The sequence below is a fragment of the Paenibacillus sp. P46E genome, assembly GCF_001909095.1.
GTDB classification, from domain to species: domain Bacteria; phylum Bacillota; class Bacilli; order Paenibacillales; family Paenibacillaceae; genus Paenibacillus_AQ; species Paenibacillus_AQ helianthi.
This window is the reverse complement of sequence record NZ_LVYZ01000014.1, coordinates 57,672-173,014: the sequence shown is the minus strand read 5'-3', so window position 1 is coordinate 173,014 and position 115,343 is coordinate 57,672. Positions and strand designations below refer to the sequence as shown.

Sequence of the window (115,343 nt, the reverse complement as noted above, 5' to 3'; positions counted from 1 at the left end):
TTTCCAGCTTTTCCGGACTTCACATCTCTTCCAGATTTTCCGGACTTTCTGCATCTTCCCAGCTTTTCGGGATTTCACATCTCTTCCATCTTTTCCGACCTTCCCAGCCTTTCCGACCTTCCCATCATCCCAACCGTTCTATTTCAGCTAGCCAATCTCAGCCCAGCCCATTGCAAGGTCATTCCAATCCCTTCCGCGACTCATTTCTTATTCATCTTGAAGCGCAGGAACAGCTCGTTGTAGTGAGCGAGCATCCGTTTGCCGAGGTTGTCGTAGACCTCCAGCTTGTCGGTGATTTCGGCGGGCGGGTAGAAGCGGGTATCCCCGGAGATATCCTCGGGAAGCAGCTTCAGCGCCGGAATGTTGGGAGTGGAGTAACCGACATACTCTGCGTTTTTGGCGGCCACATCGGGCCGGAGCATGAAGTCAATGAACTTGTGCGCCCCTTCCACGTTGGCTGCCTTGCGCGGAATGACCATGTTATCGAACCATTTGTTCGAGCCTTCCTTCGGCACCACGTAATCCAGCTTGTCATTCTGGTCCATGATTTCCGAAGCATCGCCGGACCATACGATCCCAACAGCCGCTTCTTCGTTCGCCAGCAGCATCTTGATCTCATCGCCGACAATCGCCTTCACGTTAGGCGAGAGCCTGTCAAGCTTGGCCAGCGCCTCCTGAAGATGCTCCTCATTCTTATCATTGACCGAATAGTGCAGACTGTTCAGCGCCATACCCATGACCTCACGGGCACCATCCACAAGGAAGATATTATTCTTCAGCCTGCTGTCCCACAGGGAATCCCAGCTGCTGAAATCCATGCCCTTGGTCATGTCCGGGTTGAAGATAATCCCGACCGTCCCCCAGAAATAGGGCACGGAATACACGTTGCCCGGATCGAACGACAGATTCATAAACCGCGAATCGATGTTGGCCAGATTCGGAATCTTGCTTTTATCCAGCGGCAGCAGCAGGTTCTCTTCCCGCATTTTGGCAATGGCGTAGTCGGACGGGACCACAACATCGAAGTTCGTACCGCCCTGCTCAACCTTGGTCAGCATAGCTTCATTGGAGTCAAACGTCTGGTAGATAACCGTGATTCCGGTCTCTTTCTCGAACTGCTTCAACAGCTCAGGCTCAATATAATCGCCCCAGTTATAGATAGTCAGCGTATTCCCACCGGAATATCCCTCAGCCGAGTTCAGCCGGGCCGCGAGAAACATCAGCCCGAAAGCCACAATAAGAATCGCCAGAAATGCATTTACCAGTTGCTTCATCTAGGCACCCCCATTTCGGCCGCAGGCTCGGTGAGCGGAGCTGCCGGGCGGTTTTTGCGTCGGTTCAGGAAATAATACCCGGTCACCAGCAGAATGGTGAACAGGAAGATCAGCGTCGATAGCGCATTGATCGACAGAGATACACCTTGCCGCGCGCGGGAGTAGATCTCCACCGACAGCGTAGAGTATCCATTCCCGGTAACAAAGAACGTCACCGCAAAATCATCCAGTGAATAGGTCAGGGCCATGAAAAACCCGCTGAAAATCCCTGGCTTGATAATCGGCAGCACGACCTTCGTCAGCACATCGCGGCGGCTGGCCCCGAGATCCCGGGCCGCATCGGTCAGCGTCGGACTCATCTCCTGCAGATGCGGCAGGATCATCAGCACAGCAATCGGCACACTGAATGCCACATGCGAGAGCAGGACTGACGTGAAGCCAAGCTTAACGCCGACAATGGTGAACAGGATGAGGAACGAGGCCCCGATAATGACGTCGGGACTGACGATTAGCACATTGTTCAGCGAGAGCAGCGTGTTTTTAGCCCGGCGGCTGCGTGTACGTTGAATGGCCAGTGCGCCGATAATCGCAATCAGCGTAGCGATCGCCGATGACAGCAGCGCAATGACCAGTGTGTTAATGACAATAATCATCAGCCGGGTATCCTGAAGGACCTCGCGGTAATACTCCAGCGTGAAGCCCTTGAATTCATGCATCGTACCCCCGCTATTGAACGAGTAATACATCAGATACAGAATCGGTGCATAGAGCACGGCGAAGACCAGGACCAGATACAGGTTGGCAAATCCGTTTTTATTCTTCACTAGCGCACCCCTTTCCGTGAGCCGCCCGTCAGCACCATGAACAGCGCCATAATGACGATCAGGAAGACGGCAACCGTTGAACCCATGCCCCAGTCCTGTGTGACCAGAAAATGCTGTTCAATCGCGGTACCCAGGGTAATCACACGGTTGCCGGCGATAAGGCGCGTAATCATGAACAGCGACAATGCCGGAATGAACACCGCCATGCAGCCGGAACGCACTCCCGAGATCGTCAGCGGAAAAATCACCCGCCGGAAGGTCGTCCATCCGGATGCGCCCAAATCACGCGCGGCATCCACCAGCGACAAATTCAGCTCCTCCAGAGCGCTGAAGATCGGCAGGATCATGAACGGAATAAAGATATACACCGACACAAATACAAAGCTGAAACCCGTGAACAGAATCTGCTGTTCCCCGATCCCGAGCAGGTCAAAGAAATTATTAATCGGCCCAAAGGTGCCAAAAATTCCAATGAATGCATACGTCTTCAGCAGCAGATTAATCCAAGTGGGGAGAATAATCAGCAGCAGCCACAGCTGCTTATGCTTGGTCCGTGTGAGCAGATAGGCTGCCGGATAAGCAACCAAAAGCGAGAACACCGTGATCAGGAATGCATACCAGAAGGAGTTAAGCATCATCCGCATATATACTGGTGTGAAGAAGTTAATATAGTTATCCAGAGTGAGATGTCCGTCCAGGTCAAACAGGGAATAATAGAGGACGAGCAGCACCGGCGCGATGACAAACAGCGCGATCCACAAGTAATAAGGGATGAGAACATACGACCGGCCCTTATTGTTCATGGCTTTCCACCTCGCCGTACGCTTCCAGACGTTTGTCGAATTCTTCCTCCGTTTCACCGAAACGCATAACATGAATGGCTTCCGGGTCAAAATAAAGCCCGATTTCACTGCCGACCTCGGCCTTCCGGGTGGAATGGACCAGCCACTCATGACCGGATTCATCATAGCAGCTGATCTCATAATGTACGCCCCGGAACAGCTGGGAATCTACGCGCACGCGCAGCTTGCCCTGCTCAAGTGTGGCGATTTCCAGATCCTCAGGACGAATGACAATCTCTACCGCTTCATTCCGTTTGAGTCCCGCATCGACACATTCAAACCGGTGCCCGCCCCACTCCACGAGGTAGTCATCAATCATCACACCGGGCACAATATTCGACTCTCCGATGAAATCGGCCACGAAACGGTTGATCGGCTCATCATAAATATCATTGGGCGTGCCGCTCTGTTCGATCCGTCCGCCGTTCATGACGAAGATCCAGTCCGACATCGCGAGCGCCTCTTCCTGGTCATGGGTCACGAAGATGAAGGTAATGCCCAGCCGCTGCTGCATTTCCCGCAGAATATACTGCATCTCTGTACGAAGCTTCAGGTCCAGTGCTGATAACGGTTCATCCAGCAGCAGCACCTGCGGCTCGTTGACAATGGCGCGGGCAATCGCTACACGCTGTCTTTGTCCCCCGGACATTTCATTAATAGCCCGCTGATCGTAGCCTACAAGGTTCACAAAGCGCAGCGCCTCCTGCACCTTTTGCGTGATCACATCCTTCTTAAGCTTCTTAATGCGCAGTCCGAAGGCCACATTCTCGAATACGTTCAGGTGCGGAAACAGGGCATAATCCTGAAAAACTGTATTGACCTGCCGTTCATTAGCGGGAATGTGGTTGATTAATTGGCCATTGAGAACAATTGAGCCTTCCGTTGGCTCGGCGAAGCCGGCGATCAACCGCAGAATAGTCGTCTTGCCGCAGCCCGAAGGGCCCAGCAGGGTATAGAACTTGCCGCGTTCGATCTCGAAGCTGACGCCTTTTAGTACCGGCTCTTCATCGTCGTATTGTTTAACCACCTGGTCAAAAGAAATAATAGTGCCTTCCGGGGTAGCTATAGCTAACAACCTCCCTTACCTTATGTAATTAATACAACCTATTTTACCCGCAACCTGCGGGGGACAATCGAAGTGGCATGCTCAGCGCGAGTAAGCGACAGTTCCCCCCTTCCTTCGACATACTTCCATAATATACAGCATAAAGGATAAGTCCTATATATGCGATAGCATACATTGGTTAAAATCAGTACCGGAAACTTAACAAGTTCGTAAAAATTAAGGCTCTTCCGGCCCGTTTTGCGGTGCTATAATGAAAACGGCTGAAAGTTATTTCATTTTTTCTCTTAATAACCTGAAAGAAGATGACCCCTATGAACGAAGGATTACAGGACCGCCTGGAGAAATTTGGACTGTCTTTATATATGATACGCGTTACACTGGCTGCTTCACTCTCCTGGCTGACGGTACACACCTTGTATGGAGACAGCTACTTATATTTCGCTCCACTGGCGGCGATTCTGATCACTCAGGGGAGCGTCAAGGCTTCCTTTGAAAAAGGTGTATACCGGATGACCGGCGTTGTGCTGGGCGGAATTGTGAGCTTGATCGTGGGACGATTCTTCGATGTCGGAGCACTCTCCATTCTGCTGATGCTGCTGGTTGGCATCGGAATCGCGACTGCCTGCCGGATTAATATCCAAGCCATCTCCCAGGTCGGTGTAACCTCTGTTCTGGCCCTCACCTTCTATCATGACCATTATATCGAGTGGCGGGTCGCCGAAACGCTTATCGGAGTCATTATTGCTCTAATCATCAATATGATTATCGTTCCGCCCAAGGGGTTCGTCAAGGTCAAGGGCTTGGCATTCGAAGGCAGTCTACTGCTGGCTGATGCCCTAAGCGGCCTTGCGGGTGGCGGACGGGGAGCGCCTCAGGTTTCGGATACGTTGGCACGTTCCGCTTCGCTGCTGGCGAGGAGCGAGCAGCAGCAAAAGGAGCTGCATTATACCTTAACGCATTACCAGTGCCGCAGCGAGCTTCGCGGACTCTCCCAGGCTACCGCACATCTCAAGCAAATTCAATGCTATGTCAAGGAGATCAGCTCAGAGATTGCGTTGCTGCCAACACATCATGCCGCGTCTGACTGGATGGCGGAGATCGTAAACGCCACCGCAGACTGCATCGCTCTCTATGGTACCAAAACACTCTCAGATGCCGAAAGCCAGCATCCGCTTCCCGAGTCATTGCGCCGGGCCCGCGACCTTCAGCTAGCCTGGTTCTCGGAGCTGCAGGGACAATGCTCACTGACCTCCATCCGCGATCTCGGCGCGGTCTTCTCCCACCTGAACCGGGTGCTGGAGGAAATCGAACAGGCCGACTACGTGGTGATATCAGCCGCACCGCAGAACAGCAAGACAGAGGCTACCCGCGCTATGCACTTCATACAAAAAGGACTCTCCCACAAGCTTTAGGCTTGGGAGCGTCCTTTTTTTCTGGAATATCGGCCATACTCCCCCGCAAAATCCCCTTTTAATTCAGAATTCAATAAATAGAAAAAATCCTTAATTACATTTAATTTACAATAAATCAACAATTAGCTACATTTATCATTATTTATAGTCTAAATCAATTATTCCAGTTGAAAATTCGCTACTTAAGTACTAGAATTAATGTTGTTTACTGAAGTTTTTATTGGACAGAGTGCCAGTATTGACCAGTTTTTTGTCGATTACAGTCGATTTAATGGGCCTTGTACTGAGTATATATCATTGATCTATTCCTAAAGGCAAACTGTCTGAAAGGACAGGACGCAAAGCCATGGGCCTAAGAGTACAGGTATTGCTGTTTTATGGTCGCCAGGTTGCCAATAGAGACGCCATTTGGTCGGATATCCCAAGATATCGCATCACGGCTCCATGATGTTCTTTTCTGTACAGATACCATTGATTATACGAAAAGTGAGGTTACGAGAATGCCGCAGCATATTATCGAACGTTCACGGTACGAGTTCATTGCTTCCATGCTTCTTGGAAAGCACAATCTCATGGATCTTTATTCTGTGGATGCTCAGACGTTTGGCGGAACAGACAGAGCGAAGAACGGCGTTATCATTATCCAGAACAACCAAATTTTCATCACGCCTCCTCTGCCTGGCGGCATGCCCGCTGTAATTTCAGCTGTCCATCCCGTAATCCTTAAGATCAATGGCCAAACCCTCACAGAGCCAACGCCAATCACGTCTGCAGATGATCTCACCTGGGAGATTTGCGAGAAGCCACAATACCAGATTACTGTATCCGATGATAAGCTCAAAGTGTACTTTACGCTTTACCGTGCCGAAAGATATGCCTGGAATCTGGTCAACAGTCCGGCTTCAGCCAATGTCACGGTCCGTGCAGAAATGAACCGTGATTCCTTGTTGTCCGTTCTGTCGATAGCGCAGATTATGTCTGGCTTTGAGAAAAGATCCATTGTCAGCTCGCTCAACATCCCCGCTCTCTATGAAGAACTGAACAACCCGACCTATCTTCCTGTCTGCATAGCAGAAGGCAAGGCTCCCGTACCCGGGACCAATGCGAGACTGGAGCTGCTGTTTCAGAAGAAGATAGACAATGCCTTCAAAGGGACCTGCCCTTCTGATGATGAATCCAGCCACTATGAATTCCTTACTGTAGAAGAAGGCGAAGTGTTTGCACAGAAGCTCCCACCCCAAGAGGGCCTTCCCGGATTCACCGTGTATGGCGGTGTCCTTCCCCCGCCCCCACCGCGGGACCTTACTCTATTGACCGGACACTATGCGGTACTGCTTCCAGGGGGACAGATCGCTGCCCGCTGTAAAGGCAGACCGCGCATTACCGGATACGGAACCTTTGTAAAAACGATTGATTTCCCCCAAACCTATAGGGTTCCGCAGAATGATGCCGTGGAACCTGCCACCATCAGGTTCGCGGGAGATATTATTGCAGCTCATCCTCTGAACAAGAACACGGTTATTGAAGCCCTGGGTAATGTATACATATACGGTGACGTTCACCACTCCAGAATCTCGGCAACAGGCAGTATATTTATCAGCGGCAAAGCAGTCGATAGTGAATTGTACGCCGGAGCGTTCGGCGCCGCACACCACCGTCTGTGCAGCTTTTCCGAGCTGCTGATCCAAGAGATCTCCAGTCTGAGGGAAGCCGCTAAGAACCTTGCCGAGACGGTCGAGTCCACGATGCAGACCGTTAAGTACGGCTTAGTCATTATGCTGCTGCTGGAGAGCAAATATGATCATCTTCCCCTTTTAATTAACGATATGCGGGAACTGTTGTCGGACTTGAGCGCTGACTACCCCCAGGATACCAAAATTGTGAGGCACATGATGGATATCTTTCTGAAACCCGGACATTTTACCGACCTCATTACGGATGCGGGAATAGGCTCTTTTCTGAGCCTGCTTAAAAACCTTATCGAGGGCATCTCCCTCATGCAGGAGGAGCAAGTCCGGATCGATATTTCGGGGGCACTGAACAGCATCATTAAATCCGGCGGAGATATTCATATTCATGGGGAAGGGATTGGCCGTAGCACGCTGTGTTCCTGCGGCGATATTTATTTTGCAAAGGACGGTTCCATGTGCTCCGACTCTGCTATGGAAGCAGAGGGAACGATCACAGCTCAGAATGTCAGCGGAGAGTCCCTTCCCGGATCGCTCCTTGTGGCAGGTCAACAAATCACAGCGAGCACCATTCATAATGCATCAATAACCATAGACGGGTATTCCTTGGAGATTGCTAACCCTGACGGAGGAGTTATCTTTACAGCCAAGAGCTTGAAACAGAAATGCAAAGAATCAGGGGCTGTCCCCGTCGAATAACCACCAGAATCCTCTACATACAGCATGAATCGCCAAAAGAAACAAAGAGACCCTGCAGAGCCGCGTGGCGGCATCCTGCAGGGTCTCTTTGCCGGACACTCAAGATTCGTACTGGGGTCTTTCCAGCTCAAACGTCCGGCCGATAGCCGCATATGAAGCTCCGGCAAGACGGCTGACCGGCTTCAGCTTCGCAGCGTCAATGCGCCCGCCCTGAATCAGTTCATCCTCTATATAGAAGCAGAGCACTTCGCCGACCAGCATATCGCAGTGTCCCAGCTCCACATGCCGTACGAGACGGCATTCCATGGCGATCCTACACTCCTCTATACGCGGAACCCGGATCATCTGCCCGGGTATTGGCGTAAGTCCAGCCAATTCCACCTCGCTGATGCCTTCAGGGGCATTGATCGAGGTATGATTAATGGCGCCAACATTATCCTCGTCCACGATATGTACAACAAACTCTCCATTCACCAGAATATTGCTTGCGGTATGCTTCATCTCTCCGGTGGCCTTGCGCACACAGGAGATCATAATCATTGGAGGTTCATCATTCACAATATTAAAAAAGCTAAACGGGGCGGCGTTCACTACGCCATGTTCGTTCATCGAGGTGACAAAGGCAATGGGCCGCGGAATAATGCTGCCGATCAGCAGCTTGTAGTTATCATGCGCCGTTTGTTCAGAAGCTTTGATATACATGGTATACCTCCAATTAATGAGTAGGACGTCTTAGGGTTCTTCGGCTTATTCTAACATTAACGAGAACAATGCTGCTTACAATAAGCAGGAGGCCAATCACCAGATTCAAGGTAATCTGCTCATGCAGCAGCACTACACTTGAACCGATGGAGATTAACGGAATCAGGAAGGTGAACGAACCTACTCTGCCCGCCTCCCCATCCTTAATAAGATTGAAATATACCATCCAGCCCAGGGCAATCACAAATACGGAAATAAACAGGGTGTTCAAGATAAAAGCCGCATTCCATGTGATATCCGCCCAGCTCTCGGTCACTGACCCTGCGGCCAGCAGAATGATGCCGCCGATCATAATCTGCATGGCGGTCATCCAGAGCATATCTACCCGCGCCGCATTGCGTTTGGTATAGACCGTGGCAAACGCCCAACTGAGCGCACTGGCCAAGGCGAGTACAATTCCCTGGACCGAGATGCTCCCGTTGAAGCCGCCGATGCTGAGCGAGGCCACACCGAGGAAACCAAGCAGGAGACCGGCCAGCTTCAGCCCGTACATGCTCTCCCCCAGCCAGATCCAGGCGAAGATACCGAGCAGCACCGGCTGCAGGAAGACGATGGCCGAGAACAGACCGGAGGGCACATACTGCAGGCCAATGGTCTGGAAGCCATAATAGAAGACGATACTTAGAAAAGCCGAAATCAGATAGACCGGCCACAGCCGCTTGAACTCAAGCTTCTTCCACTTCGGAAGCGCAGCAAATATAAGAATTACACCAGCGATCACGGTGCGGATGCCGGCAAACAAAAGCGGCGGAGCGTAATGTAAGGCAATTTTGGAAAGAGGCCAATTGATGCCCCAGACAATAACCAGAAAGATAAGCAGGGCTATGGTTTTCCTCTGCTGATGCATGTATTCACCTCTTGTTCTATTTTCAACCTAATGATACATTAAAATTAGTTATAATTGAAATGAATTATACTCATAAGGGGCATACCAAATCTGATATGAACAATACTCAAATTCGTTTGTTTGTCAGTATCGCCGAAAGCGGCAGCTTCACCAAAGCCGGATTGGAAATGAATATGACCCAGCCGGCAGTCAGCCGCGCGATCTCTGCACTGGAGGCGGAGCTTGCGGTGAAGCTGCTGCTGCGCGACCGGCGCAACGGGCTGATGCTGACCGATATCGGCAAGCGCGTCCTTGTTATTTTCCGCGAGATTCTGATCGGGTATGACAAAGTGGAACAGGAGATCGCCGCTGAGAAGGGGCTGGAGAAGGGGCTGATCCGAATCGGGGCATTTCCAGTTGCCTCGGCCCACCTGGTGCCGAAGATTATTCGCGAAATCGCGGCAAGCTATCCCGAAATTGAGATCAGGCTGTATGAAGGAACCGTAGCCGAGGTAAAGGAATGGCTGGAAGCCCGGATTATCGATGTGGGACTGATCATTCCGCCGGAAGGGGAGTTCGACTCCGTTCCTCTTTATCGGGAGAAGCTGTATGCTGTGCTCCAGGATAACCATCCGCTCCGGCACAAGCACGTCATTTGCGTGAAGGATCTGGAAGATGAGCCGATGCTGATCTGCAGATCCGGATATGAGCCTCCGGTGGTTGATTTATTCAAGCGGGGTGACAGTAAGCTGAATGTAAAATATGAGGTCAGCAGCTATATGACTGCACTGAGTATGGTGAAGGAAGGGCTGGCTGTGGGCGTGATGTCCCAGCTCTCACTGCTCTCGCTTCCTCCGGGTGTAATTATCCGGGAGCTTGCTCCCGATGCCTACCGCGATATTCATCTCGCGGTCAACTCCCTTGCAGAGGTTTCGATTGCCGTCAGATTGTTCATGGATACCGCACTGCGGCTGAGTCCGGACTCCGGTACTGCGGTCCCCCCGTCCATTCATGGCGGACAAGTGTAGCTGTGTATTTTGAATGAAAAAGGAGTGAACCCTAGTGAAATTTAACCGTTTGGGCCACAGCGGGCTGCAGGTCTCTGCGCTAGGCCTCGGAACCAATGCATTCGGAAAAAGAGCCGATGAGCAGACCTCCATTGATATTATTCATGCCGCGCTCGATCAGGGAATTAACTTTATAGACACCGCGAATATTTACGCCGGGACGGAATCAGAGCGTATCATCGGGCTGGCGCTTGAGGGGAGACGGCAAAGAGCGGTCTTGGCTACCAAAGCAGGGCTGCCGGTACATGGAGGACCCGGGGGCAGCGGCTCTTCCCGTCATCATCTGATGCAGGAGCTGGAGGGAAGCCTGCGCCGCCTGAAGACAGAGTATGTGGATCTGTATCAGATACATACCTTCGATCCCTATACACCGCTGGAAGAAACCCTCCGTACCTTAGATGATATGGTATCCGCAGGCAAGGTCCGCTATATCGGCGCTTCCAATTATGCTGCCTGGGAGCTCATGAAGGCACTGGGAATCAGCGAAGCCCGCAATCTGGTCAAGTATGTCTCCATTCAGACCAGCTATTCTCTTGCCGACCGCACACCGGAGGGTGAGCTGCTTCCCCTCTGTCTGGATCAGGGAATCGGCATTATCCCTTACTTCCCGCTGGCCGGAGGCATACTCACAGGCAAATATGGCGGCAGCGGGCCTGCGCCTGCTGGCTCCAGAGCGCAGACTGATCCGAACTTCAGCCGCTTCCTGACCACAGACCGGATCGCTCTTGGCAGTACAGTCGGAGGCGTCGCCACTGAGCTGGCGACCTCCCCAACTGTGCTGTCGCTGGCCTGGCTGATGCACCAGCCAGCCGTCTCCACCGTTATTGTCGGCGCTACGAAGACCGCGCAGCTACAAGAAAGCATTCAGAGCGCTTCGCTCACTCTGGACGGCGGAACCCTGCACCGGCTGGACGAAGCCAGCCGGGTCTTCCGGCACGGCGAGCCGTTCGCCTACTACCGGCTGCCGTAGACAACGCAGCTCAGCCGCTGCCTTATGTGAATGGCAGCGGCTGATTACTATAACGTAGGCGCTTGTGCACAAGCCAATAACGGTCTTTATGACTTGGAAGTCAGGGAGGCCGGAGTATAAATCAGGCAGCGCAGGGTCTTCCCGGGATAACGAAGTTCTGCTGTATAGGAGCTTCCGTCTTTCAGTTTAACCAGGACTGCTACAACCCCGCGTTTGTCATATGCGCTGTTCTTAAGGATAGAGGTGCTGGCAATTGCACGGGTTTCACCCTGTTTGTCGGCCACGATAGTCCGGGCCGCTTGAAGCCAGCTGGAATCCACATTGAATAGACGGGTCACACACTCTCTTGCTTTATCGAGGGGTTCAGCCTCACCGATGTCCTTATGATCGGGCTGCGGCTTCACATCGTTCAGGCTTAGCACATAGCTCTAGCGATAATTCCAATCGATCAAATGCAGCATTTTCTCATCCGTCAGGGCACGCTCGGGACCCAATTCCCTCTATTTCACAAACCCTGTAACCTTTCCCCAACCCTTGGGGTATGGAGGCTATCCATCTTAGACGCCAATAGGCCGGACGCTACTCTCCCAGCGGGAGTAAGCGTCCGACCTATTTAACTGTCTATATTACACAGCGTTACACAGCAGCGATAAAATGCTCCATATCCTCTTTTACAGTTGTAATACCGCTAATTCCGAAGGTGTCTACCAGGACCTGGGCCACGTTCGGGGAGAGGAAGGCCGGCAGCGTCGGGCCGAGGTGAATATTCTTGACCCCCAGATGCAGCAGGGCCAGCAGGACAATAACTGCCTTTTGCTCGTACCAGGCAATATTGTAGGCAATCGGCAGATCATTGATGTCATCCAGTCCGAATACCTCTTTCAGCTTCAGCGCAATGACGACCAGAGAATAGGAATCGTTGCATTGTCCGGCATCCAGCACGCGGGGAATCCCGCCGATCTCACCAAGCGCCAGTTTATTGTATTTATACTTCGCACAGCCCGCCGTCAGAATCACTGTATCTCCCGGCAGTTCGGCAGCAAAATCAGTATAGTAATTCCGGCTCTTCATCCGGCCGTCACAGCCTGCCATCACGAAGAACTGCTTGATCGCACCGCTCTGTACCGCTTCCACCACCTGATCGGCCACATTCATTACCGCAGCATGGGCGAAGCCTCCGACAATCTCTCCGGTTTCGATTTCAGTCGGTGCTTCGCAGTTCTTAGCCTGTTCAATGACCGCAGAGAAATCCTTCTCCCCGTTCTCATCAGCCGCAATATGCTGCACTCCGGGGAAGCCGGTATGGCCAGTAGTGTACAGACGGTTTATATAGCTCTCCTTAGGAGGTACAATACAGTTCGTCGTCATCAGAATCGGACCATTAAAGCTCGCAAATTCCTCCGTTTGCTTCCACCAGGCGTTCCCGTAATTGCCTACGAAATGGCTGTACTTTTTGAAGGCAGGATAATAGTGGGCCGGCAGCATTTCACTGTGTGTATACACGTCCACTCCGGTCCCTTCCGTCTGCTTCAGGAGCGCCTCCATATCCTTCAGGTCATGCCCGCTGATTAGAATCCCCGGACGGGTTCCCACACCGATATTCACCTTGGTGATCTCCGGGTTGCCGTAAGTCGTTGTATTCGCCCGGTCCAGCAGCGCCATCACATCCACACCCAGCTTCCCGCATTCCAGAACAAGTGCCGTCAACTCATCACCGCTTAGTGTGTCATCCAGTGCCGCAGCCAACCCTTTTTCCATAAAAGCCTGTGCACCGGGTTCGTAATAACCCAGCACCGCCGCATGCTCCATATAGGCCGCCATCCCCTTCAGCCCATAGGTCAGCAGCTCGCGCAGGGAACGGATATCCTCATGCTCTGTGGCCAGAACACCTACCTCTTGCGCTTTCAGCATCAGTTCTTCGTCCGTACCGGCAACCCAGAGGGCTGCGTCATGACCGGAAAGGGCAACCTCTGCCCCTGCCAGCTTCAGTCTGTCTCTCCACTGGTCACGAATCTTCAGGCCTTCTCTGATGCTTGCAGTAAAATGCTCTGGGGTGAAGTTTGCATTAGTGATGGTAGCAAACATGCTCCCGGTCATAAATTTCTCCGTAGCCGGATCGTTGATCCCGAGTTCGCGGCCCCGCCGTGCATAGATCGCAATGCCTTTTAGCGTGTACAGCAGCAGATCCTGGAGATTAGCCACCTCGCTGGTTTTGCCGCAGACACCCTGGATCGTACAGCCTGATCCCTTTGCTGCCTCCTGACATTGAAAACAGAACATTTCGCTCATTCACGTTCACTCCTTATAGGTTATTGGAACCTTGCGAGGACCTCTTCATCCCGCCTTTACAGTTACCAGTAATTGTAGTAGACTTTCGTCGAACAATCGGTAACGGATGTTACCGGATACTTAAAATTCAGGAGGAAATCTATGAAACCGCACCCTGCTGTACTGCAGGCCTGTCTGCTGTTTCGGGGACGGTCTGTGGAAGAGATTGAAGCGCTGCTGCAAAAGATGATCTACACCGTCAGCGAGTATCCGAAGAAAGCTGTAATCCTGGCTGAAGGTGATACGGCTGACCGTCTAGGCATCGTGCTCTCCGGGCGGGTGGAGGTGCAGAAGAACCATCCCACCGGCAGCGGTGTCACCATTGCCCATCTGAATCAAGGGCAGACCATTGGCGAGGCCGTTCTGTTCCGCAGGAACAACAGCGTTCCCGCCACGGCAACCGCCGCTGACCCCTGTACCATTATGTTCATCGGCAAGCAGGAGCTGCTGCGCATGTTCACGGCAGATACAGACATGCTGACCCGGTTCATTGAGAACCTGTCCGAGCGTCTGGTGCTGGTCAACCGGAAGATTGAGATGCTCTCCGCAGGCCCATTGCGGCGCCGGATTGTCGATTTCCTGCTGGAGCAGGCTGAACTGCAGTCTTCCGATCAGATCCGCCTTCCTTTCAGCCGAAAAGAATGGGCAGAGCATTTAAATACAGCAAGGCCTTCACTTTCCCGTGAAATGGGGATTCTGCGTGATCAGGGCTGGATTCAGTTCAAGGGCAGGGAGATTGCCCTGCTGGACAGGGTTCAAATGAAGGATTACATTTATAGCGTAGAAGCGGCTCCCGGGGGTAACCGTTGAAGCGGTTCAACTGAAATATAGAGGATATGAGATGAGCTAAAGAACTTACGTAGGGGGAGATGAACTGTTATGGAGCGAAAACAGGTGTTTACAGGCTCGCCTTGGGAGTCAACTGTAGGGTACTGCCGGGCTATCCGGGTTGGGACCCGGATTGAAGTGGCAGGAACAACAGCGATGAAGGACGGGGAAGTTGTCGGTAAAGGAGATCCCTACGGGCAGACCCGGTATATCCTGGAGATTATTGAGAAGGCGCTTGGCGAATTAGGTGCAGGTCTCGCAAATGTTGTACGAACAAGAATGTTCGTTACGGATATCTCCAAATGGGAGGAATTCGGAAAAGCTCATGGGGAGTTTTTCAAGGATATCCAGCCTGTTGCGACAATGGTTGAGGTACAAGCGCTGATCGACCCCGATCTGCTGATTGAAATTGAAGTAGAAGCAATTGCACCCTAAAAAAAGGTACAAATGATTCCTCTCTCCATAGTGGCTGCCATCGGCGCTCCAACAACGGCGTTTCTGCCGTTGTTTCAGAGCGAGTTGGCTATTTGCGCTTCGGATATGGACTCTCAAGTTTTCCTCAGGTTCAGCCGGCACTTCTGGCGGCAACCCAGGCGGCGACCTCTTTTTCCGGGATCGGTCTGCTGATAAAATAGCCCTGGATCTTGTCACAGTTTGTACGCTCCAGAAAAGCCAGCTGGTCCTGCGTCTCTACGCCTTCGGCGGTTACGTTCAATCCCATGTCATGTCCGATAGTGACAATGGAGCTGGCCAGCGACATATTGTTCGGTGCATCAATGCTGTCGATAAAAGACTTGTCGATCTTCAGTGTGGTAATCGGCAACTGCTTCAGATAACTCAGTGAGGAGTAACCTGTCCCGAAGTCGTCCAGCGCAATACCGATCCCCTTCTGCTTCAGAGGTTCCAGCTTGGAGCTGATCGCTTGGAAGGATTCCACAAAGATCGACTCCGTAATCTCCAGCTCCAGATACTCCGGTGCAAGCCCAGTTTCCCTAAGTATGGTCAGCACCATTTCCGTGAAGTCATCCAGCATCAGCTGGATCACTGAAATATTGACCGAGATGTGATAACCTTCGTAACCCTGTGCATGCAGCTCCTTCATGAAGCGGCAGGCATTCCGGAGGACCCATTCGCCAATCGGAACAATCAGCCGGCAATCCTCAGCGATCGTGATGAATGACAGCGGAGATACCAAGCCAAGCACAGGACTGTTCCAGCGGATTAATGCCTCAAAGCCCCAAATGTCGCCTGAGCCGATATCCACCAGCGGCTGGTAGTGCAGCGACAATTCATTGTTTGCGATCGCATTTCTTAAGTGATGCTCCACAATCATCCGCTCATCAAAATGCCGCTGCATCTCCTCACCATACATGACATAAGTGCCCTTGCCTTCCTCCTTCGCCTTATACATCGCGATATCGGCATTCTTCAGCAGCTCACCGGCACTGGTCCCATTCTCCGGATACCTGGCAATTCCGATACTGACCGAGATATGCACACTGCTGTCATTAAGCTCAAAAGGCTCACCGAAGCCCTGAACCAGTGACTCCGCACAGAAAATAACCTCAGAATATCCTTCAATATCCTTGATTAGAATCACAAATTCATCCCCGCCAAAACGGAAATGCAAACACCGCCCGTCTGATAATTCCAGCAGCCGTTCACCCGCCTTCACCAGCAGCTGATCACCCAAGGTGTGGCCCATGGTGTCGTTAATGTATTTAAAGTTATCGATATCGAGAAAAAAGAGTGCGGCTCGTCCGTCCGGATGCTCTTCGATAAAATTCTCCAGCTCTTCAGACAGTGACAGACGGTTTGGCAGACCGCTCAGGATATCGTTGTAGGCCAAATACCGGTATTTCTCTTCACTGGTCTGCAGCAGCTCCTGATTCTCCACAACCTTGTTATACTGCTCCAGAAGCTCATCCTGCAGAGCCGTGAGCTCTTCATAAGTGGACTCCAGCTCCTGATAGCTCATTTGGAGCTTACTCTCATAGCTCTTGCGGTCCGTAACATCAATCATTGATCCCGCAAAACGGACATATCCTCCGGCCGCATTCCGCAGCACTTTGCCCCGGGCCTGAAACCATTTATACTCCCCTGACTTACAGCGCATCCGGTATTCTGCATAATAATACGAAGAACGTCCCTCCAAATGCTGTGAACGCGCCTTTTCCTGCTGCTCCGCATCCTCAGGATGGACAATATCCCTCCATCCCCCATGGCTCTCATTAATCTCATCACGTTCATAGCCCAGCAGCTCATACCAGCTGTCCGAGAAATAATAGATCATCGTAGACATATCCACGTCCCAGATCACCGCATCCGAACCATAGGCAGCAAGACTAAAGCGCTCATTGCTTTTCTCCAGGTTACTTCTCATCCGCTTCACCAGCTGGACATAGAACAACAAGATAAAGATAAAGGTCACCAGTACGGCAAAAGCAGCGATAATGCTCAGAACCAGCGTCTTATAGGTTTCATAGAAGGAAAAAGGTTTGTTGATAATCTCGCTGCCTGTTGGCAGCTTATTCATGGAAATATCAAAATGCCGAAGCTCGTTATAGTCGAAAACATTCCGTTTGGTGCCATCTGTAACAATCGGCAGTTCATCGGCAGGTTTACCCTGAAGAATACGCAGCGCCAGTCCGGCCGAAGTCTGGCCCTGGATTTTGCCGCTGATCAGGCTCCCGCCAAAAGCCCCATGATTCAGGCCGAAATCATATAAATGGTATACCGGTACGCTGCTGCTGTTTGCCAGCTCACTGGCGAATCTATTAAATTCGATAATTCTGCCGGTGGAATCACTATAATATGTAGTCATCAATACAATACTGTCTGAAGACAGGGTAGAGACATTTTGTTTGATCTGTTCAATGGAGAAACGGTTCATAGGAATGATCTCGAGACCCCGGTTAAGCGAGGTAATCTGATCCATAACCATTTGGCCCGTGGAGAGTCCGCTTTCAGAGTTGTCAAATACAACATATACCTTGCGGATCAGGGGGTTAATATGCAGTGCCATTTGTATGGTTTGGGAAGAGTTAATCTGTTCGATCACACCGGTCAGATTGTGCTTGTCCCGGATGCTGGCCACACCGCGTTCATTGACACCACTGAATATAATCGGCGCATCGTGCAGGAGCTCCTGCCGGTATTTCAAGGCGAAGCTAAGCGCGGCGTCATCGGTGGTAATGATGGCATCGATAGGGGTATTCTGGTATTTGAACTTGATTCTATTGTACAATTGCTGGAGATTTTCCTGGCTTGGGTAGCGTTTCCAGTCCATATACTCTGTATAGATCAAAGGCACATTACCTGCACCTTTCAGAATCTCTTCGATACCCGTGCTTTGCTCATCCGTCCACTCGAAACCCTTCTGATAGGAATGAATCACCAGCACATTCTTCGGAAGAGCCTCCTCGGCACTGGCGGTGAATGACGGGTACAGAAATACGCACAGCATGACACACAGAATCAGAGGCACAAGCCAGCCCTGCAAACCTTTGAGATGAAATCTCCCTACACCCATTAGTATACCCCCATGCATCTATCCCAAAGTCTTCCTCTTACTCTAAAAGCAGGTCCCCATAACCTTCGGAGCTGCACAATAATATGAGGAGTTTCGACAATATACTAATTCGTTGACCAGCTTCAGCTTCCCTCTTTATATATCATTTTCATTTAATTATACGGGGAACGTTTATTTTTTAAAACCCGGCTTTCTAGACAGCTTAAGGCATACGGGATAGAATAAATTAGCAGTAACCCCTTAGACAGGAGACCTTATGTTATGCCTACCATAAAAGACGTAGCCCTCAAAGCGGGCGTATCGGCGACAACCGTGTCCCGGGTGCTGAACAGCAGAGGCTACTTAAGCGACGCACTGAAGAAAAAGGTCTATGCCGCGATGGAGGAACTAAACTACAGACCCAATGAACTGGCCCGTTCGCTGAGCCGCTCCAGGTCCAATATTATCGGACTGATTATTCCCCATGTCTCACTGCCGTTCTTCGGTGAATTGACGAGCCGGATTGAGGAGCATGCCTACCGGAACGGGTATAAGCTGCTGCTCTGCAACTCCCAACAAGACAAAATCAAAGAGCTTGAGTATATCGATATGCTGCGCGCAAGCCGGGTCGACGGCATCATTATGGGCAGTCATACGCTGGAGGTGGAAGCCTACCGGCAAATGAATCTGCCCCTGGTCACCTTTGACCGGCAGATTTCACCGGATATCCCTTATGTCTGTTCAGACAACTATGCCGGAGGACAGATGGCTACCAGATTATTAATAGAAAGGGGCTGCCGGAAGCTCGCCCATATTGGCGGCCATCCTCAGCTGAACCTCTTATCCCACCTCCGGTATGAGGCTTTTGCCGATACAGCCCGGGAGCATGGCGTATGGCAAACTTCACTGCATACGGACAATAACAGCTTCGATATGCAGGCTTATGAAAGGCTGCTGGAGCAACTCTTCCGGGAGCATCCCGGGATTGACGGTATCTTTGCCGGCAGCGACCTCATCGCTGCCTACGCACTGAAAGCCTGCCGGGAGAGCGGCCGCAGTGTACCTGAAGATGTGCGGATTATCGGCTATGACGGGATCGCTCTGCGCAGCCTCTTCCATCCCGCTATCTCATCCATCCGCCAGCCGATGGATGAGATGGCCCGGCTGGCGGTAGAACTGATCGTGAAGCAGGTCGAAGGTGCCTCCGTTGCTGCCGAGAATATTTTACCGGTAGAACTCGCGGAGGGGGCCACGACATGAAGCTTAGGCGTGAGCGAACCGCATGACGAAAGCAGTGGATCGCGAACAGCTGACGTAAGGGGAGTGTAGTTGTACGAAATACAACCACCTCTTCTACATCTAGCCATGATGTGAACCGGGATCGGCCTATTTTGCCGGAATTTCAAGATTTAAATTCAGATTGAAAGGCAGTGAGAAGAAATGATTCAGAACACGATAATAGTACTGCAGTCACTCTTGAAGGAGGTACCCGCCGCATTCTCCTCCTATTCTCCTGAAGAAGCCACCGCCCTGCGCCCAGGGGGCAAATGGTCTAAGCTGCAGCTGCTCGGACATTTGTGCGATTCGGCTACCAATAATCTCGCACGCTTCATTAAAATACAATACGAACCGCAACCGCTGCGCCTAGCCTTGTATGATCAGGATGAATGGATGTCCGCCCAGCAGCACGGCAGTTCTGCTCCAGGGGAGGTATCTGCCCTATGGACCAGCCTCAATCAGGCCATTCTGCGGGTGATTACAAGACTTACCCCGGACCAGCTCCAGCTTGTTTTCCTGATGGAGAACGGCGAAACCGTCACCCTGCAATGGTTAATCGAGGATTATCTGGATCACATGAAGCATCACTTGGAGCAAATCTTCCCGGATCAGCATCTGCTGTAACCGGCGGGATCGAATACATATTCGGAACAGTGCCTCCATTCCGGAACGTAGTTCTAAATGCGAATACCCCGTTTCTCCTCGCCATGGAGGGTAAACGGGGTATTTCTATTTATAGCTGGATCAGCTCTATAAGCATCTCTACACTCAGACCCGAGGGCCCGGGTACCAGCAGATCAGCCACGCCAAGCTGAGCTGCGCTACCGATGCCCACTGCCTTCATGCCGGCAGCCTTGATCGCGGCAACGCCCGCTGCCGCATCCTCCACGCCGATGCAATGGCCCGGCGTGACCCCAAGCAGCTCCGCCGCCTGCAGGAAGATCTCCGGATCGGGCTTGCCCTTCCGCAGACCAGCCGGGTCGGCAATCGCCTGGAACCAGCGGGCTGCGCCGAGGCGCTCCAGAATCTGCGGAGCATTCAGGCTTGCCGAGGCCAGCCCCAAGAGGATTCCCCGCTCCCGCAGGGAATCTAACAGTTCCGGAATCCCCGGCAGCAGATCCTCCGGGGTGATCCGCCCGATCATTTCCCTGTAATGATCGTTCTTCTGCTCCGCCAGCCGTTGCTTCTCGGCTTCCGTGAAGGCGAGGCCGCTGTCCTCCAGGACGATGTCCAGCGACTCCATGCGGCTCACGCCTTTCAGCCGTTCATTCTTCTCCCGGCTGAAGGGCACACCCAGGCCATCGGCCAGCGCCTGCCAGGCCAGATAATGATATTCGGCCGTGTCGGTAATCACACCGTCCAGATCGAAGATCACCGCTTCCAGCCGTCTCGCAAGCGACACGGTCACCGGCTCCCGCGGAGACAGCTGCAGCGTCTGCTCCAGGTGCCGGATCGCGAGGCCTTCCCCCTCAAGCAGCGTATAAACTGCCGTCTCACGGTCTACATACACATCCAGCAGCTGGCCCCTGGACGTGATTTTGAAGCGGTAGCTCTGCCACTGCTCCGGCAGCGCAGGATGGAAGCACAGCACGCCGTCATACTGGCGCATTCCGCCGAAGCCGTTCACGATCGACATCCACGAGCCTGCCATTGCCGCCATGTGCAGCCCGTCTTTTGCGTTGCGGTTGATATCATCCAGGTCCATCCGCACCGTCCGGTCAAAGTAGGCATAGGCTCCTGCCAAATCACCGATTTCAGCGGAGACGATGCTGTGAATACACGGCGACAGGGAAGAATCATGGGTCGTCAGCGGCTCATAGTATTGATAATTGCGGATTTTGTCGGCCAAGCTGAACTGATCACCAAGCAGGAACAATGCCATAACGAGATCGGCCTGCTTCAGCACCTGGTGGCGGTAGATCACGAGCGGGTGATAGTTCAGCAGCAGCGGATACTTATCCGCCGGGGTCCGCTCGAAATCCCATTTCCGTTTGCTAAGAAACGTATCATCCTGCGCATAGATGCCTAGCCCCCTGTCAAAAGGGATATACATCTTCTCCGCGGCTTCCAGCCAGCCCTCTGCCTCCTGTGTGCTCAGTCCTATACTTCGTTCCAGCCGTTCATAATCTCCGGGATATTCCCGGCGCAGCAGATCAGCCGTCTCAAAGGCATACAGAAACTGATCCCGTACCATCAGGTTCGTATAGGCGTTATTGTTCACAATGGCCGTATATTCATCGGGACCGGTTACGGCATCAATACAGAAGGCTCCGCCGCGTGCCGGATTGTAATGGCCCAGATCCGCCCAGAAGCGCGACGTTTCAAACAGAACCTCCGCACCCTTGGCGGCGAGAAACTCTACATCGCCTGTCGCCTGCACATACTGCTTGATGCCGTAAGCAATATCCGCATTGATATGTGCCTGGGCCGTGCCTGCCGGAAAATACGCCGAGTTCTCCGCGCCGTCAATTGTCCGCCAGGGAAAGAGAGCCCCTGTCTGCGACATTACTGCCGCCCGCTCCCGCGCTTTACCTAGCGTGGCATAGCGGAACTCCAATAGTGCACGGCTCACTTCGGGCTGTGTGTACGTGAAGAACGGCAGCATGTACATTTCGGTATCCCAGAAATAATGGCCCTCATAACCTTCACCAGTGAGGCCTTTGGCTCCGATATTCGTTACACCGTCACGGCCTACAGACTGCAGCAATTGAAAGGCATTGAAGCGGATCCCCTGCTGCAGTGCCGGGTCGCCGGTAATCTCTACATCCGTGTGACTCCAAAAGACATCCAGGTAGGCCTGCTGTTCAGCAGCAAGCCCGTCAAAACCGCAATCCGCTGCCATCTCCAGTACGGCCCTGCTCCGGCTATGCAGTTCCCCTTCGTTATAATCCTTGGAGGTATGATACGAAATATACTTGCTGAGCGAAACACTCTGTCCGCTGAGCACTTCAGCGGTATAACATACCGAGATCCGCGGCCCGGTCAGAGAGCGGCTTACCTCTTGGCCGGAGTCCGCCTGCAGCTTATGGCTCATCGCCGTCAGCAGTGCGAACTGCGTATGCCGGGTCCGCTGCTTCATCCACAGGAATTCTGCAGTCTCATCGTAACCCATGCCTTCCAGCAACAGGCTCGGTTCACCGCTGCCCGATCCGAGCCGGGGATCTCCGTTCGCTTCCTGCCGGACGATATTCCCGTCCATGGCGGAGCTGAACGTTAGCGTACCGTCGAAATTAAGCGCCGTTACGCTGTAGTGGGTGGCGGCGAGATGCTTATGCTTCAGGGACACCATCCGCCGGATCTGCAGCAGGACACGGTGGCCTGCAGGCGATTCCCACTCCACTTCACGGTGGAGGATGCCGCTTCGCATATCCAGCCTGCGCCCGTAGCGGTGTACCGTACCACTGTTCAGATGGAAGGCATGGCCTTCAATACTCAGCTCGATGATCCGGGCATCGGTCACATTCAGCATGGCCTGGTTCCGGTCAGGATACCCGTATGCCCCCTCGGGATACACAATGGGCTCGGAATCAAAGAATCCGTTCAAGTAGTTGCCGGCCACCGAGGTTCCCGCCAGGCCATGATAGCCTTCCTCAAAATTGCCGCGCATACCGATATATCCGTTACCCAGCGCGAACACGCTCTCGCTTCTCTGGTTGTGCTCATCCTCGTAGGCATCCTCACCAAGGCTCCAATCCCGGTAGGGATACAGTGCCGCCGGATGCTCATAGGGCTTCATCTTCATCTTGAACATCTCCTCCTGATCGCGAGACTCTTATGAATCCTCCAGCTCTTCATCATCCTTTCACTGAACCGCCCATCAGGCCGCGGACGAAGTACTTTTGCAGCAGGAAAAAAATCGCCAGCGGCATCAGCATCGAAATAAACGCCGCCGAGGTCAGCAGATGCCAGTCGTTGCCGCGCGAGCCGACCAGATCGGCGATCTTCATCGACATAACCTGAACCGAAGGCTGGTTGCCGATAAAGATCAGCGAGACCAGATAATCATTCCATACCCACAGGAATTGGAAGATACCAATGGAAGCCAGGGCAGGAACGGACAGCGGCAGAATCAGTCTGCTGAAGATGGTGAAATGGCTCGCGCCATCAATAAAGGCCGACTCAAACAAATCCTTAGGCAGCTGGCTGATGAAGTTATACATGAAATAGGTGACCAGCGGCAGACCGAAGGCGGTATGCGCCAGCCAGATTCCCAGATAGCTTCCGTTCAGACCCAGTGCGGTATAATCCTTAAGCACAGGAATCAGTGCGACCTGAATCGGAATCACGAGCATGGCAATAATGATCACGAACAGTGTTTTGCGGCCCGGGAACCGCAGCCAAGCGAAGGCATATGCGGCAAAAGAGGCGATCAGCACCGGAATAACCGTAGCCGGAACCGCAATCGTCAGTGTGTTCCAGAAGGCCTGCGACAGCCCCGTTCCTTTTTGTACCGTTTCACTGCCGTCGGCCTCCTTGAGTTTGTACTCTTTGCCGGACAGCACATTATTGTAATTATCCAGTGTGAAATCAGGTTTGGTCTCCCAGCCCTGCTCCTGCATATTGACCGTGCGCGCTCTGCGGTTCTCCCACATCAGACGGCTGTCGTCCACCTCCACGCCTGCCTTCAACTGGTCGTCTGTATAGGTTTTGCCTTTCACCTCAATCGGCTGGCGCAGATCGACATCCTTAGACAGCTGCAGCGTTTCGCCTGCCTTCCACTCCTGATGGGGGAACACTTTCCACCAGCCGGTCTGCAGAATATCCGCTGCCGGACGGAACGAGGAAATAAACAGGCCCAGCGTGGGAAGCAGCCAGATGAAGCAAATGACACCCAGTGCCAAATTGACGATGGTTTTGCCGCCTTTTCTTTTCTTTTTGCCGACCATTTAGAATCCCCCCTGCTTGCGGAACTGTCGAAGATTAATAATAATAACCGGCAAGACCGCGATCAGGAGAACAATAGCCAGCGTCGAGCCGTACCCGAAATTACGGTACATAAAGAACTGCCGGTAGAACTGTGTCGCTACCACTTCCGTATCGTATTGACCTCCTGTCATCACCATGACGACGTCAAATATTTTCAATGTAAAGACGATGATGGTGGTGGTAACGGTCAGGATTGTCGCAGAAATGATCGGAATCATAATCCCAAAGAAAATCTTCACCTCACCCGCCCCATCCACGCGCGCAGCCTCCAGAATATCGTCAGGGACTCCTTTGATCGCAGCAGAGAAAATCACCATCGCAAACCCGGTCTGCATCCAGATCAGAATGACAATGAGAAAAAAGTTATTCCAGGGCTGCAGCATACTCGTCCAGGCTTGCGGCTCGCCGCCGAAATAGGTCACAACCGCATTCAGCAGTCCGATTTGCTCATCACCCGGCTGATAGTAATAGACGAATTTCCAGATTACGCCTGCGGCTACAAAAGATATGGCCATTGGCATGAAGATGATCGACTTGGCGATTTTCTCGTAGCTGCTGCGGTCGGCAAGGATGGCGATGAGCAGCCCGAAGCAGACACAAGCCAGCGTCCCCACGAACACCCAGAGCAGATTATTACGCAGTGCAGTCGCCATGAGATGGTCGCTGAATATCGCAGCGTAGTTGCTGAGTCCGACAAATTTCTCCGAGGAAGCATTAAAGAAGCTCAAGTACAACGTACGCAGTGCAGGCAATACCAGCAGCCAGCCCAGGATGATTACAGCCGGCCCGATAAAAATATACGGCAGCACTTTCCTGCGGATATAGTCAGGGTACTGCTCCACCGCCCAGGTCAGCGTATAGTAAATGAGATACACCCCCAGCACGCCCCACAGTACAGCAAGAACCGCCGTGAGTAGCGGATTCAGCGTGGAATCCCGGAAAAACATAAAAATCAGACCATTGATAACGATGTTGGAGAGTAGTACAACAAGGGACAGGAGCACCGCCCTGAGGCTGATCTTCTGCTTCGCCCCGGCACCCGCAACACTGGATTCCGGCTTTATTTGTGCATCCATATTAGCTCCTCCTATAAGTTTTGCTGGAGCAAAACTTCCCCGTAAGCATAGGCTCTGGTTTTGCCGAGCAAAACTGTCTTCGCAAGCCTTGTACATGGCCGATCTGTTCGTTCAGAATATGTTAACAGAGAAAAAGCGGGACAGGCCATACTCGCTGCACACTGCCCCGCTTTTAGATGATTATATGACTTTATAAGTTCCGCTTAGTTTTTCCAGCCAGACTGAATCTGCTCCAGAGCTTTATCCAGTGTTGCCGTTCCGCTCACATAGTCGGTCATACCTTTCCAGAACGTACCCGCACCCACTTTACCCGGCATCAGGTCAGAACCGTCGAATCGGAGCGTGGATGCATCCTGCACCAGCTTCGCCATACGGCGGTCGGATTCAGAGGTGTACCAGTCCAGAGAAGCATCATTCATTGGAGCGATTACACCACCGGACTGCACCCAGCTCTTGATGGATTCACCGGTGGTGAAGAATTCCATTACTGCACGGACTTCCGGACGGTCATTGAACATGGCATAGATATCACCTGCTACCAGTACCGGCTTGCCGTATTGCGGATCAATCGGCGGCAGGTAGAACCAGTCGTAATCCTGATCCACCTTAGCGGTTTCCGGGAAGAAACTTGTGATAAAGTTGCCCATCAGGTTGAACCAGGCCTTTGGAGGATTCTCAAACATCGGTTTAGGTGCATCCCCGAAGGCTGTAGTTACGATCGATTTGGTTCCGCCATAGACATAATCCTTGTTGAGCCAGATCTTGGACATGACTTCAACAGCGTTCTTAACTTCCGGGGAAGTGAATGGCAGCTCGCCTTTTACCCATTTGTCATAGTTCTCCGGCGTAGTTGTCCGCAGCATGATATTCTCTACCCAGTCTGTTGCCGCCCAGCCTGTTGCCGCACCACTCTCGATACCGATGGTCCAGGCCGGATCGCCATCCTTGGCGATTTGTTCGGTCAGTGCCATCATCTCATCCCAGGTTTCAGGAACTTTATATCCGGCTTCGTCGAATTGTTTTTTTGGATACCACACCAGGCTCTTTACATTACTGCGGTTCCAGATCCCGGCCATAATCTTGCCGTCTTTGCCATCCATAGTCGACATATCGAGCCAGCTTTTATTGTAGTTGGCCTTCAGTTTCTCCTGGTCCAGCACTCCTGTCAGGTCAACCACCTTGCCGGTTTTGGCAATGGAGGCCAGCAGGCCAGGCTGCGGGAAGTCAGCGATATCCGGCGCATTTCCGCCGTCGACGCGGATATTGATCGTTGCTTCGAATTCCTTGGAGCCTTCATATTGAATGTCGATCCCGGTCTTGTCTTCAAATTCCTTGATGCTTTTCTCGAATTTCACCTGGTCAGCATCTACGAAGGGCCCGAACATCGTGACTTTGGTTCCTTTATAATCACCTTTCATAGCCATATCCAGTGGTGAGCCCGCAGCAGCGGCCTCTGTTGGATCAGGTGATGCCTGATTGTTAGATGCAGCCGGTGCCTCTGTTGCCGCTGGCGGATCAGTCTTGGCCGCATTATTTGTGTTATTATTCCCGCCGCAACCGCTGAGCAGCATGGTGAAGGATAAGCATAGCACCATGGCGAGTGACAGTTTTCGTCCCGTAGCCTTTTTCATTTCGTCATACATCCCCTTTAATTGTGGTTTGTGAGACTGCATTTCTTGTGCTTACGTTCGGTTGTTGCTCGCTTGCCTGCGGGATCACCTCCTTGCAAGAAGTAGTGGAGCATAAGGCTGTCTTCCGTTGTATGCGTTTCCAAATGATGTATTAAGGACCGTTACCCTTCATCCCACTTTCATGAAAAGCTTTTCAAGATAAGTAAGGCTCATCGTTCCCGTGAGGATTCCCTCACAATCAGCTTATGCTCCATTTTTTCTGTGATTACTTCCACCTTGCCGGTGGTCAGCAGCTCATGCAGCTTCTCGGCGGCTCTATAGCCCAGTTGATACATCGGCTGTGCAATCGTCGTCAGCTTGGGAATGAACATCCCCGCCATCCGCAGATTATCGAACCCGATAACGGATACCTGGCCCGGCACCAGCACATTACGGTCTTTCAAATAAGAGATTGCCCCCATCGCGAACTCATCAGCGACACAGAATAAGCCTGTCACCTCTGGATAATCCGTAAACAGCTCATGCGCAGCTTGATAGGCATGCTCAAAACGGTGATTGGCATATCTGACTTTCTCCACATTGTACTCGAGTCCGGCTTCCGACAATGCCCTTACAAAACCGGCATATCTCGGCGGACCCGATACAGAATTCACATGATCGAACCCGATCATGCCGATTTCGGTGTGACCCAGCTCAATCAGAAATCTGACCGCGTCGTAGGCTGCCTTTTCATCATCAATCTCCACTGTAGGCACATCGAATACTTCCGAGTGGGATGAGACCAGCACAAAGGGAATTCTGCAGCCGGTCAGCTTCTCATAACATTCCGGGTAGAGGACATCACTGGCGTACACAATCCCATCTACCTGCTTCTCATGAAAAGTATCAATGTAGCTCAGCATCCGGTCCTTATCACGGTCGGTATTGCAGATCATCAGACTGTAACCCAGCTTAATGCAGGCATCCTGCATTCCCCGGATCACTCCGGCAAAATAAAGGTTCTCAATATCAGGGATAAGTAAGCCCAGCATATAAGACTTCTTGTAGATCAATCCCCGGGCGAAGGCATTGGGCTGATACTTCAGCTTCTCTATGGCTTCAATTACACGGCTGCGTTTACTCTCAACTACGGTATTCGGTGCATTCATCACGCGGGATACAGTACTGATCGACACCTCCGCCATTTTGGCAACATCTCTGATGGTTGGCTTCATTAGCGTAACTTCCTTTTTAAAATATAAGAATTTATCTGTTTCACAATAAATTATCCTTATATTTCTCGTTGAAACGGATACCGTTCTTCACAGGACGGCAAGCCGTTTCTAATTAGAAAAGCTTTTCAAAGCGATTATAACAGGAGTTTCCATAATTGACAACAGTTTTTTAAGCGCTTTCATATTGCCGTTGGGCAATAAAAATTCATTTAGCCTCATGGCGGCCTTGGAAAAAAAGGGGGGGGATTCGCAGCAAACTTCCGGACACCAGCTTACTTAAAGTGTGTAAATAATTTATTTTCATGTTATAATTGCCGGGTAGATCATTTCCATGCTGCAAATACTGGTTATTAATAGAAGCATCCATTTGGGAGGGATATTCGTGAAAAAACTGCAGGACATTCCGTTTTCCGTGCTGGATCTGGCTCCAATTGTGGAGGGTGGAACGGCGGCGGATTCTTTTCATAACACGCTTGATCTGGCCCGTCATGCCGAAGGCTGGGGGTATCACCGCTATTGGCTCGCAGAGCATCATAACATGCCTGGCATTGCCAGCTCTGCTACCTCCCTTGTCATCGGCCATGTTGCCGCAGGCACCAAGAGTATTCGGGTAGGGTCGGGAGGCATTATGCTCAGTAACCATGCGCCGCTCATGATTGCCGAGCAATTCGGAACACTTGAATCGCTGTATCCCGGCCGGATCGACCTGGGACTGGGCAGAGCTCCCGGTTCAGATCAGGCTGCTGCCCGGGCCATGCGCCGCAGCCTTGGCAGTGACGGCAGTGAATTCCCAGAGCAGCTCAGTGAGCTCAGAGCCTACTTTAATCCGGACGGAGCCGGCTCACGGCCGCTTGGTGTCCGCGCAGTTCCAGGTGAAGGCCTGAATGTGCCGATCTGGCTGCTAGGCTCCAGCGGCTTCAGTGCCCAGCTCGCAGGCCAGCTTGGTCTGCCATTTGCTTTTGCCAGCCACTTCGCACCCGATTATCTGCTGCCGGCCCTTCATCTGTACCGTACCAGCTTCAAGCCGTCAGAGACGCTGGATAAGCCGCATGTCATGGTGGGGCTTGGAATTACGGCGGCCGCAACCACAGAGCAGGCTCGTTGGCTTGCGACTTCGCAGCAGCAGCAATTTCTCAATATTATCCGCGGCCGGACCGGCAAGCTCCAGCCTCCAGTAGACAGCATGGAGGGACTGTGGTCTCCTCAGGAAAAGGCTATGCTGCTCAGCAAGCAGCTCTACTCCATCGCAGGAGATCAAGCCTCGGTCAAGGAACGGCTGCTGCAAATCGTAGAAGAAACACAGGCCGATGAATTCATCGTGGCCTCACAGATTTATGACCACTCTGCACGCTTGCATTCCTATGAGCTTGTAGCCGAACTGGTGAAGGAAAGCTAAGCTATCTGAAGCCGGGTTTAGATAATCATATTCAGGATCAAAAAGAGAAGGCAGCGTATTGTTGCTTTCTCTTTTTTGACGTATTGGAAGCACACACCCACTGATGTTGAATGGACTACCACAAACGTTCTTTATAAAATACACACCTATTCTTAAATCCCGAGAAATAAACAGAAATCAGAAGCTATACTTAAATAACTACCTATTTATTCTTGTATTTGATCATTTAAGACCAATATACATACTAATTCCCATTTTTACTTATCTGGATTTTTGATTATACTGATATTATTCGTTATAACGAACATACATAATCCCCTTACAACCTTAACCCCTTCATATCACCCTAAATATCTAGTGGTTCTTCATAAAACCACTATTTTCGACAAGGTATGCGCAAATAACTGAGAGTAAGCGGAGTTTATGCCGAATGTCTGCGGGTAAGCAAGGCAGAGCTTCCAGAAAGAAAGGAGCAGGCAAGTGAAGAGAAGATACCACACGGCAATTATTGGCGTCTATATTCTGATCGTTCTGGCGGGAGTCGTCTGGCATGCCGGAGGCGCAAGTGCAGAGGACACGATAAAGCTTACGGTGAATTCGCACACAACCAGTATGGCGAAGATGAACAATATGCAGCCGGGGGATGTTACCTCCTCTGACTATACCGTGATTAATGAAGGGAATGAGCCTTTCAATTACTATGTAGACTTCAAATTCATATCCGGGGACCAGGAATTGTACAATATCCTGCAAATGACCCTGCAAAAAGAGGGAGTAATCCTCTACTCCGGGGTGATGAGCGAGGCGGAGGGGCGGGTGGCAGTAGGAACACTGTCCGGGGGAGCCCAGGAGGCCATTCAAATGGATGTAACTTTTCCGTATGAGGCCGGTAATGAATATCAGGCGAAAACAACCAGTGTAGCCTTTGTATTCTCTGCTACCGGTGAACCAGGTCCGACGGCTACTCCTAGCGCCACGCCTTCGGCTTCTGCTACCCCGAATCCGTCGGCTACGCCTAGTGCCACACCTTCGGCTTCTGCTACTCCGAATCCGTCGGCTACTCCTAGCGCCACGCCTTCGGCTTCTGCTACTCCGAATCCGTCGGCTGCTCCTAGTGCTACACCTTCGGCTTCTGCTACTCCGAATCCGACAGACGGCCCGACCGCTGCGCCAACCGCCAGCTCGGTGCCGGGAACAATCGTTACACCTGCTGCTTCACCTGCAGCAACAGCTTCACCGGGTTTAAACGAAGCTACGGTCACCGACCCGCCGGTTCCACTGGGCGGCAATAACAGCAGCGGCGGAAGTCCACCCTCGGCTTCACCGGGAACCGGCAATACAGGAACCGGCAATGAAGCAACATCATCACCGGATCCTGGAGTGACACTAGGGGATGATGAGCTTCCGCTAGGGGGGCCAGACGGCGGTGAGAAGCTGCCGGACACAGCAGAACCCTGGTATAACCTGATTCTGATCAGCTTTGCGGTAGCAATTGTGAGTATAATTATCTTACGCAGACTAAGCTCGAAGAAGTAAACCCATTTCAACACAGGTTGGAGGCGAGAGTATGAAGAAGCATTCGGGGCTGGCCATTGCCGTGAAGCTGATCTTCGTACTCTCTTTGTGTATCATGCTCTATTCGGCCTTCCAAATCTTCCGGGCACCCGCCGAGGCTCGCCAGGCACTGCAGGAATGGGAGAAAAAGAGGGAGGAAGCTTCCATTATATCCCATTCCTATAATGAAACACCCCTGCCTGACGGCATGATCAGTACATCGGAAACAAAAAGCACCTCAAAACCCATCTACAAGAAGGGCGAAATTATCGGAGAGATCTATCTGCCCAAACTGGGTAAACGGATTGCCCTCCTGGAAGGCACGAAGCGGCCGCAGCTTAAAAAAGGGGCTGGGCATGATATAGGGAGCGCCCCGCCTGGTACATTGGGCAACAGTGTGGTGGCCGGCCACCGTGACACGGTGTTCCGGGGGCTTGGCACTTTGAAGAAGGGTGATCTTATTGAGATTGAAACTATGGATGGAACATTCATTTATAGCATTACCGGCAGTACGATTGTAGACGGTGACGCAAGAGGTGTAATCAAGCAGCAGAACAGCGAAGCAGTGCTTACCCTGATAACCTGCTATCCGTTTACCTATATCGGCCCGGCACCAGACCGCTATCTGCTCTCAGCCTCTCTGATCCGCAAAGAGCCGGTTTCCCAATCTGGAGACAAGGGATGAGACATTGTATGGAAAGTGATACTATAGATATACGATGAGATAGAGGAGATGACCTGTTAATGAAAGAAAAGCTGATCGAACGGTTTGTTTCGTATGCCCAAATGGATACCCAATCGAATGATGACAATGAAGCCTGTCCTTCCACACCGGGGCAGATGGACCTGGCCCACAAGCTGGTAGCAGAGCTTCAGGAACTGGGTCTTGTGGAGGTTACAGTGGACGAGCATGCCTATGTCATGGCTACCCTGCCTGCCAACACACAAAAACAAGTGCCCACGATCGGTTTCCTGGCACATCTGGATACTGCGACTGATTTCACCGGAGCGGGTGTGAAGCCGCAGATTATCGAGAACTACGATGGTAAGGATATTGTCCTGAATGAAGCACTGGGCGTTGTGCTCTCCACGCAGAGCTTCCCGGAGCTGCCTGAATACAAAGGCCACACGCTGATCACAACTGATGGTACCACTCTGCTGGGGGCAGATAATAAAGCGGGAATCGCTGAGATTATGACTGCCATGGCTTATCTGCTGGAGCATCCGGAAATCAAGCACGGGAAGATTAGAGTCGCTTTTACACCTGATGAGGAAATTGGACGCGGGCCGCATAAATTCGATGTTGCGCGCTTTGGGGCTTCCCATGCCTATACGGTGGACGGCGGACCGCTCGGGGAATTGGAATACGAGAGCTTCAACGCTGCCGGTGTCAAAATCAGCTTCCACGGTGTAAACGTGCATCCCGGAACTGCCAAAGGCAAGATGATTCATTCATCCAAAATCGCCATGGCGTTCCACCTCCGGCTGCCATCCGGCGAAGCGCCGGAGTTCACTGAGGGCTATGAAGGCTTTTACCATTTGATCTCCATGTCGGGTACAGCAGAACACAGCAAGCTGCAGTATATCATCCGTGACTTTAACCGTGAATCCTTCGAGAACCGCAAGGCGCATATCACAGCAATTGTTGAGGAATTCCAGTCCACCTACGGAGCAGAGAATGTAGTTCTGGAAATGAAGGATCAATATTATAATATGCGCGAAAAAATCGAGCCGGTGCGGCATATTGTCGATATCGCCCAGGAAGCCATGGAGAACCTTGGTATTACCCCAGTGATCCGCCCGATCCGCGGTGGCACCGACGGTTCGCAGCTGTCGTATATGGGGCTGCCAACACCGAATATTTTCACGGGCGGCGAGAATTTCCACGGAAAATTCGAGTATGCCTCCGTGGATGTAATGCTAAAGGCCGTGCAGGTCATTGTCGAGATCGCCAAGCTGACTGAGCAGAAAGCCTAACGGCTTAGGTGCAGTGGGTACACACCCCCTTATATGTAACAATATCCCCGGCAGGAGCATTAGCTCCCAGCCGGGGATATTTGTGTTCGCTCTATCTGCGGTTCTGCAGCCGGAGAAGCAGGGGCTGGCAGTTCAGGCAGCCCGGGGTATTCCCTGCAGAGTTCATGGCGGTATGTTTCACCCCAGCTTTTGATATTCAGAAGGGCTGTCTCCAGGCCTCGGCCACAATCCGTCAAGGAGTATTCCACCTTCCGCGGGGCCTGCGGATATACCTTGCGGTGAACGAGTCCAGCACGCTCCATGTCTCTGAGCTGAAGGGTCAGCATCCGCTGGGTAATGTCCGGGCAGAGCCTGCGGATTTCGTTGAACCGCTTGGTTCCGCTGATTAGATGATAGATTAGAATCCCCTTCCATTTGCCGCTGATCAGTTCGAGCGTGCTCTGAAGAGATTCCGGGTATTCATTTGAAGTAGGTGCTCCGCTGCTCCGCTGTACATTCATTAGGTGTGATCCCCTTTGCCCAAATTATGTATATCGCCAATAACTATGATTGTATCACATATCCCTTGGAATCAACGCAAATAACCTCTCACTGCTCTAATGAAACAGCAGTGAGAGGTTATGGACAGTTCATTTCATGAAGCCGGCGTCCTTCTTAAGACTTCGTAGGAATCCAGCCGGGGGTATGGATCAGAGCACCCCACAGCGGATCGGGGATGACAAGAGTGCTCTGTGCAGCAGGATCCAGCTCCGTACGGATCTCATCGGCACGGCCTTCAGCAACCTTCTGCACCCAGTCCGGTTCAATCAGCAGCGGACGGCCCAGCGCCACCAGACGGATTCCGCTGGTCAGGCCCTTCAGCGCATCATCCGCACTGTAGAGCGAACCGACGCCAATCACCGGCAGTCCGCTGCCCGCACGGTCAACGATCTGTTCAATCCGCGGGCGGCTATCTTCGGTTCCGCGCCGCGGCAGCGACCAGAGTTCCTGCAGCGAGGCATGGAGATAATCCAGCCCTTCTTCCTTCAGCGCATCGATCAGTACGAAGGATTCGGCCATTGTAATTCCAGGCGTCTCCGGTTCCTCAGGAGAAAAGCGGTAGCCGACAAGAAACGGCGATGATGCATGTTCTTTCACAGCACTTTTTACTGCGCGCAGAACGGCCAGCGGGAAGGCCAGGCGTTTCTGCACATCTCCGCCCCAGCGGTCTTCACGCGTGTTGGAATGCGGAGAGAAAAACTGCTGCAGCAGATAGCCATTTGCTCCATGGATCTCCACGCCGTCGAATCCGGCTTCAATCGCCCGGCGGGTAGCCGCACCAAAGTCAGCGATGATCCCTTCAATTTCTTCATCGGTCAGCGCACGGGGAACAGGTCCATGTCCGCCGCCGGGAAGCTCTGACGGCACATTGCTTGCACTGACGGGCTGTCCGTCAGGCAGCTGCGCTGGCGGGCATTGGCGTCCGCCGTGGAAAATCTGCAAAACCGCCTTAGCGCCCTCCCCCTTAATAGCTTCCGCCAACTGGCGCAGGCTAGGGATCAGCTCATCACGGTCAGCGCCGAATTCGCCTGCGAATCCCTTGCCTCCACGCGATACGTATACACAGGCGGTAATTACCATTCCTGCTCCTTTGGACCGGCGGATGTAATAATCAAGCTCGGGTCCGGATACCGTCCCGTCCTCATTCGAGGAAAAGTTGGTCATCGGTGCCATTACTACGCGGTTTTTCAACGAAATGCCGTTTGTGAACTGAAATGATTCAAGCAACGGACTGTAGTCTGTTTTTAACATCTTCTGTAATCCCTCCAATATCGTTTATATACCAAATACCGAATATCTAATATCTTTTAGTAAGCTTCATACTTAGTGTAATCTAGTTGGGCACAAAAAGAAAGCAGGCACATTTATGTAACGTACTTTCCTTGCAGATACTATCGATATGAGCATAGAAATTTCTATCCCATTGCTATCTCTCGCCTGGAGGGATGTCCTTCCAGATTACATTCTCTCCGTAGTTTTTGCCCCAGTCATACATCATATGCAGCACAGGAAGCAGACTTTGCCCGTACTCCGTCAATGAATATTCCACTCTCGGCGGAACCTCGGCATACACTTGTCTGAATACAAGCTGATCCTCTTCCAGCTCACGGAGCTGGTTGGTCAGCATTTTCTGTGTAATATGGGGAATCAGCTTCTTCAGCTCGCTGAAGCGTTTGGTCCCTTCCAGGCCCAGATGCCACAGAATAATCAGCTTCCACTTCCCGCCAATGACAGCAAGCGTAAGCTCCTTCTCGCAGTTGATTTCCTTCAGGTTAATACGGTCCTTAATCTCCGTTGCCAATTGAAACAGCCCCCTTCCTTCTTAATCATACTACAGATCACCGGGGAGACGCACATGACTGAGGAGGCGCCAAATATGGCTCCATATACGACACAGACCGCCGGCTTGTAAGCGGGCGGTCTGTGTCCATTTCTTCAAATCTACTTGTCAGCTAATGATCCCTGCAGACTGACCGAACTGAAATCCGGCTGCGCTGCAATATCAGTGTCGCCCGCAGCCTTGGCTTTTTCCAGTGCCGCATTGTAGCGGGTATTCAAGTCCTGGAGCTCCTTGTCCAGATCACCACCGGCAAAAATATATTTGTTGAAGACATCGACTTTTTTCATTCCTTCGAGACGTCCTTCAGTAATGACCATCGGTGTTGCCGGATAAATCCCGTCAAGCTTTGTTGGCAGGAAGGCCTCGATTCCCGCAATGTCCGGTGCCTTTGCCACAGCGGCAACCGAAGGAATAACCGAAACCCCATATCCACCCTCCTGGTAGGCTATCTGCACATCATCACTGTACATCCATTCGATAAATTTCCAGGCTGCTTCCTTTTGGACTGAATCTTTGCTCATAGCCAGATAGCTGCCGGCGATAACCTGACTGGCACCGTTCTGCTTGCCATCCACAGTCGGAGGGAGTGCTGCTGCCCAGCGGATATTCGTCGGGAATTGGGTTTTGTAGACACTCGGCTCAACAGAATGGTTGAAATACATGCCGATCTTGCCTTGGGCGAACTGCGCACGCAGCGGGTCGATATCAAGCGATTCCGAGCCTGGCATCATACTTCCGTCCACCTTGATCTGCCGCAGTGCCTCGGCAACCTCCTTATACATGCCAAAGTCGAACTGGCCGGTCTGGAAGTTGAACCCCTCTGTGCCCACAGTCTTGCTAAGTGTTGTTATTGGATAAGCAATGCGCTCAAATCCGCTGGCGCTTTTGAAGTTTCCGGCGAAGCCGTAAGCTCCGCTGTCCTTACCCACTGCCGTAATCTTCTTAGCGTCCTCAACCATTTCAGCCAGGTTCTTCGGCGGGGTAGTGATGCCGGCTTTTTCGAACAGATCCACATTGTAGATCAGGCGCCAGAACTGGCCGATGTTCGGCAGGGTGTATATTTTTCCGTCAACAGTATTTTTCTCATTGATGAGTACGTTCTCGAAGCGGCTTTTCATCTCCGGTGTGATATAGCTATCGAAGGATTCCAGGTAACCTTTTTTGACCCAGGTGGGCACATTGCCCGTATCTACACGGAGAATATCCGGCGCCTGCTTGCTGGCGAAGGCGATATCCACCGACTGGGTATAGTTCTCCGCCATCACCTTCATTTCAATATCGATATCGGGATGGAGACCCTCGTATTCACTGATCTTTTGCTCGATAAAATCAGAGTCATGCCGGTCGATGGTCCAATAGACCAGCTTTGTTTTTTTGGCGGCGGCGTCATTGGGTCCGTTCTCCGCTTTTTCATTCGACGACGAACAAGCTGCCAGTGAACCGGCCAGCAGCAGCGAAGCCCCAGCCAGCATCCATTTATTTCTTTTCATCTAAATTGCCTCCCTTTTTTCTTGTAATCGCATTCATTTCATATGAAAAGTATAAAATGCCAGCCTGATTGTAAGTGAAGGAGAAAACAACTATTCAGGGGAGACGAAATCACTGTTTCCCTGCTCATGGGCTGTGGCATATTTTGCGCGAAAGTCTGTCGGTGTTAACCCGGTATATTTTTTGAATAGCTCAGTAAAGTAGGGACGGTCCTCATACCCCAGAGAGACGGCAATATCCTGAACCTGCATGCCTTCCAGCACGAGTTCCTTGGCCTTGTCCATTCTTCTGCCGATAATAAATTGGGCCAGCGTCATCCCCGTCTCCCTTTTGAACAGATTGGAGAAATAACTGGGACTGAGGTGGACTGCCCTTGCACAGTCGGCTACCGACAGATTCTGATGCAGATTTCCATTGATATGGGTAATGGCCTGCTCCACAAGCACGCGCGCGTCGCTGGACTGGCGTATGTGCACATACGCACAGCCCTGGCTGCAGAATTCCCGGATCTGTCTGCGGAGCTCTTCGAAGGAAGCTGCACTGTTCATGTCGGCGAGCTTCTTTTCCAGCATTTTAACTTCAGCGTCCGATGCTTTTTCCGAGAAAACCCGATGGATGGAATGGGCGAGCTCAAGACACAGCGTTTTGACAATGGCCGGGTTGGGAAGTTCCGATGCGGTAAGCCATTCATCCCAAATGTCATCCAGCTGCTCTTCTGCTTGGGGCAGGTTCGCCGAGCGCAGACAATAGAGTAGTTCTTTCTCTTTGTCATAGGAGTATCTTGGCAGTACAGCATCCGGCTCTGTGCCTTCAGCATAGCGGTACACGCTATTCCCGCCGGTAAAAAAGGTATTCGCAAGCGCAGACAGTGCCTGCGCGTAGGAAGAAGACAGCTGACCTGCGTCCTCCACTTCTCCACCCAGCCCGATGGACACCGTCTGGTACGTATGCCGGCGAACATTCTCCCGGCATTTCTCCGCAAGCTGTTCCGTATCCAGTTCAGCCGGAGGATTCATAACAATGATGAGCTGGTTGACATGTTCACGGAACACGATCCCCTGCGTATAGCCCGCAATCGTCTCTTCCAGAATATTCTGCACGGCAAAGCGGATCAGCTCCACCTCAGATACCGGCAGTTCAGCCGTACGTTCCGCAAAAAAGTCCACTTCCGCCACCATCACACAGAAGTGATGACTGTTCATCTTGATGGCATAGAAATCCCACTGCTGGCTCCGGTGCTGCTGACGGGTGCCGTAACGGATAAGCAGACGCATATATTCCTGACGCAAATAGGGTAGACTCTCCCGCAGCTTTTGTTCCATCCCCCGCATCTGTTCGGCCTGGCTGCGTTCCCGCTCCAGCACCTCTTTGGCCTTCAACACGGATTCAAGCACCTGAAACTTGGTATAAGGCTTGACAATCAGATCAAAAGCCCCGAGCTTAACAGCTTCCTGGGCATAGGCAAAATCGGAATAGCCAGTTAAATAAATCAATTTGATGCCCGGCTGCTCTGCCTGAATGATCCGCATCATCTCCAGACCGTCAGTAAAAGGCATTCGGATATCCGTCAACACGATATCGGGGCGGTGCTTGCGGATCTGCTCCAGACCCTCCTCACCATTGGCCGCCGTGGCTGCAACCACAATCCCATGCTCCTCCCAGGGAATCCGCTGTGATAACCCGCGGACCACTGCGGGAATATCGTCAACAATGCATATTTTAATAGACGGGACGTTGCTCAGATTTCATTCCACCTTCCATAGGAATTGATAGAACCGCTGCGGTTTCAATAAGGGGCCTGCTGCGAAAGACCAATCCGGCCTCTTTGCCATAGTACAGCTGAAGACGGCTGCAGATATTAGAGAGTGCATAACCTCCGCTGCCGACCGGCTCCTTCAGACAGGCACTCAGCTTATCCGCGTCCATACCAGCTCCGTTGTCGGTGACCCTGATCAGCAGTAGATTCTCTGCCATCTCCACAGTGATCCTGATCATGCCCCCTCCCCGCAGCTCCTTTAGCCCGTGCAGAATGGAGTTCTCCACCAAAGGCTGGATGATGATTTTCAGCACAGGAAGCTCCAGCAGCTCTGCTCCAGCTGAAATGCTATATTCGAATAGCCCTTCATAGCATTGTTGCTGGAGGTTCAGATACTGGCGGACATGCTCCAGTTCTTTGCCCAAAGTCGTAATTTCCTGACCGTTGTTCAGACCCAGCCGGAACAGCGCCGACAGCGAAATGACCATTTGTTTTACATCTTCATATTCATCCATCTCACATTTCCAGAGAATCGTGTTCAGCGTGTTATATAAAAAGTGAGGCTCAATCTGCGCCTGAAGCGCCTTGATCTCTGCTTTTCTCTTTTCCTTTTCCGTATCCTTGACTTCGAGAATCAGTTCACCAATCCGGTCCAGCATCTGGTTGAATTTGCGGCCCGCATCTCCGATCTCATCCTGAAAAGGACTCTGGAACCGGGCCGTCAGATCCTCCTGCTCTACACGTGACATCGTCTTCTGCAGCTTCAGCAGCGGGCCCAGCAGCAGCGCCGACAGGTATCTCGCAAGCAGAAGCGCGATGACAATACATACCGCCATGATCATCAGCACCAGCCACTGGATGCTGCGAACAGGCTGCAGCAGCTCCCTCTTGGACAGGTAGCTGACCAGCACCCAATCATCCGCATACCGCGAACCGGCATAGCTGACCAGCATTGGACCGTCACCAGCAGAATATTCGAAATTCCCGCTGCCCGCCTCCATCAGTTTGTCCACAAACACAGAGGCCCGTGTCCATTCGGGACGATGCCTATCCCCGAATACGCTTGCTCCCGCTCTATTGATTAGCAGAAAGCGGGCGGAGCCAGGGCTGGCACCTCCGCTTACGGCATCCTCCATAATGTCCTCTTTCACATTGACGGTCAGAAATACATCCGGGACGTAATTCTCTGTCAGCGGCTGCAAAAGCAGAGAAATGACATGGTGGTTCCCGGCAAATAGCTCATCCTGGTGGCTCTCCACCCAATTGGATTCCGGGTTGTCCTTAATCCGCTGGTACAGCGAGGATTCCATAAATGGCGTCCCTGTTCTGCGCTGATTGCCAGTGGAGTAGAAATCCCCGTCCGGCGTACTGATCAGGATGGATTCAATGGAGTTCTCTGTCAGTTCAGCCTGTGTGAAGGGGCCTTGCAGCAATGAAAAATTGGCAAAAAAACGGTCTGTATTGTGAGCTTGGATATCCCGTATGGTCTGCTTATAGGCTTCACTCAGCATCATCGTGGAGGAAGCCACGATAATTTGCTTCAATTTCTGGTCCAGTACATTGACCGATTGGTTCAGTACATTTTGATTAAGCGCGATGGAATTGCGCTCCATCGCCCGCGAAGCAATAGAGTACGCCCAAAGACCGGTGACGGAGATGCAGAATACCGTCAGTGCGGCAAATGATAACCATATTCTCTTCTTCAGCGAGGTCCGGTAAAGCCAGGCCTTCAGCATGTATTCACACCCTTCTTGAATAGCTGTCCGGAGCCCGCCGCCTTGACCTTAGCCCTTTACGGAGCCTGCAGTCATCTGCATGAACGATTTATTGGCAAAGATATAGACAATAATCATGGGCAGCATGGACAGACATGCACCGGCGAGCATTAATTGAGGCTGCGCGGCATCGCCGATGCCATATTTGAGTCCCGCCAATCCTACGGTGAGTGTCTGCAAGGCGGGCTGAGTCATAGTAAAGACCAGCGGCAGGATATACTCGTTCCATGCTCCGCGGAAGGTCCAAAGCGCTGTGACCCCTAAAGCGGGTGTCAGGAGCGGCAAGATAACACGAAAGTATACGCTATAAAAGTTGCAACCGTCAATAAAAGCGGCCTCATCAAGCTCCTTCGGAATGGCCCGTACAAAACCAATCAGCATAAAGAATGCTGTGGCATGGGCACTGATCAGAATGATAATTACACCCCAGAGTGATTTCTGTAAATGAAGCGATACCATAAGATCGAACTGGGGCCGGAGCACCACAGCGCCGATCGAGATGAACAGCGTGCAGGACTGGATCACAACATATAAGCGTTTGCCGTAAAAGTCGACTCTCGCCACTGCATAAGCAGCCATCGTTCCAATCAATAGAGTACCTAAAGTGGTAAACACGCTGATATATACACTGTTCCAGGTAAAGCGGGCAAAGTTGGCCGAGTTCCAGGCCTGCGAATAGTTTTCGAACTTCCATTCCTTCGGCAGTAAAGTGGTTCCCGTCGTCAACTCCAGGTTGGTTTTGAGCGATCCGAAAAACGCCAGAATAATTGGGAACACCGCAAAAGCTGCCACCAGGAGCAGGAAAATCCACAGCAATGTCCGGGACAGCGCCGCTCGGGTTTTGACGGAGCCGGAGGTCTGCGCCGAAGCGATTTTCGTTTCCGCATGTAATGTACTCACTGTTCATTCTCCTCTCTTTTAATAGATGTCATTCAATTTCTTGGATACATAAAAGTAGATCAGGGTAATCATCCCCACAATAACTGCAGTGGCAAAACCGACGGCACTGCCGTAGCCGAACTGCTGGATGCTTGTGCCTCCACTGGATACGGGGAAAAAGAGCTTGTAGAGATACAGGTACATGACTTCCGTCTTGCCATAAGGCCCGCCCTCGGTAAGCACCATGATACTCTCGTAGCCTTTGAGAGAGACGGTAATGGCCAGCATAATAATCATTTGCAGCACAGGTCCAAGCATGGGGATGGTGATACTCCACATTTTTCTCAGCGGTCCGGCCCCATCCAGGGAAGCCGCCTCATACAGGTCTTCGGGAATGTTCTGCAAGCCGGCGATAAAGAGCAGCATGTAGTTGCCGACGGCTCCCCAGATCGCGATCATAATCGCCGTCAGCAAGGCGTATTTCGGTCCCAGCCAATCTATGGGAGAAGAAATAATCCCGGAGCCTAACAGCAGCTGGTTCACCATTCCGTTGTAGGAATTGAAGATCACATAGAACACGATTGCCATAACCGAAGCACTGATCACAGTCGGCATAAAATAAATTGCCCGGAGCAGCTGCCGCCCCTTCAGTGCACGGTTGAGGACAACGGCCAGCACAAAGGACAACGGCAAAGTAATCAGCAGCTTGCCGCCAGCATAGAGGAAGGTGTTGACCACCGACTGCCAGAATTCCTTGTCCCGGAATAGGCGCTCGAAATTATCCAGTCCGATGAACAGCGGTTCGCCAAAGCCCTGGTAATCATAGAACATGTACTTTAGCGCCCAAAAGATAGGATACACTCCAAAAATCAGCGTCAAAATCAGGCTGGGAGCAACGAAGGTCCAGGCGTTAATTTGACGTTTCGATTCATTCATTTATTGTTCCTCCTGTCATTGATCTAAGCATCTGTCCTTAATGATAATTCGCTCCGTTCATAACGGTTAGGGAGAAAGCGACTGCCCTTGGGGGAGAATTTCACTTTTTCAGTTGCTTTGTCCCCTTTCTTCCCTTTGTTTATCCATCCCGCCCTTCGTGAAAGCACAGCTATACTAATAAAAGAAAGGGAAGACAGCGAATCATGACAACTCTACAAGGAGGTTTGAACTACCGATGAATTCAGCACACGGCGGCGGTACCGGGGCCCGCCCCTTCGGCTGCTATACCCAAGAACAGCTGCAGGCCATTCGCTGCAGAATTGAACAATTCCCTGCGGTCCGGCAGGAATACGAAAGACAGCAGCGGCTGTCCGGGCAATTCATGATCCGGGAGGCAGCTGCTCCGCTTCACAGACTCAGCGCGTTCCGGGTAGAGCCCTTTGTCTTTGAAATCCCTTCCGGTGCCGTATATCTGAAGCTGGCTGTGCAAATCCGGGGACAGGGCATTGCCCGTATCGGCGGCCTGCGTCTGACTCATTCCCAGCTGGGTTTGCCCATTGCACTGGCGAATGGCGGCTTGCAGTATGCTCTGTCGGGATGGTGCCAGGAGCCGGGTAGCGGCAGCACTGCCTATCTGGAGCAAATGCCAGGGGGCCGGAGTGGTCTTCAGCCTTCGGGCGTGACTCCGGCGGGAAGTATTCCGGATGAGGATATGCAGTGTATCCGGATAAGCAATACGGAGGAATCTGAAATGACGGTCCTGCGTTACGAGGAGCTTATCCCTGTACGCGAAGGGGATCATTACAGCATGCAAACAGCACTCAGCCTGGAGGCGCCTCTGAGCGGAGGAATCCGCGCCGAGGTCCGTTTCCTGAATGCTGCGAAGCAGCCGCTGGGACCGGAACGGCTCTCCCCCCTTTTTAACCGGCCCACGCTGACCAATTGGGCGTACCTGCTTGAGGCAACAGGCGCAGACGCCAATATGTATATGATCTCAGGCGAACGCAGATTTGCGGACCAAGCCAAGCAAAAGCTGCTGTACATGCTGGCAGACATGCGGGTAGGCATGGATATTTTCCGCAGAGACGGCTGGCATGACGATGATACCTACGGTGCGGTGCATATCGGGAGAGGGCTTGCTGCAGCTTCGGTCATCTATGATCAGATCGCGGGCAGCGGTGTTCTCCTACCCGAGGAGGAGTCTCAGCTTCTCGCCCACTTCCGCTACATTGCCGCAATGATGATGGATACCGGCTACTACCGGTTCGATCTGGAGACCTTCCCGGACGAGAAGGGCGGCAAACGCAGCAACTGGAATGCGGACCGGGCGACCGGGCTGGGTGTGTATGCCCTTCTCTTCCCGCAGGAGGAACAGAGCGGAGCCTATCTTGATCATGCCCTCTCTGTCATCGACTGGCAGCTCGCGGAAGTAGTGGACCCGGATGGCGCCTGGCCGGAGAACATCCGCTACCACGGAGCCGTGCTGCACCGCTATTTTCTCTTTTTCGTCCTGCTGAAGCGCTTGAAGGGCGTTGATTATTTCAAGCATGACAAGGTAAAGGGCATGTACCGCTTCCTTATGGGTACGGCGACTGCGGCAGATACCCTTCAAGGCGGGGCTTCCGGCCCCCCGGTTCTGCTTACACCAGCTGTTGGCGATGCCAACGTACAGGAGAAGTGGTTTCGCCTGCTCGGCTATGCGGCTCCGTTCTATATGGAGGAAGACCCGCAGCTTGCCGGGGAAATGATCTGGACCTGGAAGCGCGGCGGCGCACCCGTGGAGGATAACGGAGCATTTCCTTTGCCACTGGTCGCTCTACTGTATCCGCAACCGGACCTTCCAGAGCAGCGGCCCGCTCTCGGCTCCATACATTATCCCGATATCGGCTATGTCATCTTCCGCGGCGGGGAGCAGAATCTGCAGCATTATGCGATCTACGAGGCTTCTCCGCTGACTTACCACGCCCATCACGATGAGGGCCATTTTTCCATCTGGGCAAACGGGGTTCCAGTAACACTGGATTCCGGAACAGGAGGCTATTACAACGGAGACCGGCACTGGTATGTATCCGGCGCAGCCCATAATGTTGTCCAATTTACTGATAAATCGGGAAGATTCACCAACGGCCCGCTGCAAAGTGAGTGCAAGGAAGTCCGGTTTTCAGCAGAGCTGGATTATGCAAGAAGCCGCATTCCGGATGCGAATGCCGGGGAGTATGAGCGTAATTTTGTTTACATTAAGGCAGGCTTTGATGTGTATCTGGTCTGGGACCGAATCGAGGGGGCGGCAGACAGCGTATGGAATCTGCATACGCTTAGCACAAGGGCAGAATTAACAGAGCAATGTATTGATGCAGCATGCCTCAGCAGCATGCGGATGAGTGCGCATATTGCCGAGCCTGTCCGCCCGGTCATCACCATGCACAAAGGGGCCTTAGGCGGGAATTATCCGCTCGCAGCACAGCAGCATTTCCGCGTGTACGGCGGTAACAGCGACTATGTAATTCTGTTGCAGCCCCGGACAGAAGGCACTCCACCATTGCAACTGGAGAAGCTCGATTATGCAGAGGCTGCCGAAGGTGTTCGCTTGTACAAGATCACCCGGTCGGACGGGGCGTGGTGTATCGCTGTCATCAACGGTACCGGGCAGAGCCATCATATTACGGTCCCGGATCTCGGTCCGCTCAGACTGCTTGGAGAGAATGAGACAGTAGAGCCAGGACAGCCTGCGCCCATGGGACTGAGACTTGAGGCAGGCAGAATTCACATCGCCATACCGCGATAAGTGGCAAATGCCCGGATAATTCACACATTAAATAGATGGAGGAGAATAGAAGATGAGCAATCTTGGAGTATGGGAACCTGCAGAACCTGGAGTCAAACGCTGTATTCTGAATGCGGCAGCAAGTCTGATGATGATGGAGGTTCATTTCGAAAAAGGGGCTGAGGGCTATGAGCACAGCCATCCCCACGAGCAGATGAGCTACTGTCTGCGCGGAAGCTTTGTGTTCCGCATTGACGGCAAGGAGCACATTGTCAGCGCAGGCCAAAGTATTGCCATACCGGCAAATGCCAAACATGGCGTAACAGCCTTGGAGGCAGAATCAGCGCTGCTCGATGCCTTCACACCTATCCGCGAGGATTTGCTTAAGCTTTAGAGGGGCAGGCCGTAAGATAGATCAAGAATCTGCCAGCTGTACACAATCAAACACCGCCTATCCGGATTCTTTGGACAGGCGGTGTTATTTTTATTCCAGATTGGCGTGGTTGCCGAACATCCGGGTGGAGGTCTGGCCGGTCTCTTCCATCATCCGCAGAATCACGGCATCGTAAAAGAGCAGCAGGGTCTGTTCAAACAGTGAAGCCATCGGCTGGATGGTGATATGACCTCCGTCCGTCTGTTCCTTGGGTGCACCCGGCAGCTTGACGGTTTGATCAGCCAGCCGGCCAATGGATGACTCCGGGAAGATCGTTACAGCCACAACGGCGGCTCCCGCTGCCTTAGCTTTGCCGGCCATGGACAAGAGGCTGGCCGTCTCACCGGAACCGGAACCCAGCACCAGCACATCTCCCGGCCCGATTCCCGGCGTTACCGTTTCACCGACCACGTAGGCTTCCTTGCCGATGTGCATCAGCCGCATCGCAAAGGCCCGGCCCATAAGACCCGAGCGGCCAGCACCGGCCACGAAGACCTTGCCGGAGCGTAGCATCAGTGCTGCCAGCTGCTCCGCCTCTGCTACTTCAAGCTGCTTAGCCGAACGCTGCAGCTCATTCACAATCGCCTGCGCATAGCTAACCGTATCCATAAGCGGATCAGGCTTGGCTGACCAGGCGCTTCATTTCCGCCGCCGCAGCCTTCTGATCGCTTTCACCGGTAATGCCGCCGCCAACGATCACCAGATCGGGACCGGCTGCAATCACTTCAGGCAGCGTGCCCAGCTTGATGCCCCCGGCAATCGCCGTTTTGGCCTGCTTCACTACACTCTTGATAGCCTGCAGATCCGCGAAGGAGTTTTTGCCTTCAGCCTGATGGTCATACCCGGAATGCACACAGACATAATCTACACCAAGCGCATCCACTTCGGCCGCTCTTCCCTTGATATCCTTAACGTTAATCAGGTCCACGAGGATCTCACGGCCGCTTTTCCTGGCTTCCTCTACCGCCCCTTTAATCGTTGAGTCATCGGACACACCAAGTACGGTCACGATATCCGCACCTGCTTCAGCTGCCTTCATCACTTCATACCCGCCGGCATCCATAATTTTCAGATCTGCCAATACGGTCAAGGCTGGAAAAGCTTCCTTCATCGCCTTCACCGCATGCAGGCCCTCATTAATAACAATCGGTGTCCCAATCTCCACAATATCTATGAATTCAGCTACCTCCGAGACAATATCCTTCGCCCCTTCAATATTTACAAGGTCCAGCGCTAATTGCAGCTTCATCTATTCGACTCCTTTTAATATATTTTAGTAAGTGCTTCACCTATTGTAGGTGCATAGATTCATTAAGGGAAGTAGGCACTTTGCCGTGTTGTAGTTACTCCAAGGATACTATTGTGCCTGGTAAAGGTCCGATTACGGGAGTAGTCAAGAAACTCATGTTGGTTTTTTTCAGAATTTTCGTAAATGTACTGCATTTTCATAAAACCTGTGCTAACATACACCTTGTTTACAGCTGGCAGCCAGCAAGAAATAACTAAAAGAAGGTGTGTAATGAACCAAACGAAACACCAGGAGTTTAATTTGATTAAGCTGACCTGGCCTATATTTCTGGAGCTGTTCCTCTTTATGCTTATGGGAAGTGTGGATACATTCATGATCAGCTCGGTATCGGATGATGCGGTGTCCGGTGTAGGCGCAGCCAATCAGATTATTACCATGGCTATCCTCGTACTCAGTGTAATCGGCAACGGCGCGGCCATTGTCGTGTCCCAATATCTTGGATCGAGGAAGCCCAAAGAGGCTGCCGAGGTCACCGGCAATGCCATTACATTAAATCTGGCTGTAGGCATTATTCTCAGCACAGCTCTGCTGTTCTTCGGAGGCTCGCTGCTGCGCGCGCTGAATGTCACAGGGGACATTCTCGTACATGCCAAGGTCTATATCCATATCGTCGGAGGCGGGATTTTCCTGCAGGCGCTGCTGAATGCGCTGGCAACGACCATCCGCACACACGGGTTCACCAAGCAGACCATGATAGTCTCCCTGCTGATGAATCTCATTCACGTAGCCGGTAATTATCTGTTGATCTTTGGACATTTCGGCCTGCCTGCGCTGGGTGTGCAAGGAGCGGCAATTTCCACGGTAGCCAGCCGCCTCATTTGCCTGATCCTCTTCTTCCTGCTGCTCTACAGAATTATGGAGGTGCGGGTAAAATGGACGTATTACATTCATCTCTCCAAAAAATATGTCCTGCAAATTCTCAAAATCGGCATCCCGTCCGCGTTTGAATCGGTGATCTATCAATCCTGCCAGCTGATTTTCACCTTATATATTACGTATCTGGGCGCCGAAGCTATGGCTACCCGCCAATATGCGCTGAATATCTCCAGCTACATCTTCTTGTTCAGCGTTGCTGTATCTATGGGGACTTCCATTATTGTAGGACATCTCGTCGGAGCAGGGCGTCCGGGGGAAGCTTACAAGCGGGTGTTCAACAGTGCAAAGTGGGCGCTGCTCGTCACGGTGATTATTGATGCTGCCGTCATCTTCTTCCGTATTCCGCTGATGGGTCTATTTACAGATAACATGAATATCGTCACCATGGGCGCCCAGGTTATTCTGCTCAGTATCTTTCTGGAGACCGGACGAACCTGTAACCTGGTCATTATCAACTCCCTGCGCGCCTCGGGCGATGCCAAATTCCCTGTCTATATGGGTCTTATTTCGATGGTCTGCATCAGTCTGCCGCTCGGCTATGTGCTGGTATTCCAGATGCAGCTGGGACTGGCCGGGGTCTGGCTGGCGACTGCCTTTGATGAATGGCTCCGGGCGGTCATCATGTATTTCCGCTGGAAGAGCCGGGCTTGGGAAAAGCATAGCCTGATTAAGCACGAGACTTCGGAGGCTGCTGTCCCTTCGGCTGCACCGGCACACTGAGTTCTACGGGTTCTCCGATATTGATCTTTGTTCAAAAAAATGGGATGCCCCGCAAGCCTTGACCCGGCTGCGGGACATCCCATTGTGTTTTTTCACGGCCATTTGCTATCAAATGAAACGGCTCAAGTTCCTTTCTCCACCGCTTCTTTATGCTTGGCTGCGAACTGCTCCGGCGTTACCGCCTTGCCGAACAGCGCCTGAATCATATCCAGGTGGACTTGAGCGGCATTCGGCTTCATCTGCACATCTGCAAACAAAGTAATGCTGCTCGCATGATTGAGCTCGTTCAGCAAATCCACATACAACTGAGGCAGCTCGGAATTCGAGGTATCTACTTTGGTCGCCGGAATAACACCCGCCGTCGTTACAGAATCCTCGCCCCATTTGGATACGAAGTACTCGACGAAGGCTTTGGCTTCTTCCTTCACCTTGGAGGATTCAGCTATGAATAGGCCGACACCGGGACCGCCCACCCAGCTGTTGATACTTCCTTTTCCCCCATCCACGGTAGGGAACTTGAAGAACCCAACCTTGTCCTTAAATACCTGCGGGATATCCGGGTTAGTAGTAAAATTGGGCAGCTCCCATGTTCCCGTCAGATACATAGCCGCTTTTTCATTCACGAATTCCGACTTGCCCTCCTCGTTGGACAATCCGTTGAAGCCCCTATTAAAAGCGTTCATGTCCACCAGGGTCTGCACTTCAGCCGCAGCCTTGATCAATCCCGGGTCATCGAATGAACCTGAACCATCGGTCGCTTTTTTCAGGGTGTCACTTCCCGCGATCCGGTCGGCCAGATACATATACCACAATGAGCCGGTCCAGCGGTCTTTGTTGCCCAAGGCGATAGAGGTTACTCCGTTATAGGAGAGTATTCTCACAATTTGCTTGAATTCCTTATACGTGGTTGGAATCCGCAGACTGTATTTGGCAAAGATGTCCTTGTTATAGTAAATAGGCGAGATATTCAGCTCGATGGGCAGGGCATAAGTCTTGCCGTCCACTGCATAAGCTTCCGTAGTGCCGGCTACAAATTTGTCCTTCAGCTGCTCCCCGTACAGAATATCATCCAGCGGAGCGAACAATCCGCCCTTCACGTAAGGCTCCATGAAGCCTGCAGCCCAAGTAATGCCGACATCCGGCAGCTCGTTTGCGGCAGACAGCACCTTCAGCTTGTTTTTATACTGCTCATTCTCCAGCACTTCCTGCTTGATCGTGACGTTCGGATGCTCCCTCTGGTAATCGTCTATGATCTGTCCAACCAGTTTATTCTGCTGGGCCGAGCTGTCCGCCGGCCATAAATGCATCATTTTGAGGGTAACCTTTTGCGCCGGTGCGTCACCTGGTGTCTGGGACGCAGGGCTGGTCCCGGCTGAATTATTCCCCCAACCGCAGCCCGGCAGAACGAGTATCAGCATAAACGCCAATATCAGGCTTGGGGTTATTGTGTTCCTCCGCATTCCTATAACCTCCATGATTTGTTGTGCGGGTGAATGTAATCGTTCTCATACACACTCTAGCATCGCAGCCGGAGGACTATAAGATCACGTTCATTGGGTATAATTCCACTTTTATTGGATTTCGCTGTGCTCATCCTTCATTTGTTGGCGGTAACGGCTTGGACTGATGTCTTCCAGGGACTTGAACACTTTGATAAAATATTTATCCGTGCGGTAGCCTACGCGCTCTCCGATCTCACCAATCGGCAGGCGTGTCTGCAGAAGCAGCTCCTTGGCACGCTGAATTCGGATACGCGACAAATATTCGCTGAACGATACGCCAACCTGCTCTTTGAAGAGCACGCTGAAGTAGCTGGCATTCAAGTGAATCAAGCCGGCTACTTCAGACAGGGTCAGCTGCTCGTGCAGATGCTGCTCTACATAGGCTAATGCCTCCTTTACCGGCTCCCCCATGCCCGCCGTATCCGGATCGATCTCCATCAGCTTGTGATCCACCAGCTTCTCCAGCTTCTCGTGGCGCTGCTGCTCTTCTTCCTGCTTCAGGGCCGTCTCCACTACCTCCAGCAGCTCTCCCTTGTCCAGCGGTTTAAGCAGATAATTGAACGCACCAAGCCTCAGTGCCTGCTGCACATATTCAAATTCAGCATAGCCGGAGATAACAATAATGACCGGCTTCCGGGCTTCTCCCTTCAGGGAGCGGATCAGATCCAGTCCACTGACCTCAGGCATGCGGACATCGGTAATCAGCAAATGCACACGTCCGTGCCGCAGCCGTTCACGCGCGTCAATTCCGTTATCAGCCGTTTCTATGATGTAGCGGCCAGCGGCCCACACCTCCAGCGTCTGCCGGATGCCCTGCCGTGTCCTCGGTTCATCATCCACGATCAGTATTGTCTTATTGCCCAGATTCATAAGTATGTCCTCCATTATTCGGAATTTCAAAAGTGATCACCGTGCCCTCGGAACGGCTGCTCTCAATGCGCATTCCCTCCATCTCTGTGCCTTCGGCTTCATAGTAGAGCTTCAAACGCCGCTGGACATTTACAAGTCCTATTCCCGTACCCTTGGAAGAAATAGATGGACCGCCTTCCAGTGCACCGTATAAGGATCTTAAGGTGTCGGAATCCATTCCCGGGCCGTCGTCCTGTATCGATATCCGGGTCCAGCCTTCACGTGTGGAGGGAGTGACAATGACACTGACTGCTCCGTTCCCTATCCGGCCCTCTACTCCGTGGAGAATCGCATTCTCGACAATCGGCTGAATCAGCAGCTTTGGCACAGGTACGGCAGCCTCAGGAAGCTCAAGCTGAATATTCCAGGATAGACGATCCCCCATCCGCATCTCCATAATTTTCAGATAACGCCTCACCTGCTCCATCTCTTCCCCAAGGGTAACCCATTCATCAGAATTCGTATTTCCTATAATGTACCGGAACAGCCTGGACATAATCACTACAAGCCCGGCCAGTTCCTCTTCACCCTTCTCCTCAAGCGACCAGTTGAATGCCTCCAGCGTATTAAACAGGAAATGCGGGTTAATCTGCGCCTGCAGCGCCTTCAGCTCCGTACGGCTCTGCAGTACTTCCTTTTCATATACCACACGGATCAGATCATTCATATTGGCAATCATGCCATTGTACGTATAATTCAACTCCCTTAGCTCCATTGTGGATACCGACTCTGAATTAGGGGTTAGAACCCCGAGTCTGGATTTACGCATTGCCCGAATGAGATGGATAATCGGCCTGGTAATCATCGTGGACAGCACAAAAGACAACAATAAAAACAGCACCGTGCCGATTCCTCCCGAAACCAGCAATACCGTTCGCAGAATAGAGATACCTTTGGTAACATAGCTTACTGGAGTGAGCACCAGCAGTGTCCAATTGGTCTTGTCCGAGCGCAGCTTCACCTGCACATATTCCTTATCCTCAAAGCTGACCGTCTGGTCCTCGCTGGCAAGCAGCGGCAGCAGCTCGGGCTGAGGCTCCTCACTGCCTCCGAGCAGTTGGCCTTCATCATTCACCAGCAGCACAGACTCGCCCCCGTCGCTGCCGGACAGCGGATCATCGAGCTGGAAGTAGCTGCGCTGGATACGCGCGATTAAATAGCCGCCCCGTGAGAACCAGCGGTCCATCAGGCTGACCTGTCGGATGGCCAGAAGACTCCCGTCGTCATCGGGATCAACGCCGATCCAGACCAGCCTGCCCTTTTGGGTATTCGCTTCAGTGATGTAAGGATTGCTGATTCTTATGCCAAGGCTGCCTTCCTTAATCGGGAACAGCAGCCGGTAGTCTGCCGTATACAGTTCCAGAGAACCTACACTCGGCATATAGGCCTGGTAGCTGGAGACAATCTGCAGCAGAGACTGCCGCTGGTTAAAAGACACAGATTTGCCGTTCAGCTCTTCTGTTAGCAGTTGCTGAACGGTCGGGTGATTCGCTACCTGCTCCGTCAGGCTGTCGATCTGGTCGATCAACGCATCCAGCCTCCCGTTAGCTTGCACCGCGGTCTGCTGGATGTGCCGCTCTGCATTATTTTTCAGCAAAAACGAGACCCTGTTATACACAAATGCCCCGGACACAGCAATAATCACCAGCATAACAAGCAGAAATCCAATGAATATTTGATTGCGCAGCGTATTTAGTTCCTTTATTTTCCCATACACACAGGATTCCCTCTTTCACGTGGCAGCGTTTCCAACCTTATTCTCCAAAAGTTTCGCCGAATGTCAAGAGCAAATACCGCCCTCAGCCAGACAAACCAAAAAAACCCTTAAGCAGTATCCCTTGGAAAGGGTTCTGTTAAGGGCCTTATTGAACAAAAAAAATAGCCCGCTCCTCAAAAGGAACCGACTGCTAAATGATGCTCTTCGTACTGTCTAAATGTACAGATCGGCTTACTTGAAGCGGCAGTTTACGTAATCGTTATGCCCTTCTTGATCGCCTTCATGTCAAAATTCGTATTCACAAGCATAGGCAGTATCTTCATGCTTCTAGTCATTGGAGAGTTACATTGCCAGCAGGTAGGTACATATTGAAAGGCAAAGTTATCGCGCATCCATCCCGAGCAATCCTCTTTGGTGCAGGACCAGATGGCTGTGTCTTCCTGTGGAAGATCCTCCAGCGCTTTTTTACGAAAATACATAAGTACCCCTCCTTGGTTCGAATTGAGAAGATGTCCACACCCCTTATCGGGCGTTATGGCAGGGCTGCAGCGTCTTGTTCATCGTCAAAAAAAAGGCTGCCCTCAACATGTGTTAAGGACAGCCTGATTTCAAAATTACAGTTTTACAACGTTTTCGGCTTGTGGTCCACGAGCGCCTTGAGTTACGTTGAACTCAACGCGTTGGCCTTCGTCCAAAGATTTGAAGCCGTCGCCAGTGATTGCGGAGAAGTGTACGAATACGTCGCTTCCGCCTTCAACCTCGATAAAACCGAAACCTTTGTCTGCATTGAACCATTTAACTGTACCTGTTTGCATGATATTACCTCCAAAATTTTATTTAACACATGTCCTTTTATTCCTACGTATTGTACGAACAAATAAAAATTCACACATTGGAAAAGGCTTCATACGCACAAATGATAACCCTTTACAATATGTGAATTAAGGTTTAACTTTATGTTTGAATTTATTGTATCACATTAATTCTCCAAAAGCAAAGGAATCATTAAAAATAAAAATATCCTGCCCGGTCTACGGCCTCCGGAAAGTCCGGAAACCGGGCAGCCGCAAGGGTTAGTCGATATATCCGGCTAGCCCTTTATCCATTAAATAATCCATTTCAGCATCGAGAATGCTCTCTACCGTCAGTTCATCCAGCTTCACATCTCGCTGGGCAACGATATAATCCACCAGATCATCGTTATCGATGTCTACCTCGCCTTTGGCATTTGCCTTGGCCTTGTTGATAAAGGTCTGCTCATGCTTCAGCACCAGCCCAATCAGCTTCGGATCGACTTTGGTCTCCGCAGCCAACACCTCCAGCAGCTCCTGCTCATTCACTTGATCACTCATATTTCGTATAGTCAGCTCCTCTGGCATTTATGCACAGCTATTGTACCACAAGTCCTTACTCCGTCCCGCCTCTTACTTCCACCATGCCAGCGAAGGGACCTCGGCGGAGCCCGCATAGACCGGCTCGCCGATGCGCGGTGTAGCCAGACGCACATTCTGCGCCTTCGCCGCCGCGAAGACACGCTCCACCGGATCGGTCCAGTCATGCATCGACAGGGTGAATGCCGCCCAATGAATCGGAATCATGAGGGCGCCGCGCACATCCAGATGTGCCTGGACCGTCTGTTCCGGAAACATATGAATATCCGCCCAGCGCGGATCGTATTGACCGCATTCCATCAGCGTCAGATCAAAGGGTCCATACTTCTCGCCGATCTCGGCAAAGTGGGGGCCATAGCCGCTGTCCCCGCTGAAGAAGATCTTCGTCTCCGCCCCCCGGATAATCCATGAACACCAGAGGGTGGAATTTCTGTCCAGCAGGCTGCGCCCGGAGAAATGCCGCGCCGGAGCGCTGGTCAGCGTAAGGCCCTCATACCGGATTTCATCCCACCAGTCCTGCTCACGAATATTCTCCCGGCTTACCCCCCAGCGCTGCAGATGTGCGCCGACGCCAAGCGGTACAATGAACATGCCCACCTTGTCCTTCAACTGCTTGATCGTACCGTAGTCGAGGTGGTCATAATGGTCATGGGAGAGCAGTACGGCATCAATGCGGGGCAGCTCCGAAATCTGGGCCGGCAGCTGTTTGCTGTACCGGCGCCCCCCGACGAATGGAAAAGGGGATGGCGAGCGGCCCAGCATGGGATCAAGGAACAGCGTCACCCCATCGATCTCCAGCAGCACAGCGGAATGTCCAAACCAGGTCACCCGGGTGTCTCCCGTCGCCTGAATCGAACCGGGCAGGAGCTTCTCCGGAACCAGGGGCTGCTGCGGCCGCGAGCGGGGATTGCCTTTAATGAAATCCTTGAGAATGGAGAAGCCGCTTCCGGCACTGTTTTCCATCATCACGGTTGCTGCAGGATATACAAATTTCCCATTCTTGTAATTCAGCGAGCGGCTGATCATCCGCTTCTCCTCCTTGGAGGCTCGGCGGCCAAAGGAAGGATAAAAGGTCATTACAACGTAAGCCAACACGGCCAGCGCCACAAGGAAAACAGCGATGATAATTAAGGTCATGGTCCAGCCCTTCTCTCCCAGATATTAAGATCTTAGGCATATTATAAATCTGGCCGGAACCGGGAGCAAATGTGCCGCCAGTAGTCCAGAAGGCTACAGGTTCCAGCCGGGGATTTTGCGCAAATCGCCATCCCAGATTTGGACAGTGCTCTGCACCGGAACGTCAGCCGGGGAGGAGGCCGTACGAATGAAGCAGGAATCCATTCCCACTGCCGCCGCACCTTCCATGTCTGTACGCGGATCATTACCGATCATAACAGCTGAGCTTAGATCAGCCCCGTACCTCTCTGTCAAATAGCGGAAAAACAGCGGATCCGGCTTGCTGATGCCTGCCTCCGAGGATATCGCAACCCCGTCGAATAAATGCAGAATACCCAGCATGGTCAGCTCTGCTTCGATGAAGGTTTTTTGGCCGTTGGAGAGCAGAAACACCTTTTTGCCGCGTGATCTCAGGTGCCGCAGAATTTCCTCAACCCCGTCATACAGGGAAATCTTAATCATGGATAACGTACGCAGCCACCTTACGGTTTCGTGCAGCCAGGCTTGTCCAGGGTTCCCGCCCAAAGAGCGGGCTACCTCCCGGAAGACCTCCTCCATCACAAAATCCGGAAACTCACAGTGCTGTGCGGCAGCGGCCAGCTGACGGTCCCGTTCCAGCAGAAACCGCCGCTGCAGCCCCTCTCCGGTAATAGTCAGGCCATGATATCCGAAATGGAGCGCGAGCCGCTCCCAGACTCCGGGTTGCTCCTCATCCGTCTCAATGTCAATCAGCGTACCATACAGATCAAAAATATATGTCTGATACATAATTCCCCTCCTAAGCGTCTGTATTGAAGCTATTGTTAATATTTTCATTCTAAACGGATATGGAACTTATGCAACAAAATCCCATACCCTGACGTTTAGGGGTTAACAGACACGGCACCAGAGAATCCGAACCAAAGGAGCGAATATCATGAACACCATTCTAAAAACAAGCGCTATCCTGCTAACCTTGTCACTCGCACTTACAAGTGGAGGGGTCTCTGCTGCACCAAGTGCATCATCCGCAAATTACAGCGCCGTAAAGGGATCCTCTGCTGCGGCTGCTATATTCTCCATATCCCTGAGCGGGAAGACTCTGTCGGAATCCGGCTACCAGCCTTCCGGCAGCAAAGAGCCGCTGGTTCCTCTCCGCGCTGTTGCCGGTGCACTTGGCTTCACGGTTGCCTGGAATGCGCAGTTGAAAGCTGTAGAACTGAGTATGGGAAGTATTTTTACCACAGTAAAAAGCGGTGAAGACCGCTATGCAATCAATAAAATGTACACTACACTCGGCACAGCTCCGCAAACAAAGCAGGGCAAGCTGTATGTCCCCGCCTCCTTTGTAAGTAAAGTGCTGCATCAAGCGGTAACTGTGGAGGGACAACAGATTCTGATTCGTCAGGCAGCAGATAGTCTCATTGAGACCGGCGTGATCACTTCCATTACCGATGCGGACAACTACCAATCCGTGCATATCCGGGGAATCGGTACAGAGGGAATCGTTCTGAATGTGGGCAAGGATACCCACCTTGTCCGCAAAGACGGCTCGGAGCTAACCTTCAGCGAGCTTCACATCGGTATGACTATTGAGGCGCAGCACTCCCTGATCTCCACCCGCAGCCTGCCTCCGCAAACGCCTGCCTACCGGATCACTGTACTGGACGCGGAATCACCAGAAGAATTTCTGGGCACGGCAGGTACCATCCAGCAAGTCATGACCGCCGGGGATGGTACAGCCAGCATCCGTATCCGCGGCAGTGCACTAAGCGAGAAGTCGCAAAATGAAGTTGTGCTTCGTCTGACGGAGGCTACTGTTGTCGTCAATTCAAACGGAGAAGCTGTGTCTCCCGCGGATCTGACCGAAGGCGCCGAGGTTATCGGTTTCTATAGCCCCTTCCTGACGCGCAGCCTGCCCCCAACGGGAACAGCCTTGAAGGTGGTTTTGGAGACGGAGTAGCATTAGGTTTTCGGGCTCACACTAGTGCGAACCCTAATAAATCGATGTCTTTCAAAAAAGCCGCGGTGCTCTGCAAAATGCAGGCTCGCGGCTTTTTGATATATGCGTCAATCATATATTCTACGTACTCATCCTTTGAGCGCTTCCCGGATGGCCGGCTCGCGGCCCAGCGTAACTCTGTTTTTGCCGGTGGCCTTGGATAGATACAGTGCTTCATCGGCCTGGCGGTACAGATCCTCAAAGGTTACATCGCTGCGCTCCGTGAAGGCAATTCCGATGCTGACCGTAAGCCTGATGCTGTGCCCCTCGCCCAGATGGACCACATGCCCGCCCATCGTTTCCCGGAAGCACTCTGCTTCCCTCAGCGCCTCGTTCTCGCTGCCTGTGAAGAAGCACACGGCGAACTCTTCGCCGCCCACTCTGCCGGCAATCCCCTTGTTCTCATATTCGGCAAGGATCTTGCGGGAAAAGTTCACCAATGCCAGATCGCCAGCCATATGCCCGTATGTATCGTTAATCAATTTGAAATCGTCTATATCGAACAGAAGCAGCGCTAGTCCCGCCCCGTCCCGTACAGGATATTGCTGTAACAGACGCATGAAATGCCTCCGGTTATAGAGGCCGGTCAGATCATCTACGGTTGCCTGATGGAGCAGTTCACGTTCATAACGCTTCTTCTCGCTGAGGTCACTGAATACCATGAGCATCCCCGTAGTTTCGGCCTTGCCCCGTTCCGTAGCAATGAGAGAGATGCCAACCCAGGCATCCTCTTCGCCGGGCGCTTTAATTTCGAATTGCCCCTCGATGCGTTTGGAATATTGCGATGCGATATCTTCATAGCGGTCCAGCAGCACACGGATACTCCTGCCCATCCAGGTACTGTTCCTAGGCTCCTGCTGCTCTTTCAGCAAGCTGCGCAGCATCGAGTCGGCAGCCTCATTTATATCAATAATGTTGTCATAGCGGTCCGTCAGTACAATGCCGTCTTTCATATTCTCAAAGATTTTACTCTTGGCCAGCGGATACAGCGACAGCCGCGGATCGCGGAAAATGCTGAGGTATCCGGCAAGGATCGGCGGCAGATAAGTAAATGCCGTGAAGCCTGTAATGGTAATTCTGAGAAGAGGCAGCAAAAACACTGATAGAACCGGAACCAGCAGCCCTCCCAGCAGCATTAGATTCCGCCGAAAATAATATTTGGGGGAGTTCAGTAAAGATAAAGCCAGCAGATAAACGGCATATAACCCGAACATCTGATCATAGGCAATCAGTATCATACTCAGCACTGTGGGCTTAACTACTATTCCGGTGACGCCCGCTACGGTGGCAATTCCAATCCCGCTGCGCATCAGGTGATGATACGAATCGGTAAAGATCAGCGCCACATCAAGGGCAACCGGAATGCAAAAGAGGGCAAGCCTCCTGGCCAGCCCCTCCGTAGAACGGGACACATACTCTTTAATTACCGCGTAAGTAAAGATCGTGCTTAGAAATAGCGGGGGCTGCTGCAGATTCTTCCACCAAAGCTTGGCCTGAAAAGAAACCGATACAATCTCTCCGGCTGTAGCCGCAAATATCAAGCTGACCAGCAGCATTAGGATCCATAAATAGCGTCTTCCCGGTGTGGAGTGGTACTTGTATGAACTGACACCCATATACAGACTTAGAATACAGCCCATTAATAGATAAAACGGATAACCCTGCACCCACGGCATGTCATATTTCTCCTATTTTTGAGATCACTTTGCCTTATTATATCCTACTCCTTCACACAAATGAATGATACTTACAAAAAACTACGGATGTTCCGGAATATCTGCTTCACATTCGGGTCAAAGGGAATCACTGCTTCTTCAGCACAGATCTGCGCCTTCGGAACACAACGAAGACCCTGCGGGCAGCCCGCAGAGTCTTCAAAAGGTGAGAAGTGAATGTTTAGTTATGCCAGGTTCCAGAGGCTAGGGTACTTTTCCAGTAAACAATCGACGCCATCTCGATTTGTTTTTGCCTTTCAGATAGTACATGGGTGAAATCAACTACCTTTCGGAAAACACATTACATGCCGTTCCAATCGCTATAATTGACACCTTCCACTTCCCACCTGCTTATTATTACCCGGAATCTGCGGTTGATAAGCAGCCTGTACCAAAAAAAAGAGGACCTTCCATCCGCCATCTGCATGGCTGCGGAATATCCTCTGTGTGGTCAAACTACTATTTCTTCTGAGCCAACCGTTGTTTGAACTTGTCAACACGGCCGCCAGTTTCGGTATCTCTTTGTTTACCAGTGTAGAACGGGTGGGATGCGGAGCTGGAGTCCACACGGATCACAGGATAAGTGTTGCCGTCTTCCCATTCCATAGTTTCACCGGACGATTTAGTGGACGAGCTCAGGAATTTGAAACCTACGCTGGCATCCAGGAAAATCACCTGGTTGAATTTAGGGTGTATGCCTTCTTTCATTGTAGTAACCTCCTTCCCGTACATATACAGTCTCTATGGCCAAATGAAGCGATCTCTAGGGAGATAACTAAATCCACAGATTTACACGCCATACTATCATACGTGATCTGGGGCGCAGAGTCAACCACCAAAATCAGTACACCACCTGGTTAGAGTGACTTCACCATTCCACCATCAATCAACAGAGACTGGCCTGTAATATAGGTATTGGCAAAAGAGCCCAGGAATACGGCCGCTTTGCCGAACTCCTCCGGGGTACCGCTTCTTCCAGCCGGAATCTGAACCAGCGCTTCCTGTCCGACCTGCTCCCGGGAGATGCCGCGGGCCTCCGCCCGTTTGCCGTCCAGCTGCAGAATCCGGTCTGTGCCGATACGGCCAGGCGCAAGCGAATTGATCAGGATACCCTCCGGGGCCAGCTCGGTCGCGAGTGTCTTGAACAGCGCGCTCACCCCCGCCCGGAAAACATTCGAAAGAATCAGTCCGCTAATCGGCTGCTTGATCGATACCGAGCTGATGCCTACAATGCGGCCGTTGCCACTTGAGCGCAGGTATGGCAGCGCTTCGCGGATCATGCGCACGGTGCCCATCAGCGTAAGCTCATAGCCGCCAGCCCAGTCGGCGTCGGCCATATCCTCAAAGCCGCCGCCCGGAGGGCCTCCGGCATTGGTGACCAATACATCCAGCCCGCCTCCGTATTCGGCGGCGGCTTCAATCGCCCGCCGGATCTCCTCGGGGCGGGTCACATCCATCTGTACCACCGCCACCTCCCGGCCGGTAGCCTCCGCGATGGTCTGCCGGGCCGCTTCAAGCTGTTCTAGACTCCGGCTGGCAATCGTCACCTTCGCGCCTTCGCGTGCAAATTCCAGCGCGGTCGCGAGACCCAACCCTTTACTTGCTGCCGCCACAAATACCGACTTCCCTGCAAGACCCAAATCCATTTCCTACGCCTCCCTGTTCCGATACCCGATGGGCCAGTTGCCTGAAGGGAGCTTATGGCAGCCGGGGCTCAGGTTTCCGTACTCTTAGTTCTTATGCTGCCAATACTCTGCAGCGGATAAACTAATCTTAGTACAGCCCGGGCCCTGCGTCCAGAATCCGGACCTTATCCTGAACATTGGTATTACAACGGGATGCCATGCACATCCAGACTCTATCTGAACGTGCATCCCTCATCTGGGTCAAGGACAAAGCGACCGGTGGGCCCCCAACAACGGCATTTTTGCCGTTATTGTGGAGCATACTGCCCGGCGGGCCCCCAACAACGGCATTTTTGCCGTTATTGCAGAGCATACTGCCCGGCGGACCTCCAACAACGGTATTTCTGCCGTTATTGCAGAGCAGACTGCCCGGCGGACCTCCAACAACGGTATTTCTGCCGTTATTGCGGAGCAGACTGCCCGGCGGGCCCCCAACAACGGTATTTCTGCCGTTATTGCGGAGCAGACTGCCCGGCGGACCTCCAACAACGGCATTTCTGCCGTTATTGCGGAGCAGACTGCCCGGCGGACCTCCAACAACGGCATTTTTGCCGTTATTGCGGAGCATACTGCCCGGCGGGCCCCCAACAACGGCATTTTTGCCGTTATTGCGGAGCAACGGCAACCGTTGGACGATCCAGACCAAATAGCGATGAGCAGCCAGTGTGCTCATCGCTATCTATACTGGGACTACTTATCGGCTACACATCATACTCCAGCTGCTTCTTGGCCTGAACAATAAAGTCTAACGGATTCTCTATCGTTGCTTCCTCATATTGCACGGCTCCGATTTTCAGCCCCAGATTGACCTTGTATTTCGCAGAGAACTCCGTGTCATTCAGTTCCTGCAGCTTGAATTTGATCCGTTCGATTACAATCTTGGCCCCTTCGCGGTCCGTGAATAGCAGAAGCCCCCAGGTGGCATCCTCCTTGTCCAGCAGGTACAGCGCATCATTGGTGCGGATACTGGATTGACTAAGCTGGGAGACATCATAGATCGCCTCGGACAACTGCTCTTCAGGAATCAGACGGCGGATTTCGCTCCAGTATTTCACCTTGACCACCAGCAGAGTCAGCGGAATACTATAGCGGGTAGAGATCCCGGTGAATAGACTGGCGTCCTTCTGAAAAGATATCGTGTTGCGCAAATCGGTGTTCTCGTCTACGGTGGCGAGATTAGCCGTTCGTTTCTCCAGCCGCTCGTTCTCGGCCTGCAGCTCCCGGGTAGTGGAGGTGAATACCCACAGCACCACCGTAAGCAGCGGAGTCATAACCAGCCAAAAATACGTATTGACGCCAATGGTCTCACCCTCCGACACCGTCTGGTAGAGAATAAAAAAGCCGTATCCGAAGATAAATGCAAGATTAAGCACCAGCCCGGCGGTTACGTTGGTGAAATAGGTAACCAGCGCCAGCAGAAAAGCGATATTTAAAATAATAATATTCTGGATGTAATGATCAGGAGAGCCTGCGATAAACACGATACATATGAAGATCAGCACCAGGAATACCAGAAAGGCCATATCGGAAAACAGGCTGCTGCGGTTACGTCTCATGCTTATCACCACGTTTCTTCATATGTTTACGGAGGAGCAGAAGCAGCGACACGATCATTAGCACGACCGCAAGCACGACAGCCACTACGAATCCCAGCACATCGCTGCGGTCCGTAATCTGCGTAATCACGGAGTCCTTGGCTGCTCCGGTAATCGTTTTGAAGCGGTACGCGCTGACGTTGCCGTCTTTGTCGGCAGTGACACTGTCGCCGTATACCCTCCACTTGTCTTTTTCGCTGGCGATCAGCTTGGAGACCAGATAGATATCCTCCGTACTGGCTCCAGTCACCGCCATAAAGCCCCGCCCGCTCTGATAAGGGGAGTCCAGCAGCTGCAATGTGCCGATCTCTGTCCCGTATTGCGCATCAATGCTCATCTTCTCATTTGAGAGAAACCCGGACCCGTCCTTGCTGTACCGGAAGTACAGCTTGTCATTGTTGTCACGGATCACCTTGTTGTCCTTGTAGGAGCCGATAGCGATAATATTATTGTCCTTCAGGTTATCCGCACCGACAGTATCAGTGTAGTAGTGGATATCTCCTGTATTCCCGCCCGCATATTGGCCCAGCAGATTGAAAACATTCGCCAGGCTCAGGTACGAGTAGTTATCCATCTTCTGGGGCAGCACAACCGCCACATGGTTGAAGATTTCATCACGCAGGAACGGATAAGGGTAATTATTGAACAGCAGATCCGTCCGGTCTTTGGTATTCAGATGCATAGCCGTTTCCTTGCTGATATAGGCCCAAGGCATTTGTCCCGTATTCGGGGTACAGACGGCATTCTGCATCTCCAGGTCGAAGGCCACCGTCACTGAGAAGTTGCCGGAGATATTCAGACTCTGCGGAATCGCCAGATTCAGTGTATCGCCGTTCGCCAGCTCCTTGGTCAGCTTTTTGCTGCCGACCGGAGTATCATTAATGCTCACCGTTACCAGCGAGCGGCCGAAATCCAGATTCTCCGCATAGCGGAAATCCAGGCTGATCCTACCGGAATCGGCAATCGAGCGGTTCGACGGCAGAGACACGAAATAAGTCTGCTCCTGATGGTTCGGACCGGTCAGCTTGTCACCGGTTTCGGTAAAGTTCACGTTAGAGCTGATGGCAAAAGCCGGAGACGACACATCAGTGGCCTCATCCAGAACCTTCGTGTCGCTGCTGATCTGGCTGACGAGCTGCCGGCTGGCAAGGAGCCGTCCGGCCTTGATCAGCAGGCTCTCATCCTTGGAAGTGACCACCAGGGTAGGCCGCGTATTCTTGTTCACCAATTGGATCAGGACATGTCCTGCCAAATCCACGGAAGAATCCAGCTGCTGCTTCAATTCACCCGGTACACGGTCCGCCAGGGCAATCAGAATCACGAGTCCCCTGTCCTTAACCGATTCTTCCTTGTACGGCAGCAATGGTAGGGTTGTGCCCGTCAGGGTATTGGCCTTGGCGAAGCCGGATAAGGCATAGGTGGCCGCTTCCAGCTCGGAACCACTGGCACTGTCCGGTACGCTCAGGAGGCTTTGGCCTCTTTTTACATAATCCATACCGGAGAAACGCTCGCTGAAATCGCTGATGCCGCCGCTCAGAGCCTTGGTGGTATAGGATACCGCAACATCCGAGGTATTGAACAGATGCAGCCAGTTATCCGGTGTATTGTCCACGTAGCAGACCTGATTATTCTCATTTGCTGTCCGCAGGTACCCCTGAATGCTTAGCGTATTCACCCCATTCTTCAGGAAGCTCTTCGGTGCGTTAACGGATATACTTTGTTCCCCGTTGTTTTGCAGAGAGGGTCTGAAGGAGTAGAAGGGGCTGCCGTTCAGCGACAGCGTAACACTGGAGATCTGATCCTCTGTTATTTGCGAAATCTGAAAATGCAGATTGACCTTCAGGCCCTCCACATTCCAGTAGTCCATTACTGTAAAATACTGTTGTTGCGCGCTCGTTCCCGTAAGTGAACTGTCAGTGCCGGTAAATGCGGTCTCATAGATCAGCTTATCGCCAACCGGGACCGCTGCAGCTGCAGACGCCACCCGGATCGGGATCAGGAAAAGGGAGAGGCAGAGCGCCCATATCATCATCTGTTTTTTGTTCATTGTCTTGGTCTCCTGTATCACTGATTTCTTGTCCTGCTGGTGTCTTAGTATCGTTCCGTTTTGTACCACTTGGCTTCCCGTTTGAAGATGACGTCTTTCAGATAGTTGTATAGTCCGTAAGCGGCAACGACCATCCACAGCTGGCAGTAGGATACATACATCAGCATAATGATCCACAGGTTGGACAGGCTCATCTCGCCTTTTTCTGTCGTGAGCGTGACAAAGATGCCCACTACGAACAGAATGACTGCGAGCAGCCACAGAAAGCTGCTGAGTCCGGCTATGGTGGTATGCACGTAGCCCATCGCATGCAGCACGAGCAGCAGATCGGAGGTGACCAGCGAGATCAGCAGCAGGAAGTAGATGGACAGGTAATACAGAATATCAAAGCGGATTTTGGCTGCCGAACGGTCGAAGAGCAGAGGGATATTTTTGACAATGACATAGATATTGCCCTTGGCCCAGCGCGTGCGCTGCTTGAACCAGACCTTCACCGTCTGTGGTTCCTGCTCCCAGGTGACCGATTTGGGCTGGAATTTGATCCGGTAGCCCATCATATAAATGCGGAAGCTGATCTCCGTATCCTCAGCGATTGCTTTGACATCCCAGCCGCCAATGCTCTCCACAATCGACCTGCGCATAATGAAGTTGGTGCCGGGGATCGTGCACAGCTTGAACAGCTTCCAGCGCCCGGCCTGGGCCATCCATTGAAAGGACAGTGTCTCAATATTAATAAACCGGGTGAGCAGGCTTGCATTGCGGTTGCGGGTCCGGAATTTGCCGATCACCGCGCCCAGCGTGGCATCATTCATGATTTCGGCGACGAGATACCTCAGTGCTGTCCGCTCCGGCGTATTATCTGCATCATAGATAGCGATCAATTCGCCTTTGCTGCGGGTGAAGCCGATGTTCAGCGCATTGGACTTCCCTTTGCCGCCCGTGACCGCATCCGTGTTGATAATGATCAGATTGCGTTCCGGGAGGCGGCTCTGAATATGGCTCAGCAGCTCGGCACTATTGTCGGAAGAATTGTCATTAATCACAATAATCTCGTACCGGTCATGCGGGTAATCCAGCGCCAGCAGGGATTCGACGGTTTTGCTGATGACAACACCCTCGTTGTGGGCCGGCACCATAATCGTTACAAAAGGATACTCGCCCTTAATCTCCGGAACATCTTCATTTTCAGTTGTAATGTAATACAGATAGCCCGCTATAATCAGAGCCACATTGACCAGCAGCAGGGACCAGATGCAGATCACCGCAATTACCATCAGCACATCTGAGATCGTCATATTGTTCTCCTAAATCAAGTTTTTCGTCATTTCAAGTATTTTCTCCGGTACAGCCTGTACCCGACAGCTATCAAACCTCCGAACAGCAGCAACGCGGCGATAATCACTACAATAAAAAATTTGCTCTGTACACTGAATAACTTGGTGAAGCTCCGGACCTGCGCTTCTTTGTATTGGTAGTCATTATTTACGGCCGCCGCGGCATAACCGATATTCAGGGGAGAGCCATTCACCGATACCACTCCATCTGCGGAGACGACCGTGTTCATATCCGTAACCGTCTTGTGCGTCCCCTGCTTGTAATCGGCAAAAGAGACCCACTCCTCCTCCAGCGTCTGAAGCAGCTCGTCAAGTCCGGCCTCATTCACCGGAAGGTCTGCGGTGACTGCCGTATTGAGCGGCAGCTGTGGCATGGCTGTGGCGGTGTGGCTCAGCCCCTGCAGGAAGCCCGGAGTCAGACTATAGAGAGAAGATGCAAACACCCTGGATACATTCGTCTGTTCCATATGCAGGACATTCTCATCCGGGAACAGCACGGTGGAATCAAAAAAGCCCATCCCTGCTTCCGCGTACTCCTTGTCATAGGTCCAGTATAGGTCAGCCCCCACCCCCAGCGGCGCAATGCCGCTCTTCACCAGCAAATCTACGAACCCGCCCATCTTCTGCCCGAGCGAATGGTCACTGCTGTTGATCGAAGGCATGATCACTGGCGCATTCACCAGGATGCTGCCATTCCTCGCCTGAACGACCTTCAGTGCTTCCAGATAACGCAACATCGCCGGAAAATCGGTATTGCTGAACACCGGACGGATGCTTGCGATAAATGGAATGCCTGCCTTGTACAGACGATCCGCCGTCTCTTCCAGCAGTGTGAGATCTGAAAACGGATAAATTTCTTTCAGCACAAGATAAGTCTGCGGAGCAGCTTTGCTCCCCAGCCATTCCTTCAGCACATAAGCCATCCCTACTACGCTGGCATTGCCCTGCTCCAGGTAAGGCACATACGTGTAACTCCCGGCGGTTACCGCATACGGCAGCTTGCGGCCGCTGTTCTTCAGCGTAAAGCTTCCGTACGTGCGCTCTGCCTTTACGGCTGCAATATAAGGCATATCCCTTACCTGAAGATTGGGGCCGGTGAATTGACCGACCGTAAGATCGGCCAGGTCTTCATCCACAATCCCCGTCTTCAACTGGAGCACCTGCAGCAGTCTAGCAGGCGGATGGTAGCCGATATGCAGTGTCTGTCCCTGGTAGCGCTCTGCATCCTCAAGATAAGCCCGGTTGGCAGATGTAAGATCTGCTGCATTGATGACAGTAATAACTCGGGGAAAATCGTCTAGCATCCCCTGCTCGTAACGGTCCAGGCTGAGGAGGGTCACCTCACTGCCAAAGGCCGACAGCAGCCGCTGCAGCTCACTGACATTGCCTTCCCGGGTGGTTCCTTTGCCCAGACTGTCGTACAGAAGCAGCACCTTCTGCGGAACGTAAGCTCCCTGCATGGCCTCGGCATAGGCCGGCGGCGCGGCAGACAGAAGTGTAAGCACAGCAATGATCAGCGGCAGCAGCAGACTGGCAATCCTCTGTCGGTTCAAGCGCTCACACCCTCCTGTACCTCAGGGTATCGTCCTTCCGTACTGGCTGCGGGCTGGCGGCCAGGCGATACCTTCCGCCCAATCACGCTTGCCGTCAGCATGAAGGTGACCAGATCAAAGGATAGGGTAAACAGAAATTCATGCTTCGAAATATCGGCATCCCCTGCCCCGATAATGGAGACAAATATTCCTGACAGGCCAACCGCCATGCTGGCAAGAATCAGTACCATCCGCTGCAAGCCCCTCATATCCCTGGCTCTGACAGCCTTCACACAAGAAGGAGCATAGAGGCCGATGACCACCGCCATCCAGAGCAGGATGAACCCGAAGGTTTTGGGGGCAAGGGTCTGCTTAATCAGACTATAGGCCGTGAAGAAATGGCTCTGGGCCCGGAAGGCCTTGCCTGCCGATTCTTCATAATTCCCCATCGCCGCAGGCTTGATGGAGAAAGCGCTCCGCGCCGCCACATTCAGGATGGAGCTGAGCTGATCGGGATGCGTGAGATAGTTTTTGAGAATGGAGCCGAAGCCGTAGCGGCTGTAGAAATCCTTTTGCAGAATCGGCGAATTCACATCTACCGTTCCATACTGCTCGTAATAGATGCTGCCCTTCAGAATGGCGTATTGTTCATCAATCCCAAACGATTTCAGCGTCGTTTCCGGATTGGAGGATTCCTTCAGTACGCCCCGGGTCATGGCATGATATTGGTTGATATTGACGAATTCTTTGGAGATGTTCAGGTAGGTGGCAATGCCGGCACACATCAGCAACGCCATGGATACAAGCGTCAGGCTGCGGAACAGGCGGTCCCGCCGGACCCAGACCAGCGAGATTCCGAGCACAGCAATAATCATACCCACTGGAGCATTCTGCTGCTTGGAGGTCGTCAGAATAATGCTGCTTAGGACGAACAGGCCAAGAAGAGCGTAGTCGTTGTATCTTTTACGGTAGATCAGCAGCCAGGAGGCGAAGACGAAGATCATCATAATCATGACGACACTTTCACTGTAAAAGGAGTTGAAATAAGCCGTATACCCGGTATCACCAAACACAAAAACAGCAAGAATGGCAATAATCATGCCTTGCTTACGTGACATTTTGCAGGTGACCGCCTCTATTAAGAGATAGATGGCAGCAACATAGAGGACCGTATAAATAGCCGCCTGAAAGCGGATGTCGAATACAGTGCTGCTGAACATCAGCTTATTCAGCCCTATAGCCAGCTTAATGAACAAGGACTGGGAGGAATCCAGCGTTGCACCATTCTCGTTATAATATTGATAGATTCCATAATGCTTGATGAAATAGCCGAAATATTTGCTGTCATAGTCAGGCAAGCTGAAGTAGAGGCCGTTGCTGTATATATTCCGGAAAAAGTCGCCATTGTCTGCCATTCCTACATAGGGAGCTGTAAACAGAGCTATAACTGTAACCAGCAATACTCCGAAGGCTGCTACAAGAGCGGGAGAAACCCGCAGTCCGGTAAGCATTATATGCTGCCGCAGCGTTGTTTTAACTAGGTTGTCATCGGTCATGCGGTTCACCTTCGTTACTGTGGTTTAGAGTGAATAAGAATAAGCGAGCAAAGCCATAAGATTATCAAAAGAATACGCCTGTCCGGTATCAGTATTGCCGAATCCGCCGAACAGCGGGCTGGTCGTCTCCCGGACCTGAAATTCGTTCATTCGCAAAATTCCCGACTGGTAGAGTGCATCGTCTCCGGCCTCTGCGCCAATCATAGCCGCCAAAGCATAAATAGCGGTGGACCTTATCTCATTCAGCGGCTTCCCGTCACGGGAATATTGCCCGTAAAGCGTCCCTGCCTCGACTTGTTCCTTGATATAGCGGATACTCGCAGGCTTCTGCCGGCCGGTCTCCGCCAAATGCAGAATACTCAGGAGGGATTCCACCGTATTGATATTGTCTGAGCTGTAAACTCCTGTACCATAATCGAATCTTGTCTCGTAGAACGGGAACGTATCCGAGAGGTAACCCTCCTCCAGAATCCCATCCATGTTATGCAATAATATACCTCTTAATTCGCTAGAAATCGACAATTTTCGCAATGTGCCTAAATCAATATAACACAATGTTATGAAGCCATTCGTAGTTTTGTAAATTCTGTCATAAAAATCGTACATATATCCTTCTTTTACATTATTCTCATAGAAGCGCTGGCTGTATTTATCCGCTTGCTCTGTATAAGCTGGCTCGTCAAACATCTCACCCGCCTCATATAGGGCACCAATCAGACGAAGGTCATCGACAGCTGCATTCACAGGATACTGCTTCTGCTGCTTGGGGCTGTAGCGATAGCTGAAGCCACCTTCCATATCAAAGGTTCGCCCGGCTAATGCCCACTGGCTGGCAAATTGCTCCTTGTCGCCGGCTAGCACGGCCGCTCTCATCAATAGGGAAGCTGATTCGCTTAGCACCTCATGACCAGTAGCCGCTTCACCGGATTCACCGGTTTCCAGAAAATTGGTATATACACCGTAAGGACCGGTAAGCTGATTCGCAATAAATGCGCTCAACTCCTGCCTTTCTTCACGGTTATCGATACTCCGGCCTATGGGCGGCGGGGAAGGAGCTGCAGTCATCATCTCATTGGCTGTGGCGGTGGGTTCGGTAGGTTCGGTGGCTGGCTGGCCGCCGCTGCAGGAAGCCAGCAGCAGAGTGAGTAGAAGCGCGGTGGCTGCGCTAAGTTTTCGGGTCAATCCATCACATCCTCCAGAGAGAAGACATCTGTCATCTACATAATATAACGGTAAAATAAGTCACAAAATTAACTATGTAATTGATCATTATGTGTCCAATTCAATAAAAGATTCAATTTTCAATAAAAAAGAGCTATACGAAGGCTCCTGATGGACCTGTACAGCTCTTTTTTCGGGATAAAATATAGATTGATGTCATTATGCTAGCCTTTAATCTGTCGGTAAGTTTCCTCATCTGACACAATATAGAGTCTGGCTTCCTGCGGGATCGGCTGATCCAGCTTGCGGTTGATGCCAAGGTCCCCCCGGTCGGACAGCAGCGTCGCTCCCCGAAGGAGCAGCGCCTGAAACGCATCGCCGTAGGTCCGCCAAGCGGCATCCCTGGGAATTTCATAGATATCATCGCCATGCTCCCGGCTAAGCAGTTGGGTAATCACCTCAGGATTCCCTTCCTGCAGTGCTGAGCGGACAGCGAGTCTTGAAATGGCATCATGCGAAAGCACGAATTCATTGACATGGACATGGCGGAAGTTCTGGATGTTCTTTTCCTGCATGATCTCAACTGTGGTATGTACCTGCGGAGCAATCCGCTCAATACTGGAGGCGATCAGCAGGGTTTTGCCATCCGTCAGCGAGGCCTCATCGATCCGTGTATCCCCGAATACGATTGCTGCCCTGGCTCCATGAATATTCGCCTTCTGCAGGATATCGTCGCTGGAGGGGTCCCCGCTGATGAAATGGACATGCTCCAGATGCTGCAGCGGATGCTGGCCGCTCTCATCGATGATGACGATCCGGCAGTCCGGCGAATAGCAGAGAATCTCATCGGCGGCAGCCTGCGTTTTGCGGTTCCAATTGATCAGTACCACATGGTCTTTCCCGTGAAAGCTCAAGGTTCCGGCTCCTCTCCTTCTTTGCAGTTCCCCCATGGCATCAATAATCTTCCCGATCACCAAACTGAGCAGCCCAATGCCGAAAATATACAGAAACATGGTAAATAGCTTTCCCGTCACTGATTTGGCAAAAAAGTCACCATAGCCTACGGTGGACATCGTCGTCATGACCCAATACAAGGCATTGAACCAGTTATGGAAAGTTCCTGGCTCCAGTAAAAAGGCAGTCGTTGCACTCATCACAATAAAAGCCAGAATGATCAGCCCAATGGACTTTTTCCTTAGACGCATCAGCTTTCCGGAGAGCCGCAGCAGAAAATGCATCGGCTTAAATGATCAGGCTGCTGACGGCGAACGCTGTCCCGATGAAAACCAGGCACAGCATCAAGCCTACGGCGACATTCCCCTTCTGCAGATGATCGGATATTTTGAAGCCCGGTGTGAACAGCTCGAAGATCCAGTATGCAGCGATCAGGCAGACGTATCCAACCGCGAACCAGAGCATCATGAACCAGATCGAGGTATTCGTATACGCGGCCACGCCCAGAATAATCGCCGTGGCCAGAAACTTGCCACCGAGCGCCAGAGCTACAGCTACGTTGCCTTTTTTCAATTCTTCCATGTCCTTGAACGGAGTCATCAGGCTGAATACTACCATCCCGATCACCTGCAGCAGAATAATTGTCAACACGCTGACAATCAGGTTAATCACAATCGTCAATTTGCCCACCCCCGGAATTTTGCGTAGGCCGAATCATAATCGGCGAAATCATGCACTTCCTCCAGCACAACAGAGGCTTTCTTTTGTTTCTCCAGCGCCGTATAGCGCTTGTCATCGATCGGCTGCTTGATCCGGTTGCCCGAAGGCAGCTCAACCACAGCAAAATTTCTGGTTTTATCCTTATACTTGGTTTTGTATACACCCACAAGGTCCACATCTGTTGTAATGGATACCTTTAGACGTGCCAAATCTTCTGCTGCCGTCTTCTGGTCGGCATACGATTTAATCGTAGCCCAGGAAGACAGGCGGATATCGTTCTTCTGATCAGCATCCGTTACCAGTTCGGCATCCATGAACTGCAAGGTCCAAATCTTGTCGCCGGTGGCATAATTATCATCGTTCGGAAGGAGCTCATTGTCCGGCAATACGGTCATGTCACTGCCAATCAGATCTCCAACTGTGCCTTCAACCACCCGGTAATCCCAGGGGACGCGTGATACGCTGTCCGTGGTCTCCTTATCGGTATGAAACACACTGTTCGCGTTGCCCGAGCATGCGCTCAGCAGCAGAACTGCCATCAGCAGTATGCTAAGCAATGCTCCTGAATGGAGCCTGCGGCCCCCTCCATTCCGGCGACTTCTATCCTTGTTCATCTTCAAGCCCCCTCACTCCTAGCGCGATAAAATGACTGGAATTGCCTGTAATCGGTCCGCCCGCGCGGCCCAATAGCCCGCAAGGCACTCCGTTGATTACGAACATGCCGGTGAGCAGGTGAAGCTCCCCTTCAGGGGTCTGAATACGGGCCAGCTCCGCCCGCTTCTGGTACACCGTCGGAAACAGCACGCTACTGTCGAAGCCGTCCTCATCGGCAAGCTCCAGCGATCCGCTGTCATCGAAAATCCGTACCGAGCCGCCTTCGCGGCCGAAGACGGACTTGGATACAAAGTTGCCGGAGAATACAGGCTTATTGTAGGTGGGCAGAATATAGCTGGCTATCGCCTGCCGCTCCTCCTCACCAAAGAGCAGACCCAGCTCATACATCCCCCACACGGCGGCAATCAGTCCTTTGGACTGCAGCAGGATGCTGTGCGGACCGTTGAACAACTGAAGCTGACCGCTCTCAATGGCGTAGGCCAGCGCCTCGCCGCCATCATCCACCGCCATCCACTCCTTGGGATAGAGAGCGAACATCCGCTTGATGACCCGGTCCTCTGCATCTCTGACTGTGCCTTCATCGATCCACAAATCCAGGCAGTCGACACAGCGGATATCCAGACCGCTGTGCGCAACCAGCGCCTCAATGGTGCCGGAATCCTCCTGATGTGTTCCATAAGCAACACAGGCCGCCGTATCCGGCTGCTCGATGCCCCAGGCAGCAGCCAGGCGGTCCTTCATGCCCGTGTTCGGGCTCGACACTCCGGCCTTCCCGCAAATCCAGGGTGTAGCGATGGAAGCTTCCACATACCCGGTTGGCGTATCGGCGTTCAGCTCCAGCAGCTTGATCGTACCTTCGCCGGCTATGGCAAAATCGAATCTGGCATAGCGGCTGATCAGCCCCGGCTCCGGCAGCGGAGTGTCGTCCAGCATCTGCCAGAGGACATGCGGAATACCCAGCAATTCGTACAAATCATGCCGCTGATGGACATAACGGACGGCCTTGTCGAGGACACTCCAGAGCTTAACCGAAGCTTCCTCCAGCTCCTTATAGGTCTCGCCCCGCATCACGGCAACTGCATCCAGCCAGTATTCTTCATCCTCCAGGTCCGCCCAGGTGAACCCGAGCCCGTACAGCTCTTCTACACGTGGAGCCCGTTCCAGCCCCGACTGATCGATATACTCAAAAACGCTGTCTGCCGGGCTCATCCGCCAAAACCGCTCTTGCCTGAACTTCTGCCGGAGCTGGACTTTGACGAGGAGCTGGACTTGCTGCCCGAGCTCAGACCACTGGATTTGCCTCCGACTCCGCCAGCCTTGCTCGAAGTGTTTCTTCGAGTAATCGAGCCGGTAGACGAGGTAGAGGTCCGCGGTTTAACCACGGATCCGGGCACCGGCTTGTTCTGAAAGCTTCCGCTGTTATAGCTGGGTGCCTTGTAGACCTTCCGTGTGCCGCCATAATAGGTAGGGCGGCTATTGTACCAGCCTCTTGAAGAATAGAAAGAGCCGCTGTTGAACAGCATGTGGTACAGCAGCAGATCATCCCAGCCAAAGCCGGAGTTATAGCCGCCGTAATTGTTGATGACCGTTGTACCGCCCGAGGTGACTACCCCCTGGCCCTCCTGCAGCACTTCTCCAGCATTCTCTTCCGGGTAAGGGATATTCCAGTCTACATTCTTGTCAAAATAAGCTTTGACCTCCTCGGTAGACCACGAAACCAGCGTAGGCTCATCCGCAGAGCTGCTCCCGGCTGCGCCTACGCCTCCTGGAATAAATAGAGCATTGGCCAGCAGCGCGATCCCCAGCGACGTGGACAATACCCGGATCGGTTTGCCGTCCGGGGTGAATAATCTGGGAGCCACCGGCTCCTTTTCTTGTTCATCCTTTGCCAATTTGAGACCCTCCTCTCCTGACATTATTCTTCCGTACGCATCGGGACAAGCAGTAGTTCGAGCTTGCCCTGATCCACATTCAGCCGTCCTTCCACGGCTTCGTACTCCCGGCTGCCGACCACAATATAATTGACATGCTCCAGAGCCGTAATCATATTCATGCTCCAGGTCCGCTCCTCAATGATTCGCAGCTCGCCATCCGGCATCTTTTCAAACAGAATAACATTCATTCCCTGATCCACTATTTCCTCTTCCTTCCTGAACACTATTATGCTTCTGATACGTCGTTAGCACCATTTCGTTTCAACTCCGGCCGGTAGGATCGTCTATAGAAAAGAACCAGGCCCAGAGAGCACAGACTCACCGCAAGCAGAAGGCCATAGACATGCTTGTAAGCGTCCGATGGCACCCCTTCCCGCTGGGCATGAAGCAGCAATCCGCAGACAGCAACAGAGACCGATCCTCCGAAGAATTGGATTAGCTGCAGAAGCCCCATCCCTGATCCGATCCAGGTGCGCGGCAGAATCCCGGAGGCTTCATTGTTCAAGGATGCCATGGTTGCCGAAAAAGCCGGCGAGAAGCACAGGTACCCGAACAGGAGCACGAACGGCGACGCGGACAGGCTCAGGGCAAAGGTCGCCATAACGGCGGCAAGCACACCATGACCGATGAGCAGAAAACGCAGATTTCCGTACCGGTCAATCCAGCGGCCGACAAAACGGGTCAGAAATGCCGACAAAATCGCGCCTGGTGCAATAAATAAACCAATCATCAGCGCCGATTGATGGAACACGTTGGCCAAAGCAAGCGGCATCAGGAATAAATTACCCAAATTCAGCACTAAAATGCTGAAGCCAATGGCCGTGAGCTTTAAATACCCGGACATCCGGAACAGTTCGGGATTAATGAAGGAGTTCCGGGCTTGACGGAGATGGACAGCGTGAATCCCGAATGAGACTACGCTTCCTGCAAGCCATATGTAGGACTTACTGGTTACGGCTACGAGCAGACTTCCTGCATTGATAACCGTAAGTAAAGCTCCGTACAGGTCAAACGCCGCAGCCTTGGGCTGTTCCTTGGGCAGCAAATAGAGCAGCACCGGCAAGACAAGCAGCACTAGACAAGTAATACCAAATAATCCGTTCCAGCCGAAATATTGGCTGATGAGACCGCCAGCAATCGGTCCCAGCCCGAAAGCCATGGCACTTCCTGCAGAGATCATGGCGATAGCGGCACCTCTCCTGGCGGGCGGAACATACCGGCTGGCGAGGACCAGCCCCAGACCCGCCATGACTCCGGCACCGGCGGATTGCAAAATACGGGTAATCAGCAGAACATTGAAGCTGTGCGCGAACAATCCGGTAACCGAAGCCAGGCCCAGCGTTGTCAGGCCAATGGTCAGCAGCTTGCGGATGGGTACCAGATCAGACAATCTGCTGTAGATCACCGTTGACAACGCATAGCCAATGGAATAACCCGAGATTACCCACGAGCCGAGATCCGCTGAAATATGCAGATCCTGAATAATGGTGGGCAGTGACACATTGAACATAGTAGTGTTCATAACAACAATGAACAGGCAGAAGGTCCATAACGGCATTACGACTTTGTCATTCATGCTAGACTCCATCCCTATCGATATATATATCTGTTACAACCCCATTAAATTCTATGCCCTGGACCTATAATTGGCAATATATTCATAGAACTCTCTGAACCCAGCTGTCCATGACACTGTCCGGATGGATACCAAGCTCGCTGTACAATAGCGCCTTGTAGTTCTCATAGTGTTTCCTGAACCCGATAAAATCACCCAGATCCGCATAGCTCCGCAGAATCAGCCGGCAGATATCTTCGGAATACGGGTCTACCGCCTGCAGGGACAGCAGCCGGGACAGAGAATGGCTGGGCCTGGCCGTATTCAGTTCATACTCCGCCGAACGAAGCGCCATCTGGAGATAGGCGGTTTGGAGCTCTTTGCGCCTGGGCTCCGCCCAATCGTAAAGATGCTCGCCCAGATAATCTCCCCGGTATAAGGCCAGCACCCTTTCCCGGTTAACCCACTCCTCATCATTCTGGACGGGGGTTCCCCGCCAGCCCCGCATAAAGTCTTCCACATCAAAGGATACCTCTTCATAGGTGAGACGGTACCTCTCCTGAGAGAACTCTACCAGCACGTTCAGACCCCAGATTTTCAGCAGCTTGCGGATATGGTACACCGTTGTGTGCAGGTTGGTAACCGCCTTTTCCGGCGGGAACGCCGGCCATACCAGGTCAACAATGGTATCCTTGAGGAGCCATTGCCCGCGATGGTGGAGCAGCAGGGCGAACACCTCCTGTGCTTTACTCGTTCGCCATTGGAGCTTGCGTCCCGGTTCGCAGCTGTCCAGAAATTCCAGCCGTTTGAAGCACAGAATAGAGAGGCTACGAATGTCAGCGGAGGGTTCCTCTGCTGCCCTGGGCTGCTTTTCACGGCTGTCCAGTCTCTCTAGGGTTTTGCTTAAGCGCTGGGTGGTTACCGGCTTCAGCAAATAATCCACAGCATTCAGCTCAAAGGCCTCAATGGCATACTCGGTATATGCTGTGATATAGACGATTTGGATGCCGCGGTTGAGGGCTGCAATATGCTCTGCGGCCTCAAGTCCATTCATTTCCGGCATTCCGATATCCAGAAAGACAACATCCGCTTTGTCTTGCTGCAGATGCTGCAGACCCAGCCGTGCCGAGGTATACTTTCCGCTGATTTCCAGCCGCCCATCCTTGGTCAGCAATCGTTCAAGATGCTGAAGCGCTGGTTTCTCGTCGTCAATCAATATTGCCTTCATGGGCCTGAATCACCTCTGATTTCCTAATCTTGGGGAGTGTTCGCTAGCGGTATAGTATAAGAGATGGTTGTTCCCTGGCCGGGTACACTTATAACGGTCAAGCCTGTTCCGTACATTTTGAGCAGCCGGCGCTGAATGTTCCGCAGGCCGATTCCTCCTTCGGTACGTTCTTCTGATAGCACAGCGGCAATTCGTTCCTGCGACATCCCAATCCCATCATCCGTTACAGCCACGAGCAGTTGACGGGGAAGCTCACGGATGGACAAGGTTACGGTTCCGCCGGATTCTTTTTGCATTAGGCCGTGGTTTACGGCATTCTCCACAATCGGCTGTATGCTGAGCGGCGGCACCAGCCCCATGATATCTTGCGGCACATCAAAAACGATGTTCAGGCGTTCGTCGAAGCGCGCTTTCTCCAGTGCCAGATAAGACCGGACCAGGTCCAGCTCATTTTGAATTAGCACGGTCTGACCGCGGTTGTGAAAGTCGAAGCTGCGGCGCAGATACTGGCTGAGCTCCAGCAGAAGCTCCGTTGCTGTCTCAGGATCATCAGGACACACCGAGATAATGGCATTCAAAGCATTGTACAGGAAGTGAGGCTTGATCTGAGCCTGCAAAAAAGCGATTTCCGTCTGCACTGAAGTACGGATGGATTTACGCATATCGAGCAGAGTACGGACACGCGCCCTGAATTCATGGAGATCTACTGGCGTACTGAGATAATCATTGGCACCGGCCTCAAAGGCCGCCCGGATATCCTCCGGATGATTGTTGGCTGTAAGCACCAGTATGGGCAGCTCCGAAAGGGCAAACCGTTCACGGATAGCCTTGCAGAAAACCACACCCGGCATTTCCGGCAAAACCCAATTGGTAATGACCAAGTCCAATTCGGAATAGTCCTGCATGTTCAAGAGTGCCTCAGGCCCGCTCTCCGCTATGACTACGGTATGACCCTCCAGATGTAATGCATTAGCCAGGACCTGCCGGTTCACTGGATCGTTCTCCACAATCAGAATGGAGCAGCATTCAACCCCCATGAACGGATCAGCTTGCTTCCCCTTCATCTCCACTGCCGACGCTGTCTCCCAGGCAATCAGCTCATGGAATTCCTGACCGGTAAAGGCTGTTTCCCCCTTCAAGACAGGCAGTGTAAGAGTAAACGCGGAGCCTTGTCCGGGTACCGACTGTGCTTCAATCCTTCCACCATTCAGCTCCACCAGTTTCTGGGTCAGGCCAAGGCCCAGACCGAATTCATGGTAGGTTTTTTTTGCAGCCCTCGCTGTCGGATCATAAGTTCCAAAGATGGTCCGCAGACGTTCAGGCGAAATTCCTTGACCGGTATCTGCTACGGTGACGGCAATATACTCTTCTTTAACCTCAGCAGAGAGTGTTATCACACCTTTATGGGTAAGATTCACAGCATTTTCCAATAAATTGTATAAAATCTGGGCTAGCCGCTGCTCATCGGTCTGAAGCGCCGGCAGCTGCTCCGGCAGTTCCAGCCTGAACGTCAATCCTTTTTTCGCGGATACAAGGCTGGTTACCTCCATGACAGAGGAGGCCACCATGCGTAAATCGACTGCCTGCCGCTTCAGAAACAATTCCCCGTTGTTCAGCTTGGCGAAGTCTGACATATCATTGATTAACGAAGTCAGCCGTTTCCCTGTTGAGATAATCATGGACAGTTGCCTTTCCTGCTGCGGGCTTAACGCTCCTCCGGCACCCTCAGTCAGGGTCAGGGCGATATTGACGATGCTCTGCAGCGGCTTACGCAGCTCATAAGAGGTGTCAGCCATGAATTCATCCTTCAGACCATCCAGTGTCACCAAACGGCGGGAGAGCTGTTCTACCTCAAGAAAAGAAGACTTATATTGGCGGGTCATCACAATCGCCTGGACGAACCCGAACAGGGCAATTTCGTAAGAAATTATAGAATAGCTGAGCGACAGAGAGCTTAAGCTGAGCAGATAATACACGATCAACACGCTGAGACTCTCGATGCTAACCATCATCAGGAACCTGTTTTTCGGGTTTTGCTTAGTGCCTTTGACCATGACAGCCAGCACAAAGCTGATGCTGATCGTCCCCCAGGTAAGCAGCATGGGCTCCATGAAGCTGAAATAATAAGCAGGCACCATTACCGCAATAATTATAAGCAGGGATGTAATCAGCTTGGAGGCGCTCATCACCGCCTGGGGCATTGGATAGTTAATAGAATGGCCCACATACCGGAGCAGATAGTAGTATACAAGTGAGGACGAGATAAGCTGCAGCTTTAACACCACTTCATAAGGCAGGCCGGGCAGGGCGGTTGCAATCAGCTTTTCTCCATGAGTCAGAGTGTACACAAACGCTGCCAGGCAGAACAAGCCCAGATATAGCGTAATTCCCCGCCCTTGCCGGACCCTGGAGAACATCAGCAGAAACACGGATAGGATTAAAAAGCCGAACAGTGTAGCGCCATCCGTAAAAAGTGCGAATTCCCTGTGCTTCAAAATCGAAACCTGGTCCCCTATGACAATCGGCTGGATAATTCCACCCGAAGAATAGCTATAATTCGACACCTGGACTATAATCTCCAGCTTCCCCCCTGTCACTGCAGCAAAACCCATATAAGGAATGTTATTCTGCCTTCCAGAGGAGACTGAGTCAGAAGGAATGCCGCTGCTTCCGATCTCCTGGCCGTTCAGAAATACCCTGCTGGCCGTACGGATATTACTGATTCTAACACCGTATACGACAGCCTCCCCTGGCTTAATCCAGGCTTGCATCCGGTAGGTAGCATAGCCTTTAGCGGTGCTTTTGCCGCTCTCAGAAATAGAAAGGTTCCATTTGTCCGGAACGCTGATCATTGTAGAAGCAACAGGCTGGTTAACAACCCCGGGCTGGAAGTCACCAGGGCCAAGCAGCAGATTACGGTAGAACTCCCACTCCCCGTTAAGTCTGACTACACCATCTGCTTCAAAGTTCCAATCCCGCAGATCCATAACCCCATGCCGCAATACCGGCTTATTCTGTGAATGTGTAACCAATTGAAAGACCGAGAGCAGCGGAAGGATAAGGACCAGCAGCAGGCTGCCCGTGATACTAAGCCAATATTTCTTCATCTTCTCCCCCCTTCCATTCCAGATTAGCAAATTATACCTTGGAACGCTTTGGTGTTAAAAGCAAAAATGCCGATTCCATTATATTTCGGAATCGGCAGATGACCTTTTTAGAATTGAGAACTTGAAATATTTTACTTCACCTCAGGTGCTGCGGCAGCCTGGGCTGTGCTCTCTTGCGTTCTGGAAAGAAAGATATTCAGAATAATGGCTGTCAGCGAGCCGGAGACAATCCCATTCTGGAGCAGCATTCTGGCGAACTCAGGAAGCTGGTCGAACATGGATGGCAGAACTGCCGATCCCAGGCCCACAGCAATACTGCACGCAGCAATCAAGAGATTCCCGTCCTTACGCAAGTCGACCTCGGAGAGGATGGACATCCCGGATGCGGCCACTGAACCAAACATAACAATCATAGCCCCGCCGAGCACCGCATTCGGCACGACGGTGGTCAATGCCGCCAGCTTCGGAAGCAGGCCAAGGACGACCATAATCCCGCCGGCTGCAAAAATAACATTTCGCGTCTTGACGCGGGTCAGGGACAGCAGGCCCACGTTCTGGGAAAATGCCGTATACGGGAAGGCATTGAACAGGCCGCCCAGCATGATGGCGAGGCCCTCGGAGCGCAGGCCGTTTACGACTTGCTTTTGCTCGACTTGCTGGTCTATGGCTTTGCCTACGGCGAAATACACGCCAGTCGATTCAACCATGGAGACGATGTTGACGATAATCATCGTAAAGATTGCGGTAATGCTGAATTCAGGCCAGCCGAAATAGAACGGGCGGGCAATGCTGACCCATGATGCGCTGCCCACGGTGGAGAAGTGAACAAGACCCATGGCATAGCCGATCACGGTTCCGGCCACGAGTCCGGCCAAGACAGATACCGATCGAAGGAAGCCTGTCGTGAACCGGTTCACTGCCAGAATTACCAGCAGTGTAATCAGGCCAAGCAGCAGATTACGGGGCGCCCCAAAATCAGCGCTGCCCTGACCACCCGCCACATTGTTCATAGCGACGGGAATCAGCGATAAGCCAATGATGGTTACCACGGAGCCGGTGACTACGGTCGGGAAGAACTTCAACAGCTTGCCGTATATCGGGGCTGCCAGAACGACGAACAGCCCTGAGATGATGATCGCTCCGTAGGCTGTTGCCAGGTTAGAACCGGACGCAATCGCAATGATCGGGCTTACCGCCGTAAAGGTACAGCCCAGCACCACCGGAAGCCCGCTCCCAAAATGCTTGCTGCTGATAATCTGGAGCAGTGTAGCCAGCCCGCAGGTGAAAAGATCCGCGGCGATCAGGTAAGCCATCTGTGTCCCGCTTAAATTCAGCGCCCCTCCAACAACAAGCGGCACAATGACAGCTCCGGCATACATCGCCAGCACATGCTGCAGTCCCAAGGCAAATATTTTCTGTTTGCTTAACATCCCGCACTCTCCTTCACCGTTTCTTCTGTATGGTTATTTATGAAATGAATTTCCCCAGGAGACATCGACGAGATTCTTGCCAAAGAATGAACAGCAATGCCCCGTTCTTCCAGCAGACTGCGCCCTTCCTGGAAGCTTTTTTCGATGACACAGCCCACACCCAGCAGCTCTGCTCCCGATGCGTTCACAATATCCGCCAGTCCCACAAGCGCCGCACCCGTAGCCAGAAAATCATCGACAATCAGTACCTTATCATCCGGACCCAGGTATTTCTGCGAAATGCTGATCCGGTAATCCTCATGCCTTGTGAAGGAATGGACCGGGGCCGAATAGACCTCCTCGGCCTGGGTAACGGCTTTCTTCTTCTTGGCATACACGAACGGAACCCCCAGTGCAATTCCTGTTGCCATGGCAAACTGGATGCCGCTGGCTTCAACGGTCAGCACCTTGGTAACCGGCTGGTGTCCAAAAATCCGCCCGAACTCCTCGCCAATCTGCAGCACCAGCTGCGTATCCACCTGATGATTCAGAAACGAGTCCACCTTAAGAACCGTATCCGACAAAATAACGCCTTCCTGCCTAATGCGTTCCTCTAATATTTTCATATTGCAGCCAACCTCTCCTTGTATAAAAAAAGACAGATCCCCTTGAGCGCTTCTCTCAAGTGAATCTGTCCTTCTGGGTTTTTGTCCCTTGGTGGTGTAACACATACATGTGTCCGCATCGCTTGGACCAGCTTCTTTTATGCCATGGCACAAAAAAACGGAACCCTAGATGCGCTATATCACTCATAGTCGGATAATTGCAGTGGTTATCCGGTAGAAACTTATGGGCCCTATTCCCAAGATTATATGAGTTGTTCTTATTTTTTTAAAAACCTTTGTATATCTTACACGGTCTGTACGTTCCGTACAAGTGGAATTTCAAGTATTTTCATGAATATTCCCGGTCTTTCATAGGAGTTTCATTTTTGTTCAAATATTGGGGCTACCGGCTAGCGCTTCCCGGCAGATCACCACTTAAATTAGCTGTAAAGCCAGCAGTTTATTGGTGATTTTCGCTGTCTTCCTTTCTTCCCCCCTCTATTAAAAGTATACTTAGCTTCTAGTGACAATTGACAATAACTGAACAAAGGCGGTCGACATGAAAATAAAACATCAGGTTTGGTTAGCGGCGATAATCCCGATACTGTTGTTTGGCAGTATGATAACTATATCTATCCTTTACCTGGAGGGGACGGCACAGATAACAGCCTCTACGCTTAGCGCGGCCGGGATTGTATTATCTATCTCCCTTGCCCTTGGCATACTCCAGAATATCACCCGTGGCTTGGACAACATGATGAAGCTCTCCGCAGATATGGCTCAGGGCACCTTCGACACCTCGGCACAGGCCGGCAAAGTCCAGGATGAGTTCGCACAGCTGGCAGTTTCCTTCCATGCGGTGGCTGTGGATCTGCAGTACAAAACAGCAGAAGAACGCAGGCTGAGGCTGATGGCTGAGGAACAGGCCTGGATCAATGACCAGGTCTCGGAAATGGCGCTGCTCCTTCAGGGCTCCGTGCAGATGCAGACAGCAGCGCGTATATTCATCAGCAGACTGGCAGAAGCGGTTCAGGGCAGCTATGGCGCCTTTTATCTGAAGCGGCAGGACAAGCTGGTATTTACTGCGGGATACGCTTTCGATGAGGCAGCATTCCTGCGTGAACCCTTCTCACTCGGGAGCGGGCTGGTGGGTCAATGCGCCCTGGATCAGAAAGTGATCCTGCTTCAGGATCTTCCGGAGCAATATATCAAGGTGCAATCGGGCTTGGGTGATACCCCGCCCTCTGTTCTGATCATAGTCCCCATCGCCTATGAGAACGAGGTTCTCGCGGTGGTTGAGCTGGCGGCGATGGGTAAATTCTCCGCGAAGGAGCGCCAGTTAATTGAACGGACCGGCCAGAACATGGGCATTCTGATCCATACTTTGGCTGGTGTGTCCAGAATCGAAGACCTGCTGGGCGAAACCCAGCTGCAGAAGGAGGAGCTGGAGGCACAAACCGAAGAACTGCTGGCTCAGACCCAGGAGCTGGAAGCGCAGACGGAGGAGCTCCGCATGCAAACCGAGGAGCTGCAGGATCAGCGGGAACAGCTGCACAAGCACGCAGAGAACCTCCTGAGCACCAATGAAGAACTGCAGCAGCAGATGGAGCTGACAGAGAAACAGAGAATAGAGATTCAGGAGCAGGCTGACGAACTGCTCGCCCAAACGAATGAACTGCTGGAACAGAAGGAAGAGTTGCTGTCACAGACGGAGGAGCTGAGGTCGCAGACGGAAGAGCTGGAAGTTCAGACGGAGGAACTCTCCAGCGCAAACGATCAGCTCCAGCATCAGATGCAGCTGACTGAGCAGCAGAAGGATGAGATCAAAATCCAGGCTGAAGAGATATTTATGGCCGCCCAGTACAAATCGGAATTCCTCGCCAATGTCTCTCATGAGCTGCGTACTCCGCTGAACTCCCTGCTTATCCTCTCCCAGATTCTAGCCGAGAACAAGGAAGGCAATTTGGGTACAAAGCAGCTGGAATATGTGCATACCATTTTCTCGGCAGGTAAGGATTTGCTTCTGCTGATCGACGAAATTCTGGATTTGGCCAAGCTTGAGGTGGGTAAAATGACCCCTGTGCTCGAGTCCGTATCGCTGGCTGATCTCAGCAGCCATCTGTACCGTCACTTCGAGCAGCAGGCTAAGAAGAAGGATATCCGCTTTGATGTGCACTGCGACAGCAGACTGCCGGAGCATCTCCTGACCGACGGCCACAGACTCCAGCAGATCCTGAATAATCTGCTGTCCAATGCCGTCAAATTCACACCGGAACACGGCTCTGTCTCTCTTTCTATCCGTACCCGCGGAGAAGATATTATCCTCTCTGTCAGCGATACGGGAATCGGCATTGCCGCTTCCAAGCTGGATCGTATATTTGAAGCCTTTCAGCAGGCTGACGGCACAACCAGCCGCAAATATGGCGGCACCGGACTTGGCCTGACGATCTGCCGTGAGCTCGCTTCCTTGCTGAATGGCCGGATCGAGGTGGAATCGGCCGAAGGCAAGGGCAGTACCTTCTCTCTGGTTATACCTGCGGTTGAGCCGGGAGAAGATGCACATCCCGCGCCTGCTGCATCCTTCGAGGCAGCGGCAGGCGGTGAAAGCAGCGGAACGGAGATTAGCGCAGTGCAGAATCCGGCCTTCCGCGAATCCTTTGTCCCCGACATTTCCATCTCTAATCCCAAGCTGCTGCAATACGCAGAGATGGAGGACGACCGCGATCATCTGCTGAGTGGAGATGCCCTGCTTCTCATCATTGAAGAGGATGCGGAATTCGCAGCAATTCTGCTACAGCTGGCCCGAAGCAGAGGCTTTAAAGCCATTGTATCCTTCAAGGGTGACCAAGGCCTGGCCTTGGCCCATGCTTACAAACCGGATGCCATCCTGCTGGATCTGCATCTGCCCGTTCTCGACGGGTGGTCGATTATCAGCCGTCTGAAGAGCCGCCCCGAGCTGCGCCATATTCCGGTGCATGTCATCTCCACTGCAGAACAGAATCAGCAGAGCCTAGCCATGGGGGCACTCTCGTTCTGGAAGAAGCCTAGCGATCAGAATGAACTGGAGTCAGCATTCCTGCAGATCGAAACCTATATCCGCCGCCCGGTCAAAAGCCTGCTGATTGTTGAGGATAACCAGTCCCTGCGAAGCAGTCTTGTGGAATTCATAGCGCATCCCGATGTGCGAATCGTCGCTGTAGGAACAGGCAGAGAAGCTATGGAGCAGCTGTCCAGTCATCATTTTGACTGCATGGTGCTTGATCTTGGCCTATCGGATATCTCCGGCTTTGACCTGCTCGAGCAGATCAAAACCAACCGCAAGCTGCAGACCCTCCCGGTCATCATTTATACAGGCAAGGATCTCAGTAAAAATGATGAACAGCGCCTCAAGCATTACGCGGAGAGCATCGTGATCAAAAATGTGCGTTCCATGGAACGCCTGTATGACGAAACCGCACTGTACCTGCACCGCAAGCATGCCGATCTGCCGCCCGACAAGCAGCTGCTGATAGAGAAGCTCCATAACCCGGAGGCGGCCTTTGCCGGCAAGAGCATTCTGCTCGTGGATGATGACATGCGTAATATTTTTGCACTATCGAGTGTTCTGGAAGGCTATAATATGGATATCCGCTTTGCCCAGAACGGCAGGGAGGCCTTGGAACATCTGGAGAGCCATCCTGATGTAGAGCTTATATTCATGGATATTATGATGCCGGAAATGGACGGGTACGAGACCATGCAGCGCATCCGCGCCATGCCGCAGTATGATCAAGTGGTCATTATTGCCCTGACCGCACGCGCACTGGAGGAAGACCGGATTAAATGCCTTCAGGCAGGCGCTTCGGACTATATTTCCAAACCGATTAATACCACTCAGCTAGTCACGGTGCTCAAGATTTGGTTAATAAAATAGAAAATACTTAGCAATTGTACACATTAGATTACTTTGCTCGCCGCGGGAGGAATTATGGAATACCCTGTTCATATTTTGATTGTGGACGACCGGCCGGAGGAATTCCTGTCCATACAGGCCCTGCTGGCCGGTTCGCCCTATCAGCTAATCCAAGCAAATTCCGGCATGGAGGCTCTGAAATACCTCCTGGAAAATGAATTCGCACTCATTATTATGGATGTGCTTATGCCCGACATGGATGGCTTCGAAACGGCAAAACGGATCAAGATGCGCCAGAAGTCACGGGACATCCCGATCATTTTCTTAACCGCTCTCACCTCTGAGCTGGAGAACCATATGATGGCCTATTCAGCGGGAGCGATTGACTACCTGACCAAACCGTATCATCCGCTTATTTTCAAGAGTAAAATAGACGGGTTTGTCCGCCTCTACGAAGCGAATAAGGAGCTGCAGATCAAATCGCAGGAGCTGGAGGCGGCAAATAGGGTTCTGACTGAGCTGAAGGAAACCGCTGAGGTGGCCCTCAGTATCAAAAGCGGTTTTCTGGCCATGATGAGCCATGAAATCCGTACACCCCTTAACGGCATTATTGCCATGTCGGATATGCTGAGAACCTCAGACCTGACCAAGGATGATCAGGAGATGGCCGAGATCATCCATACCAGCGGACATGCCCTGGTGTCTGTTATCAATCACATTCTGGATTTCACCAAAATCGAATCTGGTAAAATGGAGCTGGACTATGAGCTGTTCAACCTCCACTCCTGCCTTAAGGAAACCATAGACCTGTTCAGGGCGCTGGCCATGGAACGGCATCTGACTTTGGAATCGACTATCGATCCTGACGTACCAGCATTGCTCGTAGGTGATCCCAACCGTCTGCGCCAGGTGTTGAACAACCTGATCGGCAATGCCATCAAGTTCACCACTGTTGGAGGGGTCAAGATATATGTTCACCTCAAAAACTCCACCGGCACCATGCTTACGCTGGAGTTCATCGTTGAGGACACAGGGATTGGCATCCCTAATAATAAAATGGGGTATTTATTTCAGCCTTTCACTCAGATTGGCGCCACCATTAACCGTAAATTCGGCGGGACCGGACTTGGCCTCTCCATCTGCAAAATGCTGGTAGACCTTATGGGCGGCGAAATCTACGCCAGACCTGATGTCCCGCAAGGCGCCGTGTTTGTCTTCACGGTTCAGGTCAGCGAGGGTCGGCCAGACTGATGCCTTGTTCCAGAGTGACTGCCTGTACAGCAAAAACCGCAAGCTCCCTATCATGGGGCTTGCGGTTTTTGTTGTTGCCGTACTGACAGGCGGTAACCGCCTTACTCCGGGAGGCCACCGGCCGGGGCCGGATGAGCATCAATATATTTCAAAGCGTTATAGATCATCTCCGCAGCTTCGGCGCGGGTAATGCCGGCAGAAGGATGGAATTTGCCGGTACCGTCCAGACTGGCAATCTTCAGCGCCAGCGCGCGTTGAATGGAGCCGTCAAAACCGTTGGTGAATTCTGCCTGGTCTGCAATGTCTACCGGCATGATTTTGATCATCGGGAGATTACTATGCTTCTCGATCGTCAGGATCAGCTGATGGGTGAACTCCTCACGGGTCCAGTTCTTCTCAGGGTTGAGATCAGGAGATAAATCAATGTCGTTGTTAGCTGCAATAATAAGTGCATTTGCATACCAGGCATCGTTGTGGGCATGAGCGAAATAGTCAGTAGCCTGGGGCGCCTTCACGAAATTGAGCAGGTCAATATTCAAACCAAAAGCGTTAACGAACATCTGAATTCCCTGGGCGGCTGTAATTGTCGCATTCGGCATGAATTGCTTATCGTTTACGCCGTGGATCACGCCTCGCTGCTGCAATTCGGCGATTTTATCCTTGACCGGTGTGCTGGAGAGATCCTGGAACGTCGCGGCTGCGGCGAAGCTCTGTCCGGCAAAAGTCAAAGTCAGTACGGCTGCTGCCGATAATGTGATTTGCTTCAATGTATTTTTCTTCATTCGGGTCACCTCTTAGTTGGATTTACAAGCCTTACTTGCCCTCTTCTTCCTTCCAGACGGATCATCTGCTAAAAGGTTGCAGACGGTCCTTTTATTTTGCTGCAAACAGCACAAACGGGCCGCCTGCTGAATCTGCAGGCGGCCCGCGCGTAGGAGTTTTCTTTTACTCCACAACAGCTGTGTGGGCTTCTGTCTTCTTCTGGTTCAGTACATTGTCCTCCAGTACAGTGAACTTATCCCCATACTCCTTAATGATGTGCTGCTCTCCCCAGGCACATAAGGAATCAAGAATGGTGCTAAGCGTCCGCCCGTAATCGCTCAGCTCATACTCCACCTTCGGCGGCACCTGGTTGTAGCTGATGCGGTTGACTATGCCGTCCTGCTCCAGTTCTCTAAGCTGCTGGGTCAGCATCTTCTGTGTAATGTTCGGCATATGACGCTTCAAATCGCTGGTCCGCATTGTACCATGCGTCAGATGGCAGAGAATAACACACTTCCACTTCCCTCCGATCACCTCGAGTGTAGCTTCAACCGATATATTATATTTTTTGGCCATGATCAGCCCTCCTGAAATTTGTTAGCATTCCTTCACTGGACAGCTTCGTACTAGCTGGCTTCGGAAGCATTCTCTAAGTTTGGTCCATAGTTACTTTTTGGTACCTATATTACTTAAAAGTACGTACTACCCTTAATCGCTATAGTAATTCATAATAGCATTTACCGGCCGGTGATTACCATAGTAGGAGTGAATATCATGTCCCTGGATCGAAGAAGAAGCACTCTCGCGCTGCTGGCTCTAGCCATTAGCGCTTTCGCGATTGGAACAACCGAGTTTATCAGTGTCGGGCTGCTGCCCCTGATCGCTGATGACCTGCATATATCCGTGACGACAGCCGGATTAACCGTAACCCTGTACGCGCTGGGCGTAACCTTCGGTGCGCCGGTCCTGACCTCACTGACCACAGCCGTCTCCCGCAAAACCCTGCTGCTGGCGCTGATGCTGCTCTTCATTGCCGGGAACAGCCTGGCGGCCACTGCTGGCGGTATTACCGTCCTGCTGGTAGCCCGGGTCATTTCCGCGCTGTCGCACGGCCTGTTCATGTCCATCGCCTCTACGATCGCTGCGGATCTGGTGACCGAGGACCGCAGGGCAAGCGCCATCTCCATCATGTTCACCGGGCTTACGGTAGCGACCGTAACCGGAGTGCCGCTGGGCACATTCCTCGGGCAGCAGCTCGGCTGGCGTGCCGCTTTTGTCGCCATTGCCGCAGTCGGCATTGCCGCGCTGATCGCCAACCTGATTCTTATTCCTTCCGGACTGCGCAGGGGCACGAGAACCCCGCTGCGGGACCAGGTGAAGCTGGTGACGAACGGACGGCTGCTGCTGGCTTTTGCCATCACGGCTCTTGGCTACGGCGGCACCTTCGTCGTCTTCACCTATCTATCCCCTCTGCTGCATGAGATCAGCGGCTTTCAGGAACAGACGGTTGCCGTCATTCTCCTTGTCTACGGTATAGCCATTGCCATCGGCAATATCATAGGAGGAAAAGCGGCCAACCGCAAGCCAATGAACGCTTTGTTCTATATGTTTGCCTTTCAGGCAGTGGTTCTGCTGGTGCTTACCTTTACTGCTCCTTTTAAGGCTGCTGCCCTCATCACTATTTTCTTCATGGGACTGCTCGCCTTCATGAATGTGCCCGGGCTGCAGGTCTTTGTGGTGATGCTGGCCGACCGGTATGCCCCAAGCGCCCGGGATGTTGCTTCGGCCGTTAATATTGCCGCCTTCAATGCTGGCATCGCCATTGGGGCCTATCTTGGAGGCCTCGTCACAGATCATATCGGACTCATTCATACCGCATGGGTCGGGTCCCTCATGGTATTCGGCGCAGTCATTCTTACCGCTTGGAGCCGTGCTCTGGAGAGCAGGGATGAGCATAAGCTTCTGAACAAGGCAGCATGATTGCCTGAGTACCTGACTGCCACTGCCACTCACCTTAATTCGGCTTACACCCAATCAGCTCACCGTAGATTAGAGAGATCATCCGTACTCATACTATATCCATTCAGGAGGTTTTTTCATTATGGCACAGCATTTACAGGATACGGCCCGCTTGCACAGCGGAGTGAATATGCCCTGGCTCGGGCTGGGAGTTTTTCAAGTGGAGGAAGGGGCAGAACTGGTTCAGGCAGTGAAATCAGCCATTGCCCACGGCTATCGGAGCGTGGATACCGCTGCCGTCTATCAGAATGAGCGGGGCGTGGGTCAGGCTGTTGCCGAAGCTCTGGCTGAGAACAAGCTGGCCCGCGAAGACCTGTTCATCACATCAAAGGTGTGGAACGCCGATCTCGGGTATGAGGCCACACTTGCCGCCTACGAGGCCAGTCTGGAGAAGCTGGGGCTGGACTATCTCGATCTGTATCTGATTCATTGGCCGGTGAAGGGCAAATACAAGGAGGCCTGGAGAGCGCTCGAAACCTTGTATAAGACAGGACGGGTCAAAGCCATAGGGGTCAGCAACTTCCAGATTCATCATCTGGAGGATATTCTCAAGGATGCGGAGATCAAACCGATGGTCAATCAGGTGGAGCTGCATCCCTACTTGTCCCAGCAGGCGCTGCGCAGCTTCTGCAAGGAGCAGGGTATCCAGATTGAGGCCTGGTCACCCCTGATGCAGGGGCAATTGCTGGATCAGCCTGTGCTTGCGGAGATCGCCGCGGCTCACGGCAAGTCTGTAGCCCAGGTGATTCTGCGCTGGGATCTGCAGCACGGCATTGTTACCATTCCGAAATCCACCAAGGCGCACCGGATAACCGAGAATGCCTCCGTGTTCGATTTCGAATTGAGCACTGGAGACATGGACCGGATCGACCAGCTTAACCGCGATCACCGGATTGGCCCCGATCCAGACCATTTCGACTTTTAATTCAGGACCCGTCCGATGCACCAAGCCCTCCTTTCTCACCTGAAAGGAGGGCTTGGTGCGGTTTCCGGCCATGGTGCTTGGCGGCATCCCCAGAACCTCACGAAGGGAATTTACGCATTGCCAACGATAGAGATTAAGATCGGGAGCACGAGAAAGGACGCCAGGGTGGTCCAGAGAATGCAGCGCGACACCAGCGCAGGCGAGCTGCCGAAGCGTTCGGCCAACACCACGGAGTTAACCGCAACCGGCATGGAGGCAAGAATGAGCAGCACAGCGAACAGCGTTCCCGAAATGTTCAACAGGTACAGCAGCAGCGCGGCGGTCAGCGGGGCCAGCAACAGACGGACCGACAACCCTGTCCAGAACGCCAGCCGTACATTGCGCACAACATCCGCAGTCTGTACCCGGACCATCTGAGCCCCCAGTATGGCCAGCACCACCGGGGAGTACGCTCCGGCTACCATCGACACCCCCGAAGCAATCTCATGCGGCATTTGCAGGCCGAGCGTCCGCAGCAGAAGAGCCAGCATCGCCGCGTAGATCGCCGGCAGGGAGAATACAGAACGGACGGCATGGCGGATAGAAAACTGTGATCTTGCCGCAAAATACACCCCGATCGTGTTCACAATTACCATCTGGGCAATGACATAGACCGAAGCCTTGTCGAGCCCCATCTGGCCAAAGGCCAGCAGCACCAGCGGCAGGCCATAATTGACACTGTTCGTAAAGGTGGAAATCAGGGTCAGGCCGGCTGCCTCCGGCGCAGCCAGCTTCAGGACTCTGCCAATCAGACGGGCCAGCGCCCACAGCACCAGCAGATTCAGCAGCGAGAAGGCAAGCGTTTTGTACACATCATCGAAAGAAATCTTGGCTGTAGCGAGCGTATCCAGAATGATTGCGGGACTCAGGAAATACAGATACAGCATTAACAGCGGCTTGGTATCCAGGTTCTTGAACCGTCCAAGCAGCGCACCCGATACGACCGGGATGGATAACGGGACAATCACCTCGACCAGAGTGGACAACACCTGTTGAATCAATTGCGAGGACTCCTCTGCTAAAAAAGTTACTCTTACTATACCCCTCCCCGGCGGGTACCGTCTAAGACATGGAAGCAATATGCTTAATAGTAAAAGCCTATGAACGTCTTAACTTCCCAAAGGATACTATTGTGGTATGATTAGCATAAATCGTCATCACTACAGGAGGTTGACTGAAATGGACTTCACTGAGCCGGTCATTCTGACCAAAGGAACCCCCGGCGAACCTTGTCCCATCGCCAAAACGCTGGATGTCATCGGAACCAAATGGACATTCCTGATTATTCGTGATCTGCTGATTGGCGGCACCATGCGCTTCAGTGATCTGCTGCGTTCTCTGGAAGGGATCAGCCCGAAGACACTCGCGCTGCGGCTGCGTGAGCTGGAGAACCACGGCATTCTTATGCGCACTGTATATCCAGAGGTGCCCCCGCGCGTAGAATATACCCTGACGAAGAAGGGCGAACAGCTGGAAGGCATTTTTATTGAGCTGAAAAGATACGGCCTTGCCCTCTAAGAAGACTTTTTCCAAAAAAAAGTTTGCCCCGGCAGCTCAGCATCAGCACAATACTATCTTTAGGGTAACTGTATGTATAGAATGTAACTACTTCCCTAAAGGAAGTATAAGGAATATACTCTCCTCACAAGGCAGTTTCAATTCAGAGGAGGAATCATTAATGTTAACAGGACAGAAAATAGTTATTATCGGAGGCAGCTCAGGAATCGGTCTGGCGACGGCAAAGCTTGCTGCTGCAGAAGGTGCGGAGGTAGTTCTGGCCAGCCGCTCCGCAGAGAAGCTGGAGCAGGCCAAAGCAGCACTTGGACCTGACGCAAAAGCAATTACCTATACGCTGGATGTTACGGACGAGGATCAGGTACGCTCCTTATTCGCAGAGCTGGGAGCCTTCGACCATCTGGTGGTCACCGCAGCCGAAACCAAAGGGGGCCCGTTACTCACTACAGCCACCAGTGCTTCACGCCAGCTGATGGACAATAAGTTCTGGGGCCAATATTATGCCGCCAAATACGGTGCGCCGAATCTGAACCCCCATGGCTCCATTACTCTGTTCTCCGGCGTCGTTGCCTTCAAAGCCATGGCCGGGTCCTCCGTGCTCGGCGCAGTGAATGCAGCCGTAGCCAATCTGGGGCAGACCCTTGCGCTGGAGCTGGCCCCGCTGCGGGTGAACACCGTCTCGCCGGGCATCATCGATACCCCTTCCCGCGCAGGCATGGCGGAAGAGGCCCGCAGTGCTTTTTATAGCAGCACCGCAGCCAAGCTGCCTGTGCAGCGCGTAGGCACAGCCTCAGATGTTGCTGAAGGCGTCCTCTATCTGATACGTAACGGCTTCGTTACAGGCACGGTGCTTCATGTGGAAGGCGGCCACACCCTAATCTAAACCGGACTCCCCTGGCCAAACTAAAAAAATCCCTGCCCCCTAATCATACGGGAGGCAGGGATTTAACTTTCAGGAGCCTCAGCTTACAGCATTTTGATCTCCAGCAGTTCATATTTGATGATGCCCATTGGTGCGTTCACGCTGATGATGTCGCCTACTTTTTTGCCGAGCAGTTCTTTGCCCAGAGGGCTTTCGTACGAAATCTTGTTGTCCAGCACATCGGCTTCAGCCGGACCGACCACTCTATATTCGATCTTTTCGGAGTATTCCACATCATTCAGAATGACGATGCAGCCTACGCTGACTGTACTCAGATCCATGTTGCTGGAGTCTACAATCTGCGCTTTAATCAGCATTTTCTCTAGAATCATGATGCGGGTCTCCATGAAGGATTGATCTTCTTTGGCAGAGTGGTATTCACTATTCTCCTTGAGATCCCCGTAGCTTATGGCCAGCTTAAGCCGGGCCGCGAGCTCCTTGCGTCCTGCTCCCTTGAGCTCCTTGAGCTCTTCCTCCAGCTTAGCCAGACCTTCTTTCGTCAAAAACACTTCTTCATTCGACATGTATACAACTCCTATTTTTACTCGCTTTACTGTATTCTACCCCATAATCGGCCAACATGCGAAAAGAAAGCACTTTCGCAGCAAATTGCTGCATATCCATCCTAGTATAATTAACCAAAAGTGATTTACAATAATGATATTAAATCTCACACACAGTCAGGAGCACAAGAAGTCCATGTTTATGAATTCCCCCAAATTCCATCGCTTTACAAGTTGTCTGGCCGCTGCACTGATTCTGCTGTCGGTACCAAACCCGATTACAACGGCGGCAGCGAAGTCAATTGTCCCTTCCGTGGCCTCTCCAAGTTATGATGTCGTTGTCATTGGAAGTGAAATTCAAGGCGCACTGCTCGCCAAGGAAGCCGTCAAGGCCGGCCTGAAAGTGCTGATGCTTGATCCCCGCAGCAAACCGGGCGGTGAATTAATTCAAGGGCAAATGTTTTTTCTCGATGATGTGAACGACAACAAGCACAGAAGCCTCGTGCAAGGTGAGATCAAAAGTCTCCTCAATGGCTACAAGGCAGGAACCATTCTGAAGGCAGCCGATTTCAAAAAGTACTACAACAAAATTATGCAAGGCATTCCGTTGAAGAGCGGGGTGGTTCTGGACCATATCGACACGGAGGCAGCGGGCAGCGAAAAGACGCTGAGTACCCTGACCTATCACGTTAAGAACGAAGCTCCGATTACGATCAAGTCCCGGTACTGGGTAGAAAATACCGATTTCAGTGCCCTTAGCGGACGTCTGAAGGAAGCCAGGATTCCGGGAATGGAGACCATTGATCACGGGAAGAAGCCTGATTATATGGCTGCAACATATATGCTCAATTTCAAAAATGTGGATTGGAACCAGCTGCACCAGTCCATTCTTGATAGTTATCCGCTGACGAATGTACGCAACAAATATGGACCCAATACCTACGTAGATTTGCACTTCGCCACCGGGTTCAGCAAAATCACCAAAAGATACTCCACCAAGGACAAACAGCTTAGGTTGCGCGGGCTAAATGCCGCCTACCAAAAAAATGGCCAGGTCATCATCAATGGTCTGCTGATTTACGATGTAAATCCTTCTGACCCTAAATCGGTGGCAGCGGCGGTACAGAAGGGCAAAGCCGAAGCCCCTTCTATTCTGAATTTCCTGCGCATAAATATCCCCGGGTTCGCTAACGCTGAACTGAACGGGTTCCCGGAGTACCTCTACATCCGTGATTATAACCGCTATGAGACCAAATACGTGCTGGGTTACACGGACCTAATGTCCAGCCGGATGTTCTGGGACGATGTGAGCCTTGGCGGGTACCCCGTCGATTTGCAGGGGACCCGGAAGATTCCCATCGGCATCGGCTTTGGCAAGCCGGACCGTTACGGGTTGCCGCTGCGTGCCTTTGAACTGAAATCCTATGACAATGTGCTTGTAGCCGGGAAAAATGTCGGTGCCAGCATCAAAGCCTACGGCAGCGCAAGGGTCATGCCTACCACTGCACTGGCAGCCCAGACCATCGGTATCATTCTGGGACGGGAGCGCAGCAAACGGCTGACTGACCTGAACGCAGCAGATTTCCAGAGAATCCATTCATATCTGAAAAAGGATTATCAGATCAGCTTGCAGTAGACTGCTCTCCATTTATTCAGGTATAACTAAACCGCCCCGGCAGGTCTGTCAAGAACCTGCCGGGGCGGTTTGCTGTTGGATGGAGTCATCCTTTGGTTTCCTGCCGGTACACAGCGCTTAGCTGTTCGCCTCCTGCTCGACGGAAGCTACCTTCAGTACAGCAGCCTTCGGTTTGGCCGTTCCGGTTCGGAGCAGAAAGGTCAAGGGAATTGCGAGAATTCCGATCACGGTTGCGATGAGGAATACATCCCGTACGCCCAGCGTCATCCCCTGGGCTTTGATGAAGCCGGCCGCAGCTGAGGTTCCGCCGCTAAGCTCCTTCTGGTGCGTCAAGGCCCGCGAAGCCAGCAGCGAGCTGAAGACCGCGATGGACAGCGCCCCGGTGGCTTGACGTACCCAGTTGGTAACGGAAGAAGCATGCCCTGTGATCTGTTTCGGCACGGAAGACATTCCGGCATTCGTAACCGGCATGAAGGCCAGAGCAATCCCGACATTGCGCACCGCCATCAGCCAAGCCAGCTCAACATGGGTAGTGGCGAGTGTGATATGGCTGAGCTCCCAGGTTGAGGCAACCAGCAGCAGAATCCCGCCAAGAATCAGCCAGAATGGCCCGGTCTTGCTGTACAGCTTGCCGACAACCGGTGACATGACCGCCATGGCAATGGAACCCGGCAGCAGGACCAATGCTGTTGCGAGCGGAGTAGACTGCTGAATGTCCTGCAGAAAGACGGGAATCAGGAAGGTCCCGGAATACAGGGCAACGGTAATGATACAGTTGATCATCAGGCTGTAAGTGAACCGGTTTTGCCGGAATACCTTAAGGTTCAGCAGCGGTTCTGTCAAAGCGAGCTCTCTGCGGATGAAATAAGTTAGCGCTATAGCTCCGATAATCAGCAGGGTCAGAGTCTTCCAGGAGGTCCAGCCCCAGGCATTTCCTTTATTAAAAGCCAGGATAATGAACGCACTGCTAAGAATAACCGTTACAAAACCCGGCAGATCAAAGGTCTTTCTCTCACCAGCGGTTCGCTGAAACGGCAAGCACTTGAGCGCAACCATAATCGCAATTATCCCGATTGGCACATTGATCATAAATAGCGATTCCCAGCCAAAATATCCGGTCAGCCATCCTCCGAGTGTCGGGCCAAAGGCAGGTGCCAGCATGGAAGACAAGCTCCAGAGGCTCATTGCAAACGCCTGCTTTTCCTTTTCGATGAACTGATAGATCATGGTCATTGTAGTAGGAATAATCAGCCCGCCGAACACCCCCTGCAGAATACGGAAGGTTACGAGCGAGTGAATGCTCCAGGCCATCATGCACAGTCCGGAGAATAGGGTAAATCCCGACAAGGCGAACACATACAGATATTTGTAACTCCATTTATCACCGAAATAGCCCACCACTGGCGCGATCACACCCGTAGCAAGCAGATAACCTGTAATCATCCACTGCACGGTCCCGATCTCCGCATGAAAGTCCTTCATAAATACCGGAAACGCTACGTTAATGGTGGTAGTACTCAGGATCGCCATGAAATTCCCGAAAAAAATAGCTAAAATAATCAACCAAAAGGATGAATTACGAACAGTTTGAGTCTTCAATAGGTTCTCTCCTCCGTGAAGCACAATACACTAAAGTCTGGTTTTCCCGCCATATAGGTGTATGATACAATCAAATAGTTATATACGTGTATTATACAACTACATTCATGAAAGTCAATATGACTTATTTCATTCCTTTTCATAAATAGACGCGGCTTTTGCTTGTAGTCCGGTATGTTCACTATAATAATGGAGAAAAGTATTCCGTAAAGGAAGGAAGCTGCCGTATGGATGACAAAAACCTGGAGTCCCTTAACAATGAGCTGATGACACTTATCCGCCGTTCCTCTCTCGACAAGAAGCATGGGGGGCTGGACCGCTCGACATATACGCTGCTCTACCATTTGGCCCACCACAAGAAGGTAGGGGTAAAGGCACTGGCCGAAGAGTTCGGACTCGACACCTCCACGATCAGCAGGCAGACCAGTGTACTCGAAAGCAAAGGCTATGCCGTGCGGGTACCCGACCCGATGGACGGAAGATCGAGTTATTTTGAGATTACCCCACTTGGCACACGCAAGCTCGAGGAAGCACGGAACATCCGGCTGGAGCGGTATGGGGAGATCTTTGAAGACTGGTCTTCGGAGGACTGCCATACCTTCAGCGGGCTGCTGGCCAGACTGAATCAAAAATTGGCGCAGCGCAGCGCCGGGGCGAAAGGATTGACGGAAGAGGCCGAAGCTGGTAGATTAAATTAATCATACAATATAAGTCGGAATTAGAACGCAGAAAAATACCATATTGCCGAAGGGGCTGGTCTGCTTGAACTTTATTTTCTTTTCGCCTCATTTCCCGAGGAACAGCGCCGATTTCTGCAGCCACCTTCAGCAGCAGGGAGCCACGGTGCTTGGGATCGGTGATGCCGAGTATGATCAGCTGGAGGACAAGCTGAAGTCGGCATTGACCGAGTATTACAAGGTGGGCAGTCTGGAACATTATGACGATATTCTACGGGCTGTGGGTTATTTCACTCACCGGTACGGCAAAATCGACCGCTTCGAATCCCTGAATGAATATTGGCTGGAGCAGGATGCGGCGATCCGCACGGATTTTAATATTTACGGCACCAAGACTGACTTTGTCTACAACCTGAAGCAGAAATCGAAAATGAAAGAGTTTTTCCGCAAAAGCGGGGTAAGCACCGTGCAGTTCTCCACCGGAACCACCCGCGACAGTGTAGATGACTTCATCCGCGGCACTGGCTTTCCGCTTGTAGTGAAGCCGGACCTGGGCTCCGGGGCCAGCATGACCTATAAGATCAATAACGAAGCGGAGCTGCAGCAGTTTTTTGACACGAAGCCGGAAGATGTCGCCTTTATTATTGAAGAGTTCATTGACGGCGTGATTCTGACCTATGACGGGCTGGTGGATATCGACGGCAACGTGCGGTTCGCAGTCAGCCACCTGTTCGAGAACAGCGTGATGGATGTCGTCAATACGGACAATCACCTCTACTATTTCTGTCTGAAGGAGATCAGCCCCGAGGTTGAGCATGCGGGAAAAAACATCCTCCAGGCCTTTGATATCAGAGAGCGCTTCTTCCATATCGAATTGTTCAAGTCGAACAAGGATGGCCGGATCATTGCGCTTGAAGTGAATATGCGGCCTCCAGGAGCATGGATGACCGATGCGATTAACTTTTCATATGATGTGGATGTGTATGAAGAATGGGCGCGCATGATTGTTCACAATGAGGTAGGCGGACCGTATGAAGGCAAGTATTATACCGGTTATGCCAGCCGTAAGCGGCACAAGCCTTACGTTCACAGCCATGAGGACATTTACCGTGCGTTTGGCGACAAGATTGTCCATTACGCGGAGATAGAAGAAGTGTTCAGCCGGGCCATGGGGAACAGCGCTTATCAATTCCGTTCTGCGGATCTGGGGGAAGTCAGAGACATCGTGGGCTATATTCAACAAGTTGAAGAGGGATAGGATGTGTTGATGCATGAGGATAAGCTACCATAAAGAATACAGCAGGCACCTTCACAGAGATATGGAATATAAAGTGTACGGCCATGCGGGGAAACCGATGCTGGTCTTCCCGACTTCACTGGGGCGGTTCTATCAATATGAGGATTCCGGCATGATTCAGACTCTTTCGGAGTTCATCGATGCGGGTAAGCTGCAAATCTGGGCCTGCGACACCCTGGATGAGGAAACCTTCTTCTCGGGGGACTGGAACCATGAGGACAAGGTGCAGCGCCATGAGCAGTACGACAAATACATCACGCAGGAGCTGATCCCCCGGATCCTCCAGGCCAGCAAGGCAAGCAACGGCGGCAGCGACCAAAAGATCCTCGTCTCCGGCTGCTCCATGGGCGCGTACTACAGTGCCAGCTTCTTTTTCCGCCATCCTCACGTTTTCGATACACTAATCGCCCTCAGCGGCGTCTACTCCACCCATTACTTCTTTGGTGATTATATGAGCGAGACCGTCTACCTGAACTCGCCGCTGCATTACCTGCCAGGCCTGACCGATGAACATTACCTGAGCGCTTACCGGGCCAGCCGGATCATCCTCTGTGTCGGACAAGGCGCCTATGAGGACGAGATGCTTCATGAGACTCGCCTGCTCCAGGATCTGCTCCAGCACAAAGGTATTGCGGCACAGATTGATTATTGGGGGCAGGATGCTGATCATGACTGGCCTTGGTGGAACAAACAGATTCACTATTATGTAGGCGGGTGTCTGTAAGGCAACCGTATATGACAAATAGACCGTCCCCTCCGAAGGGGTGCGGTCTGTTGGTTCGTGATCTACCCGGCGGAGCTTATTGTCCATTCCGGCTTAAGCTGGCAGGTGCTCTTTGCAGAACAAGACCAAGGCTGCTTCCTCGTCCTCTTCCATATCAAAATCAAGAATCCGGCCGGTTGTGGTCTCCAGCAGGTCGTAGCTGACGATGCTGAGCTCTTCTTCCTCCACCTTCACGATGGCCCGTGCCGATAAGCCATTCTCTTCGTACAGCTCATCATCCTCCGGCACTTCCAGATTAATAACGAACTCGTACCGCTTGCCGCTTAAAATATTAAATGGATCTCTTACGTTCTCCACGGTGTAGCTTGTAAATGTCAACATTTCGCATTCCTCTTTTCATCAGTCATCTGGCTATTGTATCATACAAATGGCTCAGTCAACAAAATCAGAGGAGGTAAGATCTTCCTCAGTTATCTCGAATTAAACTCAATAAGCGCCTTAACAGGTGCTTTTTTTATGCCCATAAGTGACCTGCTGCGCGCCATTCTAAGGACCTGAATATAGGAACGTACGTTTGTGTTATGATACGCGGAAAAGAGCAGGGCGAGCCGAAGATGATTCGATAACCCGTGCCTAACTGGAATTGCAATATAACTGGCTTTTGAATTTTATATGTATAATTTTTCTAAAAATATCAAAAAAACGTAGACAAATAGTTTTATATAATATACCATATATTGGGGATGTAATTTGTAATATATAGGATTACAAACCAAATATAATATAAGGTGGCTATTAAATGTTTAAAAAGATTATCCCTCTTGTCATGCTGTTAGCTTTATTTTTCACTGCGGCACCTCAGCTTGTTTCTACTTCATACGGCGCTGGCGCTGACTCCGATTTTTCCAATACTATTGCTCCAAGTGGTATCATAAGCGTCGATTCACTGGTGAGTCCAGCTGCGTTAGCCGATCCTGCAAGTGCTAAAGCCAGAGAAGCTGAAGCTGCAACTGCTGCTGCACGCGGCACCTATCCAAATGGTCTTTCTATAGAGGGGGGAGATGTATTAATTACAAATAATACATCATCTGCTGGATTAACCGGTCATGCGGGTATTGTAACAGATGCCACTGGTAATATTGCATCTATAGCTGGTTACGGTTATCACCCTGCAATGCAATCACTCGCAACATGGTTCGGCAATAACCCAAACACTATTGTTATCCGTAATAGTAATACCTCTCTCGCTCATTCTGCTGGTTCTTGGGCTGCAAGTTATGTTTCTTTACATTCTAGCGCTAGTTATGGACTAGTTAATAATTTGCTTAACTTAAATGAAGTTTACTGCTCCAAGATCCCTTGGCTGGCTTATTATTCTTTTGGGTTAAATGTTGGCGGGAAATACACTGTTGGTTACGATATTACACTCCCATACGAATGGAAAGATTATGGTCAGTTTAATCAGTTTGGATTTTCTAAAGTTGCAACCTTCGGTAATTGGTAACGTCAATAGGTAAATGATAATTGTTAATACACGTAACCCCCCGATTTGGTCTAAGACCAGGACGGGGGGTTACGTGTATTCTTAAGGTTATCGATTTCTCTTTTATGTTATTTAATTACTAAATGTTTCGTCCATATGTTTTCCATGTATATTAGAAGTTTCAATTAACTTTAGTTTTCCATTATTAAGCTCATAAGTATAATTCACATTAGGTTCATCTTTGAAATTAACTGTAGCTTGATACTTCTTATTCTTAAATGAATACACTCCTTCAATTTTCATTATATCGTCAGATGTATACGATCTTTGATTTAAAAGTGATGTTTGTACTTCTTTCGCAATATCACTTTTCTTTTGAGGATATCCATTAAAAGATAAATAAACATAACCAATTACTAAAATCAACAAAACAGCACCAATAACTAAAATGATACCTTTTCTGTTCAATCTTATCCGCCTCCATTTGTCCTATAAAATACAAAAAACTTTACCTCTTTTGTAAGTTGTTTCTAGATATTATTATACAACATTCAGCCTTAGTAGTGAGAATAAAACCATTGCATAATTTTCACAATCATTTGATTATCTAAATTTATCTTGAATTTCGAAAGTGATCTCCTATAAAAAACAAAAAAGGGCTCAAATCTTTGGTAGAAATGTGTTCGCGAAAACATAATCACCCAAGAGAGGAGCACCTTTAAGGTGAAGTCTACCACACCTATCCATAAAACATCGGAGGGAGCAAGCTCTTCATCAATTATCTCGAAAAAATTATACTGATTCAGGTGCTGCTAACCCTATCCGGGGGCAAAGCCCACAATACGCTCTTAGACTTCTAGCATTTAATATGGAAATTCAGATGCCCGTTCTCCTAGGGTGGGGGAATCTGTATGCAGACAAGTCATTGTTGAATATTCCCCCTGGTAATATTTCCTGACTTCCTTGCTATTACGCGCTTTTGAAATTCAGGTTGAATTTTGTATGAGGCTGTGGAGATCGGAATTGATGCTCAGACAGCCACACCGGCTTACCGGTGTCCTCATAAGCTTCGGGCATTGCCGCGTCTTTTATACCTGACGTTTGAATGTGCAGTCCTACAAAACATAAATGTCAGCGGGTTAATCCAAAAAAGGCGGTGCCCCGTGTATAAACACCGGACACCGCTCTTCTGTCACGCCATGCTAAGGGTCGGATTAACGGCATTTCTGCCGATGTTCCGACCCGTTCCTGCTACGGGCGCTGCATTAACGGCATCTCTGCCGTTGTTCCATCCCGTCACTGCTTCCAGCAGGCTGCCTGGGTTACCCGGCGGCCACGCCGCTCTCAGCAGCGGCGCCCTTGGCTTTCTTGATCTGCTTACTACGCAGCTGACCGCAGGCGGCGTCGATATCGACGCCGTGCTCCAGCCGGGTGCTTACGCTGACGCCCTGCTTTTTGAGCGTATCAAAGAAAGCCCGCACGGATTCACGCTCGCTCCGCTGGTATTGGCTATGCTCATCTACAGGATTGTACGGAATCAGGTTCACGTTAGCCATCTGGCGGCGGTCTCCGATCAGCTCAGCCAGCTCCAGGGCATGCTCCTGCTGGTCATTGATATCCTTAAGCAGAATATACTCCAGTGTAATTCTCCGGTTCGTCTTCTCCAGATAGTAATCAATAGCGGGCATTAACTTCTCTATAGGAATGGCTCGGTTGATCTTCATAATCCGTGTCCGCAGCTCATTATTCGGAGCATGTAAAGAAATAGCCAGGTTGACCTGCATATTGGCATCAGCGAATTCTCTGATTTTGTCAGCCAGACCGCTTGTGGACACCGTGATGCCCTTACCGGCAATCGCCAGTCCCTTATGACTCTTGATAATGGTCAGGAAATTGAGCAGGTTCGTAAAATTATCAAACGGCTCGCCGATCCCCATCACCACCACATGGCTGACCCTTTGACCCAGACCTGCGCGGTCCAGATGATGCTGTACCTTCATAATCTGCTCCACAATCTCTCCGCTGGACAGATCGCGGCTCTTCGCGAGCAATCCGCTTGCACAAAAACTGCAGCCGATGTTGCAGCCAACCTGCGTGGTGACGCAGACGGACAAACCGTACTTCTGCCGCATCAGTACCGTTTCGATCAGGTTGCCGTCCTTGAGGCGGAACAGAAACTTGATGGTGCCATCCGCCGACTCCTGCTTCACATGCTCGTCCATCGTTTGAAAGACAAAATGCTCTGACAGGAGCTGCACCGTCTCGCCGTTCACCTCGGTCATTTCCGCAAAATCCGTAACCCGCTGACGGTACAGAGAGTCCCATATCCGGGACGCGCGGGATTTCTTATGACCATGCTCCACAAGCCATAACGACATTTGTTCCAAAGTTAATCCATAAATGGATTGTTTATTCATTATTTATCCTCTTTTCAAAACATTAAAGTTCAATTCATTCTACCTTGCAGGACTCCGTCTAACAACATACACTTATTGTCTCAAATTTTTTTTATTAAAACAAGAAGATTCCAGTGCTTTCCCTGCTTCCGCGGAGCCTGACAGCCCTCTGAAAGACATACAAGCGTACCCGAAAGTATCGGATACGCTTGTAGTGGTCTAGCCAAAGTATCCGACCATTATTTGAAAATGGCGAACTTCAGCTGTTTCTTCTTAAGATATTCAATAATGGCAGGCAGCGCTTTGACTGTTATTCCCTTTTCATGGAGGAGATAGATGCCCCCGGAGGGATCCGTATGATAAAAATATTGGATGATGTGCTCTGCGGTCTGTGCTTTCCAGTCTTCAGGATCACGGTTCCAGAGCAGTACTTTCAGGTTCTGTTTGCCGGCTTCTGCCGCCAGAGATCCATTGATAGCCCCATAAGGCGGACGAAATACGGTTACCGGCTTCTCAATATTCTGCTCCAGCACCTGAACGGAACGCAACAGGTTGTTACGGTTCTCTCCACTGCTGTTCTTCGTCATGTCACTGTGATCCCAGGAATGACTCCCCACCGGCATTCCGTGCTCATCGGCATATTGGACCGCTTCCGGATTCTGCTGGGCATTCTGGCCAATGAACAGAAAATTCGCCGCAATTCCGTACGCCATAAGAATATCGACAATTTCCTTGGTGTACTGGGATGGGCCATCATCAAAGGATAAAGCTACATAACCCTTCGGCAAACTGTACTCGTACCGGCTTCCGTCCAGCTCCAGCTCTTCAACCGCCGGGTTCTGCACCTCTGGCTCCGCACTCTGCACCGGCAACGGCGCCGGTTCTTGTTCTGTTACCGGCACAGCTTCAGCTTGAGCGCTCTGAAAGGATGCCGTATGAACCACGGGGACGTGGGGCACAGGGATACTGCTGTCCACTGGCAGCTTGAAGTCTTCATGCGCTTCAGCACTGTTGAGCAGAGTGTCATCCATCCGCAGGAAAAACAATACGAATAACAGGCTGAACAAAACACAACGCATTACAATAGGCCGGTTAAGCCGGAAGGCGCTTGCACGTCGCTTGGGCTGTGGTTGTTCAGGCTCGGGCACAGGAACCACCGCTTGAACCGTATTCGCTTCATCGGACGGCATCGTTTGCTGTTTCCACTCAAGGAGCTGTGAGACGAAATCTTCTGAGCAGGCAAAATACAGTGTCTCGGAGCAGGTTCTGTTCATCTTGGTGAGAGAGCTGAAATATTTGCGGCGAAAGGGGTCCCACTTGGGGTAAATCGATAGCCGTACTCTGTGTTCTTGATACGAGCCCAGTATGCTATTCATTTGCAGGTATGTATATTCATCGATGAGGATAACTTTTCGGGTGAATCCGCCGCTATGGGTTAGACCTACCTCCATCTGATAGCTGTCCTGCTTAGGCTCAAGCGACAGCAGCTCTATCATCAGTGCGGAATCTTGTTCTAAAAGAGGCATAATAATTATGTAGTCCCGTTATCTGTGCGGTCTGCCGGGGGAGTACTTCCTCCAAAAGGAGCCGTCATACGCGTGGTGAAATCGTTAATCATGCTGGAGAGGTAGGCTTTCTCCTGCCGGACCGTTTCGTATTTCTGTTTCATATGGGCGTTCTCTGTTTCAAGACGTCCGATTTTTTCCTCAAGCTCGTTCATCTTCTTCAGCTTCTCCGAAATGGCATCATTATGCTTCTGGACAAGATTCGTATACTTTTGCCGCTCCAGTTCAATGGTGCTCTTGAGCTCGTCCATTTCTGAAGACAGGGTCGTGTGCAATTCACGGTGGTCCTCCATGACCTGATCCACCTTCAGGTTACGTTCCACCAGCTTATGCTCCAGCTCCAGAATGCTTCTTTCCCGTTCCTCAATCACTTTGTTCAGATTCTTCAGGTCCTTGTTCAAACGCTCCACATGTCCGCTGGTATGCGTCAACCGGTCCTGGAGCTCATGATTGGTCGTATCCGCATGCGTTCTGGCCTGGATCATTTGCTCTACTGCAAAAATCAAATCAAGTGACTTCTTGTCCAGCTGCGCTTTGCCTATGGAAATGAGGCTGGACAGGCTCTCGTTCGTTTCGTAAGTTTCCTTTTCCTCAGGCGGGTCTTCCGCCAATTGAACCTTTTGAACCACGCCGGGCCTGGGCTGCTTGTCTGTCATGTCTTTTTTCTTGAAAAAAGGAGTTGCCATCTATACTATCACCTCATTATATATGTCAAAAAATGTCGAGCCTATACGCATTTATTATAGTTGATTTAGCCTGTATGTAAGTGAGCCTTAATATCTAAGTTTCGCAAATGTATCCAAAGGCCTAATTTCCCTTGGGCGGAAGTATTAACCAATAACTTAGGAATAATTGCCCATGCTATCGGCACTTTTTCGTACAGAATCTGGATACTTTGCAATTTAGCAAATGCTGTGGCTAGATAAATAGGCAACAAAAAAAGCGCAATCCCGGGGACCGCGCTTCAGCGATACTTGATTTATTTGTACAGCACTTTCTCCACATTGTATTTGGCTCTAAGCTTGTTCACAATGTACGTTTCGTAAATCTCTCTGTCGACGGCTTCCTCGACGAGGCAAACCTCAATCTTGGTCACTTCATCACGGTGCGGCTTCATCACTGAAACATTATCTTCGAAATGCTTTTTGATCCGCGGTCTCAGCTTTCTGGCCTTACCCACAAACAGCAGCTCATCCTTATCGTTGTAAAACATGAAGATGCCGCCTTGTTCCCGGGTAATCAGGTGGAAATCTGTAAATCCGTAAATATGGCTCAATTCGGGATTCGCCTGCTTCGTAATGGTGACATCCGGCGTTGGAATCGTAATGCTGATCATTGTAGCTCACTTCCCTCTTGGATATAGACATAAATAGTAACATAGTTCCAGGACCCTGACTACATAGAAGCAGCGCCGGATTATACTAAAGAGGAGCCCTGCCTACGGATCGGGTCCGGGATGTATGAGCCTTCTGCTCATAAAGATTTGGCCTGACGGCTCTGAATGGCTTGGATCGTCTCCCGGATTCCTTCCTCGAATGAAGTCGCCGGAATCGGGCCGACCAGACGCTCATACTTCCGGCCGCTTAAGCGGAGCGGTTCCTTCGTCAGATAGAGCATCTCTACAATCTCTTTCATGACCGGTACAAACAGGCCAAGCAGCGATAAACCAAAGGCCCCCACCGGGATGACCGGTTTTGACTTGCCGCTTGCCTTCCGGGCGATGCGGACGATTTCCCGGCCGGAGATGGTACCTGCACCGGGAATGTTCCAGTTCTGCCCATAGGCCTCTTCCCGGAGAGCCAACTCCACGATCATCACCGCTGCATCGGGCAAATATACATATTCACGCGGCACCGTCATATTCCCGACGAACATTCCCGGTTTGCCGGCAGCAATCGCATCAAGCGTTGAACCCAGATACGAAGCTTCATTGGCAGTAGGGCCATAATAATCAGGCAGCCGTACTATCATGCCTTGGGTAGGGCTCCAGCGCGGACTGAAGAACATCCGCTCGAACTCCAGCTTTGTTTTGCCTTTTTGGGTATGCGGGTTCTTGGGGAATTCCTCCGTGATCGGCTGCTCATCCTTTCTGCGTCCATAAGGATAAATTCCGTCTACTGCAACGACCCGGGCACCGAGTCTGTTCGCCGCCTCCATCACGGACTCACCCATTGGAAGCAGTCTGGTGCTCATTTCGTTATACGGCACCGATGCGCTGTGAAAAATAATATCCGCTCCCTGCGCAGCCTTGAATACATCCTCCGGTTTGAACACATCTCCTGTTCTCAGACTAAGACCAGCCGGATGGCCCAGTTTTGCCGCGAACTGCTCCAGCTTCGGCAATGACCGTCCAAAAGCAACCGTTTCGATCCCTCTCCTAAGCAGCTCGGCAATGAGTACCGTTCCTGTTCCTCCCGTTGCACCCAATACGACAGCCTTCGTTGTTTTGTTCATCATTAGTTATTCCTCCAATTTGTTTTTGTTATTTGTTATTGATTAATCACTACCTAATGATCGAGGACAACTAAGGGCAGAGCCCTTAGTCCGGGGCTGGTGGATTTCCCCCGGCTATTCCAGATGCTTCGGCTTCAGATCAGGCATCTCCAGCGCCATTGCAATATGGCACAGCATACCATTAGCCATAAATGTACTGACTTCTACCTCGGGATGAGCGATCCCCGCTGCAGTAAACTTGCTTTCCATCAGGCTTGTTACCCTTTGCATTCCCGTCTGCATAGACCGGCGGATGGCTTCATCACGAATCCCGAGCGCCTGCACCTGCAGAATGATTTCACTTGGATAGGTCTCCATCATCTGCTCATACACCCGGATCGATTCCCGGAGCACTTCTTCTCCCGAAGCCTTCACCTCTGTAAACGTGCGGATCGTCCGTTCAAATGCCCGGTCCAGCGCCGCTACAAACAGCTCCTCCTTATTCTTGAACAGCTTAAAAATGTACGGCTGGGAGATCCCCACCTTCTCTGCCACCTGTGCAGTAGTGGCCTTGAAATATCCATGCTCTGCGAATACAACCACAGCCGCCTCCAGGATTTGCTCCCTCCGGTTGACTGAGGTTGCTTCATCCTTCGTCCGTGCGCCTCCCGATAGCTTTGTCATGCTGGCCTCCTGTTGTTCTGCGGATATGTGTTCTGATAAGACGGTGGGTTTGAATGAGTAATTTTTGGTTATTGGTCAATCACTATCTTGATTTGAAGTATACAAGGACTTTTTCCAGAAATCAAGCCTATATTTAAAATTATTGTATTATATAAAAACAGCTGCCCTGCCTTTAGTAGACGGGATCAGCTGTTTTTGGAACCCTTCGTTACGCCGCTGCTTACAGCACTGTTGTCCTTAATTCCGGCTCCGCAGCTTGGACAGCAGTCTGAGAATCTCTACATAGAGCCATACCAGTGTGACCATAAGGCCGAATGCTCCGTACCATTCCATGTATTTGGGAGCGCCCTGCTGTGCGCCGTTCTCAATAAAGTCAAAGTCCAGCACCAGATTGAGCGCAGCCACAATAACGATAATGACCGAAATGCCGATTCCGATCAGGCTGTTGCTGTGCAGATAAGGAACCGTTACACCGAACATTCCCAGCACAAAGCTCAGCAGATAGACGATGGCAATTCCGGCTGTGGCGGCAAATATGCCAAGCTTGAATTTTTCCGTCGCTCTAATGATTCTTGTCTTATAGGCAAGCAGCAAAGCGACAAATATACTCAGCGTCAATAAGGCGGCCTGCAGAGTAATCCCATAGTACAGGCCTTCGTATGTTGCTGAAATAGCACCCAGAAATAAGCCTTCAGCCAGCGCATAGACAGGCACCAGATACGGTGCAGCAGTCGGCTTGAAGCTGATAATCAAGGCAAGCACGAACCCGATTAGTGCACCGCCGATGGCATAAGGTCCTACATTTTGTCCGTTGAAATACATCGACCAGGCACTGAACGCCCCTGCCAGCAGAATGGTCAGTGTGATAAAGGTTTTGTTGACCGTTCCATTAATGCTCATGCGTTCCTGCCCGGAGTACCGCTCTGCACGCTCAAACGTTTTTTCATTTAGTGTGGGATTTCCGCTGCGTCCGATCAAGAGATCATCTCATTTCATCACTTATTTGTGTCCATAATAGCATATTCACTGCTTGAAAACATTCGTCTCGCCTTCCCCTTAATTCTGAGGATGGTGAAAGGGACAAGCCGGCTTAGGTTCAGGAGCAGCCTCAGCGTTTGAACTGATCTTAGCGTCTGAACACCCCTGTGAGCCTTCTTCCAGCCAATGGGCGTATGCCGCTTGCTGATAGATCAGCCTCGGGCTAAGGTTCAGCTCCTTCAGGGTGTTATCGTTCCAAACCGGTGTAGAGGATGGTGACATTGGAGGGATCAGCCAGCCCCACTTGCCTGATACCTGGCGTCCCTGCTGCTTCTCCTGTTCCTGGAAGCGGGCGAACTGATCGGCGGCGGTATGATGATCTACAATACTGACCCCCGCCTGCTTGAAGGAATGCAGCACCGCGCGGTTCAATTCCAGCAGCGCCCGGTCTTTCCAGAGAGAGGTGTTGGTCGAGCGGTCCAGCCCGAGCAGATCCGCTACAGCCGGCAGCCGGTTATAACGGCTTGTGTCCCCAAGATTGCGTGAACCAATCTCTGTCTCCATATACCAGCCGTTAAAAGGCGCAGCAGTATAAGAAATTCCGCCGATTTCGAGCAGCATATCCGACACGACCGGTACAGAATACCAGCGCAAGCCAAGCTCCGGGAACCGTTCGATCTCGGGATGGGTCAGGGGGACCTCCTGCACCAGCGCGGGCGGAATGGCGAACCAGCGCGGTTCTTCTTCACCAATGCTGACGACCAGCGGAAGCACATCGAAGTCTCCGCCATTGCCCTGCCAGCCCAGCCTCCGGCAGACGGCAGTGAACACATCCGATGCCGGATCGCCGGCACGGGCAAGGTCCCCTTGTCCAGGGTATCCGGCATAACGGATCAGCTGGTGATTCCAGATCCGGACCCCGCTGCGGAATACCGTAATCATAGGACGGATGCGGCCGCCATTGTTCGCCTGCTGCACATGCTGCAGCAGTGCCGCCGCGACCTCCTCGGCTGTCTCCGCCTGCCGGGCATCGTTCACCTCAAGCGTGTGCCAGAACAGGCGTCCGATGCAGCGGCTGTTGTGGCGCCAGGCCATTTTTGCACCATGGGCAAGCTCTTCCTCTGTATGGTTGTAGGTACCGGATTGCTCGATTTCCTTATATATGGCCTGAATACGTTCCGCAATGAGCTGCTCCGGCTTCTCCAGCTCTGTATAGCATAGCCGGATGAAAGATTCTGCCTGCCCGGCCAGCTTTCCGTACGACTTCTCTTGTTCTCTATTATCCATCCTGCCCACTCCCGCTTCTGCTCCCGGAGGATTTCGCCTTCGGAAAATTGAATGAATTCATCATAGTAACTCCTGGAGGAATATGCAAGATGGGCTGCAAGCGGCTGATTTCAGACGAAAATCGATTATAGCCTTCCTGTTCGCCCGATCTCTGATAAGATATAGCTGATCTCCAAATGCTGTTCCTTGGATTCTAAAGCTAAACCTGAAGGAGTGACGGGACGTGAGCAAATTCGGAATGATTGCCAAATTCACCGCCAAACCAGGTGAACGTGATGCCCTTGCGGCGATTCTTCTGGAAGCTGCGGCTGCAATTGAGCAGGTTCATGAATGTGAACTGTACATCGTTAACCTCTCGGAGAGTGAGCCTGACACCCTCTGGGTCACTGAGGTATGGAGCCATGCGGAAGCCCATGCGGCTTCACTGCAGGAGGAGTCCACCCGGGCGGCCATCCAGCGGGCTAAGCCGCTGATTGCAGGTGTTGAACCCAACCGGCTGATCCCCCTTGGGGGCAAGGGACTTGGGTCCCTTAATCCGGACGCCTAAGAGATGTTTTGAACAAAAAAAGCAATAATTGCAGCCGCTTAAATAGCTGCATTATTGCTTTTTTGCTTACAGATATACTCTGTATTTCTTCCTTCGTATGAGAATTAACCCATCTCTGCCAGTCTGGCGATGATTCTTCTTTTGCGGTAGAGCATCCGGGCGGCTTCGGCCACATCCTCCAGCGCTTTGCGGTTGATATAGGCCCCGAAGAACATCCCCGCTACAGGGACAGCCTGCAGCATCTTTTTCCAGCCCCAATTGTCCCGGTACACCGTGATGACCTCCCGCCAGCCCTGAATCCTGGACACGGCAGCCTGAGTCCCGGCAGTAATATCGCCGTCGCCACCGGCCTGCAGATTAAGCTCCTTCAGGATAGTTCGCTTGCCCACAATATCCGCAGAGGCAAACTGCATCACCTTGACGGCAAATATCCGTTCTGCTTTATCTGTAGGATTGTAGCCGTAGCAGAGGCCAATCTCCTGAATGACTTTTAAGGACAGGCCCAGAATCGCAGGGATGTCTGCCGCCAGCGTGAACAATCCGCCGAATCCGGTCGTCGCTCCTTGCGCGGTGGCGACGTTCCTGCTGCTCATTGTAAGCTGCCGGGCAGCATTATCCATCACCGCCAGCGGATATGGCCCCTTCCCGGTTCCTCCAGCCGCGCGGCTCCCGGTCTCCATTAACACCCCAACCTTGCGCCCGGCTACGAGATAGTTGCCCCCATTCTGGATATAGCCTCCCAGCTCGTCGAGCAGCTTGCCCAGCTTCTCGTGAATAAACTTCGGCGTAAGCTTATCGAACAGTTTGAACGGCAGCCTGGTGATGCGGTCCCAGATCATCAACTGGTTCTGTTCCTTTTCCCACTTTATAATTTCGGCAAGCGCGGCATTCAGCTCCTCTGCAGTCTCCAGATACGGCGTGTGCCCGGCGGTTTCCGGCATCTCTAAGCCCCCCTTAATGATACTTGTTCGTTTCAATAGTACGTTCGTTGCAGGCAATTGGTTCTGTTCACTTTATTAACCCGTTTGTGGACACTTGAAAGATTAAGGGATTATAGGCTGTCAAGAACCTCATTCCACCATTATGCTCTCCTGAGCCGAATTCAAAGGTATTTCTACCTCTCATTCCACCATTTTGCTCTCCCGAGCCGGATTCAAAGGTATTTCTGCCTCTCATTCCACCATTTTGCTCGACTGAGCCGAATTCAAAGGTATTTCTACCTTTCATTCCACCATTTTGCTCTCCTGAGCCGAATTCAAAGGTATTTCTACCTTTCATTCCACCATTTTGCTCTCCTGCTCCGAATTCAAAGGTATTTCTACCTTTCATTCCACCATTTTGCTCTCCTGAGCTGGATTCAAAGGTATTTCTACCTTTTATTCCACCATTTTGCTCAACTTGGTTCCGTAGTTCATTTAGCTACTTCTGGGTTCTACAAGAATAGCTTTTGCATAACAAAAAAGCATTCCCGGATGAAACCGGAAATGCCTGAGCTTCAAATATCTACTGTTTGGTACTTCTGTTTGCTGCTTCTGCGAGAGCGAGCCTTTTTTTCTCATCAGCCAGTCTTTCCTCGGTCAGATCCACCCCGTGGCCCCCAATCGAGCCCTCCGGAGCATGGCTCACTGCCTCCTCCGCGTGCGTTAGGCTGTTCTCAGCCTGCATAAGCATCTGATCATTCGGATGGCTGAGCGCCTGGGATACAGAGTTATGCAGCGTGGTCACCGCATCCTGTGCCTGATCTACCGTACTATTGGTCCGAAGGCTGGATTCGTAATGCTTCATCTTGTCAACCGCTCCCTTCTGTCTCACTGTCCAATCCTTTTTAGGATGGATAGAACAACGGTTTTTATACATTCCATTTGTAACTCCCGCGTCAAATCACGGCTTATTGGATGGAGTTATTTTCGATTTCGGTAAAGTTTGTAATCGCTCTGTTAAATAATTCAAATTCGATTGAAACCCATTTCGCCTGGCTGTATGATGATCACAAACAACAAGAATCAATATGAAAACACAAGAAAACAAATTCATAATGTAAGGAGAAGGGCAGATGAAGAATCAAATTTACCTGGCAAGAAATAAAACGGTGTATAAAGGCAATCTGCATCTCCACACCACATGGTCTGACGGCTCACTCCCGGCAGCGGAGACTGTCCAGGTGTTCAAGGAGAAGGGCTATCATTTTATTTGCATAAGCGATCATGATGTCTATTCCAGAACGGATGAGTTCAATACGGATCAGTTCATCACGATTCCCGGAATGGAGCGGGGCGGGCTCAACCCTGTCCCTGATAAGGACCCGGGCTACCACTTCGGAGTTCTGGATGATCCCACCGCACAGCCTGTGCAGCCAAGATTTCAGCATCTGGAGAGGTTTCCGGTTCCCATTCCCTGGGAGGGGGATCAGTCCCCGCAGGTGTTGATTGATGAGATGATTGCCCATGGTAATCTGGTGATTTTCAACCATCCGGAGTGGCATCTGACGCGCTTTGAGGACATGGTCAACTACGATGGATTTTTTGCCGTTGAAATCTATAATCATGCAACGGAATGGTCTACGGTCAGCTCCTATGGAGCTGCTTATTGGGATCACGCGCTGCAGAACGGCAAACGGGTGTATGGCATCGCTGCGGACGACTCCCACGGACACGACCGGAATTGGGCGTTTCCTGAATACGGCGGCGGCTGGGTTCAGGTTCAATCGGAAGCGCTGACGCCTCATGATATTGTGACCAGTCTTAAGGCAGGCAGCTTCTATTCCAGCACAGGACCGGAGATTTACGACCTTCGGGTGGATGACGGACAGTTCATCATTGAATGCTCCCCCTGCAAATTCATTATGTTCAAAGCGTTCCCGCTCCGGGGGCCGTTTGTCGGTAATTACCAGAATGGTGAACCCCTGACGGTCGCCTCGATGCCCGTTGAACCGGAGATGCAGTATATCCGGGTGGAGTGCATTGATTTTGACGGAAATGTAGCCTGGTCCAATCCGGTGTTTGTAGCAGATTTACTGGAGGGGGACGAATAAGGATGACGCCGGTGATTTATCTGGACAACCAGAAACGCAAGTATAAAGGCAATCTTCATACACATTCTACGCGCAGCGACGGGCAGTACCCTCCCGAAATGGTGATGAACGCCTATAAGAATAACGGCTATGATTTTATGTGCTTGAGCGATCATGAAATCTATTTCAAATCAGACGCCTATGATGATGAACGCTTCATCATGATAGACGGCTACGAGATGGCTTGTGAGATGAGCAGACAGGAGACAGGCCAGCAATACCATATTCATGGACTGCTCGACCGGACGCTGCATTCGGCCCAGGAGTTCGGACATGACGAAGAGCATGCAAAGCCGGATTACGAGGACCTGGACACCATTCAAAGCTTGATCGACGACATGCGGGACAAGGGAAATCTGATTATTATGAATCATCCGGAATGGTCCAGGAATACACCGGAGGATCTATTGCGGCTGGAGGGCTATTTCGCGATCGAAATATACAACCATCAGTCGGAGCTTGATGAGGCGGTTGGATATGGGGTTCATCATTGGGACTATTTGCTGAAGCACGGCCGCAAGGTGTACGGGATTGCCTCGGACGACGCACACGGCGGTGACATCGACAGTGCGATCTCTGAATTTTTCGGCGGATGGGTGTGCGCTGAAGCGGAGAAGCTGGAGCAGCAATCCGTCATTGATGCCTTAAAAGCCGGTCAATACTATTCGTCGAACGGCCCTGAAATCTATGACCTGCGGGTACAGGATGGCTTCCTTCAGATTGAATGCTCTCCGGTCAAGTTCATCAGATTCCTTACACATCCCGGCAATGGCCGCAACATATACAGCAAGGAGGCACTTCCCGTCAGCCAGGGCTCCTACCGGATAGAGGGCAACGAGCAATATATCCGCGTGGAATGCGTGGACTTTGAGGGGAAGGTGGCCTGGTCTAATCCTATTTTCCCGGCCGACCTTCCGCACGGAGCCCTTGAATAGGGTGGACGGCTTAGAATGGCAGTTCCGCAGGGACATGAGAAAGCTTGTCCTGCCTTCGATTCTACAGATGCTAATAGGGAATTCATTCTCGCTGATCAATACACTAATGGTGGGCAGCATGGGCGATTCCGCCATAGCGGTTATGGCCGCCGCAGGTCAGATCAACTTTATTCTCGGGATGATTCTGTCCGCCATCTTCGGCATTTCTGCCTACATCACCCAATTTCATGGGAAAAACGATACCGCCAATGTGAAAAAGGCCTTTGGACTCATGCTTATCTCCAGTGTCGCTGTCAGCTTAACTGCATTCA

The 115,343-nt window shown here is 51.7% G+C and carries 103 protein-coding genes and 2 riboswitches (2 of these 105 cut by a window edge); of the genes, 31 read left to right on the top strand and 72 right to left on the bottom strand.

Annotated elements, in window-relative coordinates:
- The 5 genes from A3849_RS32280 to A3849_RS04305 all read right to left on the bottom strand — a co-directional run.
- Window positions 1-23 carry the beginning of a hypothetical protein gene (locus tag A3849_RS32280; RefSeq protein ID WP_143191731.1) on the bottom strand. It extends 196 nt beyond the left edge of the window, so only the first 23 of its 219 coding nucleotides appear in the window; its start codon is at window positions 21-23; its stop codon lies beyond the left edge, outside the window.
- 177 nt (window positions 24-200) lie between these two features.
- Window positions 201-1,274: an ABC transporter substrate-binding protein gene (locus A3849_RS04320; protein WP_074110324.1), complete on the bottom strand. Its 1,074-nt coding sequence runs from the start codon at window positions 1,272-1,274 to the stop codon at window positions 201-203.
- A complete protein-coding gene (locus tag A3849_RS04315; protein WP_074110323.1) occupies window positions 1,271-2,098 on the bottom strand; it encodes an ABC transporter permease in 828 nt (275 codons plus the stop codon). Before A3849_RS04315 ends, A3849_RS04320 begins: the two co-directional genes overlap by 4 nt.
- Entirely contained in the window at window positions 2,098-2,901 is an 804-nt protein-coding gene (locus A3849_RS04310) for an ABC transporter permease (RefSeq protein WP_074110322.1), read from the bottom strand. Before A3849_RS04310 ends, A3849_RS04315 begins: the two co-directional genes overlap by 1 nt.
- Window positions 2,891-4,015, bottom strand: coding sequence for an ABC transporter ATP-binding protein (locus A3849_RS04305; protein WP_074110321.1), 1,125 nt, complete (start codon window positions 4,013-4,015; stop codon window positions 2,891-2,893). Before A3849_RS04305 ends, A3849_RS04310 begins: the two co-directional genes overlap by 11 nt.
- 302 nt (window positions 4,016-4,317) lie before the next feature.
- Here A3849_RS04305 and A3849_RS04300 point away from each other — a divergent pair, with 302 nt between their 5' ends.
- The gene (locus A3849_RS04300) at window positions 4,318-5,418 is read left to right on the top strand and encodes an FUSC family protein (RefSeq protein ID WP_074110320.1); all 1,101 of its coding nucleotides are present in this window, start codon (window positions 4,318-4,320) and stop codon (window positions 5,416-5,418) included.
- Window positions 5,419-5,721: 303 nt separating this feature from the next.
- Window positions 5,722-5,815: riboswitch (cyclic di-GMP riboswitch) on the top strand.
- A gap of 103 nt (window positions 5,816-5,918) precedes the next feature.
- Window positions 5,919-7,805, top strand: a complete 1,887-nt coding sequence (locus A3849_RS04295) for a flagellar assembly protein A (RefSeq protein WP_074110319.1) — start codon at window positions 5,919-5,921, stop codon at window positions 7,803-7,805.
- Window positions 7,806-7,904: 99 nt separating this feature from the next.
- Here the strand turns inward: A3849_RS04295 and A3849_RS04290 are convergent, their stop codons facing one another.
- On the bottom strand, window positions 7,905-8,507 hold the full coding sequence (locus A3849_RS04290; protein WP_074110318.1) for a flavin reductase family protein: 603 nt from the start codon (window positions 8,505-8,507) through the stop codon (window positions 7,905-7,907).
- 13 nt (window positions 8,508-8,520) lie between these two features.
- Window positions 8,521-9,414: a DMT family transporter gene (locus tag A3849_RS04285; protein WP_074110317.1), complete on the bottom strand. Its 894-nt coding sequence runs from the start codon at window positions 9,412-9,414 to the stop codon at window positions 8,521-8,523.
- Window positions 9,415-9,509: 95 nt separating this feature from the next.
- On the opposite strand from A3849_RS04285, the gene A3849_RS04280 reads away from it, so the two are divergent.
- Both A3849_RS04280 and A3849_RS04275 read left to right on the top strand, forming a co-directional pair.
- Window positions 9,510-10,421: a LysR family transcriptional regulator gene (locus A3849_RS04280; protein ID WP_074110316.1), complete on the top strand. Its 912-nt coding sequence runs from the start codon at window positions 9,510-9,512 to the stop codon at window positions 10,419-10,421.
- A 34-nt stretch (window positions 10,422-10,455) separates the two neighbouring features.
- Window positions 10,456-11,430 (top strand): aldo/keto reductase, encoded by a 975-nt coding sequence (locus A3849_RS04275; protein ID WP_074110315.1) that lies wholly within the window; start codon window positions 10,456-10,458, stop codon window positions 11,428-11,430.
- 86 nt (window positions 11,431-11,516) lie between these two features.
- Here the strand turns inward: A3849_RS04275 and A3849_RS04270 are convergent, their stop codons facing one another.
- Both A3849_RS04270 and hcp read right to left on the bottom strand, forming a co-directional pair.
- Window positions 11,517-11,852, bottom strand: a complete 336-nt coding sequence (locus tag A3849_RS04270; protein ID WP_074110314.1) for a hypothetical protein — start codon at window positions 11,850-11,852, stop codon at window positions 11,517-11,519.
- Between the two features lie 214 nt (window positions 11,853-12,066).
- Window positions 12,067-13,719 carry a hydroxylamine reductase gene (gene hcp, locus A3849_RS04265; RefSeq protein WP_083613359.1) on the bottom strand — a complete coding sequence of 551 codons (1,653 nt, stop codon included), beginning with the start codon at window positions 13,717-13,719 and terminating at the stop codon, window positions 12,067-12,069.
- A gap of 141 nt (window positions 13,720-13,860) precedes the next feature.
- Here hcp and A3849_RS04260 point away from each other — a divergent pair, with 141 nt between their 5' ends.
- Window positions 13,861-14,568 carry a Crp/Fnr family transcriptional regulator gene (locus tag A3849_RS04260; protein ID WP_074110313.1) on the top strand — a complete coding sequence of 236 codons (708 nt, stop codon included), beginning with the start codon at window positions 13,861-13,863 and terminating at the stop codon, window positions 14,566-14,568.
- 69 nt (window positions 14,569-14,637) lie between these two features.
- Complete coding sequence (locus A3849_RS04255; RefSeq protein ID WP_074088443.1) at window positions 14,638-15,021, top strand: RidA family protein; 384 nt, start codon at window positions 14,638-14,640, stop codon at window positions 15,019-15,021.
- 130 nt (window positions 15,022-15,151) lie between these two features.
- Here A3849_RS04255 and A3849_RS04250 read toward each other — a convergent pair whose 3' ends face one another.
- Window positions 15,152-18,118, bottom strand: a complete 2,967-nt coding sequence (locus A3849_RS04250; RefSeq protein WP_074110312.1) for an ABC transporter substrate binding protein — start codon at window positions 18,116-18,118, stop codon at window positions 15,152-15,154.
- A 261-nt stretch (window positions 18,119-18,379) separates the two neighbouring features.
- Between A3849_RS04250 and A3849_RS04245 the strand changes: the two genes are divergently transcribed.
- Together A3849_RS04245 and A3849_RS04240 are read left to right on the top strand one after the other, a co-directional pair.
- A complete protein-coding gene (locus tag A3849_RS04245) occupies window positions 18,380-19,357 on the top strand; it encodes a LacI family DNA-binding transcriptional regulator (protein WP_074110311.1) in 978 nt (325 codons plus the stop codon).
- Window positions 19,358-19,537: 180 nt separating this feature from the next.
- Entirely contained in the window at window positions 19,538-19,999 is a 462-nt protein-coding gene (locus tag A3849_RS04240; protein WP_074110310.1) for a DinB family protein, read from the top strand.
- Window positions 20,000-20,108: 109 nt separating this feature from the next.
- On the opposite strand, the gene pgmB is transcribed toward A3849_RS04240, so the two are convergent.
- The 5 genes from pgmB to A3849_RS04215 all read right to left on the bottom strand — a co-directional run bounded on the left by pgmB (window position 20,109) and on the right by A3849_RS04215 (window position 28,222).
- The gene (gene pgmB, locus A3849_RS04235) at window positions 20,109-23,117 is read right to left on the bottom strand and encodes a beta-phosphoglucomutase (RefSeq protein ID WP_256700644.1); all 3,009 of its coding nucleotides are present in this window, start codon (window positions 23,115-23,117) and stop codon (window positions 20,109-20,111) included.
- A gap of 52 nt (window positions 23,118-23,169) precedes the next feature.
- Window positions 23,170-24,261, bottom strand: coding sequence for a carbohydrate ABC transporter permease (locus A3849_RS04230; protein WP_074110309.1), 1,092 nt, complete (start codon window positions 24,259-24,261; stop codon window positions 23,170-23,172).
- Window positions 24,262-25,377 carry a carbohydrate ABC transporter permease gene (locus tag A3849_RS04225; protein ID WP_074110308.1) on the bottom strand — a complete coding sequence of 372 codons (1,116 nt, stop codon included), beginning with the start codon at window positions 25,375-25,377 and terminating at the stop codon, window positions 24,262-24,264. It lies immediately after the preceding gene.
- A gap of 203 nt (window positions 25,378-25,580) precedes the next feature.
- Window positions 25,581-27,008, bottom strand: a complete 1,428-nt coding sequence (locus tag A3849_RS04220) for an ABC transporter substrate-binding protein (protein ID WP_074110307.1) — start codon at window positions 27,006-27,008, stop codon at window positions 25,581-25,583.
- Window positions 27,009-27,217: 209 nt separating this feature from the next.
- Window positions 27,218-28,222 carry a LacI family DNA-binding transcriptional regulator gene (locus A3849_RS04215; protein WP_074110306.1) on the bottom strand — a complete coding sequence of 335 codons (1,005 nt, stop codon included), beginning with the start codon at window positions 28,220-28,222 and terminating at the stop codon, window positions 27,218-27,220.
- A gap of 382 nt (window positions 28,223-28,604) precedes the next feature.
- Here A3849_RS04215 and A3849_RS04210 point away from each other — a divergent pair, with 382 nt between their 5' ends.
- From A3849_RS04210 to pepT, 4 genes are all read left to right on the top strand, one after another.
- Complete coding sequence (locus tag A3849_RS04210; RefSeq protein ID WP_256700643.1) at window positions 28,605-29,618, top strand: LLM class flavin-dependent oxidoreductase; 1,014 nt, start codon at window positions 28,605-28,607, stop codon at window positions 29,616-29,618.
- A 480-nt stretch (window positions 29,619-30,098) separates the two neighbouring features.
- Window positions 30,099-31,154 (top strand): hypothetical protein, encoded by a 1,056-nt coding sequence (locus tag A3849_RS04205; RefSeq protein ID WP_074110304.1) that lies wholly within the window; start codon window positions 30,099-30,101, stop codon window positions 31,152-31,154.
- A 31-nt stretch (window positions 31,155-31,185) separates the two neighbouring features.
- Window positions 31,186-31,857 (top strand): sortase, encoded by a 672-nt coding sequence (locus A3849_RS04200; protein WP_074110303.1) that lies wholly within the window; start codon window positions 31,186-31,188, stop codon window positions 31,855-31,857.
- Window positions 31,858-31,916: 59 nt separating this feature from the next.
- Window positions 31,917-33,149 (top strand): peptidase T, encoded by a 1,233-nt coding sequence (pepT, locus tag A3849_RS04195; RefSeq protein ID WP_074110302.1) that lies wholly within the window; start codon window positions 31,917-31,919, stop codon window positions 33,147-33,149.
- A 59-nt stretch (window positions 33,150-33,208) separates the two neighbouring features.
- Here the strand turns inward: pepT and A3849_RS04190 are convergent, their stop codons facing one another.
- From A3849_RS04190 to A3849_RS04155, 8 genes are all read right to left on the bottom strand, one after another.
- Window positions 33,209-33,649 (bottom strand): winged helix-turn-helix transcriptional regulator, encoded by a 441-nt coding sequence (locus A3849_RS04190; protein ID WP_074110301.1) that lies wholly within the window; start codon window positions 33,647-33,649, stop codon window positions 33,209-33,211.
- Window positions 33,650-33,803: 154 nt separating this feature from the next.
- Window positions 33,804-34,940, bottom strand: coding sequence for an NADH-dependent flavin oxidoreductase (locus A3849_RS04185; RefSeq protein WP_074110300.1), 1,137 nt, complete (start codon window positions 34,938-34,940; stop codon window positions 33,804-33,806).
- Between the two features lie 175 nt (window positions 34,941-35,115).
- Window positions 35,116-35,490: a winged helix-turn-helix transcriptional regulator gene (locus A3849_RS04180; protein ID WP_074088430.1), complete on the bottom strand. Its 375-nt coding sequence runs from the start codon at window positions 35,488-35,490 to the stop codon at window positions 35,116-35,118.
- 140 nt (window positions 35,491-35,630) lie between these two features.
- Complete coding sequence (locus A3849_RS04175; RefSeq protein WP_074110299.1) at window positions 35,631-37,019, bottom strand: ABC transporter substrate-binding protein; 1,389 nt, start codon at window positions 37,017-37,019, stop codon at window positions 35,631-35,633.
- A gap of 90 nt (window positions 37,020-37,109) precedes the next feature.
- On the bottom strand, window positions 37,110-38,729 hold the full coding sequence (locus tag A3849_RS04170) for a response regulator (RefSeq protein WP_256700646.1): 1,620 nt from the start codon (window positions 38,727-38,729) through the stop codon (window positions 37,110-37,112).
- A 7-nt stretch (window positions 38,730-38,736) separates the two neighbouring features.
- Complete coding sequence (locus A3849_RS04165; protein ID WP_074110297.1) at window positions 38,737-40,509, bottom strand: sensor histidine kinase; 1,773 nt, start codon at window positions 40,507-40,509, stop codon at window positions 38,737-38,739.
- Between the two features lie 48 nt (window positions 40,510-40,557).
- A complete protein-coding gene (locus A3849_RS04160; RefSeq protein ID WP_074110327.1) occupies window positions 40,558-41,376 on the bottom strand; it encodes a carbohydrate ABC transporter permease in 819 nt (272 codons plus the stop codon).
- Window positions 41,377-41,466: 90 nt separating this feature from the next.
- The gene (locus A3849_RS04155; RefSeq protein ID WP_074110296.1) at window positions 41,467-42,363 is read right to left on the bottom strand and encodes a carbohydrate ABC transporter permease; all 897 of its coding nucleotides are present in this window, start codon (window positions 42,361-42,363) and stop codon (window positions 41,467-41,469) included.
- A gap of 235 nt (window positions 42,364-42,598) precedes the next feature.
- On the opposite strand from A3849_RS04155, the gene A3849_RS04150 reads away from it, so the two are divergent.
- Window positions 42,599-45,148: a heparinase II/III domain-containing protein gene (locus A3849_RS04150; RefSeq protein ID WP_074110295.1), complete on the top strand. Its 2,550-nt coding sequence runs from the start codon at window positions 42,599-42,601 to the stop codon at window positions 45,146-45,148.
- A 52-nt stretch (window positions 45,149-45,200) separates the two neighbouring features.
- A complete protein-coding gene (locus A3849_RS04145) occupies window positions 45,201-45,521 on the top strand; it encodes a cupin domain-containing protein (protein ID WP_074110294.1) in 321 nt (106 codons plus the stop codon).
- Window positions 45,522-45,611: 90 nt separating this feature from the next.
- Here the strand turns inward: A3849_RS04145 and hxlB are convergent, their stop codons facing one another.
- A complete protein-coding gene (hxlB, locus tag A3849_RS04140) occupies window positions 45,612-46,169 on the bottom strand; it encodes a 6-phospho-3-hexuloisomerase (protein WP_074110293.1) in 558 nt (185 codons plus the stop codon).
- 7 nt (window positions 46,170-46,176) lie between these two features.
- Complete coding sequence (gene hxlA / locus A3849_RS04135) at window positions 46,177-46,809, bottom strand: 3-hexulose-6-phosphate synthase (protein ID WP_074110292.1); 633 nt, start codon at window positions 46,807-46,809, stop codon at window positions 46,177-46,179.
- Between the two features lie 207 nt (window positions 46,810-47,016).
- Here hxlA and A3849_RS04130 point away from each other — a divergent pair, with 207 nt between their 5' ends.
- Window positions 47,017-48,465 (top strand): MATE family efflux transporter, encoded by a 1,449-nt coding sequence (locus A3849_RS04130; RefSeq protein WP_372237743.1) that lies wholly within the window; start codon window positions 47,017-47,019, stop codon window positions 48,463-48,465.
- A gap of 122 nt (window positions 48,466-48,587) precedes the next feature.
- Here A3849_RS04130 and A3849_RS04125 read toward each other — a convergent pair whose 3' ends face one another.
- The 8 genes from A3849_RS04125 to A3849_RS04090 all read right to left on the bottom strand — a co-directional run bounded on the left by A3849_RS04125 (window position 48,588) and on the right by A3849_RS04090 (window position 55,928).
- Window positions 48,588-49,925 carry an extracellular solute-binding protein gene (locus tag A3849_RS04125; protein ID WP_074110290.1) on the bottom strand — a complete coding sequence of 446 codons (1,338 nt, stop codon included), beginning with the start codon at window positions 49,923-49,925 and terminating at the stop codon, window positions 48,588-48,590.
- A gap of 111 nt (window positions 49,926-50,036) precedes the next feature.
- Window positions 50,037-50,837, bottom strand: a complete 801-nt coding sequence (locus A3849_RS04120) for a response regulator transcription factor (protein WP_074110289.1) — start codon at window positions 50,835-50,837, stop codon at window positions 50,037-50,039.
- On the bottom strand, window positions 50,821-52,527 hold the full coding sequence (locus A3849_RS04115; RefSeq protein ID WP_083613361.1) for a sensor histidine kinase: 1,707 nt from the start codon (window positions 52,525-52,527) through the stop codon (window positions 50,821-50,823). Before A3849_RS04115 ends, A3849_RS04120 begins: the two co-directional genes overlap by 17 nt.
- Window positions 52,528-52,841: 314 nt before the next feature.
- The gene (locus tag A3849_RS04110) at window positions 52,842-53,072 is read right to left on the bottom strand and encodes a cold-shock protein (protein WP_074088419.1); all 231 of its coding nucleotides are present in this window, start codon (window positions 53,070-53,072) and stop codon (window positions 52,842-52,844) included.
- A gap of 135 nt (window positions 53,073-53,207) precedes the next feature.
- Window positions 53,208-53,408, bottom strand: coding sequence for a cold-shock protein (locus tag A3849_RS04105; protein WP_019914790.1), 201 nt, complete (start codon window positions 53,406-53,408; stop codon window positions 53,208-53,210).
- Window positions 53,409-53,666: 258 nt separating this feature from the next.
- Window positions 53,667-53,945 (bottom strand): hypothetical protein, encoded by a 279-nt coding sequence (locus A3849_RS04100; protein ID WP_074110287.1) that lies wholly within the window; start codon window positions 53,943-53,945, stop codon window positions 53,667-53,669.
- Between the two features lie 72 nt (window positions 53,946-54,017).
- Entirely contained in the window at window positions 54,018-55,121 is a 1,104-nt protein-coding gene (locus A3849_RS04095) for an MBL fold metallo-hydrolase (protein ID WP_074110286.1), read from the bottom strand.
- 93 nt (window positions 55,122-55,214) lie between these two features.
- Window positions 55,215-55,928: an HAD family hydrolase gene (locus A3849_RS04090; RefSeq protein ID WP_074110285.1), complete on the bottom strand. Its 714-nt coding sequence runs from the start codon at window positions 55,926-55,928 to the stop codon at window positions 55,215-55,217.
- 148 nt (window positions 55,929-56,076) lie between these two features.
- Between A3849_RS04090 and A3849_RS04085 the strand changes: the two genes are divergently transcribed.
- Window positions 56,077-57,102, top strand: a complete 1,026-nt coding sequence (locus A3849_RS04085; protein ID WP_074110284.1) for a copper amine oxidase N-terminal domain-containing protein — start codon at window positions 56,077-56,079, stop codon at window positions 57,100-57,102.
- A gap of 128 nt (window positions 57,103-57,230) precedes the next feature.
- On the opposite strand, the gene A3849_RS04080 is transcribed toward A3849_RS04085, so the two are convergent.
- From A3849_RS04080 to A3849_RS03980, 21 genes are all read right to left on the bottom strand, one after another.
- The gene (locus A3849_RS04080; RefSeq protein WP_074110283.1) at window positions 57,231-58,817 is read right to left on the bottom strand and encodes a histidine kinase N-terminal 7TM domain-containing diguanylate cyclase; all 1,587 of its coding nucleotides are present in this window, start codon (window positions 58,815-58,817) and stop codon (window positions 57,231-57,233) included.
- 498 nt (window positions 58,818-59,315) lie between these two features.
- On the bottom strand, window positions 59,316-59,564 hold the full coding sequence (locus A3849_RS04075) for a type B 50S ribosomal protein L31 (RefSeq protein ID WP_074088414.1): 249 nt from the start codon (window positions 59,562-59,564) through the stop codon (window positions 59,316-59,318).
- A 149-nt stretch (window positions 59,565-59,713) separates the two neighbouring features.
- A complete protein-coding gene (locus A3849_RS04070; protein WP_074110282.1) occupies window positions 59,714-60,502 on the bottom strand; it encodes an SDR family oxidoreductase in 789 nt (262 codons plus the stop codon).
- Window positions 60,503-60,629: 127 nt separating this feature from the next.
- A complete protein-coding gene (locus tag A3849_RS32705) occupies window positions 60,630-61,214 on the bottom strand; it encodes a hypothetical protein (protein ID WP_178382597.1) in 585 nt (194 codons plus the stop codon).
- Window positions 61,215-61,242: 28 nt separating this feature from the next.
- Window positions 61,243-62,097 (bottom strand): diguanylate cyclase domain-containing protein, encoded by an 855-nt coding sequence (locus tag A3849_RS04060; protein ID WP_074110281.1) that lies wholly within the window; start codon window positions 62,095-62,097, stop codon window positions 61,243-61,245.
- Window positions 62,087-64,183: a cellulose biosynthesis cyclic di-GMP-binding regulatory protein BcsB gene (locus A3849_RS04055; RefSeq protein WP_074110280.1), complete on the bottom strand. Its 2,097-nt coding sequence runs from the start codon at window positions 64,181-64,183 to the stop codon at window positions 62,087-62,089. The genes A3849_RS04060 and A3849_RS04055 overlap by 11 nt, the downstream gene beginning before the upstream one ends.
- A 44-nt stretch (window positions 64,184-64,227) precedes the next feature.
- The gene (locus tag A3849_RS04050) at window positions 64,228-65,478 is read right to left on the bottom strand and encodes a glycosyltransferase family 2 protein (protein ID WP_074110279.1); all 1,251 of its coding nucleotides are present in this window, start codon (window positions 65,476-65,478) and stop codon (window positions 64,228-64,230) included.
- Window positions 65,479-65,504: 26 nt separating this feature from the next.
- Window positions 65,505-67,070: a hypothetical protein gene (locus A3849_RS04045; protein WP_074110278.1), complete on the bottom strand. Its 1,566-nt coding sequence runs from the start codon at window positions 67,068-67,070 to the stop codon at window positions 65,505-65,507.
- Window positions 67,067-68,605, bottom strand: coding sequence for a glycan biosynthesis hexose transferase WsfD (gene wsfD, locus A3849_RS04040; protein WP_074110277.1), 1,539 nt, complete (start codon window positions 68,603-68,605; stop codon window positions 67,067-67,069). The genes A3849_RS04045 and wsfD overlap by 4 nt, the downstream gene beginning before the upstream one ends.
- Before the next feature lie 24 nt (window positions 68,606-68,629).
- Entirely contained in the window at window positions 68,630-69,787 is a 1,158-nt protein-coding gene (locus A3849_RS04035) for a glycosyl hydrolase family 8 (protein ID WP_074110276.1), read from the bottom strand.
- A gap of 203 nt (window positions 69,788-69,990) precedes the next feature.
- Window positions 69,991-70,971: a potassium channel family protein gene (locus A3849_RS04030; RefSeq protein WP_372237741.1), complete on the bottom strand. Its 981-nt coding sequence runs from the start codon at window positions 70,969-70,971 to the stop codon at window positions 69,991-69,993.
- A 37-nt stretch (window positions 70,972-71,008) separates the two neighbouring features.
- Window positions 71,009-71,401 carry a DUF350 domain-containing protein gene (locus A3849_RS04025; protein ID WP_074110274.1) on the bottom strand — a complete coding sequence of 131 codons (393 nt, stop codon included), beginning with the start codon at window positions 71,399-71,401 and terminating at the stop codon, window positions 71,009-71,011.
- Window positions 71,398-72,054 (bottom strand): hypothetical protein, encoded by a 657-nt coding sequence (locus tag A3849_RS04020; RefSeq protein WP_178382596.1) that lies wholly within the window; start codon window positions 72,052-72,054, stop codon window positions 71,398-71,400. The genes A3849_RS04025 and A3849_RS04020 overlap by 4 nt, the downstream gene beginning before the upstream one ends.
- Window positions 72,041-73,264 (bottom strand): glutathionylspermidine synthase family protein, encoded by a 1,224-nt coding sequence (locus A3849_RS04015; protein WP_074110272.1) that lies wholly within the window; start codon window positions 73,262-73,264, stop codon window positions 72,041-72,043. The genes A3849_RS04020 and A3849_RS04015 overlap by 14 nt, the downstream gene beginning before the upstream one ends.
- Window positions 73,261-73,947: a hypothetical protein gene (locus tag A3849_RS04010; RefSeq protein WP_074110271.1), complete on the bottom strand. Its 687-nt coding sequence runs from the start codon at window positions 73,945-73,947 to the stop codon at window positions 73,261-73,263. Before A3849_RS04010 ends, A3849_RS04015 begins: the two co-directional genes overlap by 4 nt.
- A gap of 23 nt (window positions 73,948-73,970) precedes the next feature.
- Entirely contained in the window at window positions 73,971-74,189 is a 219-nt protein-coding gene (locus A3849_RS04005) for a hypothetical protein (RefSeq protein ID WP_167374795.1), read from the bottom strand.
- A 26-nt stretch (window positions 74,190-74,215) separates the two neighbouring features.
- The gene (locus A3849_RS04000) at window positions 74,216-75,565 is read right to left on the bottom strand and encodes an MFS transporter (RefSeq protein WP_074110270.1); all 1,350 of its coding nucleotides are present in this window, start codon (window positions 75,563-75,565) and stop codon (window positions 74,216-74,218) included.
- Window positions 75,566-75,647: 82 nt separating this feature from the next.
- Window positions 75,648-76,772: a response regulator gene (locus tag A3849_RS03995; RefSeq protein ID WP_074110269.1), complete on the bottom strand. Its 1,125-nt coding sequence runs from the start codon at window positions 76,770-76,772 to the stop codon at window positions 75,648-75,650.
- A 23-nt stretch (window positions 76,773-76,795) separates the two neighbouring features.
- Window positions 76,796-79,879, bottom strand: a complete 3,084-nt coding sequence (locus A3849_RS03990; protein WP_074110268.1) for an ATP-binding protein — start codon at window positions 79,877-79,879, stop codon at window positions 76,796-76,798.
- 131 nt (window positions 79,880-80,010) lie between these two features.
- Window positions 80,011-81,309, bottom strand: coding sequence for a nucleobase:cation symporter-2 family protein (locus A3849_RS03985; protein WP_074110267.1), 1,299 nt, complete (start codon window positions 81,307-81,309; stop codon window positions 80,011-80,013).
- Window positions 81,303-81,914 (bottom strand): xanthine phosphoribosyltransferase, encoded by a 612-nt coding sequence (locus A3849_RS03980; RefSeq protein WP_074110266.1) that lies wholly within the window; start codon window positions 81,912-81,914, stop codon window positions 81,303-81,305. Before A3849_RS03980 ends, A3849_RS03985 begins: the two co-directional genes overlap by 7 nt.
- 166 nt (window positions 81,915-82,080) lie before the next feature.
- A riboswitch (purine riboswitch) is annotated at window positions 82,081-82,184 on the bottom strand.
- 268 nt (window positions 82,185-82,452) lie between these two features.
- Here A3849_RS03980 and A3849_RS03975 point away from each other — a divergent pair.
- Together A3849_RS03975 and A3849_RS03970 are read left to right on the top strand one after the other, a co-directional pair.
- Entirely contained in the window at window positions 82,453-85,806 is a 3,354-nt protein-coding gene (locus tag A3849_RS03975) for a response regulator (protein WP_074110265.1), read from the top strand.
- A 54-nt stretch (window positions 85,807-85,860) separates the two neighbouring features.
- On the top strand, window positions 85,861-87,036 hold the full coding sequence (locus tag A3849_RS03970; protein ID WP_074110264.1) for an ATP-binding response regulator: 1,176 nt from the start codon (window positions 85,861-85,863) through the stop codon (window positions 87,034-87,036).
- Window positions 87,037-87,137: 101 nt separating this feature from the next.
- Here the strand turns inward: A3849_RS03970 and A3849_RS03965 are convergent, their stop codons facing one another.
- Both A3849_RS03965 and A3849_RS03960 read right to left on the bottom strand, forming a co-directional pair.
- Window positions 87,138-87,818, bottom strand: coding sequence for an S-layer homology domain-containing protein (locus A3849_RS03965; protein WP_074110263.1), 681 nt, complete (start codon window positions 87,816-87,818; stop codon window positions 87,138-87,140).
- A gap of 163 nt (window positions 87,819-87,981) precedes the next feature.
- A complete protein-coding gene (locus A3849_RS03960) occupies window positions 87,982-88,374 on the bottom strand; it encodes a winged helix-turn-helix transcriptional regulator (RefSeq protein ID WP_074110262.1) in 393 nt (130 codons plus the stop codon).
- A 198-nt stretch (window positions 88,375-88,572) separates the two neighbouring features.
- On the opposite strand from A3849_RS03960, the gene A3849_RS03955 reads away from it, so the two are divergent.
- The gene (locus A3849_RS03955) at window positions 88,573-89,778 is read left to right on the top strand and encodes an MFS transporter (protein ID WP_074110261.1); all 1,206 of its coding nucleotides are present in this window, start codon (window positions 88,573-88,575) and stop codon (window positions 89,776-89,778) included.
- A 121-nt stretch (window positions 89,779-89,899) separates the two neighbouring features.
- Entirely contained in the window at window positions 89,900-90,742 is an 843-nt protein-coding gene (locus tag A3849_RS03950) for an aldo/keto reductase (RefSeq protein WP_074110260.1), read from the top strand.
- Window positions 90,743-90,852: 110 nt separating this feature from the next.
- On the opposite strand, the gene A3849_RS03945 is transcribed toward A3849_RS03950, so the two are convergent.
- Window positions 90,853-91,782, bottom strand: coding sequence for an AEC family transporter (locus tag A3849_RS03945; RefSeq protein WP_074110259.1), 930 nt, complete (start codon window positions 91,780-91,782; stop codon window positions 90,853-90,855).
- A gap of 178 nt (window positions 91,783-91,960) precedes the next feature.
- Here A3849_RS03945 and A3849_RS03940 point away from each other — a divergent pair, with 178 nt between their 5' ends.
- Together A3849_RS03940 and A3849_RS03935 are read left to right on the top strand one after the other, a co-directional pair.
- The gene (locus A3849_RS03940; protein WP_074088395.1) at window positions 91,961-92,299 is read left to right on the top strand and encodes a winged helix-turn-helix transcriptional regulator; all 339 of its coding nucleotides are present in this window, start codon (window positions 91,961-91,963) and stop codon (window positions 92,297-92,299) included.
- A gap of 160 nt (window positions 92,300-92,459) precedes the next feature.
- Entirely contained in the window at window positions 92,460-93,179 is a 720-nt protein-coding gene (locus A3849_RS03935) for an SDR family oxidoreductase (protein ID WP_074110258.1), read from the top strand.
- Window positions 93,180-93,262: 83 nt separating this feature from the next.
- Here the strand turns inward: A3849_RS03935 and greA are convergent, their stop codons facing one another.
- Window positions 93,263-93,742, bottom strand: coding sequence for a transcription elongation factor GreA (gene greA / locus A3849_RS03930; RefSeq protein WP_074088393.1), 480 nt, complete (start codon window positions 93,740-93,742; stop codon window positions 93,263-93,265).
- Window positions 93,743-93,917: 175 nt separating this feature from the next.
- On the opposite strand from greA, the gene A3849_RS03925 reads away from it, so the two are divergent.
- A complete protein-coding gene (locus A3849_RS03925) occupies window positions 93,918-95,357 on the top strand; it encodes an FAD-dependent oxidoreductase (protein WP_074110257.1) in 1,440 nt (479 codons plus the stop codon).
- A 117-nt stretch (window positions 95,358-95,474) separates the two neighbouring features.
- Here A3849_RS03925 and A3849_RS03920 read toward each other — a convergent pair whose 3' ends face one another.
- Window positions 95,475-96,956: an MDR family MFS transporter gene (locus A3849_RS03920; protein WP_074110256.1), complete on the bottom strand. Its 1,482-nt coding sequence runs from the start codon at window positions 96,954-96,956 to the stop codon at window positions 95,475-95,477.
- Window positions 96,957-97,183: 227 nt separating this feature from the next.
- Between A3849_RS03920 and A3849_RS03915 the strand changes: the two genes are divergently transcribed.
- The 3 genes from A3849_RS03915 (at window position 97,184) to A3849_RS03905 (ending at window position 99,654) form a co-directional block, all read left to right on the top strand.
- A complete protein-coding gene (locus tag A3849_RS03915) occupies window positions 97,184-97,654 on the top strand; it encodes a MarR family winged helix-turn-helix transcriptional regulator (protein WP_074110255.1) in 471 nt (156 codons plus the stop codon).
- A gap of 64 nt (window positions 97,655-97,718) precedes the next feature.
- Window positions 97,719-98,891 (top strand): ATP-grasp domain-containing protein, encoded by a 1,173-nt coding sequence (locus tag A3849_RS03910; RefSeq protein WP_074110254.1) that lies wholly within the window; start codon window positions 97,719-97,721, stop codon window positions 98,889-98,891.
- 13 nt (window positions 98,892-98,904) lie between these two features.
- The gene (locus A3849_RS03905) at window positions 98,905-99,654 is read left to right on the top strand and encodes an esterase family protein (RefSeq protein WP_074110253.1); all 750 of its coding nucleotides are present in this window, start codon (window positions 98,905-98,907) and stop codon (window positions 99,652-99,654) included.
- Window positions 99,655-99,747: 93 nt separating this feature from the next.
- On the opposite strand, the gene A3849_RS03900 is transcribed toward A3849_RS03905, so the two are convergent.
- Entirely contained in the window at window positions 99,748-100,035 is a 288-nt protein-coding gene (locus A3849_RS03900; RefSeq protein WP_074110252.1) for a DUF6509 family protein, read from the bottom strand.
- A 418-nt stretch (window positions 100,036-100,453) separates the two neighbouring features.
- Here A3849_RS03900 and A3849_RS03895 point away from each other — a divergent pair, with 418 nt between their 5' ends.
- The gene (locus tag A3849_RS03895; protein WP_074110251.1) at window positions 100,454-101,158 is read left to right on the top strand and encodes a hypothetical protein; all 705 of its coding nucleotides are present in this window, start codon (window positions 100,454-100,456) and stop codon (window positions 101,156-101,158) included.
- Between the two features lie 111 nt (window positions 101,159-101,269).
- On the opposite strand, the gene A3849_RS03890 is transcribed toward A3849_RS03895, so the two are convergent.
- The 9 genes from A3849_RS03890 to A3849_RS03850 all read right to left on the bottom strand — a co-directional run bounded on the left by A3849_RS03890 (window position 101,270) and on the right by A3849_RS03850 (window position 110,480).
- Entirely contained in the window at window positions 101,270-101,605 is a 336-nt protein-coding gene (locus A3849_RS03890; RefSeq protein WP_074110250.1) for a DUF3139 domain-containing protein, read from the bottom strand.
- 854 nt (window positions 101,606-102,459) lie between these two features.
- Window positions 102,460-103,554: a dual-specificity RNA methyltransferase RlmN gene (rlmN, locus tag A3849_RS03885; RefSeq protein ID WP_074110249.1), complete on the bottom strand. Its 1,095-nt coding sequence runs from the start codon at window positions 103,552-103,554 to the stop codon at window positions 102,460-102,462.
- A 218-nt stretch (window positions 103,555-103,772) separates the two neighbouring features.
- Entirely contained in the window at window positions 103,773-105,059 is a 1,287-nt protein-coding gene (locus A3849_RS03880) for a polysaccharide deacetylase family protein (protein ID WP_083613353.1), read from the bottom strand.
- Window positions 105,060-105,064: 5 nt separating this feature from the next.
- Window positions 105,065-105,784 (bottom strand): hypothetical protein, encoded by a 720-nt coding sequence (locus tag A3849_RS03875; RefSeq protein ID WP_074110247.1) that lies wholly within the window; start codon window positions 105,782-105,784, stop codon window positions 105,065-105,067.
- Window positions 105,785-106,077: 293 nt separating this feature from the next.
- The gene (locus tag A3849_RS03870) at window positions 106,078-106,434 is read right to left on the bottom strand and encodes a GIY-YIG nuclease family protein (RefSeq protein WP_074110246.1); all 357 of its coding nucleotides are present in this window, start codon (window positions 106,432-106,434) and stop codon (window positions 106,078-106,080) included.
- A gap of 137 nt (window positions 106,435-106,571) precedes the next feature.
- Window positions 106,572-107,555 (bottom strand): NAD-dependent epimerase/dehydratase family protein, encoded by a 984-nt coding sequence (locus A3849_RS03865; RefSeq protein ID WP_074110245.1) that lies wholly within the window; start codon window positions 107,553-107,555, stop codon window positions 106,572-106,574.
- 111 nt (window positions 107,556-107,666) lie between these two features.
- Window positions 107,667-108,215 (bottom strand): TetR/AcrR family transcriptional regulator, encoded by a 549-nt coding sequence (locus A3849_RS03860; protein WP_074110244.1) that lies wholly within the window; start codon window positions 108,213-108,215, stop codon window positions 107,667-107,669.
- 237 nt (window positions 108,216-108,452) lie between these two features.
- Window positions 108,453-109,193 carry a Bax inhibitor-1/YccA family protein gene (locus A3849_RS03855; protein ID WP_074110243.1) on the bottom strand — a complete coding sequence of 247 codons (741 nt, stop codon included), beginning with the start codon at window positions 109,191-109,193 and terminating at the stop codon, window positions 108,453-108,455.
- A gap of 78 nt (window positions 109,194-109,271) precedes the next feature.
- Window positions 109,272-110,480, bottom strand: coding sequence for a nitric oxide synthase oxygenase (locus tag A3849_RS03850; protein WP_074110242.1), 1,209 nt, complete (start codon window positions 110,478-110,480; stop codon window positions 109,272-109,274).
- 223 nt (window positions 110,481-110,703) lie between these two features.
- Between A3849_RS03850 and A3849_RS03845 the strand changes: the two genes are divergently transcribed.
- Window positions 110,704-111,027, top strand: a complete 324-nt coding sequence (locus A3849_RS03845; protein WP_074110241.1) for a putative quinol monooxygenase — start codon at window positions 110,704-110,706, stop codon at window positions 111,025-111,027.
- Between the two features lie 104 nt (window positions 111,028-111,131).
- On the opposite strand, the gene A3849_RS03840 is transcribed toward A3849_RS03845, so the two are convergent.
- From A3849_RS03840 to A3849_RS03830, 3 genes are all read right to left on the bottom strand, one after another.
- Window positions 111,132-111,968, bottom strand: a complete 837-nt coding sequence (locus A3849_RS03840) for an EcsC family protein (protein ID WP_074110240.1) — start codon at window positions 111,966-111,968, stop codon at window positions 111,132-111,134.
- A gap of 67 nt (window positions 111,969-112,035) precedes the next feature.
- The gene (locus A3849_RS03835) at window positions 112,036-112,356 is read right to left on the bottom strand and encodes a hypothetical protein (RefSeq protein ID WP_074110239.1); all 321 of its coding nucleotides are present in this window, start codon (window positions 112,354-112,356) and stop codon (window positions 112,036-112,038) included.
- Between the two features lie 174 nt (window positions 112,357-112,530).
- Window positions 112,531-112,884 carry a hypothetical protein gene (locus A3849_RS03830; protein WP_256700640.1) on the bottom strand — a complete coding sequence of 118 codons (354 nt, stop codon included), beginning with the start codon at window positions 112,882-112,884 and terminating at the stop codon, window positions 112,531-112,533.
- Window positions 112,885-113,080: 196 nt separating this feature from the next.
- Here A3849_RS03830 and A3849_RS03825 point away from each other — a divergent pair, with 196 nt between their 5' ends.
- The 3 genes in view from A3849_RS03825 to A3849_RS03815 are tightly spaced (at most 2 nt apart) and all read left to right on the top strand, a layout consistent with a single transcriptional unit that may run on beyond the window.
- Complete coding sequence (locus tag A3849_RS03825; RefSeq protein WP_074110238.1) at window positions 113,081-114,058, top strand: CehA/McbA family metallohydrolase domain-containing protein; 978 nt, start codon at window positions 113,081-113,083, stop codon at window positions 114,056-114,058.
- A gap of 2 nt (window positions 114,059-114,060) precedes the next feature.
- Window positions 114,061-115,032, top strand: coding sequence for a PHP domain-containing protein (locus A3849_RS03820; RefSeq protein ID WP_074110237.1), 972 nt, complete (start codon window positions 114,061-114,063; stop codon window positions 115,030-115,032).
- Window position 115,033: 1 nt separating this feature from the next.
- Window positions 115,034-115,343, top strand: partial view of an MATE family efflux transporter gene (locus tag A3849_RS03815; RefSeq protein WP_074110236.1) — the 5' portion only. The gene runs 1,043 nt beyond the window's last position; only the first 310 of its 1,353 coding nucleotides appear in the window; it begins with the start codon at window positions 115,034-115,036; its stop codon lies off the right edge, out of view.

Bases quoted from the DNA above. Each gene is read 5' to 3' on its own strand.
- A3849_RS04110 (WP_074088419.1), bottom strand. From the start codon at position 53,072: ATGTATTTTCGTAAAAAAGCGCTGGAGGATCTTCCACAGGAAGACACA.
- A3849_RS04310 (WP_074110322.1), bottom strand. From the start codon at position 2,901: ATGAACAATAAGGGCCGGTCGTATGTTCTCATCCCTTATTACTTGTGG.
- A3849_RS04200 (WP_074110303.1), top strand. From the start codon at position 31,186: ATGAAGAAGCATTCGGGGCTGGCCATTGCCGTGAAGCTGATCTTCGTA.
- A3849_RS04220 (WP_074110307.1), bottom strand. From the start codon at position 27,008: ATGAAAAAGGCTACGGGACGAAAACTGTCACTCGCCATGGTGCTATGC.
- A3849_RS04030 (WP_372237741.1), bottom strand. From the start codon at position 70,971: ATGCGTCTAAGGAAAAAGTCCATTGGGCTGATCATTCTGGCTTTTATT.
- A3849_RS04070 (WP_074110282.1), bottom strand. From the start codon at position 60,502: ATGGATTTGGGTCTTGCAGGGAAGTCGGTATTTGTGGCGGCAGCAAGT.
- A3849_RS03950 (WP_074110260.1), top strand. From the start codon at position 89,900: ATGGCACAGCATTTACAGGATACGGCCCGCTTGCACAGCGGAGTGAAT.
- pgmB (WP_256700644.1), bottom strand. From the start codon at position 23,117: ATGAAGATGAAGCCCTATGAGCATCCGGCGGCACTGTATCCCTACCGG.
- A3849_RS32705 (WP_178382597.1), bottom strand. From the start codon at position 61,214: ATGAGCACACTGGCTGCTCATCGCTATTTGGTCTGGATCGTCCAACGG.
- A3849_RS03985 (WP_074110267.1), bottom strand. From the start codon at position 81,309: ATGTTAAGCAAACAGAAAATATTTGCCTTGGGACTGCAGCATGTGCTG.
- A3849_RS04115 (WP_083613361.1), bottom strand. From the start codon at position 52,527: ATGCTGGTGATTATTGCTGTGTCCGGGGCATTTGTGTATAACAGGGTC.
- wsfD (WP_074110277.1), bottom strand. From the start codon at position 68,605: ATGACCGATGACAACCTAGTTAAAACAACGCTGCGGCAGCATATAATG.
- A3849_RS04215 (WP_074110306.1), bottom strand. From the start codon at position 28,222: ATGAAGCCAACCATCAGAGATGTTGCCAAAATGGCGGAGGTGTCGATC.
- A3849_RS04050 (WP_074110279.1), bottom strand. From the start codon at position 65,478: ATGACGATCTCAGATGTGCTGATGGTAATTGCGGTGATCTGCATCTGG.
- A3849_RS04155 (WP_074110296.1), bottom strand. From the start codon at position 42,363: ATGAATGAATCGAAACGTCAAATTAACGCCTGGACCTTCGTTGCTCCC.
- A3849_RS04255 (WP_074088443.1), top strand. From the start codon at position 14,638: ATGGAGCGAAAACAGGTGTTTACAGGCTCGCCTTGGGAGTCAACTGTA.
- A3849_RS03825 (WP_074110238.1), top strand. From the start codon at position 113,081: ATGAAGAATCAAATTTACCTGGCAAGAAATAAAACGGTGTATAAAGGC.
- A3849_RS03980 (WP_074110266.1), bottom strand. From the start codon at position 81,914: ATGAAAATATTAGAGGAACGCATTAGGCAGGAAGGCGTTATTTTGTCG.
- A3849_RS03960 (WP_074110262.1), bottom strand. From the start codon at position 88,374: ATGGCCAAAAAATATAATATATCGGTTGAAGCTACACTCGAGGTGATC.
- A3849_RS03990 (WP_074110268.1), bottom strand. From the start codon at position 79,879: ATGAAGAAATATTGGCTTAGTATCACGGGCAGCCTGCTGCTGGTCCTT.
- A3849_RS04175 (WP_074110299.1), bottom strand. From the start codon at position 37,019: ATGAAAAGAAATAAATGGATGCTGGCTGGGGCTTCGCTGCTGCTGGCC.
- A3849_RS04090 (WP_074110285.1), bottom strand. From the start codon at position 55,928: ATGTATCAGACATATATTTTTGATCTGTATGGTACGCTGATTGACATT.
- A3849_RS03905 (WP_074110253.1), top strand. From the start codon at position 98,905: ATGAGGATAAGCTACCATAAAGAATACAGCAGGCACCTTCACAGAGAT.
- A3849_RS03860 (WP_074110244.1), bottom strand. From the start codon at position 108,215: ATGACAAAGCTATCGGGAGGCGCACGGACGAAGGATGAAGCAACCTCA.
- A3849_RS04100 (WP_074110287.1), bottom strand. From the start codon at position 53,945: ATGAGTGATCAAGTGAATGAGCAGGAGCTGCTGGAGGTGTTGGCTGCG.
- hxlB (WP_074110293.1), bottom strand. From the start codon at position 46,169: ATGGATACGGTTAGCTATGCGCAGGCGATTGTGAATGAGCTGCAGCGT.
- A3849_RS03925 (WP_074110257.1), top strand. From the start codon at position 93,918: ATGTTTATGAATTCCCCCAAATTCCATCGCTTTACAAGTTGTCTGGCC.
- A3849_RS04165 (WP_074110297.1), bottom strand. From the start codon at position 40,509: ATGCTGAAGGCCTGGCTTTACCGGACCTCGCTGAAGAAGAGAATATGG.
- A3849_RS03875 (WP_074110247.1), bottom strand. From the start codon at position 105,784: ATGGCAACTCCTTTTTTCAAGAAAAAAGACATGACAGACAAGCAGCCC.
- A3849_RS03820 (WP_074110237.1), top strand. From the start codon at position 114,061: ATGACGCCGGTGATTTATCTGGACAACCAGAAACGCAAGTATAAAGGC.
- A3849_RS04095 (WP_074110286.1), bottom strand. From the start codon at position 55,121: ATGACCTTAATTATCATCGCTGTTTTCCTTGTGGCGCTGGCCGTGTTG.
- A3849_RS03965 (WP_074110263.1), bottom strand. From the start codon at position 87,818: ATGAAGAAAAATACATTGAAGCAAATCACATTATCGGCAGCAGCCGTA.
- pepT (WP_074110302.1), top strand. From the start codon at position 31,917: ATGAAAGAAAAGCTGATCGAACGGTTTGTTTCGTATGCCCAAATGGAT.
- A3849_RS03995 (WP_074110269.1), bottom strand. From the start codon at position 76,772: ATGAAGGCAATATTGATTGACGACGAGAAACCAGCGCTTCAGCATCTT.
- A3849_RS03940 (WP_074088395.1), top strand. From the start codon at position 91,961: ATGGACTTCACTGAGCCGGTCATTCTGACCAAAGGAACCCCCGGCGAA.
- A3849_RS04055 (WP_074110280.1), bottom strand. From the start codon at position 64,183: ATGAACAAAAAACAGATGATGATATGGGCGCTCTGCCTCTCCCTTTTC.
- A3849_RS03835 (WP_074110239.1), bottom strand. From the start codon at position 112,356: ATGAAAGGTAGAAATACCTTTGAATTCGGAGCAGGAGAGCAAAATGGT.
- A3849_RS04320 (WP_074110324.1), bottom strand. From the start codon at position 1,274: ATGAAGCAACTGGTAAATGCATTTCTGGCGATTCTTATTGTGGCTTTC.
- A3849_RS04280 (WP_074110316.1), top strand. From the start codon at position 9,510: ATGAACAATACTCAAATTCGTTTGTTTGTCAGTATCGCCGAAAGCGGC.
- A3849_RS04125 (WP_074110290.1), bottom strand. From the start codon at position 49,925: ATGCGGAGGAACACAATAACCCCAAGCCTGATATTGGCGTTTATGCTG.
- A3849_RS03935 (WP_074110258.1), top strand. From the start codon at position 92,460: ATGTTAACAGGACAGAAAATAGTTATTATCGGAGGCAGCTCAGGAATC.
- A3849_RS04230 (WP_074110309.1), bottom strand. From the start codon at position 24,261: ATGGTCGGCAAAAAGAAAAGAAAAGGCGGCAAAACCATCGTCAATTTG.
- A3849_RS04185 (WP_074110300.1), bottom strand. From the start codon at position 34,940: ATGTTAAAAACAGACTACAGTCCGTTGCTTGAATCATTTCAGTTCACA.
- A3849_RS04150 (WP_074110295.1), top strand. From the start codon at position 42,599: ATGAATTCAGCACACGGCGGCGGTACCGGGGCCCGCCCCTTCGGCTGC.
- A3849_RS04285 (WP_074110317.1), bottom strand. From the start codon at position 9,414: ATGCATCAGCAGAGGAAAACCATAGCCCTGCTTATCTTTCTGGTTATT.
- A3849_RS04245 (WP_074110311.1), top strand. From the start codon at position 18,380: ATGCCTACCATAAAAGACGTAGCCCTCAAAGCGGGCGTATCGGCGACA.
- A3849_RS03865 (WP_074110245.1), bottom strand. From the start codon at position 107,555: ATGATGAACAAAACAACGAAGGCTGTCGTATTGGGTGCAACGGGAGGA.
- A3849_RS03900 (WP_074110252.1), bottom strand. From the start codon at position 100,035: ATGTTGACATTTACAAGCTACACCGTGGAGAACGTAAGAGATCCATTT.
- A3849_RS04085 (WP_074110284.1), top strand. From the start codon at position 56,077: ATGAACACCATTCTAAAAACAAGCGCTATCCTGCTAACCTTGTCACTC.
- A3849_RS03880 (WP_083613353.1), bottom strand. From the start codon at position 105,059: ATGCCTCTTTTAGAACAAGATTCCGCACTGATGATAGAGCTGCTGTCG.
- A3849_RS04120 (WP_074110289.1), bottom strand. From the start codon at position 50,837: ATGAATCTGGGCAATAAGACAATACTGATCGTGGATGATGAACCGAGG.
- A3849_RS03895 (WP_074110251.1), top strand. From the start codon at position 100,454: ATGTTTAAAAAGATTATCCCTCTTGTCATGCTGTTAGCTTTATTTTTC.
- A3849_RS04190 (WP_074110301.1), bottom strand. From the start codon at position 33,649: ATGAATGTACAGCGGAGCAGCGGAGCACCTACTTCAAATGAATACCCG.
- hcp (WP_083613359.1), bottom strand. From the start codon at position 13,719: ATGAGCGAAATGTTCTGTTTTCAATGTCAGGAGGCAGCAAAGGGATCA.
- A3849_RS04295 (WP_074110319.1), top strand. From the start codon at position 5,919: ATGCCGCAGCATATTATCGAACGTTCACGGTACGAGTTCATTGCTTCC.
- A3849_RS03955 (WP_074110261.1), top strand. From the start codon at position 88,573: ATGTCCCTGGATCGAAGAAGAAGCACTCTCGCGCTGCTGGCTCTAGCC.
- A3849_RS04300 (WP_074110320.1), top strand. From the start codon at position 4,318: ATGAACGAAGGATTACAGGACCGCCTGGAGAAATTTGGACTGTCTTTA.
- A3849_RS04000 (WP_074110270.1), bottom strand. From the start codon at position 75,565: ATGAATGACAAAGTCGTAATGCCGTTATGGACCTTCTGCCTGTTCATT.
- A3849_RS03840 (WP_074110240.1), bottom strand. From the start codon at position 111,968: ATGCCGGAAACCGCCGGGCACACGCCGTATCTGGAGACTGCAGAGGAG.
- A3849_RS03975 (WP_074110265.1), top strand. From the start codon at position 82,453: ATGAAAATAAAACATCAGGTTTGGTTAGCGGCGATAATCCCGATACTG.
- A3849_RS03970 (WP_074110264.1), top strand. From the start codon at position 85,861: ATGGAATACCCTGTTCATATTTTGATTGTGGACGACCGGCCGGAGGAA.
- A3849_RS03850 (WP_074110242.1), bottom strand. From the start codon at position 110,480: ATGGATAATAGAGAACAAGAGAAGTCGTACGGAAAGCTGGCCGGGCAG.
- A3849_RS03870 (WP_074110246.1), bottom strand. From the start codon at position 106,434: ATGATCAGCATTACGATTCCAACGCCGGATGTCACCATTACGAAGCAG.
- A3849_RS04020 (WP_178382596.1), bottom strand. From the start codon at position 72,054: ATGAACAAGGATAGAAGTCGCCGGAATGGAGGGGGCCGCAGGCTCCAT.
- A3849_RS04250 (WP_074110312.1), bottom strand. From the start codon at position 18,118: ATGGGTGTAGGGAGATTTCATCTCAAAGGTTTGCAGGGCTGGCTTGTG.
- A3849_RS04105 (WP_019914790.1), bottom strand. From the start codon at position 53,408: ATGCAAACAGGTACAGTTAAATGGTTCAATGCAGACAAAGGTTTCGGT.
- rlmN (WP_074110249.1), bottom strand. From the start codon at position 103,554: ATGAATAAACAATCCATTTATGGATTAACTTTGGAACAAATGTCGTTA.
- A3849_RS03915 (WP_074110255.1), top strand. From the start codon at position 97,184: ATGGATGACAAAAACCTGGAGTCCCTTAACAATGAGCTGATGACACTT.
- A3849_RS04145 (WP_074110294.1), top strand. From the start codon at position 45,201: ATGAGCAATCTTGGAGTATGGGAACCTGCAGAACCTGGAGTCAAACGC.
- A3849_RS04260 (WP_074110313.1), top strand. From the start codon at position 13,861: ATGAAACCGCACCCTGCTGTACTGCAGGCCTGTCTGCTGTTTCGGGGA.
- A3849_RS04290 (WP_074110318.1), bottom strand. From the start codon at position 8,507: ATGTATATCAAAGCTTCTGAACAAACGGCGCATGATAACTACAAGCTG.
- A3849_RS04225 (WP_074110308.1), bottom strand. From the start codon at position 25,377: ATGGATGCACAAATAAAGCCGGAATCCAGTGTTGCGGGTGCCGGGGCG.
- A3849_RS04080 (WP_074110283.1), bottom strand. From the start codon at position 58,817: ATGCCGTGGGTGCAGGGTTATCCGTTTTATCTATTAATGGGCTGTATT.
- A3849_RS04015 (WP_074110272.1), bottom strand. From the start codon at position 73,264: ATGAGCCCGGCAGACAGCGTTTTTGAGTATATCGATCAGTCGGGGCTG.
- hxlA (WP_074110292.1), bottom strand. From the start codon at position 46,809: ATGAAGCTGCAATTAGCGCTGGACCTTGTAAATATTGAAGGGGCGAAG.
- A3849_RS04060 (WP_074110281.1), bottom strand. From the start codon at position 62,097: ATGAGACGTAACCGCAGCAGCCTGTTTTCCGATATGGCCTTTCTGGTA.
- A3849_RS04240 (WP_074110310.1), top strand. From the start codon at position 19,538: ATGATTCAGAACACGATAATAGTACTGCAGTCACTCTTGAAGGAGGTA.
- A3849_RS03830 (WP_256700640.1), bottom strand. From the start codon at position 112,884: ATGTATAAAAACCGTTGTTCTATCCATCCTAAAAAGGATTGGACAGTG.
- A3849_RS04075 (WP_074088414.1), bottom strand. From the start codon at position 59,564: ATGAAAGAAGGCATACACCCTAAATTCAACCAGGTGATTTTCCTGGAT.
- greA (WP_074088393.1), bottom strand. From the start codon at position 93,742: ATGTCGAATGAAGAAGTGTTTTTGACGAAAGAAGGTCTGGCTAAGCTG.